Consider the following 112,997-nt stretch of genomic DNA (forward strand, 5'->3'; position numbering starts at 1 on the left):
CCTTCATGGCCAACGAGCGCGTGCTCAAGGACGACGGCGTCGCCGGCGACATCATCGGCATCCACAACCACGGCCAACTGCAGATCGGCGACACCCTGACCGAAGGCGAGGTCCTCGGCTTCAAGGGCATTCCCTATTTTTCGCCGGAAATGTTCCGCGCCGCACGCCTGCGCGATCCGCTCAAGTCCAAGCAGCTGCAGAAAGGCCTGCAGGAGCTCGGCGAGGAGGGCGCCATCCAGGTATTCGAGCAGGAAGGCGGCCAGATGCTGCTCGGCGCCGTCGGTCAGCTGCAGTTCGAGGTCGTCGCCCAGCGCCTGAAGGACGAGTACAAGGTCGATGCGATTTTCGAGTCGGCCGACATTCACACCGCACGCTGGCTGACCTTCCCTGACGATCTCACACGACGCAATTTCGAATACGAGCAGGCCATGCGCCTGGGCAAGGACGTGGACGGCAACATCGTCTATCTCGCCACCAGCCGCTACAACCTCGCTGTGACCATGGAAAAGTGGCCGAAGGTCGGCTTCCACGCCACCCGCGAGCACGGCCAGGTGCTCGCCTGAGGCCGAACGCCGGCTGAACGATGCAGGCGCCCGAGCAGCACGATACCCGCCGCCTCGGGCGCATCATGTCCTGGCTTGCCGCGTTCGCCCTGCTGGGCGTGCTGTGGCTGTTCTTTGCCGACCAGGTCGAGCGCAGGCTCAATCCCAACCGCAATGTCGAAATCGTGCCAGGCAGCGGCGAGCTCGTACTGCAGCGCAACCGCATGGGGCATTACATCGCCCCCGGCACCATCAACGGTCAGCCGGTCTCTTTCCTGCTGGACACCGGCGCCACCCAGGTCTCCATTCCGGCCCGCCTGGGGCCCGTCCTGGAGCTGCAACCCGGCTCGCCAGCGCAGGTATCGACTGCCAACGGCAACATCACCGTACGCATGACCGTCATCGACGAACTGGTGCTCGGTCCCTTCGTCGTCCGCCAGATCCGCGCCAACCTCAATCCAGGCATGACCGACGAACAAATCCTGCTTGGCATGAACGTGCTCAGGCATCTCGAATTCGTTCAGCGCGGCGACACGCTGATCCTGCGGGCGCCGCGCTGATCATCCGTCGCACCTGCCTGCCTTACGGTCACCGCACCTGAGTGCCATTGTCAGTCGCTTGCCCACGCGTCAATGGCGACCTCAGGACAGCCCGCTGAGGCGATTAGCCAGCAGTATCCACCCCCCGGCCTGTGAGCTCGTAATCGAGGCCGCCTGCGGGGCTGAATCGGCGTATCGCGCCTCCTTTGCCGATCCGGCAACTCGGTGCCCTGCTTCCATCCTTTCAACAGGCATCCCCAGGTGCGTGGCCCACGTCCCCATCGCATCCGCACATGCTGCAACGGCGTCTGTATAAGCTGTTATTCACACCCGGTGCAGATTGTGGACAAGTCGGGAAAACGTGCGAGGCGGAAATTTCATCAACAAATGACCCTGTCGTTTACCAGGGTGCTGTACACACGTTTACGAGTCATTCAAATATATGTTTTCAAAACGTAAAATACGGTTATCCACAGATTTATGGTCACTATTATCTTTATAGTCTTTTAAATCTTTAAATACTGTGTACACCCAGAACACAGGCAAAAAAATGCCGCCGCATACGCGACGGCACCTTCTACCAGGCACTTACACCGTCGAGCAGAATCAGAACGGCGGATCGCCTGCAGCCGACTGCGTCACGACCGACGAGTGCGTTTCCGTAGTGGCTTCCTGCTTCAGTTCCCCACCCAGGGCCTCGACGACAGCCGGCAGCAACAGGCTCAGTTCGCCAGTCATCAAGGCGAACTCCGCATTGAAGAGTGCCTCTGCGTCTTCGGCCTGGCCGTCGATCTGGTCGCGCACCACATCGAGGAAATCGATGCGCTTGATCTCGAGTTTGTCGGTGAGCACGAAGCTCACCCGGTCGTCAAAGGTCAGGGCCAGACGCGTAGGCAGCTTGCCGGCTTCGAGATGGCCCTTGATTTCGTCGCCTTCCAGGGGGTGACGGACATAGCGCACGGCCGCCTTGTCTTCGGTGATCGAACGCAATTCGCAGTCCTGATCGATGCTGAAACCGGCCGGGGCCTCGTTACCGGCCAGCCAGTCGGCCATCGCCGACACCGGCGAGCGCTCGGTACGCACCAGCGTCAGCGGGAAGCTGTCGAGGCTGTGGCGCAGTTCCTCGATGACGTCCTCGGCCCTGGCTTGACTCGGTGCATCTACTGCCAGCCAGCCGCCAACCGGGTCGATCCAGGCATGAAGACGACGGCGACGAGTGAAGGCGCGCGGCATCAGTTCCTGCGTGACCTGCTCGCGCAAGTCCTTCATCTGTTTGCGTCCGAGCTTGAACCCCTGTTGCTCGGCCATCTCTGCGGCACGTTCTTCGGCTTCCTGCTTGACGACGGCAGAGGGCAGCAGGCGATGCTCGAACCCCAGCGCGATCAGCCACTGACCGCCGACTGCGTGCACCAGCACCTCGTTACCGAGCGGCGACAGCCAGCCACGACTTTCCATGTCCTGGCTGCCGCAGGGGTGAAAAGGCTTCTTGGCCAGTTGCTCTTCGAGCTTGTCGACATTCATGTCCCACCCCACGGGCAGGCGATACAACTGCAGGTTCTTGAACCACATGATTTATTTCCCGATGTAAACGAAAAGGCGCCCGCCGCGCATGCAACGGGCGCCGGACAAGAAAGACTTACTGCAAACGACCCGATTCGGCGATCATGCGGATCACCTTCATGGTGTCGATGTCGGATTGATGATAGGCCGAACGAACGATATCGGCATATTTCGCCTCTTCGCTTCCGTTTGCCTCCGGCAGACTGGTGGAATACACGAAACGAAGAAACAGCAGGCCGGCTTCGGGCTCTTCGATACGGATCATGAGCTTGCCGCCGGCATGGTCGGCCGTTGCTTCGGATTCGAAGCTGATCCACTCGAGTTCGCGAAAGCACACCCTGTCGCGAATCTGGACCTGGCCGAAGTTGAGCTCACGAATGAGTTCGTCCTCGTTGCGTTCGAGAATGGTGCAGCTTTCGAGGCCGGGCAGAAAGGGCCGAGAATCCTCCGCGCGGCACAGCAGGCCGAACCAGACCTCCTCCCTGCTGAGGACCGTAAGAAGGGGATTGCCGGGATCGTTGACCTCGATCAGGTGTTCAAATTTCAAAGACAGTCTCCATGGCCGGTCACCCCTGCAGTTTACCCCGAGCGGGTGGTCGTCGCAGCCGGGGCCTGTCGGGGAGATCGGATGAAGCGCTGGCGCCATCCGCGATACCATGCCAGCCATGCAAATCGAACGACTTCTCCATTCCCAGGGTTTCGGCAGCCGCAAGGAATGCCGTGCCCTCATTCGTGCCGGCCATGTCAGTGTGGCCGGCGTTCCCTGTGAAGACCCCTTTGCCGATTTCGAAGCCGGCAGCACCGACGGTGCGCCGGGGATCGAATTCAGTGTTGGCGATCAATCCTGGCGTTATCGTGCCGAAGCCTACCTGGTGCTGCACAAACCGGCGGGCTACGAATGTTCTCTGAAACCGACTTTCCATCCGTCGGTGTTCAAGCTGTTGCCGCCGCAGATGCTGTTGCGCGGTGTGCAATGCATCGGCCGGCTCGATCAGGACACCACCGGCCTGCTGCTGTTCTCCGACAACGGCCAGTTCATCCATCACTGGAGTTCGGGCAAGAAGCGCACGCCGAAAGTCTATGAGGTCACGCTCAAGCACGAAGTCACGACCGAACTGATCGCAGCGCTGCTCGCCGGCGTGCAGATGCACGACGAACCTGCTCCGGTGGCGGCTACCGCCTGCGTCCAGACCGGCACGCATAACCTGCAGCTCACCCTGTGCGAGGGCAAGTACCACCAGGTCAAGCGCATGATCGGCGCAGCCAGCAATCGCGTGGAGGCCCTGCACCGAAGCCGGGTGGGCGGACTTGAACTGGATCCGCAACTGGCGCCCGGCCAATGGCGCTGGCTCGAAAAGGACGATCTCGATCGACTCTACGATCACGCCTGACCGGCGTGTGAGGGATCCGAAATGGCAGCGTCAGACGGCTGCGATTTCGGATCCAAGGTTGACGGTTGTTTTGTTGTTTACTTCTTTAAATATAAAGATAAAGAAGTAAACACTGCCCCGGAATCTGTGGATAACTCGCCTATCGCTTGTTGCAGCGCCGCATTCAAGGTCTGATAAACGAGTTGATAAACCCATGAATGTGTTGTGCATGAATTGTCCATGGTTTCTTCGACGATTGCCTTTTGTCCCCTTGTTCACAAGCTCTGCCGCCTTCATCCACCGACTTGTTCACTTTCATGACCGATAAGCCCGGCCTTTTCCGCCCTGACTACGAGATCTTTTGTCAAGTTGTGGATAACTTTGGGGATATCGGCGTGTGCTGGCGTCTTGCACGCTCGCTGGTCTCCGATCACGGTCTGTCGGTGAGGCTCTGGGTGGATGACTGGGCAGCGTTTTCACGCCTGTGTCCGTCGCTGTGCGCCGCAACAGACCAGGCGCAAATCGAGGGTGTCGACATCCGCCGCTGGGCCGAACCCTTCGCGGCGGTGGAACCGGCAAGGGTGGTCGTCGAAGCATTCGCCTGCACGCTGCCGCCGAACCATGTCGACGCCATGGCGGCCATGCAGACACCGCCGGTGTGGATCAATCTCGAGTACCTGTCGGCCGAGCCCTGGGTCGCGGGCTGCCATGGGCTGGCTTCGCCCCATCCGGTACTGCCACTGACCAAGTACTTCTTCTTTCCCGGCTTTGACGCGGGTTGTGGCGGTCTGCTGCGTGAGTCTGCCCTGCTCGCGCAGCGCGATCGATGGCGGCTCGACGTCGGGCGTGATCGATGGCTGGCTGAACGCGGTATTGCCGCGCCGGCAGCGGGCACGCGGGTGATGTCGATGTTTGCCTATGAGCAGCCGCAACTGGGCGCGCTGCTCGCGCAGTGGGCTGCAGGAAGCACGCCGATCCTGTTGCTGGTGCCGGAAGGGCGGGTGCTGGGCGATGTTGCGCGCGCATTCGGCGAAGCGCTGCTCGAGGCCGGGGCCGAGCGCCGCATGGGCAATCTGTCGCTGGCCGTGCTGCCCTTCTCCGATCAGCTCGGCTACGACCAGCTGCTGTGGGCTTGCGATCTCAATTTCGTCCGCGGCGAGGACTCCTTCGTCCGTGCGCAGTGGGCTGCCTCGCCCTTCGTGTGGCACATCTACGCGCAGGAAGACGATGCCCATGTCGGCAAACTTGATGCTTTTTTGCAACGCTACGGCAAGGGCCTCGACACCGGATCGATTGCCGCGCTGAAGGCCTTCTCACACGCCTGGAACGGGCGTGGATCGCTGGCCGAGGCATGGCCTGCGTTCGAAGCGGCCATGCCCGGGCTTGCTGCGCATGCGCGGAAATGGACCGAAGAACAGGCGGCCATGACCGACCTTGCCAGCAATTTGACGCAATTCTGCAACCACATCCGCGCCGTCCGGGGGTAGAATCGCGCGCTTTCGTATCGGGTTTGCGGCTTCGGTCGCGCCGCATCAAGTTCAGGACACAGCATGAAAACCGCACAGGAACTCCGCTCGGGCAACGTCATCATGGTCGGCAGCGACCCGCTGGTGGTACAGAAATGCGAGTACAACAAGTCCGGCCGCAACGCTGCGGTCGTGAAGATGAAGCTCAAGAACCTGCTGACCGGCGCGCCGTCGGAGTCGGTTTACAAGGCTGACGACAAGTTCGAAGTGGTCCAGCTCGACCGCAAGGAAGTGACCTACTCCTACTTCGCCGACCCGATGTACGTGTTCATGGACGCCGACTACGAGCAGTACGAAGTCGAGGCCGAGAACATGACCGATGCGCTCAAATACCTCGAAGACGGCCTCGCCTGCGAAGTCGTGTTCTACAACGGCAAGGCGATCTCGGTCGAACTGCCCAATAGCGTGGTGCGCGAAGTCACCTACACCGAACCCGCCGTCAAGGGCGACACCTCGGGCAAGGTCATGAAGCCGGCCACGATCGGCACCGGTTTCGAACTGCCGGTTCCGGCCTTCGTCGAAATCGGCGACAAAATCGAAATCGATACCCGCACCGACGAATACCGCGCTCGTGTGAAGTAATCTGCAAGATCGACAACAGGGGCCCCGACGGGCCCCTTGCTTTTACGCTATACGGGAAGTATCTGACAGTATTTTTCTGTCGGACGGCGCAAACTTGATTTTGCCCAAAAGCAAGAGAACACAAAGATGAAAACCGTGCTGGTCGCAATGACCACTGCAAGTGTGCTGCTTCTGTCCGGCTGCAGCGAGAAGACACCGGCGGAAAAGGCTCAACAGTCGGCAAGCGAAGCGATGTCTGCAGCCAAGGAAGCAGTCCAGAAGGCAGGTGAGGCCGCTGTGAAAGCGGGCGAAGCCGGCAAGGCCGCGCTCGAAGCGGCCACCGATACGGCCGGTGAAAAGATCGACGAGGGAAGCGAGAAGGCGGAGGAGATGGCCCAATCCGCCGGGGAAAGCGCGATCGACGCCAAGGAAGCGGCCGAAAACGCCGCCCGCCGTATTGCCGATGCCACCCGTGAAGCCGCAATGAAGATCAAGGATGCGGGCAAGGACGTGGTGGACGCTGTGCGCAACAAGGGCGAAGACAAGCCGGAAGAAGTGACCCAGTCACCGAAGTAATCCTGTTCGGAAGTGCGCTATTCCCGTTTGACCGCGTGAATAGCTTGGGCACCAGAGCTGAAGTGCATGGATTGGTCGGGCGGATGGTTTTTCTTCCGTCGCGGTTACTGCTTCCCACCCTACAATAGGCACCTCCCTGCCTTCCTGTAGCGTCCCATGCCCGACTCGAAAGACAGCATCCGTATCCGCGGTGCGCGTCAGAACAATCTCCGCAATCTCTCGCTCGATCTCGCGCTCAATCGCCTCACGGTGGTGACCGGGGTGTCCGGTTCGGGCAAGTCCTCGCTGGTGTTCGACACCCTGTATGCCGAGGGGCAGCGGCGCTACGTGGAGACTTTCTCCCCCTATGCGCGGCAGTTTCTGGACCGCATGGACAAGCCGCAGGTCGACCGTATCGAGGGGGTGCCGCCGGCGATTGCGATCGACCAGACCAGCCAGGTACGCACCTCCCGGTCGACGGTGGGGACGATGACCGAGCTGGCGGATCACTTCAAGCTGCTCTACGCGCGCGCCGCGCACCTGCATTGTCGTTGCTGCGGCAAGCCGGTGAAGCGCGATTCGGCCGACAGCATCGGCGCCGACCTTGGACGCCGGGCGCAGGCGGCGGGGGATCCGCGGCTGGTGATCTGTTTTCCGCTGACGGTGCCCACGCGCTATCGCGATGAGGAGATTGCCGCCCTGCTCAACGCGCAGGGTTATACCCGCATTCATCGGCGCGAAGCGGGTGTCGAGCATGACGTGCTGCAGGTCGTGCAGGACCGTTTCCGTTATTCCTCGGCCGAGCCGGCGCGGCTGGCGGAAGCGCTGGAAGCGGCACTGCGGCTGGGGCAGGGCCGATTGCGGGTCTTTGCCGCGCTGGAGGGGGAGGAAGCGGAGTGGCGCTATTCGCAGGGACTGCACTGCGCCGATTGCGACATCCATTACAGCGACCCGACGCCGGGGCTGTTCTCCTTCAACTCGCCGATCGGCGCGTGCGAGACCTGTCGCGGCTTTGGTCGCGTCATCGGGGTGGATTTCGGCCTGGTGATTCCGGACGAGTCGAAAACGCTGGCCGAAGGCGCGATCAAGCCGTGGCAGACCGAAAGCTATCGTGAATGCCAGCAGGATCTGGCCAAGATGGCGAAGAAGGCCGGCGTGGCGATGGACGTGCCTTTCCGCGACCTGCCGCCCGAGCACCGGCAGTGGGTGCTCGAAGGCGACGCCAAGTGGAAGAACTGGGACAGTTCGTGGCCGCGCTACTGGTATGGCGTGCGCCATTTCTTCGCCTGGCTGGAAACCAAGGCCTACAAGATGCACATCCGGGTATTGCTGTCGCGCTATCGCAGCTACACGCTCTGCCCCGCCTGCCACGGGGCGCGGCTCAAGCCCGATGCCCTGTTGTGGCGGCTGCCGGTGGGCGACGACGGGCTGGCGATCCAGCAGCTGATGGCGTTGCCGGTCGATCGCATCCGCGAAGCCATTGCGGCGCTCGAGCTGCCCGGCGTGGCCGACGAAGCCACCACGCTGGTGCTGGGCGAGATCCGCAGTCGGCTGACCTATCTTGCCGATGTCGGGCTGGGCTACCTGACGCTGGACCGTCAGTCGCGGACGCTGTCCGGCGGCGAGGTTCAGCGCATCAACCTGACCACGGCGCTCGGCACCTCACTGGTGAACACGCTGTTCGTTCTCGACGAGCCCTCCATCGGCCTGCATCCGCGCGATATCGGCCGCATCCTGGGGGTGATGACGCGCTTGCGCGATGCCGGCAATACGCTGGTGGTGGTCGAGCACGATCCGCAGGTGATGGTGGCGGCCGACGAGTTGCTGGAGATCGGCCCCGGTCCGGGCGAGCGCGGCGGCAATATCGTGGCGCGCGGCACGCCGGCCGAGATCACCGCCAACCCGGATTCGGTGACCGGACCGTGGCTGGCCGGGCGCAAGCGCATCGATGTCGAGCGTCCGCTGCGCCCGGTGGATGCCGGCACGCCACGGCTGACCCTGGTCGGTGCGCGCGAGCACAACCTGCGCGGAATCGACGTGTCTTTCCCCTTGCAGCGCATGACCTGTCTCACCGGGGTGTCCGGCTCGGGCAAGTCGAGCCTGATCCAGGATGTGCTGTATCCCGCGCTGGCCAAGCATTTCGGCGAGGCGGTCGATACACCGGGTGCGTTCGACGCGCTGCAAGGTGTGGACGGCCTGCGTGGTGTGGTGATGGTCGACCAGTCGGCGATCGGCAAGAGTTCGCGCTCCAATCCGGTGAGCTACGTCGGTGCCTGGGACCCGATCCGCAACCTGTTCGCGGCGCTGCCCGAGGCGAAGCAGCGCGGTTATTCGCCCGGTACCTTCAGCTTCAACGCCGGTCATGGGCGCTGTCCAACCTGCACCGGCTCGGGTTTCGAGCATGTGGAGATGCAGTTTCTGTCCGATGTGTGGCTGCGCTGCCCGGATTGCGATGGCAAGCGCTATCGGCCCGAGGTGCTCGAACTGCAATGGCGCGCGCATTCGGTGGCCGACGTGCTGGAGATGACGGTGCGCGAGGCGCTGGGCTTCTTCGCCGATCAACCCAAGGTGCTGGCCGCGCTGGCGCCGCTCGCCGATGTGGGGCTCGACTATTTGCGCCTGGGGCAGCCGGTGCCGACGCTGTCGGGGGGTGAGGCGCAGCGTCTGAAACTGGCCGGTCATCTGGCCACGGCGGCACAGAAGAAGGGCAGCCGCGCGTCCAAGGCTGTGGATAAATCTGTTGGCAAATCCGTGGATAAGGCGGAAGAGGCGGCGCCCGGTCTGCTCTTCCTGTTTGACGAGCCGACCACCGGTCTGCATTTCGAAGATGTGGCCACGCTGCTCGGTGCCTTCAACAAGCTGCTCGAGGCGGGCAATTCGCTGATCGTCATCGAGCACAACCTCGACGTCATCGCCGCGGCCGACTGGATCATCGACCTTGGCCCCGAAGGTGGCGAGGGCGGTGGCGAGATCGTGGTGGAAGGCAGCCCGGCACAGGTGCAGGCCCATCCGGCGTCTCACACCGGCCTGGCCTTGCGCGAGTACGCCGAAGCACTGGCGCGGACGCGAGCGGCGCCGCGCAAGGTGGCCGAGGCCCCGGCGGCCTACCGTGCGCTGACGGCGCCGGCGATCGAGATTCATCATGCGCGCGAACACAACCTGAAGAACATCAGCGTGTCGATTCCGCGCGACCGCTTTACCGTAGTCACCGGCCTGTCGGGTTCGGGCAAGTCGACGCTCGCTTTCGACATCGTGTTCGGCGAGGGCCAGCGCCGCTACCTCGAATCGCTCAATGCCTACGCGCGTCAGTTCGTGCAGCCTTCGAGCCGGCCCGATGTGGATGGGGTGTTCGGCATTCCACCGACGGTGGCGATCGAGCAGCGCACCAGCCGGGGCGGGCGCAAGAGCACGGTGGCGACACTGACCGAGATTCACCCCTTCCTGCGCCTGATGTACGTCAAGCTCGGCACCCAGTACTGCCCGGACTGCCAGGTGCCGGTGACGCCGCAGAGCTTCGAGGCCATCGTCGCCCAGATCCAGCGCGAGATGCGCGGCCTGTCGGTCGAAGTGCTGGCACCACTGGTGACCAACCGCAAGGGGCTGTACACCAATCTGGCCAAGTGGGCGCGGGGCAAGGGCCATGCGCAGCTGCGGGTGGATGGCGAGTATCTGCCCACCTCCAAGTGGCCGCGGCTGGACCGCTACAAGGAGCACACCATCGAGTTGCCGCTGGGCATGGTGGTGGTGCAGCCTGCGCACGAGACGACGCTGCGGGAGTTCGTCAGTGCGGCGCTGGAACATGGAAAGGGCGTGCTCAAGGTGCTGGCGCTGGGGACCGTGGGGGCGACGCCGGTGACCTTCTCCACGCTGCGCGCCTGCCCGAGTTGCGGCACCGGTTTTCCGGAGCCCGATCCGCGCCTGTTCTCCTACAACGCCAAGCATGGCTGGTGTCCCAAGTGTTACGGTACCGGCTTGAAGACGGCGGCACGGGTCGAAGACCCCGACGCGCTCGATCTGGGCGATGAGGACAGCGTCAGCAGTGACGAGCCCTGCCCGGCCTGCGACGGCGCGCGGCTCAATGCGGTGGCGCGTGCGGTGCGGTTCCGCGATCGTGGCCTGCACCAGCTGGCCAGGTTGCCGGTGAATAAAATGGCGGATTTCTTCGGCGAACTGGCGCTGACAGATCGCGAGACCGACATCGCCCGTGACCTGGTGAGCGAGATTCGTGGCCGCCTCGATTTTCTCAAGCACGTTGGTCTGGGCTACCTCGCGCTCGATCGTGCGGCGCCCACGCTCTCTGGCGGCGAGGCGCAGCGCATCCGGCTGGCGGCCCAGCTTGGGTCCAACCTGCGCGGGGTGTGCTACATCCTCGACGAGCCCACCATCGGCCTGCACCCGCGCGACAACCGCCTGCTGCTCGATACGCTGGAAGCCTTGCGCGACCGCGGCAACACGCTGCTGGTGGTCGAGCATGACGAGGACACCATCCGCCGCGCGGACCATGTCATCGATCTTGGTCCCGGCGCGGGGGTACGCGGTGGTCTGGTGGTGGCCGAAGGCAACATGGCGGCCCTGCTGGCAGCACCCGAGTCGGCCACCGGGGCCTGCTTTCGCCAGCCCTTGCAGCATCCGATGCGCCCACGGCGCGTGGTGTCGAAAGACCATCCGGCGATTCGCATCGGCGGCGCGAGTCTGCACAATCTGAAGCATGTCGATGTGGGCATTCCGCTGGCAAGGCTGACGGTGGTGACCGGGGTGTCGGGTTCGGGCAAGTCGTCTTTGGCGCGCGACGTGATCCATGCCAATCTGCGCGCCCGCCTCGGCGATCCCGAGTCGACGCGCGCCCGCCGTCGCGGCCAGGCGCAGCCGGAAACGGTAGACCAGGCGCTGGTCGGCTGTCGCAGCCTGGTCGGCTGGCAACAGGTCGGGCGCGTGCTGGAGGTGGATCAGACCCCGATCGGCAAGACGCCGCGCTCCTGCCCGGCGACCTACGTCGGCTTCTGGGATGCGATCCGCAAGCTTTTTGCCGATACGTTTGATGCACGCACGCGGGGCTGGAATGCGTCGCGCTTTTCCTTCAACACCGGCGCCGGGCGCTGCCCGGTCTGCGATGGTGCCGGGCAGACCACCGTGGAGATGAATTTCCTGCCTGACGTCAAGACGCCTTGTGAAGCGTGCGGTGGTGCCCGCTTCAACCCCGAAACCCTGTCGGTGCGCTGGCGTGAGAAAACGGTGGCCGAGGTGCTGGCGATGCCGGTGGATGAGGCGGTGGGCTTCTTTGCGGCCCATCCGTCAATCGCTCACCCGCTGCAGTTGCTGCAGGATGTCGGTCTCGGCTACCTGACGCTGGGCCAGCCCAGCCCGACGCTGTCGGGTGGCGAGGCGCAGCGCATCAAGCTGGTGACGGAACTGTCCAAGGTGCGCAGCCGCCCGGGCGACGCCGCCTCGAGCGGTGGCGTGCCCTTGCCCGCGGATCGCCACACCCTGTACGTGCTCGACGAGCCGACGGTGGGTTTGCACATGGCCGATGTCGACAAGCTGATCCACGTCCTGCACCGGCTGACAGACGCCGGCCACACCGTGCTCGTAATCGAGCACGACCTCGACGTGATGGCCGAAGCGGACTGGTTGATCGACCTCGGACCGGAGGGCGGCGACGGTGGCGGCCAGGTGGTGGCGGAAGGGCCGCCCGAGGTGGCGATGGCCAATCCGGCGTCACACACCGGTCAACATCTGGTGGCCTTTGTTGCGGCGCGGAGCCGCGTTGCGGAACCGAATCCGGCCTGATGCGGTCAGTGCAGGCATGAAAAATACACCTGAAGTCTGGATGGATATATGAGCAAGAAGCAAGTGCGGGTGTGGGATCTGCCGTTGCGGGTCTTTCATTGGTCCCTGGTGTTGCTGACGCTGGCGGTGTTTGTCAGCGGCCTGATCGGGGGCAATCTGATCGTGTGGCATGGCCGTCTGGGTGTGGCCATTGCGGGACTGCTGGCGTTCCGGCTGGTGTGGGGCATCGTCGGGTCGACCTATGCGCGCTTCGCGCACTTCGTGCCGGGGCCGGGCCGTATCGCCGCCTATCTGCGCGGCCAGTGGCGCGATGCCGGCCACAACCCGCTGGGGGCGTTGTCGGCACTGGGATTGCTGGCAGTGATGATCTTCCAGGTGGCAAGTGGTCTGGTATCGAACGACGACATCGCGTTCGAAGGGCCGCTTTATGCGCTGGTGAGCAAGAGCACGAGCGACTGGATGAGCAGCCTGCATCGCCTGAACATCTGGGTGATCGGCGGCCTGGTCGGCCTGCATGTGCTGGCGATCCTCTACTATGTTCACGTGAAGAAGGACGATCTGGTGAAGCCGATGATCACCGGCGTCAAGGCGTTTTCAGAACCCGTGCCGCGGCCGGCACAAGGCGGCGGGCTGGTGTCTTTCGTGGTGGCGTTGTGCGTTTCTGTCGCCACGGTGTGGGTCGCGACCGGGGGGCTGCTGGATTCGCCCCCGCCTCCACCGCCGGCCCAGGCCGCACCGGCGTGGTAAGAAGAAAAGCCGCAGTCATGCGGCTTTTTTGTGGGGTGCAGTTCGGGCTTACTCTTCGCGGAACTTGTCGTGACAGGCCTTGCAGGTCTTGCCGAGGTCGCCGAAGGCAGTCTTCACCGCAGCCGCATCGCCGCTGGCGGCCACCTTGGCCAGGTTGTTGGCAGCACTGTTGAAGTCGCCGGCAAGCTTGCCGACTTCCTGCATGTTCTGGAACAGTTCCGGTTTGACACGGGTTTTCTGGTTGCCCACAGCCTTGTCGGTGCCCGGGCCATAGAGCGCGCCCATGCCTGAATTGGCGATACCGGCGATGGCGTTGGCGGCGGCGGTGACCTGGGCCGCATCATACGTGCCTTCTAGATTGGTCTTGATCTTGCCCATATTCCAGCTCATGAAACCATAGCCGGCCTTGCGGAACTTGATCTGGTCCTCGGGCTTGACCTGGGCGGATGCCGCGCTGGCCAAAGACAGTGCGACAATGGCGAGTGCGATGCGGGCGACGGATTTCTTCATTGTGTTTTCCTCTCGGACGGATGATGAGTTGTCCCCGGTGTGGGGCCCGGTGCTGCGACATGCGGTAGCGGATATTGGTTCAATGGCCGGTTGGCCGTCTTCATCAGTACGCCATGATATTCATAACGGATGACAATGCAAGACATGTGTGGATGCGTGTGTGTGGTATGCGGGGATTGCCCGCAAATTGGCCTAAAGCTTTAGGACGCAGTAGCCGATGACGTTATGGACAACGAAATGGAACCCGTACTGCGGGTCAATAACAAGGAGAACATCATGCGCCGATTAGCCGATACGCCGATTTGGGTACGTCTTACCGGTGCGATCTGGCTGATGCTGGTGATCGCATGGGGCAGCATGATCGTGTGGGAGACCCGCGTGAATCGTGACACGGCGATCGCTCAGGCACGCGATTTTGCCAGTACAGTCAATGAAATGACCATGGCCGGCCTGACCGGCATGATGATTACCGGTACCGTGGCCCAGCGCGATGTGTTTCTCGACCAGATCAAGGAGCTGTCCTCCGTAAGCGACCTGAAGGTGATCCGCGGTGATGCGGTCAGCAAGGTCTACGGTCCGGGGACGGCCTCGGAGCAGATGCTGGACGACGTCGAAAAGAAGGTGATGGCCGGTGGACCCGCAGTCATCGAAGTGGTCTCGGATGCACAATACGGCGAACATCTGCGGGTGGTGATTCCGTCAGCCGCATCGAAGAACTACCTGGGCAAGGACTGCACCCTGTGCCATCAGGTTGATGTCGGCACGACCCTGGGTGCGGTGAGCATGCGAATTTCGCTCGACAAGGTGAATGCCGCCGTGACCGAGTTTCGCAACACCAGCATTCTCTTCGCCTTTCTCGCATCCTTGCCGCTGGCGGCGTTCATCTTTCTCTTCATCCGTCGCTTCGTCACCCGTCCGCTGGCGCACATGACCGACAGCCTGGCCGAGATCGCACAGGGCGGCGGCGATCTGACACGGCGTCTGGATGCGCCGGGCCAGGACGAGATCGGGCGCACGGCCGAGACCTTCAATCGCATGCTCGTCACCATCGCCGATCTGGTGCGTCAGGTGGGGACGTCTGCCGAAGCGGTCACGGTGTCGGCACGAAACCTGGTGGGTGGTGCGTCGAAACTGGCCGAGGGTTCGCACCGGCAGAACAGCAGTTCGGTGGCTGCGGCCGAGTCCGTCGATGAACTCAATGCCAAGATTCTGCACATTGCCGATAGCACCGAGGCGGTGCGCGAGCGTTCGCGCGACAGTCTGGCGCGCTCTCAGGAAGGGCAGCACAGCCTCGGGCAGTTGATCGGGGAAGTCGCCCAGGTCGAAGATGCCGTTCAGCATATGGCGAAGTCCGTCGGGGCCTTCGTCGAATCTACCCGGGCGATTACCGCGATGACCCAGGAAGTGCGCGAGATTGCCGAGCAGACCAACCTGCTGGCACTCAATGCGGCGATCGAAGCGGCCCGCGCCGGCGAGCAAGGCCGGGGTTTTGCAGTGGTGGCCGATGAAGTGCGCAAACTGGCCGAGAAATCCGCGCGCTCGGCGGGCGAAATCGACACCATTACCCAAGAGATCACCCAGCAATCGGCTTCCGTACAGGATTCGATCGCGCGTGGCATGACCCATCTGGAATCCAGCCGGCATGCGGCCGATGTGGTGTCGGGCGTGCTGGTGGCGGCGAATGCGTCTGTGAGCGATGTCGGTGAAGGTCTCGATCGCATCGCCGCTGCAACGGATGATCAGCGGCGCGCGAGCGAATCGGTGACGGGCAGCATCGATGCCATTGCCGATATGGCGCGCGACAACAACAAGGCTATCGAACACACCCTGGGGGCCGCGCGTGAGATGGAGCAGCTGGCCTCCAGTCTGCAGGAGTCGGTGTCACGATTCAGGGTCTGAGCGGTCCGTCATGGGCCGTTCAACCCGGTTTCGTCCTGCCGCCTTGGCGCGGTAGAGCGCTTCGTCGATGGCAATGAACAGTTCCCGGGCGTCTCCGCCATGCTCGGGAAAGGTGGCAATGCCGAAGCTCGCCGTGACCCGGTCGAGTTGTTCCAGATCCGGCCATGGATGTGCGGCAAGCAACTCGCGCAGGGTTTCGACCCGTTGCTGCAGTTGTTCGATGGTCGTATCCACGCAGATCAGCATGAACTCTTCGCCGCCCCAGCGGCACAGATGATCCGAGCGGCGCACATGCGTGCCGAACAACTCTGCCACGCCGGCAAGCACCCTGTCTCCGCACAGATGTCCATACATGTCGTTGACCTGCTTGAAGTTGTCCAGGTCGAACAGGCATACGCCAAGCGGGAGTTTCAGGCGCTGGCAAAGGCTGATTTGTGAATCGAGCACGATTTCGGCTTCGCGCCGGTTCAACAGGCCGGTGAGACTGTCGTGTGAGGCCAGTTTCTGCAGGCGTTGTTCGAGATTCTTGCGATCGCTGATGTTCTGCACCATGCCGACCATGCGCACCGGCCGGCCGTCCTGGTCACGATCGGATATTTTTCCGCGATCATGCACCCACAGGAAATGACCGTTGCGGTTTCTCAGGCGATATTCGACATCGTAGCGTTCGCGGTCGCCCGCGAGATGATCGTCCAGCACCCGGCGCACCAAAGCGCTGTCGTCGGGGTGAATGTTGTCCGTCCAGCTTGAAAGTGCGGGTGCGAGTTCTTCCGGTCCATATCCGAGCATGCGCTTGAGCTGGGGGCTGAAGAAGACCACATTGCTGGCGATATCCCAATCCCACAGGCCGTCACTGGCTTCGTTGAGCGCGAAGCGCAATTGGGCGTCGCGCGCGATCAGTTCGCTCTCCAGCCGGGTGCGTCGGGTGATGTCGCGGGCGACGGACAGGAAGTACGCCCTGCCGCGCAGATCGAGACAGCTGGTATGCACCTCGACCGGGACTTCGCCACCGCGTCGGTGGCGATGGGAACCGATGAATACATAAGGTGCCCGTCGCCGGATCTCTGCAGCGATGCTCTCCCATTGCGCAGGTCCGAGCACATCCTTCTGCAGGGTGAGGACGGAGTGGTCGAGAAGATCGCTGGCGGCGGTGTATCCCAGTCCTTCCCATGCGGCGCGATTGCAATAGACGATGCCCGAGCTGTCGGGGTCTATCAGGAACACGCTGTCGGGAAGCGCATTGAATATCGCTTCCAGCGTTGCGAGGGTGACGTCAGGGTCGGTCTGTGCGAATGGCATTGATGAGTGAGCAGGGTGCTGGATCCCGTTCCACCGGATGATAAACGCACAGTGTGCCGGATGGTGACAATCGCATACTCGATTCCGTGTTCAGGCGTCCCCAGCGCCGTGGCAGGTGAAAGTGTGCCGGCGATGACCGATGATCGCCGGCGGCGCAATCACGCGACCCTACTCCAGCCGGACCGGGACGAAAATGCGCGCATCGCCACGCTGTATCAGCAGTGCGAAACGCTTCCCGGCGCGATCAAGGTACTGGCGGAACTGTTCGATCGTGGTCACCGGCTGGTTATTGAGTGCGAGGATGATGTCACCGCGCTGTACACCCGCCCGTGCGGCGGGTCCGCCGGCGCTCTCGACCACGAGTCCGCCGCTGACGCCGACCTGAGCTGCTTCCTGTGCAGTGAGCGGGCGTGCATTGAGGCCGAGCTTGCCGCCGGCACTCTCGCTGCGCCCAGGACCGCTCGCGCTGCCGGCCTCAGGATTGAGTTCGTCAAGCACGGCTGCGATTTCGCGGTTCTTGCCGTCACGCCAGACGTCCAGTTTGATCCGTGTGCCGGGCCGCAGGTCGCCGATGATCCGAGGCAGATCGGCCGAGTCGCCGACGCGATTGCCGTCGACGCCAAGGATGACGTCGCCCGGTTTGAGGCTGGCCTTGTCGGCCGCACTGCCCGGTTCGACACTGGCGATCAGGGCGCCGCGGGCGTCGGGCAGGCCGAAGGACTGTGCCAGGTCCTTGTCCACGCCCTGGATGGCGATGCCGAGGCGACCGCGCTGCACCCGGCCGTGTTTCACCAGCTGATCCTTGACCTTCATTGCGACATCGATCGGGATGGCGAACGAAATGCCCATGAAGCCACCGGAGCGGGAATAGATCTGTGAATTGATGCCCACCACCTCGCCATCGAGATTGAACAGGGGGCCGCCCGAGTTGCCCGGATTGATGGCGACGTCGGTCTGTATGAAGGGAACGTAGTTTTCATCCGGCAGACGTCGTGCCTTGGCTGAAATGATGCCTGCGGTCACGGTGTTGTCGAATCCGAATGGCGAACCCATGGCGACGACCCATTCGCCGACGCGGGCACGGTCCGCGTCACCGATACGGACCACCGGCAGGTTGCTGGCGTCGATCTTGAGTACGGCGACGTCGGTGCGCTTGTCGGTGCCGACGACCTTGGCCTTGAATTCGCGCTTGTCGATCAGGCGCACGGTGACCTCGGCCCCGCCCTCGCCGACGACATGGGCGTTGGTCAGCACGTATCCATCGTTACTGACGATGAAGCCCGATCCGATGCCGCGACTGATGCGCGGTTCGCCTCGACCGCCAGGCTGTCCGGGCATGTCCGGCATCGGTACGCCGAAGCGGCGAAGAAAGTCGTAGAAGGGATCGTTGGCGAAAGGATTGTCGGTACTGGCAACTTGCTGTTCGACTACGCTGATGTTGACGACGGCTGGACCGACCTGTTCGACCAGATCACCGAAATCGGGCAGGCCGAAGCGGTTGGTGCCGACGCTGGCTGCCGCCGGGGCCGCCTCGGCGGGGGCGAGCAGCGTCCCCTGAGGCAAGAGGGCGGCAAGTGCAAGGGCCAGCGTGCTGGCGACGAGACTGTTTCTCATGGGCATTCCTGTGTAGTGGAAGGCAATGGACAGACAGTGGACGCGAGCGCACGCGCGGTGTTCCCGCGTGCGATGGTCCGTTGCACCGATATGGGGGTCATTTCGCGCCAATCAAGTCGGCGCATCGATGCTAGAAGTGCGAGATGACGCTGAAGTAAACCTGCGGTTCGACGGGATTGGCGGCCTTGCTGCCGCGATACTGGGGCAATTGCTCGACGGGCCTGTGCACCATTTCCTGGTGGCTGCCGAGCAGGTTGATGCCACTCAGACGGATCTCGACCCGCTGCGATCCGATCACGAGTCTGCGGCTGACAGAAAGATCGAGCGTGTTGTAGGCGTCGACCTCGAAGCGCTGCGAGCCCGCATAGCCGGAGCCGACTTCGGTTGGACCCATGCGGATGAGGCTGATCGTGGATTGCCACGGACCATATTCCTGCAACCAGGTCAGACTTGCCGTATAGGGTGCGACCGTGGCTTGGATTTCGGGCTGCTGCGCTCGTGCCTGGATCATCGTATGGTTGAAGACGAGCTGGCCATCCTTCCATGGCTTCAGGCGCAACTGATACTCGATGCCGTTGAGCCGGACAGTCCCTTCGCTGTTTGCCCAGCGCGTGCCACCCAGGATGCGTTGGAACAGGTTGGGGTCGGGAAACACATTGTCGGCAGGGGTCAGCATCGGGGCCAGGGACTCGCGCACGATGTAGTCGTGAATGTGCTCGCGAAACACCCGTACGTCGAGGTTTCCCTGTATCTGCGGCAATTGCTGCAACAGCCCGAGCTCGAATGCATCGATGCGCTGCGGCTTCAGGTCGGGATTGCCCTGGTGGCGAATCTGGATCAGGCCGTAGTGCGGATCGACGACGCGGGTGTCGGCCTCACGTTCGAACAGGGACGGCTGCCGCCAGGCGCGCGAATAACCTGCCCGTGCGGTGGTGGCCGGATCCGGCTGCCAATTCAGGAAAATCCGCGGCGCGAGGCGAAGCTTGTCGTTCTCGATGTGCTCGACCATGGTGCCCAGGTTCCACAGCCACCGTGGCGCCATGCGCCACTCGGCGTTGCCGAACAGGCGCCATTCCTGCTGGCTGTGCTTGCGATCGTCATCGAAAAGCTGTCTGGATATCAGTTCGTCGCGCCGCCATTCGAGCCCCCAGACGGTCTGCAGCCGGGCCGAGGAGCGCACCCGATGCTGGAATTCGAGATTGTCGCGCAGGCTGTCCCGGTTGAGGTCGACCGGGATCGCGATGCCCGGTGCTGCCAGCAGGGCATCACGCAGCTCGGGAATGGCGCCCAGCGCGTCGAGATTGCGATGCGAATCGACAATCCACTCATTTCGCGCGCTTTCGCGGTTGCGGTACCAGGACAGGGACCATTCTTCATCGGCGGACGGGGTATGCTGCCAGCGTGCCTGGAGATGGCTGTTCTGGTGATAGGCGCTGCTGGGGGCACTGCCGTTGAAGAGCACCCCTTCATAGCCGGTGCCCCGCCGACCGTCGCTGATACCGGCCTTCAGCGTGAGTTCGTCATCATTGCCCACGCGCAGGTCGCCACGCAGATTGAGCGTTTCGATGCGGCGTCCGTCATTGAGCCTGTCCGAGCCATCGTCCTGCAGGTGGGATGCGCTGATCCGCAGACCCAGCGGCCCCAGGTGGGTGACCGCGCGCACGCCGACATCGGCAATGCCCGAATTCCCCAGCGTCGCACGGACCGTACTGCCGGTCTCGGTGGCCGTATGACGGGTAATGATGTTGACGACACCGAGAAAGGCATTCGATCCATAGGCCGCGGAGTCGGAGCCACGTACGATCTCGATGCGTTCGACATCTTCCGGATTGACCCCGAGTGCGCCCCAGTCTGCACCACCAAAGAAATAGGGTGAATACACCGAACGCCCATCGACGAGCACCTGCATCTGATTGGGATAGTCCGAACCCAGGCCGTGGTAGCTCACCCAATGCTCGTTGCTGCGCTCCTGTGCCACCTGCATGCCCGGCACGAGCCTGAGCAATCGGGCGATATCGCGGTATCCCGTCGCCGCAATGGTTTCGTCATCGATGACCGATATTGCACCCGGGGTATCCCTTACGGGTTGCGGCAAACGCGAGACGGTGAGGACGACAGGCAGCGGCTCGAAGAAAAGATCTTCGCTTCCATTGCCCGATGCCGACGCGGTTGCAGCCGGCGTCGCGAGCAGGCATGCTGCAGCAAGACGGGTGAAGCGCTGATTCTTCATCCTGAGTGTTTTCTTTTCTGTCGTATGCGAAATTATATATTGTTCATTCGACAGTCCATGCATCTTTGCCGGCGACGCAGCGTGTCTCTCGTCGCGGGGGCGAGCGGCCCGGCGGATGCGCCCGACACCGGCCGGAAACCATGACCCTGACCGATCTTCGCTATCTTGTTGCCCTTGCCCACGAGCGTCATTTCGGACGCGCAGCCGAAAAATGTCATGTGTCGCAACCGACCTTGTCGGTGGCGATCAAGAAGGTCGAAGAAGAACTCGGCATCCAGCTTTTCGAACGCAGTGCCTCCGAAGTGAAGATTACCGAAACCGGCCGCCGTATCGTTGCACAGGCCGAAAAGGTCCTCGTCGAGGCCAGCCAGATCAACGAGATTGCGGCTGCGGGCAAGGATCCACTGGCTGGCGCGCTGCGCCTGGGGGTGATCTACACCATCGGGCCCTATCTGCTGCCGCGGCTGATTCCGCGGGTGCACCAGATGGCGCCGCGCATGCCGCTGATCATCCAGGAGAACTACACCACGCGTCTGGTCGATGCCCTCAAGCGCGGTGAGCTCGACGTGATTGTCATCAGCCTGCCGCTCGAAGAGGCCGGCATCGTCACCCAGCCCGTTTACGACGAACCCTTCCGGGTGCTGCTGCCTGCGTCCCATCCGTGGACGGCAGAGACCGAGATCGACGCCGAGCATCTCGCCGACGACCAACTGTTGTTGCTGGGTGCGGGCAACTGCTTCCGCGACCAGGTGCTCGAAGTTTGTCCCCACTGCCGCAATGTTGGTGGTCTGCAGCGCACGCTCGAGGGGAGCTCGCTGGAGACCATCCGTTACATGGTGGCGACCGGGCTGGGCGTTACCGTGTTGCCCAGCTCCGCTGCCGATGGGCTCGATGCACACAATCCGATGGTCGCGGTGCGCCCCTTCGCGCACCCCGAGCCGTCGCGCCGGGTGGCATTGGCCTGGCGGGTCACCTATCCGCGCAATGGTGCGATCGACATCCTGCGCACCGCGATTTTCGACAGCAACCTGCCGGGCGTGCGTCCGGTTGGGAGCCTGCCGTCATTCGATATCGGCTCACGGGTGCAGGCCTGACATACCGGGCATAGTCCCGGTCGATATGACGGATACGCGTACTCAATTGGATGGGCCCCACGGTTTGGCCTAGCATCGGGATGTGGCGGTCGCCTTGCGGCCGGAACGAAGCACTGTCCGAAGAGGAGTCATGACATGGAAATCGATATCGGCATCAACAAGAAGGAACGGGCGAAAATCGCCGAGGGTCTGTCGCGGTTGCTGGCGGACAGCTACACCCTGTATCTGACGACGCACAACTTTCACTGGAACGTGACCGGGCCCATGTTCAATACCCTGCACCTGATGTTCGAGGCGCAGTACACCGAACTGGCGCTGGCGGTGGACCTGATTGCGGAGCGCATCCGCGCACTGGGTTTTCCTGCTCCGGGCACCTATCGCGAATTCCAGAAGCTCACCAGCATGAGCGAGCCCGAGGGCGTGCCCAGTGCGGAAGAAATGATTCGAGCCCTGGTCAAGGGGCAGGAAGCCGTGGTCAAGACCGCACGCAGTGTGGCCCCGCTGGCCGACAAGGTGAGTGATGAGCCGACGCTGGACCTGCTGACCCAGCGCATGCAGATTCACGAGAAGAATGCCTGGATGCTGCGCAGCCTGCTCGAGAGCTGAGTGTTCCGATAGCGGCAGGGAAGACAGGCCGACCGGGCCTGTCTTCTGTTCTGCGTCAGCCGATCATCTTACCCGGCAGCCAGGTGACCAGGCCGGGGAAGACATAGAGCAGTACCACGGCCAGTGCCATCAGCAGGAAGTAGGGCAAGGCATAAAGTGCGATGGTGGTGATCTGGCGGCCGGTCAGGCCTTGCAGCACGAAGAGGTTGAACCCCACGGGCGGGGTGACTTGTGCCATCTCGACCACGACGACGACGAAGATGCCGAACCACAGCGGGTCGATTCCGGCAGTCTGAATGGTGGGCAGCAGCACCGCCATGGTCAGCACGACGATGGAGATGCCGTCGAGAAAGCAGCCGAGCAGGATGTAGAACACCGCGAGTGCCAGCAACAGCATGCCCGGACTCAGGCCGAGTGAGCCGATCCACTCGGCAAGATGGCGCGGTAGGCCCATGTAGCCCATCGCGAGGGTGAGGAAGGCGGATCCGCCCAGGATCAGCGCGATCATGCAGTACAGTCGCGTCGCCCCCATCAGTGCGGCTATGAAACTCTGCCGGCTGAGCGACTTCTGGCTGGCGGCAATGATCAGGCTGCCGACTACGCCGATCGCGGCGGCCTCGGTGGCGGTGGCGATGCCGCTGTAGATCGAGCCCAGCACACCGCCGATGAGGAGGACGACCGGGATCAGGTTGCGCGATGCAATGACCTTCTCGACGAAGCTGGTCTTGAGGTCGGCGGGTGGGATGCGCTCGCCGTTCAGCAGAGACCACAACACCACCCAGCCCATGAACAGCGAGGCGAGCAGGATGCCGGGTAGCACGCCGCCGACGAAGAGCTTGGAAATGGAGACGTCGGCCGACACGCCATAGACGATCATGATGATCGAGGGTGGAATCAGCAGGCCCAGCGTGCCAGCACCCGCCAGCGTGCCGAGGATCATCGATTCCGGGTAGCCGCGACGGCTCAGTTCTGGCAGCGAGATCTTGCCGATGGTGGCACAGGTGGCCGCCGACGATCCGGATACCGCTGCAAACAGCGTGCAGCCGATGATGTTGGTGTGGAGCAGGCGCCCCGGCAGGCGTTCCAGCCAGGGTGACAGACCCTTGAACATGTCTTCCGACAACTTGGTGCGGAACAGGATCTCGCCCATCCACAGAAAGAGCGGCAGGGCGGTGAGGGTCCAGCTCGATCCGGCGCCCCAGATCGCGACCGCCATACCGTCGCCGGGCGGGCGCGGGGTAAAGCCGAGCATGCCGAGAATGCCGATGGCCATCAGCGCGAGGCCGATCCACACGCCACTGGCGAGGAGGACCAGCATCAGGCCGATGAGTAGTGCCGCAATGGTCAGATCCATGGTGTCGTCCTTATTCCATGCGCACGGCTTCGCCGCCGGCACCGGCCAGACGCCTGGGTTCGTGACCGAGCGTGGTGACGATGAGGTCGTCGAGCAGCGCGATCACCAGCACCACGCTGCCGATGGCCATGGACAATTGCGGAATCCACAGCGGCGTGGCATCGATGCCTTGCGAGATATCCTCGAATTCGTGCGACTGCCAAACGAGACGCACCGCGTACCAGGCGAGCATGATGGCAATCGCGCTTGCCGCAGCGAGCGAGAACCATTCCATCGCCCGGCGCAGACGCGGGCCGACGCGCTCGATGAGCAGGCTGACGCGGATATGCTCGCCGTGCTTGAAGGTGTAGGCGAGGGCGAGAAAGCCACAGGCCGCCATGCAATAACCCGCGTAATCGTCGGTGCCGCTGAGGTAGATGCCGAGCGGGCGGCTGACGATGCCGGCCGACACCATGAGCAGGGTGGCGACCATGCCGACGGCGGCGAGCGCCCCGGACAGGCGGTAGAGTGAATCGAGCAGTGTGCGCATGGCAGACTCCGGGCAAAAAAACGGCCCGGCTGAGCGGGCCATGTCGTACGGGGCTTACTTGGTCTTGCGGTAGGCGTCGAGGATCTTCTGTCCGTCGGCCCCGGTCTTCTCCAGCCATTCGGCAGTCATTTTGTCGCCCACTTTCAGCAGGTCGGCGCGCAGCACGTCGGACGCCGGCAGCACTTTCATGCCGTTTTTCTTCAGCTGCTCGACATACCAGGCAGTCTTCTCCTCGGACAGCTTCCAGCCCCGGGTTTCGGCGGCGGCCGCGGCCTTGAGCACCGCCTGCTTGCTTGTCGGATCGAGCGCATCGAAGGCTTTCTGTGACACGAACACGATGTTCTTCGGCAGCCAGGCCTGGACATCGAAGTAGTAGTCGAGCTGCTCCCAGCTCTTGCTGTCGTAGCCGGTGGACGACGAGGTGATGTTGGCCGACACCACGCCGGTGGACAGTGCCTGGGTAAGGTCGGCCGCCTGCACGGTGACCGGTTGTGCCGACATCAGCTCGATCATGCGGGCGACGGTCGGACTGTAAGAGCGGATCTTCAGACCCTTGAGGTCGGCCATCGAGGTCAGCGCCGTCTTGGAATAGATGCCCTGTGGTGGCCACGGCACGGCGTAGAGCAGCTTCAGGCCGTTCTTGGCCAGGCGGGCCTCGACCGCATCGTGTGAAACTTTCCACAGCTTCTGCGATTCCGCGTAGCTGGTGGCGAGGAAGGGCACGGTATCAAGCGCGTACAGCTGATCCTCGTTGGCGAGGCTGGACAGCAGCACCTCACCGATCTGTGCCTGGCCACCCTGCACCGCGCGCTTGATCTCGTTCGACTTGTACAGCGAGCCGTTGGGATGCACGGTGATCTTGAGCTTACCGCCGCTGGCCTGGGCCACGTCGTTCGCAAACTGCTGGATGTTCTCGGTATGGAAGTTCCCGACCGGATAGGGCGTGGGCATGTCCCAGGCCGTCTGGGCATGCGCCGCGGCGCTCAATCCGAGTGCGGCAAGCGAGCCAACCAGTGTTCTGAGGATTCGGTGCTTCACGTTCATCTTGAATGTCTCCGGTAAGGATGCAATAGAAACGGATTTGTGGGGCGAAGCAAACGCCTGATCGGATCAATCGGAGTTGGCGTTGTTGAAAGATTGGATTTTTATCTATAAATTGTCAAGAAATCGTAAACGAAATGTGAGTAAAAAATGTCCATCAAGCGCGGCGAACCCAGTCAGGACGGTGGTCGGATCGTTTCCTCGCACCATCTGGTGTCGCCCAAGTCGCCCGAACTGTCGGAATTCGAGTTCGGCATGATCATCGCCTGGCATGCGTTTGCACGCTGGATGACGCGGTGCATGACCGCCGCCGGGGTGAAGGACATGACCCCGATCGACGTCCTCGTGCTCCACCACGTTGCCCACCGCGACAGCGAGAAACGGCTGGCCGATATCTGCTTCGTCCTCAATGTGGAAGACACCCACGTGGTGTCCTACTCTTTGCGCAAGCTCGCGGGCCTTGGTCTGGTGCAAAGCAAGAAACAGGGCAAGGAGGCGTTCTTCGCCGTGACCGAGGCGGGACGCGAGGTATGCCTACGCTATCGCGACGTGCGCGAGTCCTGTCTGATGCCCGGCTTCACCGGCAGCATTGAAGACAATGCCCAGATCGGGGATCTTGCGCGTCTGATGCGCACGCTTTCGGGGCGCTACGATCAGGCGGCCCGCGCGGCGTCGACCTCGGGTCTGTAAGCGGTCGGGGAGCACGTTCATGAGCATGCGCATACTGGATGCCGGAGACGCGGCCTTCACCGTTGAATTCGGCGACGCCATCGATCCGGCGCTGCTGGCGCGGGTCAACGCACTCGACACGGGTATTGCCCGACTGCAAGCCGGGGGCGGCCTGCCCGGCCTGATCGAGACCATGCCGACTTTTCGCTCGTTGACGGTTTTCTTCGATCCGCTGCAAACCGGGCGCGAGGCCCTGCTCGTCGAGCTGGCGCCCTTTCTGGCGGATACGGCCGCCAGTGCTGGCGACCTTGGGCGACACTGGCGCCTGCCGGTTTGTTATGAAGGCGAGCTGGCGCCCGACCTGGGCCAAACGGCGGCAGCGCTCGGGATCGCCACCGACGATGTGGTGGCATTGCATGCCGGTCGCGACTATGTGGTCTATATGCTCGGTTTCCTGCCTGGCTTTCCGTTCATGGGTGATGTGCCCGAAGCGCTGCGCCTGCCGCGCCGGGCCGAACCGCGCCTGCGGGTGCCTGCGGGCAGTGTGGCTGTCGCCAATGGCCTCACCGCGATCTACCCGTGGGAGAGTCCTGGAGGCTGGCACTTGCTGGGACGTTGTCCGGTGCCCTTGTTCGATGCGGCATGTCCGTCACCTTCGCTGCTGGCGGCAGGTGACAGTGTGCGTTTCGAGCCAGTGTCGATGACCGAATATCGACGTCTGCTCGACGCCGCGACGGCGGGCGAACTCGACCCGCAGCAATGGCTTGCCACCGCAGCGGCGAATGACGGAGGGGGGGCGCAGTGACAGCCGGGGCAAACCTCGAGATTGTTTCCCCTGGCGCCTATGCATCCATTCAGGATGCAGGGCGCAGGGGCTTCAGGCGTATCGGCGTACCGTGGGCCGGTGTCATCGACCCTCGACTCATGCGCATTGCCAACGCACTGGTCGGTAATGCCGCCGATGCGCCGGTCATCGAATGCTTCGACGGAGGCCTGCAGCTTGCCGCACGCGGCGCCACCCTGCGCGTGGCGGTGGCGGGCGACGCACGCCTGGAGTTGGAACATGCAGGTGAGCGAAGTGCCGTGCCTGCGTGGCGCTCGGTGTCGCTTGCCGATGGCGACATCCTGCGCATCCGGCGCATGGATGGCGGCCGCATTGCCATGGTGGCGGTGCAGGGGATGGCATTGTCGCAGGTGATGGGGAGCGCATCGACCTATGCGCGTGCGGCGCTTGGCGGGGTAGACGGCGGGGCACTTCGTGCCGGCATGCATCTGCCCGCCCCCCCGGCGCGCGCCGGGGCGGAACTTGCCTTGCCGCGACCGCCCGATGCATCTCAGGCGCCGGTGCGTGTCGTGCCGGGGCCGCAGGCCGATCATTTCGCGCAGGCGGCACTCGACACCTTTTTCGGCAGCGACTATCGCGTCACGGCGGAGGCCGACCGCATGGGGGTTCGGCTCGAAGGTCCGGCGCTCGAGCACCTCGGTACGCGTGAAATCATCTCCGATGCGACGGTGCCGGGCTCGATCCAGGTACCGGGCAATGGTCAGCCCATCGTGTTGCTCGCCGATGCGCAGACCGCGGGGGGGTACCCGAAAATCGCCACCGTCATTTGCAGCGACATCCCGCGGCTTGCGGCATGTCGTCCGGGGCAGACGATACGATTTGCCGCAGTCGGCGCGGCCGATGGCGAGCGCATTGCCCGTGCAACCGAGGCCGAGACCCGTGCCCTGATTGCCGGCATCGTGCGTGTGCCCGCTGCCGGCATCGACGAGGCGGCGCTGTATTCCGCCAACCTGGTGAGCGGCGTGGTCCATGCGCTGTCGCCGGATTACCGCACCCTGGGTGCGGCAAACGAATGAGCAGGAGCCAGACATGAAGATCAACCTCAATGCAGACCTCGGCGAATCCTTCGGGGCGTGGAAGATGGGCGAGGACGAAGCCCTGCTGCAGGTGGTGCGTTCGGCCAACATCGCCTGCGGTTTTCACGCGGGTGATCCACTGGTGATGCGCAACACGGTACGCACCGCAATTGCCGCCGGTGTCAGCCTCGGCGCCCATCCGTCCTACCCGGATCTGCAGGGATTCGGCCGGCGGCCGATGCAGATGGCGGCCGCCGAACTCGAGGCCATGGTGATCTATCAGGTGGGCGCGCTTGCCGGGATGGCCGCTGCAGAGGGCGGCCGCGTGAGCCATGTCAAACCCCATGGCGCGCTCAATAACCAGGCCTGCGAAGATGCGACGCTGGCCGAGGCCGTGGCACGCGCCGTGCGTGCGATCGACCCCGAGCTGATCCTGCTCGCGCCCGTCCTGTCCGAACTCTACAAGGCGGGAGAGCGCGCCGGCTTGCGGGTCGCGGGGGAGATTTTCGCCGACCGTGCCTACACCGACGCCGGCATGCTGGCCCCGCGCGGCCAGCCTGGTGCGGTCATCCACGATCACGATCAGCTCGTCGCCCATGTGTTGCGGATGCTCGACGCGGGTGGCGTGGTGTCGCAAAGCGGCAGGGTCTTGCCGGCGGTCATGCACAGCATCTGTGTGCACGGTGATACGCCGGGCGCGGTGGACAACGCGCGCCGCTTGCGCGCAGCTCTTGAAGCCAGTGGGCGGGCAGTGGTTGCACTGCCCGCCGCCTGTCGTTGAGCAATGCGCGAGGTTCAGGCCTTGTTCTCTGCCGTTGCCGACGTTTCGGTACTGTAGGGCTCACGCAGCTCGACCGGCTTCGCGGCGTTCTTGCGCAGCCGGATATTGAGCATTTCCACCAGCACCGAGAATGCCATCGCGAAGTAGATGTAGCCCTTGGGCACATGGTGGCCGAAGCCCTCGGCAATCAGCACCACGCCGACCACCATCAGGAAGGACAAGGCCAGCATCTTCACCGTCGGATGGGTGGACACGAATTCGCCGATCGGTGCCGACGCCACCATCATCAATGCCACGGACGCCACCACCGCGGCAATCATCACCGGCAGGTTATTGACCATGCCGATCGCGGTGATGATGGAGTCGAGCGAGAACACCATGTCGATGACGATGATTTGCAGGATGACGGCGGTGAAGGTGGCCTTGACCGCGGACGAGGTCTCGCCCTCCTCGCCTTCGAGCAGCTGGTGGATTTCGGCGGTGCTCTTCCACACCAGGAACAGACCTCCGCTGATCAGGATCAGGTCGCGTCCGGATACGCCGTGGTCGAAGAGTTCGAAAAGTGGTGTCGTGAGGCCGGCCAGCCAGGCGAGGAGCATCAGCAGGCCGATGCGCATGAACATGGCCAGAAACAGCCCAAGGCGGCGGGCAAAGGCGCGCTTCTCCGGCGGCAGCTTGTCCACGAGGATGGAGATGAAAATGATGTTGTCGATACCGAGCACGAGTTCGAGCACGGTGAGGGTCAGGAAGGCGATCAGCAACTGCGGGTCGGTCAGGAATTCCATCTTGGCGCCGGTGAGGGTGCACGCGTGTGCATGCGGAGTTCCATTAACGCATGAGGGTGGGTGAAGGTTGAAGCAGCATTCGGATCATTCGTGTGCTTCGAGCATTTCGCGAGTGCACTGTTGGAGGCCGTAGACGACAAAAGCCGCTTGTGATGCAAGCGGCTTTTGTCTGCAAGGCTCGGCCGTGGGGGATGTCGGATCCCGCTTCAGCCGGACTTTCAGGCTGAAGTGACCACTGCCTCGATGGAGGCGGCGAGGATGTCGAGACCTTCTTCGAGCACCTTCTGCTCGATCGTCAGCGGTACCATCAGGCGCAGCACGTTGCCGTAGCTGCCGCAGGACAGAAGCAGCAGGCCGCGCTTGAGGGCTTCGGCGATGATGGCCTTGACCAGTTCCGGTGCCGGACGGGCGTGATCGCCGTCGTGGAAGAACTCCACCGCAACCATCGCACCCAGACCGCGTACGTCGCCGATGCTCTTGTGCTTGGCCGCGACCTCACGCAGGCGGGCCTGCATGTGGGTGCCGATGTCGGTGGCGCGCTGGCACAGGTTCTCCGATTCGACCACGTCGAGCACCGCGAGCGCAGCGGCGCAGGCCATCGGCGCGCCGGCGTAGGTGCTGCCGAGGCCACCGGGGTTGAGCGAGTCCATAATGTCGGCACGGCCGACCACCGCGGCGATCGGGAAGCCGCCACCGAGACCCTTGGCCATGGTGATGAGATCGGGCACGACCTTGCTGTGCTCCATCGCGAACATCTTGCCGGTACGTCCGACGCCGCTCTGGATCTCGTCGGCGATCAGCAGGATGCCGTGCTTGTCGGCCAGGGCGCGCAAGCGCTGCATGAACTCGGCCGGTGCGGGGTAATAACCGCCCTCGCCCTGAACCGGTTCGACGATGAAGGCGGCGACGCGCCTGGCCTCGATGTCGTTCTTGAACAGCAGCTCGATGCCGTGGATGGCGTCATCCACGCTGATGCCGTGCAGTTCGCAGGGATAGGGCGCGTGGTAGATCTCGGCCGGGAAGGGGCCGACGCCCAGCTTGTAGGGGTCGATCTTGCCGGTGAGGCCAAGCGTCAAAAGTGTGCGGCCGTGGAAGGCGCCGTTGAAGGCGATCACGCCAGGACGACCGGTGAAGGCGCGGGCGATCTTGACCGCGTTCTCGACGGCTTCCGCACCGGTGCTGACGAAGAAGGTCTTCTTCGCTGCATCGCCCGGCGCCAGTGCGCTGAGGCGCTCGGCCAAGGTCAGGTAGCCGTCATAGGCCACCACCTGGAAGCAGGTGTGGCTGAAGTGCGGGATCTGCTCCTGCGCCGCAGCGATGACCTTGGGATGGCAGTGGCCGGTGTTGACCACGGCGATGCCGGCGACGAAATCGATGTAACGGCGGCCTTCGACGTCCCAGATCTCGGCGTTCAGGGCCTTGGATGCAAACAGGGGGTGAGCCTGGCCGACACCGCGCGGCAGTGCCGCGGCGCGACGCGCCATCAGGTCGCTGTTGGTTTGTCCTGCGGGATGCGTGGTTGCATTCATGCTGATTCTCCTAGGGTATTTTATTGGCGACGGTGCTTATTGCACGCCGCCCATGCACAGGTATTTGATTTCGAGGTAGTCCTCGATGCCGTACTTGGAGCCTTCGCGGCCGAGTCCGGACGACTTCACGCCGCCGAAGGGGGCGACTTCGGTAGAGATGATGCCGGTGTTGATGCCAACGATGCCGTACTCGAGCGCGGCCGATACGCGCCACACGCGGTTCATGCCGGCGGCGTAGAAATAGGCCGCCAGACCGAATTCGGTGTCGTTGGCCATGCGGATGGCTTCAGCCTCGTCCTTGAAGCGGAACAGCGGGGCGACGGGACCGAAGGTCTCTTCCTTCGCCACCTTCATCGCCGGCGTGACATCGGCCAGAATGGTGGGCTCGAAGAAGGTCTGGCCCAGCGCGTGGCGCTTGCCGCCGGTCACCAGACGGGCGCCCTTGGACAGCGCGTCGGCGATGTGTTCCTCGACCTTTTCCACCGCGTTCATGTCGATCAGCGGCCCCTGGGTGGTGCCTGCCTCGAGGCCGTTGCCGACCTTGAGTTTGGCCACCGCGGCGGCGAGCTTTTCGGCGAAGGCGTCATACACGCCGTCCTGAACCAGCAGGCGGTTGGCGCACACGCAGGTCTGGCCGCTGTTGCGGTACTTGGAGGCGAGTGCACCTTCGACCGCGGCGTCGAGATCGGCATCATCGAAGACGATGAAAGGCGCATTGCCGCCGAGTTCGAGCGACAGCTTCTTGATCGTGGGCGCACACTGCGCGGCCAGCTTGACGCCGATCTCGGTGGAGCCGGTGAAGGTGAGCTTGCGCACGATGGGGTTGGCGGTGAGTTCGCCGCCGATGTCGCCGGCCGAACCGGTGACCACGCTGAATACGCCCCTGGGGATGCCGGCACGCTCGGCCAGCACCGCCAGCGCCAGCGCGGACAGCGGGGTCTGGCTGGCGGGCTTGAGCACCATGGTGCAACCGGCGGCGAGCGCGGGGCCGGCCTTGCGCGTGATCATCGCGGAGGGGAAGTTCCACGGCGTGATCGCGGCACACACGCCGATCGGCTCCTTGGTGACGACGATGCGCTTGTCGGGCTGGTGGGCCGGGATCACATCACCGTAGATGCGCTTTCCTTCTTCGGCGAACCATTCGATGAAGGAGGCGGCATAGCCGATCTCGCCCTTGGCCTCGGTGAGCGACTTGCCCTGCTCGGAGGTCATCAGCACGGCGAGGTCGTCCTGGTGCTCGAGCATGAGCTCGAACCAGCGACGCAGGATCTTGGAGCGCGCGCCGGCGGTGAGGCTGCGCCACGCCGGCCAGGCCGCATTGGCGGCTTCGATGGCACGGCGGGTTTCGGCCTGGCCCATCTTGGGCACGGTGCCGACGGTCTCGCCGGTGGCGGGGTTGGTGACGGTGATCGTGGCGCCGGTGTCGGCGGCCACCCACTCGCCGTCGATGTAGCAGCTGGAACGGAGCAGGCTGGGGTCTTTGAGTGTGAGCGTCATTGTGTCAATTCCGTTGGGGATGGAAAAAGGTCAGGCACGCTTGCCGCGGATGCGTTCATTGCGGCGGCGCAGCCCTTCAAGGGTGACCAGCATCAGGGTGGACAACAGGATCAGGATGGTGGCGACCGCCGCGATGGCGGGGCTGATGTTTTCGCGGATGCCGGAGAACATCTGCCGTGGCAGCGTGGTCTGCTCGGGGCTGGCGAGGAACAGCGTCACCACCACTTCGTCGAACGAGGTGGCAAAGGCGAACAGGCCACCGGAGATGATGCCCGGGGCGACCAGCGGCAAGGTGACCTTGAAGAAGGCGACCACCGGGTTGGCGCCGAGACTGGATGCCGCCCGCACCAGGTTGAAGTCGAAGCCCTGCAGTGTCGCCGTCACCGTGGTCACGACAAAGGGCACGCCGAGCACGGCATGGGCGATGACCAGGCCGGTGTAGCTGCCGGTGAGGCCGAGCGGCGCGAAGAAGATATACACCGCCACGCCGACGATCACCACCGGTACCACCATTGGCGAGATCAGCACCGCGGTGAGCAGCGCCTTGCCGGGAAAGTCGGTGCGCACCAGGCCGATTGCTGCCAGGGTGCCGAGGACCATGGCGAGCAGGGTCGACAGCGGCGATACGATCAGGCTGTTCATCATCGCCAGCTGCCACTGGCCGGAGGTGAAGATCTCCTCGTACCAGCGCATCGAGAAGCCGGCCATCGGATACATCAGGAAGGTGTCGGCGTTGAACGACAACGGCACGATGACCAGGATCGGCAGGATCAGGAACACCAGCACGATGCCGACCAGGCCACGCAGGCCGTAATGCCAGGCGCGTTCCAGCGGGGATGCATAGGGTTGCAGCATCTGTTTCTCCTCAGCGCGGCTTGACCAGCTTGACCCGGGTGGGGCCAAGGTAGCGGGCATAGACCATGTACAGCACCAGCGTGGCACCGAGCAGCACGGCGGACAGTGCGGCGGCCATGCCCCAGTTGATGGTCTGGTTGGTGTAGAAGGCGATGAAGTAGCTCACCATCTGCTCTTGCGGGCTGCCCAGCAGCGCGGGCGTGATGTAGTAGCCCATGCACATGATGAACACGAGCAGTGCGCCGGCGCCGATGCCGGGCAGGGTCTGCGGGAAATACACCTTCCAGAAGCTCTTGAACGGCGGGCAGCCGAGCGATACCGCGGCGCGGACATACACCGGGGAGATGCCCTTCATCACCGAGTACAGCGGCAGCACCATGAAGGGCAGCAGGATGTGCACCATCGCCACATAGACGCCGACGCGATTGAACAGCAGTTGCAGCGGACCATCGGTGAGGCCGATCGCCATCAGGACCTTGTTGATCAGGCCTTCGTTCTGCAGCAGGATGATCCAGGCGGCGACGCGCACCAGCACCGAGGTCCAGAACGGCAGCAGGACGAAGAACATCAGCATATTGCTTTGTTTGGTTGCCAGCTTCGCCATCAGGTAGGCAACCGGGAAGCCGAGTACGAGGCACAGCCCGGTCACGATCAGGCTCATCCAGAACGTGCGCATCAGCACGTTCACATAGACCGCCTCTTCCGGCGGCGCGGTGACGATGTTGCCGTGTGTGTCGATGCTGCGATCGATCGCGGCGAGCAGGTAGAACGGCGTGGTCGCCCCGCCCGAACGGCGAATCGCACGCCAGGTCTCGGCCTCGCCCCAGCGTGCATCGATTTCGGTCAGTGCCGACGGGACGTCGGTGTCGGCGGGCAGCGGCAGCTTGCGCGCCGTCTTCATGATCAGGCTGCGATAGCCGGTTTCCTCGCGGTTCAGGCGCTTGGCAATTTCGGCGATGGCCGGGCTGCCCTTTGCCGATTCGAGTTCGGCGGCGAATGCGGTGAAGACCGCTGCGGGCGGCATGCCCTCGCCGTCCCAGGCCTTCAGTTCGCGCAACGTGTGTGGCAGGTTGTCATGGACTTCCGGGTTGTCGATGCTGCGCGTCAGCAAGGAGGCGATCGGCCATACGAAGGCCACCAGCAGAAAGACGGCGAGCGGCAGGATCAGCGCGCCGTACAGGAGCTTCTTGCGCATCTCGGCACGGCGCAGGCGCTTCTTCAGCGACGGCACGGATGCGGCGGGGGGCGCCAGCGCATCAGCAGTGTTGGAGGCAGCAGTCATGGCAGATTCCGGTCGATTCATGGGCTTGCGGAGGTGGCAGTTCCGCACCGGCCAGGGAGGGGAGCCGGTGCGGCGCTGACACTGGGCGCTTAGCGCGCAGCCCAGGCGTTGAAGCGTTGCTCGAGGTCTTCGCCGTGTTCGACCCAGAATTCCGTGTCGGTGGCGAAGGCGCCCTTCAGGTTCTCCGGTGCGGTCGGCAGCTCGGCGGCGATCTTGGGATCCATGCCGCTGACCGCCTTGGCGTTGGTCGGGCCGTAGGGAATCTCGGCGGAGAAGACGCGCTGGTTTTCAGGCTGGCTGGCGAACTTGATGAAGCGGTAGGCTTCGTCACGCTTGGGCGAACCCTTGGGGATGGCCCACGAATCGACGTCGTAGATACTGCCGTTCCAGACGATCTTGAGGTTCTTGCCTTCCTTCTGCGCAGCAGCGATGCGGCCGTTGTAGACCGAGCTCATGACCACGTCGCCCGAGGCCAGCAGCTGCGGCGGTTGCGCGCCTGCTTCCCACCACTGGATGTCGCCCTTGATCTGGTCGAGTTTCTTGAAGGCACGTTCCACGCCCTCCTTGGTACCCAGCACCTTGTATACGTCGGCGGGTTTGACGCCGTCGGCCAGCAGCGCGAATTCGAGGGTGTACTTGGCGCCCTTGCGCAGACCGCGCTTGCCGGGGAATTTCTTCACGTCCCAGAAGTCGGCCCAGGAGGTCGGCGCGGTCTTGAGCTTGTCGGCGTTGTAGGCCAGTGCGGTGGACCACACGAAGATACCGACACCGCAATCCGACACCGTCTTCGGCAGGAATTCGGACTTTGCGCCGATCTTGCTGTAGTCGAGCTTCTCGTACAGACCCTCTTCACAACCGCGCAGCAGTTCGGGCGATTCGACCTCGACCACGTCCCAGGTGACGTTGCCGGCTTCGACCATGGCCTTGATCTTGGCCTGCTCGCCGTTGTATTCGCCTGGGGTCACGCTGCCACCCTTCGATGCCGCGAAGGGGCCGTAGAAAGCCTTGTCCTGCGCCTTCTGATTGGCACCACCGAAAGAGATCACGGTGACGTCGGCGAGCGCGGTACCGGCAAGCGTCAGTGCGGCGGCGGCAACTGCGCTCTGGATCAGGGTCCTGCTGAGCTTCATTTTCATGCTGACTCCTTGTTTTGCAGTGGGTGTGGTGTGTTTCAGGCGGCAGGCAGGGGCTCGAGCGCACGCATGTGCGCCGCGTCCATGCCGATGCGAATCTGATCTCCGCTCCTGAGCGAATGATCGAGATGGGAGATCGGGGTCTTGATGGTGAAATCGTGGTTGCCGCACAGATCGACGCGAATCCGGACCTGGTCGCCGAGGTAGATGAATTCCTTCACCACGGCATCGAGGAAATTGGCACAGCCCTTGGCCGAGTCGTCGAGTACGACGCGCTCCGGGCGCACCGATACCAGCGTGCGGTCGCCGGCGGCGACGCTGCCGGTGCGGGCGCGGATCAGGGTGCCACAGTCGAGGCGGACGTCGCAGTGCTCGCCTTCGATGCGCTCGACCCTGCCGACGAGGGCGTTGTTTTCGCCGATGAAGTTGGCCACGAAGGCGTTGGCCGGTTCTTCGTAGAGGCGTTCGGCAGAGTCGATCTGCTGGATGATGCCCTTGTCGAATACCGCAATGCGGTCCGACATCGTCAACGCTTCGCTCTGGTCGTGGGTGACGAACACCACGGTGACCCCGAGGGTTTGCTGGATGTGCTTGATCTCGAGCTGCATCTGCTCGCGCAGGTTCTTGTCCAGCGCGCCCAGCGGCTCGTCCATCAGCACCAGCTGCGGCTCGAACACCAGTGCGCGGGCTAGCGCGATGCGCTGCTGCTGACCGCCGGACAGCTGCTGCGGGTATCGGCTGCCGAAGCTGCCCAGCTGCACCATGTCGAGCGCCCGTCTGGCCTTGGCGTCCACTTCGGCCGCCGGCAGCTTGCGCACCTTGAGCGGAAAGCGCAGATTGTCCAGCACGCTCATGTGCGGAAACAGCGCATAGTTCTGGAACACCATGCCGATGTTGCGCTTGTGCGGCGGCTGGTTGTTGATGATTTCGCCCTCGAGGCGGATCTCGCCGCTGGTCGGGGTTTCGAAACCGGCCAGCATCATCAGGCAGGTGGTCTTGCCGGATCCGGAGGGACCGAGCAGCGTCAGGAATTCGCCGCGGCGGATGTCGAGATTCAGATCGCGAACAATCAGCGTTTCACCGTCATAGGACTTCTGCACGTTGCGGAAGCTGACGTGGGGCGCGGCGGAAGCAGTTTGGTTCGTCATCCCGTCCTCTAGTGTTGGAAAGCGGCCCGGATTGAAACCGCTGGATGGATCGAATTCGTGTTAGGTCTATCCTAGGCGATAAAATCGGATCATGGATGAACCAATTCAATCTATATTGATGGGTCCAATTTTTGGTGCGGTGCAATGGATAACAGGCTCAGTTGTGAAGTGATCGTTCAGGCCTATGGCAAACAGGCGGCGGTGGCGAGCAGTCGCGCACGCCTGTATCTGAGCATCCGCGAGGCCATTCTGGCGCGTAGCCTCGACGCTGGAACGGCGGTGCCGCCCACCCGCGTATTGGCCGAGGAACTGGGTCTTGGACGCAATACCGTGGTGCGCGCGTATGACCAGTTGCTGGTCGAGGGCTATCTCGAGAGCCGGGTCGGATCGGGCACTTTCGTGTCCGATGCGGTGAGCCAGATTGCATCGCCCGAGCCGCCGCGCCGACTGGTGGGGACGCGTCAGGAGGGCATGTCGCGGCGCGGTAATGCCATCGCCGGCAAGGCCTTGAGCAGTCGGGTGCAGTCGGGTGCATTCATGCCCGGCCTGCCGGATGTGGGGCATTTCCCCTTCCCCACCTGGCGTCGCTTGCTGGCCAAGCAGATGCGGCGCGAGCAGCGTCATCTGGCGCAATACGGCTACGGCGGGTACGGGCCGCTGAAGATGGTGCTTGCCGATTACCTCAAGGTGACGCGGATGATGTCGTGCTCGCCACGGCAGATCCTGATCCTCAATGGATCGCATCAGGCCCTCGACTTGTGCGCGCGAATGTTGGCGGACGTGGGCGATACCGTGTGGATGGAGGATCCCGGATACTGGGGGGCGAGAAACGTCCTGTCGGCCGCGGACCTGCGCATTCATCCGGTACCGGTCGATGACAGCGGCCTCAACCCGCGCGAGGACGACTGGATCAAGCCGCCGCGGATGATCTTCGTATCGCCATCGAGCCAGTACCCGACCGGTGCGGTGCTGTCGCTCGAGCGCCGCCTGCGCCTGCTCGAATATGCCGAACGCAACCGCACCTGGGTGATCGAGGACGACTACGACAACGAGGTGCGCTACCACTCGCATCCGGTGGCCTCGCTGTTCGGCCTGTCGACCGCGCAGCGCGTGATCTACGTCGGCACCTTCAGCAAGGTCATGTATCCCGGGCTGCGCCTGGCCTACCTGGTAGTACCGGAAGACCTGATCGAGCCCTTTACCGTGGGCAACGCCGAACTCTACCGCGAGGGGCGCATGCACGAGCAGGCTGCACTCGCGGAGTTCATCGAGGCCGGACATTTCACCGCGCACATCCGTCGCATGCGCGGCATCTACGAGGAGCGTCGTGATCGCCTGCGCGATCTGCTCGAGGCACGGCTGGGCGGCTCGATCACCTCGCTGGGCGGCCTGGCCGGCCTGCACCTGCCCGTGCGCTTCAATTTTGCGGTCGACGATGTGCAGCTCGCATCGAATGCGCTGCGTGACGGCGTGGTCGTGCGCGCGCTGTCGCTGTACTCGATCGCGCCCGAGAACCGGATGCTGGGCATGAACCTCGGCTTCGCGGCGATCCCGGTGGAACAGATCGATGCGCCGGCGCTCAAGCTGGTGCGGCTGATCGAGAGCGAACTCGAGCGTCGCGCCGGCAAGCTGCAGGGGCCGATGACAGCCTGAACGACGGTCCGAACTTCTGCGACAATGTGCCGCACTGCGGCACCCGCCGCAGTGCAGTCCACAACGCACGGTTTTCCGCTCCAGATGAGACTCAAGCCGCAGCATCTGCAACCGGTCATCATGGCCGGCATCATGGCCTTCCTGATGACGGGCGTCATCACCTGGCTCAACCTCGGGCTGCCATCCGATTTCATCGTCAGGTGGCTGCATGCCTTCATCGTGGCATGGCCGCTGGCATCGGCTGCGGCCTACCTCGCCATCCCTGTTGCGCAGAAGACAACGAAGCGCATTCTGGCAGCGCTCTACGGCGACGCTTGAGCAGGGGCAGTGGCGAGGCGAAGCTGTGTGTTGCGCCCTGTCAGACGGTGTCTTTCGCGGATGCGCGTTTTGCCTTCATCGTGCTGTACACCGAATATCCTACGGACAAGGCAATGAGCCCCCACAGGAACAGGGCGATCGGGCTCTTGGTGAAAAAGATGGCGAGCGTGCCGAAGGATTCCAGGCTCTTCACGAAATAGACTTCGGCAGAGGGGCCGAGGATGAAACCGATGATGAAGGGTGCGATCTCCAGCCCCAGTTTCACCCCGATCCAGCCAATGAGGCCGAACAGGAACAGGGTCCATACATCAAACATGATTCCGCTGTTGATTGCATAGGCGCCGACCACGCACATCATCATGATGCCGGGATAGAGCAGGTATTTCGGGATCATGATCACTTTGGAGATGTGGCGGATGGCGTAGTACATGATGGCGAACATGATCAGGTTGGCGACCACCAGACCCAGCATCATCGTGTTCCAGACGTCGGTGTGTTCTGCGATGAACAGGGGGCCGACCTGGATGCCTTGCAGCGTGAACGCGCCGATCAGCACCGCGGTGGTGCTGTCGCCGGGAATACCCAGCGATAGCAGCGGAATCAGCGCGCCACCGGTCAGGCCGTTGTTGGACGATTCCGAGGCGATGACGCCATCGGGGTGGCCGGTGCCGAATTTGGACGGATCGTCGGAGAAGTTCTTCGCCTGTGAATAGGCCAGTACTGAGGCTGCACTGCCGCCGACGCCGGGCAGCAGGCCGATAAAGGTGCCGATCGTGGATGAGCGCAGCAGGTTGATGGTTTGCCCCTTGAATACGCTCCACGAGAATCGCTTGTCCTTGCTGAGCTTGACGCTCGTCGTGGCTTCGTCATGCACACCCTTTTCAGCCTCGCCGAAGATGACTGTCAGGCCGAAGAGTCCGATCAGGACCGGCAGCAACGAGAAGCCGTTTTCGAGAAACACGGAGAGGACTTCGGGGACGATTCTCAACTCGCCGTTGCCGCCCTTGGCCATGTCGTAGACGCCGAACAGGCTGACCCAGACGCCGAGCACGCCGGAAAAGATGCCGACGAGAAGGCGGGTGCACAGCGAAGCGATCACGGTCAGTGCAAACAGGATGATGAGAAACTTCTCGACGTAGGAGAACTTGATCGCCCAGTCGGCCAGTGTCGGCGCGAAGTAGTACAGCACGGCGGCACTGAACAGGCCGCCCACCAGGGATGAAACGATGCCGATCTTGAGGGCTTTTTCCGGCTCGCCCTTCAGCGTCATCGGATAACCATCGAAGGTCGTCGTGATGGACGATGGTGTGCCCGGAATGTTGATCAGGATGGCCGGAACCAGGCCGCCGGAAATGCCGCCCACGTACAGGCCGAGCAGGAGTGCGAGGCCGTGATTGAGGTCGAGGGCGTAGGTCATGGGCAGACAGACGGCCACCGCCATGGTGGCGGTCATGCCCGGAATGGCGCCGAAGATGATGCCGATCAGGACGCCCAAGCTCACCAGCAGGTAATAGCTCAGGTCGAGTGAGAAGAGTGCTTCCATCGCGATGTCTCCGGCGCCTCAGGGCAAGGTGATTCTGAACAGGTGGGCAAACACGACCCAGACGAAGAGCGGCGTGAGCACCGAACTCAAGGCGATGAGCATCCACTTGCGGCGGTTGATGTCATGCACGAATAACCTGGACAGCGCGAAACCGTAGACGATGGACGTCAGCAGGAAGCCGATGCCGCTGTTGGGGTAGAGGGTGCCAACGGGTTCCATGGCAATGAAGTAGGCCAGTGTCAGCGCCAGGCAGCCGAACAGGCGCTTCTTGTCGACCTGCCATTTCGCCAGGCAACTACGCAAGGCACCATTGCGCCATTGGGCGAGCAGTTCGGGGCCATGCACCACGATGATTGCCAGCATCAGTCCGCCGAGCACCCATTCGACGATGCTCGGGAACAGCAGGTGTGACTGCTCGAAGTCGATTTGAACCTTCAACAGTTCTGCGAGTGTGTCCATTGTCTCTTCCGCCTCCTGGCCGCTCGTGGGCGGACGGTGCCGGCCTGAATCAACCGGCACCGTCTGCGCTTACTTGATCTTGTCGATCAGTTTCCTGGTTTCGTCGGCCTTGTCCTTCAGGTAGGTCTGGGCGTCTTTGGCGGGCATGAAATTGGGGATGAAGAAGGATTTCTTCAGCGTGCCCTGAATGGCGCCTTCGGCGTAGATGTCGGCGAGGGCCTTGTCGATCGCGGCGACGGCCTCGGGCTTGATGTCGGCGTTGTAGATGAAGAAGAATTCCTTGTCGAAGGCAAAGTTCTTCTTGCCGTCGAGTGTCACCGAGACGGCCGGCGTGGCGTAGTTCAGCAACTGCTCGCGCGAGGTCTGGCCGAGGCCTTCCGGGTCGGCCTGCTGCAGGGTCTGCTGGCGGGCGGTGATCCAGACGAAGCGCATGGCCTTCTGGTCGTCGGCGGGCAGGCGGGTATATTGCTCGTTGGCCTGTACCGACCCGTTGATCAGATCGGCATTGCCATCGAACAGCAACTGGTTCTTGTCGGCCTGCGAGCCGGTGTTGACCGGGACGACGTTACCTTCCTTGCCGGGGAAGCGCACTTCGACTGCGTTCTTGAGTGCGGTGTAGCCGAGCGCCGATACGCCGCCGGGCTGGATGGCGACGCGAATGCGCTTGTCGTGGCCAGCGGCCTGAATGACGTCTTCCATGTTCTTGTAGGGTGACTTGGCTGGCACGAGGAAGGCATCGCCTGGGTTGATGGCCACCGTTGGCCCAATCTTGTATTCCTTGAAGATGTCAGGGAAACCGCGCACGCCGTAGAGGTTGCCGACGTAGGATTGGTCGTGAAACAGCATGACGGTGCTGCCGTCGGCGCTCTTCGAGATCGCCTGCAGGGCTGCAGTGGGGCCGACCGGGTCGACCTTGGCGTTGATGCCGAGTTTCTTCGACAGGGCTTCGGCCACGATGGCCGAGACTTGGTAAGTGTCGCCGCCGGTCGAGGTGGACCCGATCACGATGCGGAGATTGTCGGCGAGGGCTTTCTGCTCGGCAGCAGCCGGGGTCGCAAGGAGGCTCGATGCAGCAAGGGTTGAGGCGACGAACTTGAGGACGAGTCGGTTCATTGTGAGGGTCCTTTCTTGATGGTCCATCGGTATGCCCGTACCCGGGTGGAACGGGTGTGGGCAGTCAATCGCATTCAGCCAAGGTGGCCGATGCGAAATACGGCGGCGACATTGCGCGCGGTGCGCTCGACGTTTACTGCAGCTTCGGCCATCGCTTCCTCCAGTGTGCACGGCCGGTACACGACGCTGAACACGGCATCGATACCGTGTACGTGCACGATGCCGACATCCGCGCTGAGTCCGCCGGCGATGCCGATCACCGGCTTGCCGTGACGCTTGGCGACACGTGCTACCCCGATCGGGGTCTTGCCATGGATGGTCTGGCTGTCGATCCGCCCCTCGCCGGTGATCACCAGGTCGGCGTCGGCAAGGTGGCGCTCGAGGCCCACCGCCGTGGTCACGATGTCGATACCGGGCCTCAGCTCGGCACCGAAGAAAGCGAGCATGGCTGCGCCCATGCCGCCGGCTGCGCCGGCGCCAGGTACGTCCGCGACCGCCACGCCGACGTCGCGCCGGATGATGTCGGCGAAACGCGTGAGATTGGCGTCGAGTTGCGCGACCATGTCGGGTGTGGCGCCCTTTTGCGGACCGAAGACTGCGGACGCGCCGCGGGGTCCGGTCAGCGGGTTGTCGACATCGCAGGCGACCTCGATGCGGCAGGCGGCGAGTCGTGCGTCGAGGCCGCTGGCATCGATGCGGTCGAGTCTGGCCAGTGCGCCGCCACCGGGTGGCAGTTCGGTGCCGCTGGCGTCGAGCAGGCGTACGCCCAGCACCTGCAGCATGCCGGCGCCGCCGTCATTGGTGGCGCTGCCGCCGATGCCGAGGATGAGATGCCGGGCACCGGCATCGAGGGCTGCCCGAATCAGTTCGCCGGTGCCATGCGAGCCGGTCAGCAAGGGGTTGCGGTCGGGGGGAGCGAGCAGCGCAAGGCCGCTTGCCGCGGCCATTTCGATGACGGCGGTGGCACCGTCGCCGGTCAGGCCGTAGAACGCCCGGACCGGCTTGCCCAGGGGGCCATTGACCTCGCACTCGCAACGCCTGCCGGCAGTGGCGGCCACCATGGCGTCAACCGTGCCTTCGCCACCATCGGCGACGGGCAGACTCACATACTCGGCATCCGGGAATACCGTGCGAAAGCCTGCTTCGATGGCTTTCGCGACCTCGAGTGCGGAGAGGCTTTCCTTGTACGAGTCGGGGGCGATGACGATCTTCATGCGTTCAATCCGTCCGGGTTCCTGATGCGTGTGCGATGCGCTTGCCTGCGATGTTGGAGAGGACCACGTGCCGGTGCGATCAGGTCACCGGCGCCGGGTTGAACAGCACCAGGGCGTTGGCGAGCTTCCATTGCTCGGCCCAGGTCTTCTTGCGGCCGCTGGCGACGTCGAGCATGAACTGGAACAGCTCCATGCCGACGTCTTCGATGGTGGCCGCACCGGTGGCGATGCGCCCGGCGTCGATATCCATCAGGTCGTGCCAGCGTCGCGCCAGGTCGCTGCGGGTGGCGACCTTGATCACCGGGCATTCGGCCAGGCCGTAGGGCGTGCCGCGCCCGGTGGTGAAGACGTGCAGGTTCATGCCGGCGGCCAGTTGCAGGGTGCCGCAGATGAAGTCGCTGGCCGGGGTGGCGGCGTAGATCAGGCCCTTCTGGCGCAGCTTTTCGCCCGGCGACAGCACGCCGCTGATGGGGGCGGTGCCGGACTTGATGATGGAGCCCATCGCCTTTTCGACGATGTTGGACAGCCCGCCCTGCTTGTTACCCGGCGTGGTGTTGGCGCTGCGGTCGACGCGGCCCTTGTCGAGGTAGGCGTCATACCAGGCCATTTCGCGGATCATGGCGTTGGCGACTTCCGGTGTGGCCGCGCGCGAGGTGAGCTGGTCGATGCCGTCGCGCACTTCGGTGACTTCGGAGAACATCACGCTGGCGCCGGCACGTACCAGCAGGTCGGTGGCGAAGCCGACGGCGGGATTGGCGGTGACGCCGGAGAACGCATCGCTGCCGCCGCACTGTACGCCGACGACGAGATCTGCGGCGGGGCAGGTTTCGCGGCGGCGGGCGTTGAGCCGCTCCAGGTGCGCCTCGGCCGTGTGCATGATCGAATCGATCATCGACATGAAGCCGACGTGCCTGTCGTCCTGCAGGCAGACCACATCGAGGGCGGACTCGGCGTTGGCGCCGATATCGGCAATATTGCGTTCGTCGACAATCGGGATGCTGCCGGGCGGCAGCAGGCGTTGCGGCTGCAGCTTCTCGCAGCCCAGGCTGACAACCATCACCTCGCCGCCGAAGTTCGGGTTGAGGCTGATATTGCGCAGCGTGCGGATCGGAATGATCGCATCCGGCGCATCGATCGCGACGCCGCAGCCGTAGGTATGTTCGAGCCCGACGACGTCGTCCACATTGGGAAATCTGGGCAGCAGTTCGGCCTTGATGCGCTTGACGGCGAATTCGACCACACCGGCGACACATTGCACGGTGGTGGTGATGGCGAGGATGTTGCGGGTGCCGACCGAGCCGTCTGCGTTGCGGTAGCCCTCGAAGGTGTAGCCCTCCAGCGGGGCGAACGGTGCCGGTGTGCGGGTTGAGATGGGCAGGCCTTCGAGGCCGCGCGCCGAGGGGAGTGCGAGCAGGCGCTCGTGTACCCAGCTGCCGGCAGGAATGTCCTGCAAGGCATGGCCGATGACGACGTTGTAGCGCCGTACCGCGCTGCCCGCCGCGATGTCGATGAGCGCCACCTTGTGGCCCTGGGGCACGTGTTCGAGCAAGGTCAGCCCGCCCGGAAAGGCGGTGGAGGCAGGCAATCCACCATCGTTGGCGACGATGGCGACGTTGTCGGCATCGTGCATGCGGATGTAGAGGGGGGGTTGGGCTTGCGACATTGGAGGGCTCCGGAATCTGCTGTGGGCCTACTCGGCGTGGCCGGTCGGCAGCGTCATGATTTCGATCCAGTTCGGGTTTTTCCCCACGGCGATGCGCTGGCAGTGCTGGAGTGCGCCCGTGTGCGGATCGATCGCATAGCGGCTGAGGTGGTCGGAGCGCTGTCCGGCGGCGAGCAGCCAGCGCCCGTCGGCGTCGATGGCTATGCTGCGTGGCTGGGTCTCGGTCGGCACATGCGCGATGAGGTCGAGATGACCATCGTCCGGGTCGATGGCGAAGCGGGCCAGCGTGCTCGAGCGGCGCTCGCAGGTGTAAAGAAAGCGTCCGTCCGGCGTGATCTGGAGATCGGCCGCCCACGGTTCGCCGTCGAAGTCGGGCGGCAGCGACGGCGTCGTGCCAAGCACTTCAAGCGTGCCGTGAGCGGGATCGAAAGCCAGGGTGTCGATCGTCGCATCGAGCTCGTTGAGCAGATACACGCGGGATGCAACGGGGTGAAAACGGAAGTGGCGCGGCCCCGCACCGGGGCGAATCGCAAGTGTCGCCGGGGTGTTGCTCGACAGCCTGCCGCACTCGGGATTGAAACGAAGCTGCATGACCTGATTGGCGCCAAGGCTGGTGGCAATGACGTGGGTGTTGGTCGCCGTTGCCTGTATGGCGTGTGCGTGGCGCCCCGTGGGTAAGGTTTGCTGGGTAATGCCGACGACGCCGTCATGGTCGATCGGACTGACGGTGATGATGTCATCAGGGTAGGATGCGGCCAGCAGATAGCGCCCGCTGCGGTCGGTTGAAATGTAGGCCATGCTGCCCGCGAGCGCGGCTTCGCCGAGGCGGAGCAGGCGTCCGCTGGCCGGATCGATCCGCATGCTGACCAGCGCCAGGGGTTCGCTGCGCCGGGCCGCATAAAGAAAGTGCCGGCACGGACTGACCGCCAGCGGCATGATCGTGCCGCCCAGCACCAGCGTGTGCACGACGGTGATTTGTCCGTCCGGCGCCAGGGACAGCACCGAGATCTCGCCGCTGTCGGCATTGGACACGTAGACCATCTGTCTCATCGTCGTGCTCACAGTCCGAGGGTATGTGGCAGCCACAGCGACAGCGCAGGGATGTAGGTCACCATCAGCAGCACCAGGAAGAGCGCGATGAAGAAGGGTTTCATGGCGCGGGTCACGGTGGTGATCGGTAATTTGCCGACCGCGCTGCCGACGAACAGCACGGTGCCCACCGGTGGCGTGATGAGGCCGATACCGAGGTTCACCATCATGATCATGCCGAAATGTACCGGATCGATGCCGAGCGCCGTGATCACCGGCAGCAGGATGGGGGTCAGGATGAGGATCAGTGGTGCCATGTCCATCAGCGTGCCCAGCACCAGCAGCATGACGTTGATCATCATCAGGATGACGTAGCGGTTGTCCGAGATCGAGGTGAAGAAGGCGGTGACCTTGAGCGGGATCTGCATCAGCGTCATCAGATAGCCGAAGGTGGCTGCGAAACCGATCAGGATCATGACGATGGTGACGGTCTTCACCGTACGATGCATCAGCTTGGGCAGGTCGCGCCACTTGTAGTCGCGATACACGAACATGGTGATGACGAAGGCGTACACCACGGCAATCGAGGCCGACTCGGTGGCGGTGAACACGCCCGTCAGGATGCCGCCGAGAATGATGACCATGGTCATCAGGCCCCACAGTGCGTCGGCACAGATTTTCAGCGCCTTGCGCAGCGGAATGACGTCGCCCTTGGGGTAATTCTCGCGGCGGGCGATGAACAGGCACATCACCGCCAGCGTCAGGCCCAGCAAGAGTCCGGGTACGACGCCGGCCATGAACAGGCTGGCGATCGATACGGTGCCGCCGGCCGCCAGCGAATAGATCACCGCATTGTGGCTCGGCGGCACCAGGATGGCCTGCACCGAGCCGCTGACGGTGACTGCGGTGGCGAACTCGCGTGGATAGCCCTTGCGCTCCATTTCCGGGATCAGCACGCTGCCGACCGAGGCGGTATCGGCCACCGACGAGCCGGAGATGGCACCGAAGAAGGTCGAGGCCAGGATGTTCACCAGCGACAGGCCACCGCGGATGAAGCCCACGAGCACGCCAGCAAAAGCCACCAGCCGGTGCGACATGCCGCCTTCGGCCATGATGGCGCCGGCGAGCACGAAGAAGGGGATCGCCAGCAGCGAGAATTTATTGACGCCGGCTGCGAGCTGGATCATCACTGCGTCCAGCGGCAGGTCGATCCACAGCGCGCCGACCAGGGCCGCCAGCCCCAGCGAATAGGCCACCGGTACGCCGATGGCGATGAACAGTGCGAGGCTGCCCAGCAGAACGAGCATGTCCATCATGCATCTCCTTCGGCGGCGTGTTCTTCGTAGCGGACGATGTCGCGATCCTGCTGGCTGCCGAAGACGATTCGCTCGATGACGAACAACAGGGTGAAGGCACTCCCCAGCGGTAAGGGAAGATAGGTGATGCCCACCGGCATCCATGGCAGCTCGGCGACGGTCTGGCCCATGGTTTCATACGACAGCAAAATGCCGTAGCCGGCAACGAAGAGGCAGATCGCCAGCATCAGCAGGTCAACCAGCTTGGCGCAGACGCGTTGCAATTCGGGCGACAGGGTGTCCGTCAACATGGATACCGCAATATGGCCGCCGGCACGATAACTGGCGGCGGCGCCGACGAAGGTGAAGATCACCATGAACAGAATGGACACCGGCTCCGGCCAATGTGATCCGGTGCCCATCACATAGCGTGCGAATACCCCCCACGGAATGATCAGTGACATGAACAGGATGGAGAAGCCGGCGATCCAGATGCACAGGACGTAGAGCCGGTCCATGAATCTGATGTATGGGTGGTGCATGGCGATGAACACTCCGGAAGTCGGGGGCGGCGTGCCCGCAGGCATACCGCCCCTGATACGGCCGACCAGGTCCGAGAACCTGGCTTACTTGGTCGCTTCGATGCGACGGATCAGGTCGGCATAGTCGGCGCCGTATTTCGCGCGAACCGGCGCCGTGGCGTCATAGAAGGGCTTGGTGTCGACATCGATGAACTCCACCCCTGCGGCCTTCAGCTTCTGCGTGCTGTCGGCCACGCTGTCGTTCCACAGCTTGCGTTCTTCCATCTGCGCTTCGCGACCGTACTTCTTGAACAGGGCCTGGTCTTCGGGCGACAGCTTGTTCCAGGTGACCTTGGACATGACGATGATTTCCGGAATCATCAGGTGTTTGGTCTGGGTGTAGTACTTGGTGCCGGTGGTGTAGTGGTTCGAGGTAAAGAGGCTGGGTTCGTTGTTCTCGGCGCCGTCGATGACGCCGGTCTGGAGCGCGGTGAAGACCTCGCCATAGCCCATCGAGATGCCGTTGCCGCCCATGGCGTTCATGGTGTCGATGAACAGCGGATTGCCCATCATGCGGATCTTCAGGCCCTTGAGGTCTTCGGGCGTGCGCACCGGCTTCTTGGTATAGAGGCTGCGGCTGCCGGCGACGGTGAACGCCAGTGCCACCATGCGCGCCGACGAGTTGGAGATCTTGTCCAGCATTTCCTGGCCGATGGGACCGTCCAGTACCGCATTCAGGTGCGCTTCGTTGCGGAACATGAAGGGCATGTTGAAGACATTGACCTCGGGCACCACGGTGCCGACCGGACCCAGCGAGGTGCGCAGGATCTGGATGGCGCCGACCTGGGTCTGCTCGATCATCTCCTTCTCGCCACCGAGCACACCGCCGGGGAACATCTGGAACTTGATGCGGCCATTGGTGGCCGCTTCGATCTTCTTGCCCATGTTCTCGACCGCGACCACGGTGGGGTAGCCGGGCGGATGTACGTCGGCCGCCTTCATCACCATCTCGGCATGGGCGGTGGTCGGAATGAGCGCGGAAAAGCCCAGGCTGGCCACGAGTGCGCCGATGGCGAGAAATGTTCTGCGTGTTTTCATTGTCAGTCTCCTTCCTGCTTCTGGTGGTGAGGATGTCGGCCTGGGTGCATCTGCACATCGGGTCCGGCGGGTGCTGCGAAAACGCTGTTTCAATCGAATGGGCCCTTGGTCACGAAGCCGCCGCCCTGGTAGCGCGCAACCGGATCGTCGAGGTCGATGTGCTGCTGACGCGCCTCGACCGCTTCGCGGAAGCGGTCCGAACTGTCCCGCGGGCGGTAGCCGATGTGTCTGGCGTACTTGTTGTCCCACCAGGTGGTGGCATTGTCCGACATGCCGTAGATGATGCTGTGGCCGACGATGGGGGCCGTCAGGCTGGCCACAACCAGCCGTTCCAGGTCGTCGAAGCTCATCCATGTGGCGAGCATGCGGCGATCGGCCGGCTCGGGAAACGAGGAGCCGATGCGCAGGCTGACGGTTTCGATGCCCCAGCGGTCGAAATACAGCTGGGCGAGATTCTCGCCGAAGGCCTTGGACAGACCGTAGAAGCCATCGGGCCGTACAGGGTCGCGGGCGTCGATGACTTCGTCCTGGCGGTAGAAACCGGTGACGTGGTTGGAGCTGGCGAAGATGATGCGCTTGACGCCCTGCTTGCGAGCGGCTTCGTACAGGTTGTAGGCACCGATGATGTTGCCGGCGAGGATCGGCTCCCAGGGCTGCTCGGTCGACACGCCGCCCATGTGGACAACGGCATCGACGCCCTCGAGCAGGGCGAGCATGGCGTCCTTGTCTTCCAGCGCAGCGGTCATGACTTCTTCGCCGGCATTGGGCGCGCCGAGATCTGACCGATGGCTCACGCGCAGGACATCGCAGTACGCGGGCAGACGGGCGCGCAGTTCGCGGCCGAGGTTGCCCGCGGCGCCGGTGAGCAGGAGACGCTTGAAGCGGATGGTTGATGCGGGTTTCGAAAGCATGATCTTGATCCGGTTGTTGAGAGAAGGGCTCAGACCTTGAACCGGGCCGCGAGCGCATCGGCACTGGCGCGCAGCAGGTTCTGGTCGGCACCGACGGCAACGAAGAGGCAGCCGAGTTCGACGTAGCGCCGGGCCAGTGTTTCGTCGCCGGTCAGGATGCCTGCCGGCTTGCCGCAGGCCTTGATGCGGATGATCGCGTCCTCGATGGCGGCGAGCACATCGGGGTGCTTGGGATTGCCGAGGTGGCCCAGGGCGGCGGCGAGATCGCCGGGGCCGATGAAGACACCATCGATGCCGTCAACATTGGCGATCGCTTCGAGGTTGTGCAGGCCCTGCACCGTTTCCACCTGCACGAGCACGCAGATTTCTTCGCTGCAACGCTTGCCGTAGTCCTTGATACGCCCGTATCCGGCGGCACGGGGCGCGCCCGCATAGCCGCGTACGCCATACGGCGGATAGCGCGTGAAGGCCACCGCATCACGCGCTTCCTCGGCGGTCTGCACGTAGGGAATCAATACGGTCTGCACGCCGATGTCGAGCAGGCGCTTCATCGTCACCATGTCATTCCAGGGCGGGCGGATGATCGGGGTGGCGGTGCCGCCCGTCATGGCCTGCAGCTGCGACAGGATGGTCTCGACCTCGTTGGGGGAGTGCTCCATGTCGAGCAGCAGCCAGTCAAATCCGCAGCGGGCGAGGATTTCGGTACTGATGTTGCTGCACAGGTGCGACCACAGGCCGATCTGCTTCTGACCGGACTGTATGGCGTGCTTGAAACGATTGGTCGGTAGATCCATGGTCATCCTCGCCGTGTTGGGTGTTTTGGCGTCATTGCCGGGCGCGCCCGGCGGTCGGGGGTTCAGTTGCCGGCGACCTGGTGGTTGCCGGCAATTTCGAGTGCGCGCACCAGGGCGGAGTGGTCCCAGCCGGCGCCCCCGTTGGCGACGCAGCTGCTCATCAGCTGCTGTGCGCTGGCGGTATGCGGCAGGCTCAGCCCCAGGGCGCGGGCACCTTCGAGCGCCAGATTGAGATCCTTCTGGTGCAGTTCGATACGGAAGCCGGGGTCGAAGGTGCGCTTGATCATGCGTTCGCCGTGGACCTCGAGAATGCGCGAGGCGGCGAATCCGCCCATCAGCGCCTGGCGTACCTTGGCCGGGTCGGCGCCGGCCTTGGCGGCGAACAGCAGCGCTTCGCCGACGGCTTCGATGTTGAGGGCGACGATGATCTGGTTGGCGACCTTGCAGGTCTGGCCGTCACCGTTGCCCCCCACCAGCGTGATGTTCTTGCCCATCAGCTCGAACAGGGGCTTGACCCGCTCGAAACCGGCTGCGGACGCACCGACCATGATGGTCAGGCTGGCGGCTTTGGCGCCGACTTCACCGCCGGAGACCGGGGCGTCGAGGTATTCACAGCCGAGCGCGTTGATGCGCGCTGCAAAATCCTTGGTCGCGATGGGCGAGATCGAGCTCATGTCGACCACCGTCTTGCCCGCGTCGAGTCCGGCGGCAACGCCGTCCTCATCAAACAGGACTGCGGCCACATGCGGCGTATCGGGCACCATGATGAAGATGATGTCGGCCTGCTGCGCCACTTCGCGGGCACTGGCGCATGCCTGTGTCCCCTTGTCCGTCAGTGCCGCCGGGACGCCGCTGCGGCTGAAGGCCGCCAGTTCGTGACCGGCGGCCAGCAGGTGGCCGGCCATCGGGGTGCCCATGATGCCGAGTCCGATGAATCCGAGTTTCATGTCGTGTGCTCCGTCAGAAAGGGGTTTGGAGTGGCTGTTGCCGGTGACGACTTAGCGCACCATGCACGGACGCTTGTTGTCGAAGCGCCAGCCGGGAATGAGGTACTGCATCGCGACGGCGTCGTCGCGAGCGCCCAGGCCCATGCCGAGATAGCACTGGTGGGCCTTTTCGAGTTGATCGAGGTCGAGTTCGACACCAAGCCCGCCATGTGTGGGCACGGCAATCTTGCCGTCGACGATCTGCAGCGGATCACGTGTCAGGCGCGAATCGCCCTCCTGCCAGATCCAGTGGGTGTCGATGGCGGTGATGCGGCCGGGCGCGGCAGCAGCGACATGGGTAAACATCGCCAGCGAGATGTCGAAGTGGTTGTTGGAATGCGAGCCCCAGGTCAGGCCCCACTCGTCACACAACTGTGCCACCCGCACCGATCCGGCCATGGTCCAGAAATGGGGGTCCGCTAGCGGGATGTCGACCGATTGCAATTGCAGCGAGTGGCCCATCTGACGCCAGTCGGTAGCGACCATGTTGGTGGCGGTGGGCAAGCCGGTGGCGCGGCGGAATTCGGCCATCACTTCGCGCCCGGAGAAGCCGTTCTCGGCGCCGCAGGGATCTTCGGCGTAGGCCAGCACGCCGTGCAGGTCACGGCACAGGCGGATGGCGTCGTCGAGCAGCCAGCCGCCGTTGGGGTCAAGCGTGATGCGGGCGTCGGGGAAGCGCGCATGCAGGGCGTGAATGGCCTCGACCTCCTCCTCGCCGCGGAGCACGCCGCCCTTGAGCTTGAAGTCATTGAAGCCGTATCGCGCATAGGCGGCCTCGGCCAGTCGCACCACGGCATCCGGCGTCATCGCGGCCTCGTTGCGGACGCGGAACCAGTCGTTGTCGACCATCGACTCGTCGCGATAGGGCAGATCGGTCAGCTTGCGGTCGGCGATGAAGAACAGGTAGCCCAGCATCTCGACCTCGGTACGCTGCTGGCCGTTGCCGAGCAGGGCGGCGACCGGCACGCCCAGAAACTGGCCGAGCAGGTCCAGCATCGCGGCTTCGACCGCGGTCACTGCGTGAATCGTCGTGCGCAGATCGAAAGTCTGCAACCCGCGGCCCCCTGCGTCGCGGTCGGCGAACTGGCGGCGCATGGCGTTGAGCACGGCATTCCAGTTGCCCAGGGCTTGTCCGACGATCAGCGGGCGGGCGTCTTCCAGGGTCTGGCGGATCTTCTCGCCGCCGGGAACTTCACCGACACCGGTATTGCCAGCACTGTCCTTGAGGATGACGATATTGCGGGTAAAGAACGGGCCATGAGCGCCGCTGAGGTTGAGCAGCATGCTGTCGCGACCGGCAACGGGCACGACCCGCATTGCGCTGATGGTCGGAGTGGAGGAAGCCGGGCCTGCCTTGTTCATGGGAATCGTGCGCCTTGAAAACTGTGTAGATGTCAGACATCTTATGAATAGGTGCCACCAAAATCAAGAAAAATGTGATTCGTGAAGAAGTTTTTCTTATTGCGCTGCAGCGTGGCCCTGTCGCGCCGCCGCTATTGGCCTGTTTGCTGGAGAAATGGTGAGTGCGGCGCTGCAGAATGGTGATGGGTGGAGTTTGGGGCGGCGTCGGAAAGTGGTGTCCGTGAAGAAGAGGGTGGGTTATGTGTTGCTTGCGGGGAGGAAAAACCGGATCTGTTTCCTATACTATGTGATCAGACAACATACAAAGTAAGGGCGGGTTTTGGCATGCTATGCTCGGCCTGCGTTGCCAACGCGCATTGGAACAAGATATGAACATGCATACCTCAACATCGACCGGAGAGCCCCCACGGCGCAGAGCGCGGGGTCTTGCGCACGAACTCGTCGCCGAACTGACCCGTCGCATACAGTCCGGCACCTTGCGACCGGGTGACCGGCTGCCGACCGAATCCGAAATCGTCCGCGAACAAGGCGTCAGCCGCACCGTGGTGCGCGAGGCGATTTCACGCCTGCAGGCGGGCGGGCTGGTGGAGACGCGCCACGGCGTGGGCTCCTTCGTGCTGGCCCGCTCGCCGAAGTCGACGGGCAGTCTGAGCATCGATCCCGGCACCCTGATGACGGTGCGCGATGTCATTGCGATTCTCGAGTTGCGCATCAGTGTCGAGACCGAGGCCGCTTCGCTGGCGGCATTGCGCCGCACCGAGGCGCAACTTGGTGCGATCGACGCGGCGCTGGACGGCTTTCGGGCCGCGGTCGGTGACCAGCGCGCCTGCGTGGGCGCGGATATCTCGTTTCACATGGCGATTGCGGATGCGACCTGCAATCCGCATTTTTCCGATTTCATGCGATACCTCGGCGAGGCCATCATTCCGCGCGCCCGGGTGAACACCGCCCAGTTGGCCGGCGACGATTTTCAGCAATACCTGTACCGGGTCAATCGTGAGCACGAAGACATCTACAATGCGATCCGCCGGCAGGACCCGGAGGCGGCGCGGGCGGCGATGAGAACGCACCTGTCCAACAGCCGCGAGCGACTGTTGCGGGTGCAGGAGGAAGCCGAACGCGGCGAGTCGGCCTGAGCGTCAGGACGCACGGCTTTTTGGACTTGATATTCAGTGGACGTCATCGTCGGCATCATCCTGCCAGTTTTCGGTACGCTCGGTCTTGGCTACGGCGCAGCGCGCTTCCGTGTGTTTGACGATGCGGCCAATCGGGGACTGTCGCTTTTCGTATTCAATTTCGCACTGCCGTTGCTGCTGTTTCGGGCCATTGCGCAGACGAAGCTGCCCGACGCCCTGCCCTGGGGGTACCTGCTGTCGTATTATCTTGGCGCATTCGGGGTGTTCGGCATGGCCATGCTGACAGCTCGCCGTGTCTTTGGTCGGCGTCTGGATGAACAGGGCGTGCTCGGGCTCGGGGCATCGTTCTCCAATACCGGCATGCTCGGCATTCCGCTGGTGGTGACGGCTTTTGGCGCCGATGCCGCGCTGCCGCTGTTCGTGATGATCGCGTGTCACAGCCTGTTGATGCTGCCTCCGACAACGGCGGTGATCGAAGCCGGGCAGGGTGACAGACAGTCGATTGTCGCGCTGCTGCTGAGCCTGTCGAAAAGTATCCTGTCGACGCCGATCATCTGGGGCTTGAGCGGTGGCCTGGCGATGGCCTTGCTCGGCGTCGACATACCCGGGCCACTCGATGCGGTGGCCAAGGGCATGGGCGGTGCGGCGACACCCTGCGCCCTGTTTGCGCTTGGCGCTTCGCTGACCCGCTATCGCCTGGGTGCCAACCTTCGGGAACCCCTGGTTCTTGTCGGGCTGAAGACCATCGTGCATCCTGCGCTGGTGTGGTTGCTGGCCACGCAGGTGTTCGATGTGCCGCCGCTGTGGGCGATGACCGGGGTGACGCTGGCCGCGCTGCCGGCCGGAATCACGCCCTATCTGTTTGCGCAACGCTACGCGGCCTGTCAGGCGACGGTGGCATCAGCGGTGTTTCTATCCACCGTGTTTTCGGTGCTGAGTCTATCCATTCTCTTGCTGATGCTTCGTGCCTGAGGCTCGGGATCGGCAGGTCGGGTGTCGGGGGGCCAGGGCCCATGCCGGATCCGAATTGACGCAATCATGAGGCGGGTCGATGTCCGGGTTTCTCGAGGTTGTTGATTTTTCCTTCGTCGTGACCGGGCCGATCTTCGTCATTCTCGCGCTGGGTGTCGTCCTGCGGCGCACCGGCCTGATCACCGACGGCTTCATTGAAGGGGGGTCGAAGCTCGTCTTTACGGTCGGTTTGCCCGCCCTGCTCTTTCTCAGCATCAGCAAGACGCAGGGTGTGGACTCGGCCCCCTTCGACATGATCGGCTTTGGCTTGCTGGCGACCTTTCTGCTGTATCTGGCGCTGGAAAAGGTGGCGAAGCATGTCGTCGAACCGGCGCGCGACCGCGGCGTGGTCGTGCAGGGGGCGTTCCGCTCCAACTTCGGCGTAATCGGGCTGGCCTACTGCGCGAATGCCTATGGCGAGGCCGGTCTTGCGACGGCATCGCTCTACCTCGGTCTGATTACCATCCTGGTCAATGTGCTGGGTGTGATCACGCTCAGTCGCGCGCTGGACAAACCGCAGGGGCTGGGGCAGATGGTGCGTGGCGTGGCCACCAATCCCCTGATCATCGGCATTGTCCTGGCGCTACCGGTGTCATGGCTGGGCATATCGCTGCCCAGGATCGTGCTGCAGTCGGGACGCTATTTCGCCGACATGACCCTGCCTGTCGCCCTGCTGTGTACCGGCGCCTCGCTCAATTTTCGTTCCTTGCGACAGGAATTGGGCAACACCCTGCTCGCCATCGCCGGCAAGCTGGTGGTGATGCCCCTGGTGCTGAGTGTCGGCGCAGTGCTGTGCGGGTTTCGCGGGATCGAGCTTGGCACCCTGATGCTGATGGCGTCGGCACCGTCAGCCGCGGCAGGCTACGTGATGGTACGTGCGATGGGCGGCAATGCTGCCCTGGCGGCCAACATCATCGCCCTCACCACGCTGGGCTCCATCGTCACCACCAGCATCGGCATCATGGTGCTCAAGGGCGTGGGATGGATGTGATGCAGGGGCGATTGCCCAACTCGGGCAATTCAGGTTGCCCTTGGATACCCGCCAATCGGCGCCAGCAGTGACCGCGGTGTAAGATCTCGAACATATGTATTTAGTACTAGACGTGGCGGGCTGTTTACAGACCAAGGCAGGATGTTTTCGCTTGCCTCGTCGGGAGACTGTGCTTCATGTCGAGCTTCGCGCAGGTTCTCGTTTCCGCTCTATCCCGACGACCGCTGAAGTTGATTCGGGTCGTGGTGGGTGTCGGCTGCGCAATCGTGCTCGGGCTGATGTGGCTGAATCTGATCGCGAATCAGCGTGCGGCGGAAGCCGACGAGGTCGGGCGTATCCGTCAGCAGGCAAGGGTTCATGTGCGTGCAGCGGCGGATACCGTGCAGGCCGAGATCGACAATTTCGACTTTGCCTTGCATGCGGCACGTCAGGCGGCGATGGCCGGTCGCGAAGCCCTGAACATGTTCGGCAGCATCGTGACCGACGCGATGCCGCCGCAACTGGTGATCCAGTTGTTCCTTATCGATGCGTCGGGTTATCTCCAGTATTCCTCTCTTGGTCCGGCGCCACGCAACTACCTTGGTGACCGGGACTATTTCAGGACGCTCGCCGCGGCGAAGAATGACAGGCTCGTGATCAGCGATCCGGTCTACGGGCGCCTGTCCAACAAGTGGAGCATTCAGTTCGCGCGCGGGGTGTGGAAGGCGGACGGCGAGTTCATGGGCGTGGTAGCGCTCGCAGTGTCGCCGGAAACCTGGGTAACGAAGCTGAAGTCCTTCGAAGTGGAGCAAAGCGACGTGTTCGCCGTGCTCGGTGCGGACGGTTCGTATCTGTTGAGGACGCTGTATGCCGACGGCTATTACGGCAAACGTGTGCCTGGAGACCGCCCCTTCCTGCAACATCCGGAGCAGATGAACGGGGATTTTTCCGTGGCCGGCGCGCTCGACGGCGTGGCGCGCATGTTCGCATGGATCCGCTTGCCTTCGGGTCTGATCGTGGCCATGGGCATAGGGCTCGATGAAGCCCTGGCGCCCGTGCAGGCGCTTGGCCGCCAATCATTGCTGCGCACCTCCCTGCTCAGCAGTCTGCTGGTACTTGCGTCCGCTGCGCTGGTACTCGCGCTCGGCCGCTATGAGAAAGTGGTCGAGAAATCCCGTGCCCGCGAGGAACATTACCGGAGTGTGCTCGACAACATGGCCGAGGGCATCATGATCGTCGACAGCGATGATCGCATCATCGGCGTCAACCCGGCCTTCACCGGCATTACCGGATATGGGCTGGATGAAGTCGCCGGCCGCAACCCCGCCCTGCTGTCGCCAAAGACGCCGGGTGCGCGAAATCTCGGCGAGTTGATCGGGCGTTATCGCTCGGGTAGCTGGGAGGACGATTTCGATGGCGTGCGCTGGAATGGCGAGACCTATACCGGCCGGGCGACGCTTTCGGTCGTGCGTGCCATGGACGGACGGCTGACCAACCGTATCGTGCTGCTGGCCGATGTGACCGAGCGGCGGCGCAAGGACGGCGAGATCTGGCATCAGGCCAACTTCGACAGCCTGACGGGCCTGCCAAACCGGGCGCTGATGATGGACCGCCTCGAGCGCATGATCAGTCATGCGCGGCGCCAGCAGTCGTCGGTGGCCGTGCTGTTTGTCGATCTGGATCGCTTCAAGCCGGTCAATGATAATTTCGGACACGAGGTGGGTGACCGCCTGCTGTGCGAAGTTGCACGCAGGCTGGAGGCGCTGTTCCGGGAAGAGGACACGGTGTCGCGCATTGGCGGCGACGAGTTCGTGGTGCTGCTGCCGCGCGACTTCGAGTCGGCCGCACTCGAAGCCACGGCAAAGAAAGTGGTCGACAGGTTGTCGCAGCCGTTCGGCCTCGGCGACGACATGATCGAGATATCGTGTTGTGTCGGCATTGCCCGCTTCCCGGAGGACGGCGACAGTGCATCGGCGCTCATCCACAAGGCCGATGTGGCGATGTACCGGGCCAAGGAAAGCGGCCGTTCGGCCTGGAGCACCTAGTGCCGTGCTGCACTCTTGGCAGAACCTCGTTGTCAGGTGCTTTCCCCTTTTCCTGAACATACAAGGGGAAAGGAGCCCACCCCAATCCGGGAGTCTCGTTTGCAGCGTGTGTTGGGGCGGCGGTCAATGGGCCGGGGCCTGTACTCACGTTCCCGCGGCGGCAAGGGTGACGAGGTGATCTGCCGTGCGCCGCGCCAAAGGCTGCAACATGCCGCGCGCGGTCAGCGTGAGCCAATAGTGGCCGGCTTCGAACATCGCCGGATGTCCGCGACGAATCCGTCCGCTCTCCAGATGGGGTTGGGCGGCAAGGGTGGTCAGCAGCACGGGGCCGGCACCGCCGATGCAGGCTTCAACCGCGCTCAGCGGATCGTCCACGGTGACCGAGTAGCGCAGTGGCGGGCAATGACCGTAGGCGTGGTGTATCCACTGCGACCAATCGGCGCCTTTGTGGCAGACGAGATCGTGGCACGCGAGCTCTGTCGCCGATACTGGCGCGCGAAGGGGCGAGCCGCCTGCCAAATAGATGCCGACATGTCCGGCGAACAAGGTGTGTGCATCGCCATGCGGCGATGTGGGTGAGAACTCGATGACGATGTCTGCCTCTGTGCTTGGTGCGGCGTCTGGCAGGCGACTGGTACTGAGTTCGAATCCCAGTTCGGGTGCGCCGAGACGTGTGCGCAGCACAGGCAGTTGCTGCGGAAGCCAATGTGCGCCCAGCACGGGCGTGACATCGAGATGCACACGCTGCCGCACCCTTGTGCGCAGCGTTTGCGTCGCCTCGCGAAAGGCGAAGACAAGCCGGGTCAATTCGTCGTGGCAGGCCTGGCCTGCTGGGGTGGCAACCATGTGCCGACCTTGGCGCTCGAGCAGCTTCAGTCCGAGGCTGTGTTCCGCCTGGCGGATGCGGTGGCTGATCGCGGATGGGGTGAGTGAGAGCTCCTCCGCGGCGAGCGTCAGGCTGCCGAGGCGAACGCTTGCTTCGAGCGCCAGCAGTTCCAGCAGGGGCAGATCACGCAATAATGAACGACTCATGTGCAGGACGCTCCACCATGTTCTCAAGTACGCCCGTTCCCCCGCTGCATGCGCTGGTCGCCTTCGAGGCCCTGGTCCGCCAGGGCACGGCAGCACGTGCCCTGCGTGAGCTGGGGGTCAGCAAGGCCGCTCTTGCCGGCTCGGTCGCCCTGCTCGAGGAGCGCACCGGCCTGCATCTTTTCGTGCGACATACACCCGTCGTAGAACTCACCGCCGAAGGCCTGGCCTACTATCATGCCGTTGCAGCATTTGCCCACGGTATTGCCGATGTGCTGCATCGTCTAGGCGGTCACTTCGGTACCGAAATCCGTATTGCCGCCACGCCCGGCGTGGCGCGCCTGTGGCTGGCATCGCAGCTCGAGACGATCCGTGCATCGTGTGCCGGTGTGGCGTTCAAGGTCGCGGTGAGCGAGTCCTTGTCCGACCTCGAACGCAGCGAGTGTGACATTGCCCTGCGCTACTGTCATCCGGACGAATATGACGACGAATGCCATGTCCTGTGGCGTGAATCGCTGGCCGTTTTCGCACCCGAGACCCAAGGCGGTGGCCTTCGTCTGCGCGCGCTGTCCGATTTGCTCGCCAATGAACCCTTGATCGAACATCCGTCGTTTTCATGGTCTCGCGTCGCCGCGCACATTGGTCTTGCTTCCCTGCCACGTGCCCCCGGACTGGTGTGCCATGACCTGTACGCCATCCTGTCGGCCTGTGCGCGTGGTGAAGGGCTGGCGCTGTTGCCCGAACGCCTCACCCACGACATGCGCGCCCGTCTCGGCCTGGTGCCGGTCAACGCCTGTCGGCTCGATGCAAAGCCATATGTGCTGTTGTATTCAGCACGTGGGCGGGCACGTCCGGTGGTACGCGATTGCGCCCGGATCATCGTCGGTCTTGCTGCCCAACTGCAGCCGGATGCCGAGGTCGGCGAGGCAGGTCCGCAACATCCGCATACCGACCCGTCCGCATGATCGCAGGCGCGGGTGGATGACAACCCGGGCCAGGTTGCGGCTGCTGAGCACGACAACCCCGTCGCGGCGTACGGTGTGCGATTCGCCGGCCATCAGCACGACATCCAGCCCCGGACGCTGCTCGGTCAGCCAGATCATGCCCTCGGTACAGCTGATCCGTGTCCCCTCGGCAAGGTCGATCGCTTGTACGGACTTCTTGCCCAGCGTCAGTTCGGCCATGACTTCGAAAGCTGAGTGCATCGCTGATTCCTCCGGTCGATATGCCCCCTCTCCACGGCATACATAAAAAGTGCCGTCCCCGGAGGGACGGTTCCGATGGCGGAAAAAGCACCTGCCAGGGGGCAGGCGGGGAGAGGACGGTGAGGTCAGCGTAAGGCGGTCGCGGGTGAGGTGTGCTGAAAATTGCGGTGTGCGCGCTCAGCAATCTTCAACAATGCGCTGCTGCGCTTGGGGGACCATGGGCAGCGTGAATACCGCAGGAGGTGAAAGGAATGATCGAGTCGTCAAATGGCGGGGTCGAGATCGAGTTCTGGTTCGATCCGGCGAGTTCCTATTCGTACATTGCTGCGGCCGACCTTGCCGGGATCGAAGCGCGGTGCGGCGCGATGTTCCGCTACCGGCCGTTCCTGCTGGGGCCGATCTTCGCCGCGCAGGGCTGGAACGATTCGCCCTTCAATCTCTATCCCGGCAAGGGGGCGTACATGTGGCGGGATCTGGGCAGGCTGTGTGCCGATCGCAAGCTGCCGCTGCGGCGGCCGCGCCAGTTTCCGCGCAACAGCGTGCTGCCGGCCTGCGTGGCGTTGATCGGGCTCGACCATGAATGGGGGAAGCGCTTCGTGACAGCGCTCTTTACCGCGAATTTCGGTCATGACGTCGATACCTCCAGCGCCGCGGGCCTCGGCGAGGTCCTGCGCGCTCTGGGCATCGATCCCGAGCCGGTACTGGCGGCCGCCGCCGACCCGGGTGTACGCGCACGATTGCGGGCGTCGACGGAAGAGGCCATCCGCCGCGGTATCTTCGGCGCACCGAGTTTCATGGTGGGCGAGGAGCTGTTCTGGGGAACCGATCGCCTCGAACAGGCGATTCGCCATGCGGGGGCAGTGTCCGCCCTGCCCTTGTCGGGAGAACATGGATGAGCATCACGGCCGAATTCAGTTACCTGCTGCCCATGCAGGAGAAGCCCCGCACTTACCTGCATCAGCCGCCGGCGGGCATCGAGCGGGAGAACGCCCGTTATGCATCGCATGCCTGCAGGGTGAACGACGCGCGGCACGGGCACGACACCCGACTGGACGTCGAGGGTTTCCGTCTGCTCGCCGAGCGCAGTGAGGTTGCCGATTTCCTTGACTGGCGCGAGGTGAGGGAAACCTACTATCGTGAATGCGCGGACATCGTCCGGCGCTTGACCGGTGCCCGACTGGCGATCGTGTTTGATCACCTCGTGCGAGCGCGCGAGCCGGGTCGTCCCGCGCTCGGCTTTGGTCGCGAAGGCGATGGCAACAAGCCGGCGGCGGTCGGCAGGGTACACAACGATTACACCGACGCATCCGGCCGGCGCCGGCTTGGCGTCCAGTGTCCGGGTATGGACGGCATGCGTTGGGAAGGCCGATTCGCGATCCTTAACCTGTGGCGGCCCCTGGTCAGTGAGGTGCTCGATACGCCGCTCGGTATCTGCGATGCCCGCAGCGTGCCGCAGGACGATCTGGTGGCGTGCGATATCCACTACAAGGATCGCAGTGGCGAGATCTATCTCGCGACCCATTCTCCCCACCATCGTTGGTACTACTTTCCGAAGATGACGCGCGATGAGGTGCTGGTGTTCAAGTCTTTCGACTCGGCGCAGGATGTCGCGCGCTTCACCCCGCATGCGGCGTTCGACGAACCGGAGATTCCACCCGATGCCCCCTTGCGCAGGAGTATCGAGTTGCGTGTGCTGGTGATCTACTGAGGGACTGCGGCCATCGCCGGTTCGCCGCGGTGGCCGGTCGGGGAATCTTTTACCGTCGTGCTACTCTGACTGGAGCATTCCAATTCAGCGGCGGATGACGCCGCCCAAGAGATACGCATGTACACGAACAAGCACCGGATGAATTTCTTCGAGCAGTTTTCGCGCTCGCCCTCGCAACCCCGGACGTTTCTGCAGAGACTGGTGACCACCGTCGCAGCGGTCGGTGTGTTTGCCGTCGCCCTGATGTTCTCGGTCTTCCTGTTCGCCGCGGTACTGACCGTCGGACTCGCGGCGTGGGCATACCTGTGGTGGAAATCGCGCGATCTGCGCAAGCAGATGCGCGAGCAGCAGGCGCGCCGGCAGGCAGAGGAAGGCCTGGTGATAGAGGGTGAGGTGATTCGCGAGGTCGACTCCTCGGCGCGGGATCGTAGCTGATCGTTACACGCCGTCGCTGGTCAGTTTCCCTGGAAGGTCTGTCGCCACGCTTTTGGAGACACGCCGAAGGCGTGGCCGAAGTGCTGGCGCAAGGAGGCCGCCGAGCCGAAGCCGGCCAGGGCGGCAATGTGCTCGACCGGGTGGGTCGTGGTTTCGAGCAGGCGCTGGGTCAGGGACAGGCGCTCGGCGAGCAGCCAGTCGCCCACCGTCGAACCGGTCAATTGTCGAAAGCGGCGGGTAAAAGTGCGCCGACTCATGAGCGCCCTTTCGGCCAGGTTGTCTAGCGAATGCGGCTGCTGCAGGTTGGCACGCACCCAGTCCAGCAGACCGGAAAGTCGGGCGTCGCGGGCGGTGGAGGGCAGCGGCTGATCGATATACTGTGCCTGCCCGCCCTGGCGATGCGGCGGCATGACGAGGCGCCGTGCCACGGCGTTGGCGATTTCGCTGCCACAGGACTTGCGCAGCAAGTGCAGACAGCAATCAATGCCTGCCGTCGTCCCCGCCGAGGTGAGGATGTTGCCGTCCTCGACATAGAGCACATCGGCGTCAAGCCTGACCTTCGGATAGCGTGTTGCGAATGCCTGCGCCCACGCCCAGTGCGTGGTCGCGGTGCGCCCGTCCAGCAGGCCCGCTTCGGCCAGCGCGAAGGCACCCAGGCACAGGCCCACCAGTTGCGCGCCGCGCGCATGTGCTGATACCAGTGCCTCGAGCAGGGCAGGAGGTGGCCGTTCTTGCGGATTGCGCCAGCTTGGCACGATGACCGTCTGTGCCTTCTCCAGTGCCTCCAGCCCGAAATCGACCGCGACGCGAAAACCGGCGGTGGTGCGTAACGGCCCTTCCTCGACGGCGCACACCATCAGCTCGAACGCTGGCACGCCGGGGTGGCGATCGCCGAACACGACACAGGGAACGGACAGATGAAAAGGGCTGATGTGATCGAAGGCGACGACGGCGACAGTGTGCGGTGGCATGTCAGGCTCCATTCGAATGTGGCACGACTGATGGCCCGATCTTAGCGGAGTGTGTCATTCAGGTCACTTATCGCGGCGGGTGAGCAGATGAATAATCGCTCCACCACCCACCCCGAGGAGTATGCAAATGTCCGGACAGCCCAGGCGAGCCCTGATCGTGATCGACGTCCAGAACGAATACGTCAGCGGCAATCTGTTGATCGAATACCCCGATGTGAATTCGTCGCTGGCGAACATTGCGCGGGCCATGGACGCGGCGCACGCCGCTGGCATACCCGTGGTCGTGGTACGTCACCTCGCGCCCGAGTCCTCCCCCCTGTTCGCCCGTGGCAGCGAGGGTGCGGAGTTGCATCCGCTCGTGGCCGCCCGCCATTGCGATCACAGGGTGGAAAAGAGCATGGCAAGCGCGCTTGCCGGCACCGGACTGGGCGACTGGTTGCGCGAGCGTGGGGTCGACACCCTGACCGTGGTCGGCTACATGACGCACAACTGTGACGACGCCACCGTCCGTCAGGCCAGGCATGAGGGCTGGACCGTCGAGTTGCTGTACGACGCGGCAGGCTCCGTGCCCTATGCCAATGCCCGTGGCTCGGCCACCGCGGAAGAGATCCACCGCGTGTTTACCGTGGTGATGCATACCGGTTTTGCCGCCGTCGTCAGCACGGACGACTGGCTGGCCGCGGTGGCCCGCGGCGAACCCCTGTTGCCGGACAACATCCATCTGTCCAACCAGCGCGTTGTGAACGGGCGTTGAGCATGGGGTGGCGCCATCGGCGCGCGTGCTGCCGGGTCCAACTTGCGCGGCCTGCTGTTCGCCACTTCGGGACGGGCAACGCCGTGCGCAGCGTGGCAGTGTCGCAGTGGGTCAGCCCGGCGCGAGACCGGCCAGTGCCCGGGTGATGGCAGCGGCGTCGAGGCCGGGCATCAGGGGCGGATGCTGACCGCACCACAGCGGCGAGAAGTCGCCGCTGCCGCGTGCTTCCGCAGCCGCGCGCAGCGGCGCCACGGCCGAGGTGGCGAGCGGAAAGTCGGGCGCTGCGGGACTGAACGGCCCCTGTTCGGCGATGAGCCGGTTGACGATGCCGCGCGCCGGGCGACCGGTAAACAGGTTGGTGAGTGCAGTGTGGCTGGCGGCAGCACTCCCGAGCGAGGCCCGATGTACGGCGCTGGTCGTGGCTTCCGGGCACAGCAGGTAGGCCGTGCCAACCTGTACGCCGGCCGCGCCGAGCGTCATGGCGGCGGTGACGCCGGCCGCATCGGCAATGCCGCCGGCGGCGATGACCGGCACATCGACCGCACGCACGATGCGCCGCAGCAAGGCGAAAAGGCCGCACTGGGTGCTCATGTCCATATTCAGGAACATGCCGCGATGGCCACCGGCTTCCAGGCCTTGAGCGATGACCGCATCGACGCCGGCGTTGGCGAGCCAGACGGCCTCTTCGACCGTGGTGGCCGACGACAGCACCTTTGTTCCCCAGGACTTGATACGTGCGAGCAGTTGTGGGGAGGGCAGCCCGAAATGGAAGCTCACGACCGGCGGTCTGAAGGCTTCGATCAGGTCGGCGATGTCGGCGGTGAACGGTGCTCGACCTGGTCCGGCGGAGATCGTGTCCGGATCGATGCCGAATTCGGCATGGTAGGGCCTGAGGCACGCACGCCACGCCGTCTCCCGCGCGGCGTCGGGCTGCGGCGGGGTATGGCAGAAGAAGTTCAGGTTGAATGGCCTGTCAGTCGCGCCTCGAATGGCGTGCAATTCACTGCGCAGCGCATCGGCCGAGAGCATGGCGCAGGGCAGTGAGCCCAGCCCGCCGGCATTGGATACGGCGATGGCCAGGGCGCTGCCCTGTACGCCCGCCATGGGGGCCTGGATGATTGGCAGGGCAGTGCCCAGAAGTGTGATGATTTCCATCTTGCGCGCTGTTCAGGTTCTTGGTTGTCCGCCGAATGCGATCGGTCGGCAGACTGCGTTCAGATCGATCCCGCGTGTTCGATGACAAGGATGCGGGCTTCGCCGCGCGGGCGGGCGACGTGCTCGCAGCCCGCTCCGGCATGGAAGATGTCGCCCGCGCCGAGGGTGACGACATGTTCGATCGCGTTGTCGCGATAATGCATGTCGACCACGCCGTCGACAACCGCGAATACCTCCTCTCCGTCGTTGATGTGCCAGCGATAGGGTGCATTGGTCCAGTGCAGGCGCACGCTGATGCCATTCATGCTGGCAATGTCGACTGCGTCCCACGCACGGCTGGCGGTAAATGACTTGCTGCACACGACTTTCATCGGTGTCCCTCTGATATGAGCGCTTCACAGGCCGAATTCGGCCCACAGAGGATAATGGTCCGACACGCGATAGGAAATGGCACTTCTGCTCAGGTCGAGATCGCGATACACATAGGGCAGGAAGTCGACATGGCCGGCCCGGCGATAGGTCAGGCTGAGCGATGGCTTGCCATCGTCGGCTTCGAACCAGGCGATCTGATCGTAGTGTTTCGCGGTCGACGCTTCGCCCGCGCGGGTGAAGATCGATCGCGGCACCGCATCGAGATCGGCGGGCGCCTTGAGCCCGGTGGCGGTGAATGCCTGCCATAGCGGATCGCCGCGGCGATCGATGTTGAAGTCGCCGAGCGCGATCAGGTTTTGCGACCAGGCGTTGACGTTGTCGGCCCAGTTTCGCATCCAGCGCGCGATGGCGCGCAGTTCGGGGATGCGATCGGACGCGCTCGCGCCGTAGGTGACATGAAGCGTCACGAGGATGAAGGTCGCTCGGCCGGAACGGAAGCTGACCGCATAAGGCGTGCGTGCGAACTGGCGGCGCAGGGCGCCGGCATCGATCTCGTCGAGCCACTGCTGCGGCACGACCAGCTCGCAGGCAAGACCGGAGAGCTCCAGCCGGCGGCGGTCGAACAGGAAGGCCATGCGCTCGCCGTTGCCCGGCGCGCCCGCGGTGACGTCGGTCATCAGGAAGGCCCAGTCGGGGCCCAGCCATTTCAACAGATCGCGCAGGGCGCGAAGGTCGCCCTTGACCTCCTGCACCGCGACGACGTCGAAGCGGCGAATGATCTCGCCGATGGCGAGCAAGCCTCGGAGGTCGCGCTTTGGCGAATGATGCTCGGTGGCGGTCCACTCGCGCGTCAGCGAACCGAAACCGCGGATGTTCCAGGTCGCGATCAGCAGGTTCTCGTCGAGGCGCTTGGACGGAACCGTCTCGCCAAGATAGGTGCGCAGTGCGTCCATGTCCGACTGGACCGCGGGCGGCGGCAGATCGTCTATCAGCGGCATGGGCGACTCTCCTGACGGACCGAATGGGCAGCGTGCTGGTCCGGCGCGCGGCAAACGGAGCCGGGTCCCGCCGTCTGCCGATAGATTCAAGCTAGTCGATGGGGTGCGGGATGCAAGCGTGCCGACGGTCGGTCCGGTGCAGCATGACCTTGAATATTGTTCGTCCGCGCATAAACTGTATAAACAGTATGTTCATATTGGCCAGGGTGCATATGGCATGGCGTTGGCGTGCACGGATGGGGTCGATCACGGCGGCCGGCCACGCTGCGGGATGAGGTGTGCATGAGCGATTCTGCGGCATCGACGGAAAAGTTGAAGAAGCGCAAGCTGGTACGTGACAGTTTCACGATGCCGGAGGCCGAGTACGCGGCCATTGCCGCGATCAAGAAACGCTGTCTGAAATCCGGCGCAGCGGTGAAGAAAAGCGAGATCCTGCGCGCGGCGATTGCGATGCTCGCGGCAACGAGCGATGCCGAACTGGTCGCCGCGATCAGGGCGGTCGAGGTGATCAAGACCGGACGCCCGCCCAAGACCGGCAGCTAGACCGTCGGCGCGCGCGGTTCCGATCGCGCATCGACGGACATTGTGCAAAGGGGGACGACATGTTTGCCCTGAAGAAAGGTCGGCTGCGCGTGGTGACGCGACGCTGTTTCCTGGTGCCGATGGTGATGTGGGGCGGCGCGTTCAGCCCCTCGGCACAGTCGGAGCGGGCGGCGTGGTTTCCGGATGCGCCGACGACTCATCGCTATGTCTGGGACGATGCTGCGTGTGCGACATGCGAAGCGACGACGCCCGAGCCCGAATGGCGGCACATGGCGGCGCTGGCCGGGGTGCCCGAGGTGCGCTTCATGACTGCGCCCGATGAACGCCGCGGACCGGCTTACGCCATCGCGCCCGACGTCGTGGTCCTGAGTCCGTCCGCGCGCACGCTGCCTGTCTGCCAGTTGGCCTTTGTCGTCGGCCATGAGCTGGTGCATGTCGCCCGCCGCCACTTCGACGAGGATGTCGTCGCGTTGCTGGCGTTTTCGCGTTTGCCAGACCACTGGAGCGAGCGCGGAGAGGACGCCATGCAGCTGCTGGAACATGATTACGGTCTGGCGTTGCGCCTGTCGGAGATGTGGCAGCGTCAGGAGCAGGAAGCGGACTGGCTGGGGGCGCTGCTGTCGGCAGAGGCCAGGGGCTGCACGGTCGAGTCCGGTGCGCTGGCCTATCTGCGTGGCAGTCGCGCAGGCGGCGGCATCGGCGCAGCGCATGCGCCAAGTGCGGTGCGCATGCGCAAACTGCAGCCATTTGCAGAGTCGGCCCGGCGGCTGGCCGATCTGGCACCGCGCTGAGTCTATTCCAGGGATGCGAGAAAGCGAGCCCGCGCACTGGACAGCGCCATCCGTGCGGACTCGTCCGACAGTCGCAGCGCGGTGGCGTGATACGCCTCGAACGCGGCCAGCACCTTTTCCGAGTCCAGCTTGCGCGATTCGGCGCGCGGCGGGGGCGTTTCACCGGCCACCGGCTTGAGCACCGCGAACTTGGGAATGAAGTGCTGACCGCCCTGTTCGGTTGCGGCCGTCATCGGCCCGGTCTTGGTGAGGACCATGCCCTTGTATTCGAAGCGGGCGCCCATCGCCAGCTGGTTGAGTTTCATCGCCTGCGCTCGGGACAAAGCTGTCATTCTAGAGCAGGCCGCGGCTGTTAATATTGGCCGCGTTCATCGCCATTCCAAGGGCCTTACCTCATGACCGCATTGATCATCGGGCTGCTGCTGTTTTTCTCGACCCATTCGAGCCGCATCTTCGCCGAAGACAACCGTAGCCGCTACATCGAGCACTACGGCATGAAGAAGTGGAAGCTGGCGTATTCGATGGTTTCCATCGTCGGCCTGTCACTGATGATCTGGGGCTACGGTCAGGCGCGCATGGATCCGGTGGTGCTGTGGATGCCGCCGATTTGGACGCGGCATCTGGCGGCACTGCTGACCCTGCCCGCCTTCGTGCTGCTGGTTGCGGCCTATGTGCCGGGGACCCTCATCAAGGCCAGGCTGGGTCACCCGATGGTGGCCGGGGTCAAGCTGTGGGCGCTTGCGCACCTGCTCGCCAATGGCAAGCTGGCCGATGTCCTGCTGTTCGGCAGCTTCCTGGTGTGGGCCATCATGAGCTTCACCCACGCGCGTCGCCGCGACCGTGCCCAAGGGGTGGTCCGCGAAGGCCGTCTGGCGCGCGATGGGGTGGCCTTGATCGTGGGGCTGGTGGCCTGGTTCGTGTTCGTGCGCTACCTGCACTTCCCGCTGATCGGTGTGGCGCCGTTTGCGTAACCTGGATATTGCCTTCGTGGCGCTACAGGGGCGCCGTCTGATGGGCCGCCCGGTACGCTTCCGCCTGCGTCAGCAGCCAGCCTGAAAAGCGTTGCACGGCAGCGCGGTCCTGGCGATTTTCCGGACAGGCGAGGTAATAGGCGAGATCGCCGGTCAGGGTGATGTCGAACGGTGCGACCAGATCGCCGGCTGCCAGTTCGCCGAGCACCAGGAAGCGTGGTACCAGCGCAACACCGAGGCCCGCCCGGGCCGCTTCGACGAGCATCGAGAACAGCTCGAAGCGGGGCCCGCCAATCGCTTCGACCGCCGGGACCCCTGCGGCTTCGAACCAGCGCCGCCAGGCGTCGTGGCGCGCCGACTGGTGCAGCAGCGGAAAGCGCGCCAGCGCGGCCGGTTCGCGGCAATCCTGCTGTTGCAGCATGGCCGGTGCCATCACCGGGATCATCTCTTCACCGAACAGGTAGGCACTTGTCGCCCCCGGCCACACCGCGGTGCCGAAGTGAATCGCCGCGTCGAAAACCGTGTCATTGAACAGGAACGGGTCGGCGCGCGTGGTGAGATTGAGGGTGATGCCCGGGTGCGCGCGCTGGAAGTCCGGCAGGCGCGGTATCAGCCAGCGGTTCGCGAAGGTCGGAATGACGGCGACCTCGAGCACGTCGCCGCTGCCGCGGTGGGTCATGATGGATACCGTATCACGTTCGAGCCGGTCGAGTCCGTCGACCACCTGCCTGAAGTAGAGCTGACCCGCTTCGGTCAGTGAAATGCGCTTCTTGATGCGATTGAACAGGCGCACCCCGAGATAGTCCTCGAGCACCGCCACCTGCTTGCATACCGCACTCTGGGTCAGCGACAGCGCAGCGGCAGCGCGGGTGAAACTGAGGTGTCGCGCCGAGGCTTCGAAAGCGGTCAACGACTCGACACTCGGAATCCGTCTGCGCATCGATCATTCCTGAAACTCATGATCTTCGTATTCTATTTCGTTTGAAAAGGGTTTGCACAGGGACAAGAATGGCGACCCTCGAATGCGACAAGTTGTTGTTTAAGAAAAACATTTGTGTAAATGTTTTTCTTTGCAGGGTGTGCCTGCCGGTTGTGATCGAGATACATTTTTTTGCACATTCAGGAGTAAAACTATGCAAGTCGTCGCCAATGCCCTCAATAACAGTGCTCCCCAGATCAATGCCATGCGCACCTTCGCACGCGATGCGGCGGTGCTGGAGCAAACGTCTGCCGTGGCGCCCGACGGTAGCGAGCGGGTGGAGCTGAATCACGTGGTGGAACTGGGTTACAACTGAGCGGTCTCGAGCACATGATGCGCAACTCGGCCGCCAGGCTTCTCGCCCCCGGCCTGAATCATCCCCAAAGGTTGAAGCTTGCCGCAGAGCTGCATTCGCGCCCCTTCATCAGTCTTGCCGCGCCTGCCTGCGTGTCGCACCTGGCGATCCACGGCGATGAGGGTGCGCAGTACGACGAGCGTGTGCTGGCGGACTTCTGCGTGCGCTTCGGTGTTGCGGCGCCAGCGCCGGGTGCTCAGCATTTCTTTCACGATTTCGGTCATTTCCGCCTGAAGTGGGAGCGCCACACCGAGTTCTCGACCTTCACCTTCATCGAGCACAACGTCAGCGGTGAGGCATTTTCCGAGACGCCGATGCGGCATGTTCCGCATGACTGGCTGGCAATGCTCGATGGCAAGGTGATCGTCGCTTCGCATATCGCCACCGAGTGCGGCGAGCGCTATGAGCTCGGCAATCCGCGTCTGCGGCGGCTGTTTCCGGCGGTGCCGCTGGTGGGCAGCAGGGTGCTCGGGGGCGGAGAGCTATGGACCGATTTCCTGATCGGTCCGGACGGTTTCTCGCGTTTTCTGCTGCGCGATACCGGTTTGCGCGAGATGCAGCTCGGTCGCGTGGTGCAGCGCATCTGCGAGATCGAAACCTATGTGATGATGGCGCTGCTCGCCCTGCCGCTGGCGCGCAGCAACGCTGCCTTGCTGGAGAAGGTCGAGGAAGACGTGGCGCGTCTGGGGCTGCGGATGCAGGTGTTCGAACCCGCTGCCGACGAGGCCCTGCTGCTGGAGATCACCCAGCTGGCGGCAAAGGTGCGCTCGATGTCCTTCGACAGCGGTTATCGCTTCAGCGCAGCACAGGCCTACCATCGCATCGTGCGTGCCCGCATTGGCGAGCTGCGCGAGAAGCGCATCGAGGGCGTGCCGACGGTCGGCGAGTTCATGGATCGCCGACTGGTGCCGGCGATGGATACCTGCGTGTCGGTTGCTGCGCGGCAGGAGGCGCTGGCGAACAAGGTCAGCCGCTCCAACGATCTGTTGCGAACGCGCGTGAGTATTGCCCAGGAACGCCAGAGCCAGCGTGTGCTGGAGAGCCTCAGCCACAGCGCGGCCATGCAGTTGCGCTTGCAGCAGGCGGTCGAAGGCCTGTCGGTGGTGGCCATTTCATATTACGGCATCAGCCTGGGGGCGTACGCGCTCAAGGCGCTGAAGGGATGGGGCGCGGGTGTCAACGTCGATGGTGTGGTCGGCGTGCTGTTGCCATTGGTGCTGGGCGCCACCTGGCTTGGCATGCGGCGGATGCGCCATCAGCTTCACGTCAGGCAGGCACCGACGCCTGCGCAATGAAGGCGGCGGATGCCGGGGGGGGCAGGACCGGATCAGCCCGGATCGTGGCTGAGGTCGTTTGCGCGATCGACGTCGGACAGCACGATCGCGTTGCGTCCGCCCTCCTTGGCCTGATACATCGCGGTGTCGGCATTGCGGGCAAGTGCGATGGCGTCCTTGCCGTGCTCGGGATGGATGGCAATGCCGATGCTGGCGGAGATCGAACAGGCGTGGCCTTCCAGGGAGAACGGACTGTTCAGTCGTGCGCGGATCTTCTCCGCGACCATCAAGGCGTCGCCGGCATGATGCAGGTTGCGTAGCAGGACGACGAATTCGTCGCCGCCGATCCGCGCCGGAATGTCGGATTCGCGCACGGCCTGGCGCAGGCGCTGGCTGACCTCGAGCAGCAGCAGATCGCCGATGCGATGGCCCATCGAATCGTTGATGGACTTGAAGCGGTCGAGATCGATGAACATCAGCCCGAATCGTGTTCCCTCACGACGCGCGGCAGCGAGGGCGGCACCCATGTGTTCGTCGAACAGGACGCGATTGGGCAGGTCGGTCAGCGGGTCGTGCTGGGCCATGTGGCGCAGGCGTTGCTCGGCCTGCTTGCGTTCGGTGATGTCGATGAAGGACACCAGCACCATATCCTCGAGTACGTCGGCATTGATCAGGACGTCGCGCATGGCGCCGTCGCGGCACAGCACGCGCGCTTCCATCGCCTCCATCCTCGTCCGATCGGCCGTGCCGCGGGCCATGTTCCATGGCACCATCAGGTTGCTGCGCGACTGTTCGTCCGGAAAGGCCAGCTGTGCCCATGCGTCGGCGGTGGCGATCTCGTCCAGGACATAGCCGAAAATGGCGACGAACTGCCGGTTCAGGAACACGCATCGGGTGTCTTCGCCCAGCGTGCAACACGCGATCGCGGTCGGAATGTTGTCCAGCATCCTGCGCATGCGCTGCTCGCTGGCCTTGAGCTGTGCGTCGGCTTGCTTGCGCGCGGTGATGTCGCGGCTGACGCCGTGTACTTCCAGTTTGCCCGTCTTGCGGTTCCTCACCTGACTCATGACGACTTCTGTCCAGATCGCCGAGCCATCCTTGCGCGACTTGAGGACTTGCTTCGTCATGACGCCGCCACTCTCGGAGTCGTCGGCAAGGTGCTGCAAGCGGTCTGCAATTTCCGGCGTCAAGGCCTGAGCGACCGGCATCGCCATGATCTCTTGCGGCGTATAGCCACGCTGTTTGACGATCGACGGGCTCACATAGAGCAGTTTCAGGGTCTCGGCGTCGAGGACCCACACCACGTCATCGATGTTCTCGGTGGCGTTCTGATAGCGCTCGGTCCTGAGCTGAAAGCGATGATGTGCATAGATGATCACCAGTCCCACGGTGGTGAAGGTCAACACTCTTGCCATGTCGGCAGGGTCATGGATGACGAGCGATCGGGTCGGTTCCATGAAGAACCAGTCGGCCAGCCCGATCGACAGTACCAGCGCGAGCATGCCGCCGACCGGCCCGCCGATCCAGCTGCTGGCGACGAGGGCAGGATAGAACACGAGGAAGGCCAGCGGCTGAATCGATTCCCACAGACGGCTTTGCAGCGCCAGCGCCAGGAAGGGCATCAGAACGGCGAACGCCAGTTCGAGCCGACGACGGGAAGATGTTGCGGGAAAGGGCATTGGATTGGGATGGTCGTCCGGGGCAAGGTGTGCCGATATTACATGGAGTTGCCGGTCGTGCGTTGGTGTCGGTCCAGGCGTGCCTTGCCATGCTGCGGTTGCAGTTGGTGCGATTTGTTTGCACCATGCTGTTGTCAACGAGATGAGTGTCCAGATGAAGTGTGCAGCCTGTGGAGGTGAGGTTCCGGACGACGCCGGATTCTGCAGCCATTGTGGCGTTCGCCTGACCGGAACAGGGGGGCCGGGAACGCCAGCATATGACCGTCAGTGGGATATCGAAACGGCTGTATCCGACGGGTCCGACTTCCATTCGGAAGACACGATCATTCCCGACTTCACGCCCCCGGCTTCGCGGCCGGGCGTCGCGCCGGGCGATACGCGGTCCGGGCTGGCCGCCACGCCCGCGTCGGCCCCGGGCGCGTCTGCCGGAGGCCGACGGACCGGGCCGATGTTGGTGGCCGCGGCGCTGGCCCTGCTGCTCGTCGCTGCGGCCATCTACCATTTCTCGGCCGGCAACGAAACCATCGTCGTGGCGCAGGCCCCGGTGAGCCCGGCGGCGGTGTCCGGAAGTGAGCCCTCGATGCCGCCATCCGAACACGTCGATCCCGCGGTTGCCGGCGTCGGCACGGGCGACTCGGAGCCGCCTGCAATGGTGCCGGCGGGCGAGGTGTCACCGCAGGCGGAAGAGGCGGTGCAGACGGCAACGCCGGCAGCGGCCGCCGCCACGAGCAAGCCGGAGCCCCGGATGAGACCCAAGGACACTGCCCAGCGCAAAGCGCCGCCGCCGGCCGTCCAGTCACCGCCGCCCGCGCCCGTTCCCAAGGGGGGGACGGAGGGGACACGACCGTGGCTGGCGGCGCTTCGGGAAGATCTGGCCGCATGCGAGCGCGAATCCTTCTTTCCGCGCATCGCCTGTCGCGAGAAGGCGAGGTGGAAACACTGTGCTCCCGATCACTGGAACGCCGTGCCTGAATGCAAGGCCAGTGCTGGCATCGAGCGCCCGGGGCAGAATCCTTAGCCGGCTTCGTCCGCCCGTCGCGCGCCAAGGACTGCAGCCAGCCGGCTCAGGGCTTGAGCCGGTAGCCGGTGCGGAAGATCCAGCCGACGATCACGATGCAGGCGACGAGGAAGAAGAAGGTCATCCCCAGACTCAGCGCCGGGCTGACGTCGGCAATGCCATAGAAGCTCCAGCGAAAACCGCTGACCAGATACACCACCGGATTGAACAGCGTCACCGTCTGCCAGAATGGCGGCAGCATGCTGATCGAATAGAAACTGCCGCCGAGGAAGGTTAGTGGCGTGACGATCAGCATCGGCACCAGCTGCAGCTTTTCGAAGCCGTCGGCCCAGATGCCGATGATGAAGCCGAGCAGGCTGAACGTGACCGCGGTGAGGACGAGGAACATCAGCATCCACAGCGGGTGCTGGATCGTCAGCGGGACGAACAGTGCCGCGGTGGCGAGGATGATCAGGCCGAGGATGATCGACTTGGTGGCGGCCGCCCCGACATAGGCGATGACGATCTCGAGATAGGACACTGGTGCCGACAGCACCTCGTAGATGGTGCCGGTGAAACGTGGAAAATAGATGCCGAACGAAGCATTGGCGATGCTCTGGGTGAGCAGCGCCAGCATGATCAGGCCGGGCACGATGAAGCTGCCGTAGCTCACGCCGTCGACATGCGGAATGCGCGAGCCGATGGCCGCGCCGAACACCACGAAATACAGCGAGGTGGAGATCACCGGCGAGATGATGCTCTGGGTCAGCGTGCGCCTGGCACGTGCCATCTCGAAGCGGTAGATGGCGTTGATGGCGTGCAGGTTCATCGTTCTTCCTTCACCAGATCCACGAAAATGTCCTCCAGCGAGCTCTGCGTCGTGTTCACGTCCTTGAACGCGATGCCCGCGGTGGCGAGGTCGCGCAGCAACTCGGCGACACCGTGCTGTGCGCGTTCGGCGTCATAGGTAAATACCAGCGCGTGACCGTCTTCGGTGCGCTCCAGTCCGTAGCCGGAGAGCGTTTCGGGAATCGCCCCGATCGCCTCCTGCAGTTGCACGGTGAGCTGTTTGCGGCCCAGCTTGTGCATCAGCGTGGCCTTGTCTTCCACCAGGATGATCTCGCCGCGGGTGATCACGCCGATGCGATCGGCCATTTCCTCGGCCTCCTCGATGTAATGCGTGGTCAGGATCACTGTGACGCCCTGCCGTCTCAGTTCGCTCACCAGTGCCCACATGTCGCGGCGCAGTTCGACATCGACGCCGGCGGTGGGCTCGTCGAGAAACAGGATTCCGGGTTCATGGGACAGGGCCTTGGCGATCAGCAGGCGACGCTTCATGCCGCCCGACAGCGTCATGATCCTGCTGTTGCGCTTGTCCCACAGCGACAGCGACCGCAGCACCTTTTCGATATGGGCGGGATTGGCCGGCTTGCCGAACAGGCCGCGGCTGAAGCTGACCGCCGAGAATACGGTTTCGAAGGCTTCGGTGGTCAGCTCCTGCGGCACCAGACCGATCAGCTCGCGCGCGGCGCGATAGTCGGTCACGATGTCGTGGCCGCCCACCGTCACTGTGCCCGTAGAGGCATTGACCAGACCGCACACGATGCTGATCAGGGTTGTCTTGCCTGCACCATTGGGGCCGAGCAGGGCGAAGATCTCGCCCCGGCGGATGTCCAGGTTTACCGTCTTGAGCGCCTGAAAGCCGCTGTCGTAGGTCTTGGACAGATTGGAAATGGAAATCATCGTCGTCATGCACGTGAACATACCAGACGTGGTGACAAAGCTTGCGGCATGCGTGCGGTGCTTTCATCCCTCGGCAAGCTTCGACGCATACGATGAGGCCGCTGTCGGCGCCGCGACGGGCGCGTGAAATTGTTTGCCGCGCTGCAGCAAGCTCGTGTAGCGTGTGCGGCGCAAGGTCTTGATCGTGCGTGCCTGTTGCCGCTGACGATCGAGCCTTCATCGACCCCGACCGACATTGCCCGGAGGATTCACATGAACATGATGCAATCGCAGAAGGCGCCGCCATTGCCCTCATTCAACGCGGATTTGAAGCAGAGTTCGGTTTCCGGGCTGTCGTCCGGCGCCTTCATGACCGTACAGTTTCACCTCGCGCATTCGTCGACGCTGGTGGGGGCAGGTGTGATTGCCGGCGGCCCGTTTCGTTGTGCGGAGTCATATCGCGCTGCAGCAATGATCGCCGAAGATGCGCTGACGCTCAACGCACTGTATGTGTGCATGAATCCCCTGATTCCGAATGCGGCACCCGACCCGGGCAAGCTCGCCGAGGTGGCGCGCGAGACCGCGGCGAAGGGGCTGATCGACCCGGTCGACAACCTGGCCGCCCAGCGTCTGTACATCTTTACCGGCAGTGAGGACAGCGTCGTCAGTTCCAGCGTGGTCGAGACCACGCGGCGCTTCTACGAAGCGCTCGGGGTGGCGGCCGAGCATATCCGTTATGAAGACAGCGTGCCGGCCGGACATTCGATCATCACCGACAATCCGGAAGACAACCCGCTCGAGGTCAATCGGCCGCCCTACATCAACAATGGCGGCTTCATGCAGTCGCGCCATATCCTCGAGCACATCTACGGGCCGCTCGAGGCGCCCGCCAAGCGTACCACCGGACGCATCGTGCGCTTCGATCAGACCGAGTTCTTCGGCGGCGAGCCGCGCGCCAGCATGAGCGACTTTGCCTACGCCTACGTGCCCCGGGCAGTGGAAGACGGTGCGCCGTGCAGGGTGCACATCGCGCTGCATGGTTGCAAGCAGGGCTACAACTACATCAACTATGTAAATGGCCGGCCTGACCTCGAGAACGGCATTCCCTATGGCAACCGCTACTTCACCACCACCGGCTACAACGAGATGGCCGATGCCAACAACCTCGTGATTCTCTACCCGCAGGCCCAGGGCGCCGACAGCCACGGCACGCAGAACCCGGACGGCTGCTGGGACTGGTGGGGCTACACGAGCAAGGGCGCGGACAGCCCGGACTACTATTCCAAGCAGGCCATCCAGATCAAGGCGATCCATGCCATGCTGCAGCGTCTCGGGGGCAACTAAATGAACAGCTTTCAGGAGCGCGAACCCATGTTCAGCACAATGATGAAAATGGCCGAGGAATCGGCGCAGCAGTTTGCCGCCATGCAGCATTCGCAGACGCAGATGCTGCAGTCGCTGATGCCGAGCGGCATGGTCGTACCGGGGGCGACGCATGTCGCGCTGTCGCCCTTGTCCCGGCTGGCGAATTTCCAGAACCTGGTCTCGCGGGCGCTCACCCGCCAGCTCCTCAACTGCCAGGGTCTGTGGTCGCTGTCGTTCAACGCGGATGCCCTGGGCGAACTACAGGGCGACGTGCTGAAGATGCAGGCTGCCATCTTCGAGCGCCTGTCCGCGCAGCAGGCGCAGTGGAAGGCGGGACTGGAAGACCTCGAAACGCTGGCGGGCGGCATCAAGGAGGTCAACACCCTGTCCAAGCTGTTCGAGCAGGAAAGCAACCTTGCCGCCCGCCTCGGCGCACTCGTCAGCAGCCAGGCCACGGCAACGATGGAACTGATGGAGTCCGTGCAGATCGGCTACGGCTACCTGTTGGCACGACAGGCACAGGATACTCAAGACTGATAACGGGGCTCGGAATCGACCGGGAGATAGCATGCACTCTCCATCATGCCGGCGGCGGTGATGATGGCATCGATGACTTCGGTGCGTGTGTATCCGTTGCGCCAGGCGATGGCGACCCGGCGTGACGGCGCGGGGGCTTCGAAAGGGATGGCGGTCACCATGTCGTTGCAATACACGCCATTCAGCGATGAGGCAGGCAATACCGAGATGCCGTAGTTCGATGCCACCATGCAGCGCACGGTTTCGATCGAGTGTCCTTCCAGCGCCGAACCGTCGGCGTGACTCATCTCGGGACAGGCATCGATGACCTGTTCGCGGAAACAGTTGCCGGCCTTCAGCACCAGCACGTCTTCGCCGCGCATTTCGTGGCGTGCGATCTTGTCTCGCATCGACCAGCGGTGACCCTTGGGTACGACGACGTGAAAGGCTTCGTCGTACAAGGGGTGCACGTCGATGCCGGGCACGTCGAATGGCAGCGCGATGATCGCAGCATCGATCGCGCCGTATTTCAGGCTGTCGGCGAGCAAGGCAGTCATGCTCTCATCAATGAAAAGGCGCATGTCGGGCATAACCTTGCGCATCGCAGCGATGAGTTCGGGCAAGAGGTAGGGACCGATGGTATGGATTACGCCAAGGCGGAAGTCACCGGCCAGTGGATTCCTGCCCGTCTGGGCGACGAGTTCGATGCGCCTGACGTCCTCAAGTGTTCTGCGCGCCTGTGCGACCACCTGCTGGCCGAGGTCGGTGAGCGCAACGTGTCCCTTGCTGCGCTCGATCAGCGCGACATCCAATTCGCTTTCCAGTTGCTGAAGGGCCACGCTGAGTGTGGGCTGACTGACCTGGCAGCGTTCGGCGGCGCGACTGAAGGAGCCTTCGTCGGCGAAGGCGACCAGGTAACGCAAAGTGGTGAGTTTCATTGTTCGACATATAGGACATGGCTATACCGCTTATAGCAAAAAACTACAAATAAAACATTGAGTTATGTCAATACCCGTCACGCTCCGGAGCGTATCTTGCACTCAACCGCAGATCTAACGGCTTTCCATCACTCCGAGGTGTGCAGCATGAGACTTCAAACACTCGCGGCTTCCATTATGGCCATTTGCCTCTCCACCAGTGCGGCAACGGCACTGGCAGACGAACCCATCCAGGTCATCAAGCCGGCCGCCAACATCAATCTCGGACTTGTGGACCTGGGCAAGAAGCTCTACTTCGACCCCCGCCTTTCCAAGTCCGGCTTCATTTCGTGCAACTCCTGTCACAACCTGTCGATGGGCGGCACGGACAACATTCCGACCTCGATCGGTGACAGGTGGCAGCAAGGCCCGATCAATGCCCCGACCGTCTTGAATTCGAGCCTGAACCTTGCGCAATTCTGGGATGGTCGTGCGGCCGATCTCAAGGCGCAGGCCGGTGGTCCGATTGCCAACCCGGGGGAAATGGGCTTTACACATACCCTGGCGGTACAGGTGCTCGAGACCATTCCGGGCTATGTTCGCGAGTTCAAGCAGGTCTTCGGCAAGGACAAGATCGATATCGACCAGGTCACGCTGGCGATTGCCGAGTTCGAGAAGACGCTGGTGACACCGAACTCCCGCTTTGACCAGTGGTTGCTGGGCAAGGCCGATGCGCTGTCGGCCGACGAAATGGCGGGTTACGGACTGTTCAAGGAGAGCGGTTGCGTTGCCTGTCACAACGGTGAGGCGGTGGGCGGCAACTCGTTCCAGAAGATGGGTATTGTCGAGCCGTACAAGACCAAGGCGACCGCCGGTGGTCGTGCCGATGTGACCGGCAAGGATGCGGACCGCTTCAATTTCAAGGTGCCGACTTTGCGCAACGTGGAAATGACCTACCCGTATTTCCACGATGGTGCGGCCAATACCCTGACCGAAGCCGTCGACATCATGGGACGTCTGCAACTGGGCAAGAAATTCAGCGATGCTGAAAACGCCAAGATCGTCGCTTTTCTGAAGACCCTGACCGGCGATCAGCCGAGCTTTGCATTGCCGATTCTGCCACCATCGTCCGATGCAACGCCGCGGCCGAAGCCCTTCGCCAAGTAAGCTATCGAGCGATTCATTCAAGGGGGCTTAGGCCCCCTTTCCTTTTTGCCGCCGGACCGAAGGGCGCGAGTCACGCGCGCACGGCCGGACCGTGCTCATCTCAATGTCGCCCCCAGGTCCTGCCGGGCGAGCACCAAACTCCTAAAATCCGTCAACAATCCATTAAACTGATGGGCTTCGCCTGATCCTCATATGGAAGTGGATTTAGTCATGCAAAGCTCGGGAGCACCCATGATCTCGGTTGAAAAAATCGGTGGCACGTCAATGTCGGCATTCGGGGATGTGTTGCGGCACATCATGTTGTACGACAAGACGCGCATTCTTGGCCGCATCTATGTGGTGTCTGCCTACTCGGGTGTGACCAATCAGTTGCTCGAGCACAAGAAGACCGGTGAACCGGGCATCTATGCGCTGTTCGCAGAGCGCAAGGACTACCACGCTGCCTTGAATGGCCTCGCGGTGAGCCTGAAGAAGCTCAACGCCGGTTTTGCCGAACTCGGTCTCCCGCTGGAGGTCGCTGACGCGTTTGTCGACACGCGCATCGGCGAAGCGCGGAAATACCTCGATGCCATGCACCATGTGCTAGCCAGTGGCTATCTCAGCCGCGAGAACGTGCTGCTTGCGGCGCGCGAGGTACTGGCCTCCATCGGCGAGTCGCACAGTGCCTTCAACGCCGTGGAAATGCTCAAGGCCAATGGCGTCAATGCCATCCTGCTCGACCTGGCCGGTTTCCACGACGATGAGGTGTGGACCATCGACGAGCGCATCCATAACAGCTTCAAGGGCCTGGACCTGGCCAACAACGTGGTGGTGGCCACCGGTTATACGAAGGGCATCGAGGGCATCATGCGCGAGTTCGACCGCGGCTATTCCGAGGTCACCTTCAGCAAGATCGCTGTGGAAGTGCGTCCCGCCGAGGCGGTGATCCACAAGGAATTCCACCTGTCGTCGGCCGACCCCAACATCGTCGGCCTTGAGAACGCCGTGATCGTGGGCGCCACCAATTACGATGTCGCCGACCAGCTCGCCGATGTCGGCATGGAAGCGATCCATCCCAAGGCGGCCAAGCCGATGGAGCTGGCCGGCATCCCCATCCGGCTGAAGAACACCTTCGAACCGGAACATCCGGGCACGCTGATCACCAAGGATTACGTCGGCGAGCGCGCTCGCGTCGAGATCGTCACCGGCAGCGACAAGGTCACGCTGGTCGAGATCCACGACCCGAGCATGGTCGGCACGGTGGGCTTCGACCTGGGGATCATGGAGATCTTCCGCCGCCACGAGGTGTCCTACATCCTCAAGGCCACCAACGCCAATTCGATCGCCCACCTGCTGTGGGATGGCTCGGTCACGCCTGAGCTGATCGCCGAACTCGAGGCCGGCTACCAGGTGGTGACGATCAAGCCCAGCGCCATCGTGTGCACCATCGGTTCCAACATCAGCATCCCGGGTGTGCTGGCGCGGGCCGCACAGGCGCTGGCCGATGCCAGGGTGAACGTGAACTGCGTGTCGCAGACGCTGCGCCAGGTCAATATGCAGTTCATTGTTGAGCGCGAGGACTACAAGAAGTCGATCATCGCCCTCAACCAGTCGCTTTGTGTCAATTCGGGCACGCCGGTGCCGGTGGCCTGAGCGGGCGAGGTTCGGGCGCGACCCTGGCGTGGGCGAATGCCTGGCCGACCCGGCAGGCAGATCCGCGCGCTACAGCGGTGCGGGCGCACCGCTGCGCAATATGAGGCGATCGGCACCTACGGCAATGGCCAGGGCGATGGCGAGCAGCGCGGCCGCCACGCCGAAGCTGATGTGCATGCCGGTGGCGACGGCCGCCGGAGGAGCCGTCGCGACGTCGGTGCTGGCCGACGCAAACGCGAACACCGCGCCCATCACCGCTGCGCCGGTGACCAGTCCGAGATTGCGCGACAGGTTGAGCATGCCCGACACCACGCCGCGCTGCTCGGCACCGACATCCTTCATGACCGCGGTGTTGTTGGCGGTCTGGAACAGCGCGTAGCTCGTGGTCAGGACCACGAGCGGCGCGACGTAGCCCGGGATGCCGAGCGTGGTGGGCAGCAGTGACAACGCAAGTGCGCCGGTCGCCATGCCGATCAGGCCGAGGTGGCTCACCCGCTGTGTGCCGAAGCGGTCGGCAATGCGTCCGGCCGGCGTCGCCGTCAGTGCGGAAACGAACGGCCCGGCAGACATCACGAGACCGACGAGCGCGGTGTCGAGCCCGAGCCCACGTGCAAGATAGAACGGTCCTACCACCAGCGTCGCCATCATTACCGTCGACACCAGCATGCCGGTCGCGAGGCGGGCGACAAGCAGCGGATCACGGAGCATCGTCGGGTGGATCAAGGGCGCAGTGGCCCTCGACTCCACGCGCATGAACAGGCCGACGCCACCGGCCGCGAGCAACAACAAGGCGATGTTGAGTGCGCCGAAACTGCCGCGGCCGAGGGTCATTGCCAGTGCGTAGGCCGCGAGCGTCAGCGACAGCAGCAGCGTGCCGAGGTGATCGAAACCCGGCCGCCCGGATTCTGACCGAGCCGGGTCGGGTGGCAGATGGCGATACGCCAGCACCAGGGTCAGCAGGCCCAGCGGCAGGTTGATCAGAAACACCGCCCGCCAGCCGGGGCCGGCGATCAACAGGCCGCCCAGAGAGGGGCCAAGCGCAGTGCCGATCGCGGACATGGTGCCGAGCATCCCGATCGCGCTGCCGGTTCTGGCTTTCGGGACGGTGGCGCCGACGAACGCCATCGCGAGGGACATCATGATGGCGGCGCCGAGGCCTTGCAGCGCGCGGGCGACGATCAGCAGCCACAGCCTCGGTGCCATGCCGCACAGCACCGAGGCAGTGGTGAATAGCACGATACCGGCCAGAAGCAGGCGCCGGCGACCGACGAGGTCGCCCAGGCGTCCAACGCTGACGATCAGCGTGGAGATGGCGAGCAGGTAGGCGAGGACGATCCACTGCACGGCCTGGAAGGGCGCACCGAAAGCCTGCGCCAGATTCGGCAAGGCAACGTTGGCAATGCTGATGCCGAGTGTCGAGAGCAGTATGGACAGCGACAGGCCGGCCAGCGTCCAGCGCACTGCCGGCGCCATGTCGTCCGGAGGGCGCGGAGTCTGTTGGGGGGCGATGGTTTTCACGAGGATTCCTGTTGTCGGCAGCACCCGAATGGGCATGTCTGAATCCTAGTGCCGGGCATGGGGTGGCGGAAGACGCAGCAGTTGCACTTGATCATTGCGTCTGACGCCATATGTGGCTGTTCGCTGCTATTGTTGACGCATGTCCCGACCCGATCTGAACCTGCTCGTCACCCTCGATGTGCTGCTTGCGGAAGGCAGCGTGGCCAGCGCTGCGCGGCGCCTGCGCCTGAGCCCGTCGGCCATGAGCCGGGCGTTGGCGCGATTGCGTGAAACGACCGGCGATCCGCTACTGGTCAGGGCCGGCCGGGGTCTCGTTCCCACGCCGCGGGCGATCGAGTTGCGCGAGCGCACCCGTCTGCTCGTGCACGAGGCAGAGGCCGTGTTGAGTCCCGTCGAGGCGCTCGACCTCGAACGGCTGCACAGAACCTTCACCTTGCGGACCAGCGAAGGCTTCGTGGAGCGCTTCGGACCCGAGCTCATCGCCCGTGTCGGCGCGGAGGCGCCTGGCGTGCGCCTGTGCTTTGTGCACAAACCTGACAAGGACAGCACCCCGCTGCGCGAAGGCCAGGTCGATCTGGAAACCGGCGTGGTGGGAAAGGCGGAGGCGCCGGAGCTGCGTGTGCAGGCCTTGTTCCGGGACCGTTTCATCGGCGTCGTGCGGGTGGGGCACCCGCTGAGCCAGGGAGAGGTCACGCTGGTGACCTATGCGGCCGGCCGCCATGTCTTCGTCTCGCGTCGGCGCCTCGACAAGGGCCCGGTCGATGAGGTACTGGCCGCAGTCGGTCTGACGCGCGCGATTGTCACCGTCGTCGGTGGTTTTTCAACGGCATTGGCGCTGGCGCGCGCCTCGGATCTGATTGCCACCGTCCCGGCGCGACACACCGCCGGCTTGCGTGAAGGCATGCACGCCTTCGAGCTGCCGTTTGCACTCCCGGCGTTCACGGTGTCGATGCTGTGGCACCCCCGCCTCGATGCCGACCCGGCACACCGCTGGTTGCGCGGACTGCTCAGGGAGACGTGCGCGCCGCTGCGTTGAGCGAGGGGCGCGTTCAGCGGGCGTGGACCAATCCCGCCGAATCGCCGACACGGAAGCGGTCGATGATCTGCGCCAGGCGTCTGGAGATATCGCGTACCGAATCGGCCGACAGCTCGGAGTGGGACGCCGCCTCCTGCGCGTTGTTCATGACCTTGCTGACGGTGTCGAGCTGGGCGTCGATGGCGTGGCTGGAAGCCTGTCCGGCGTCGGCCAGCGCAGCGATCTCGCCGACGACCTCGGCCACTCGCGATGCGGCCGCTTCGATGGAACACATCGCTTCGCCCGAGGAGCGCGAGAGGACGATGCTCGCCTGCATGTCGTCGACGACGCGGGCCATCAGCGCACGCGCGTCGACCGAGGTTTCGCGAATGGTGCCGCCCTGTTCGGCGATCAGGCGGGTACATATTGCCGACCGTTCGGCGAGCTTGCGCACCTCGTCGGCCACGACGGCGAAGCCGCGGCCCCGCTCGCCTGCACGCGCGGCCTCGATGGCCGCATTGAGGGCAAGAAGATTGGTCTGCTCCGCAATTTCGCGGATCTCGCGCACGACGGTCTCGATCTGCTCGCCGGCACCGGCCAGTGCGTGAATGCGACCCGAAGCCATGTCGATCTGTCCCGCAAGGGTGTCGATGCGCGCCACCGCCTCGCTGATCACGGTGCTGTTGCGCGTCGCCAGGTCTCCGGAGGACTGCGACAGACCGCTGGCATCGCGGGTCCCCAGGGTAATGGCCTCGATATCGTTCTTGATGCGCTGTACGGCTGCCTCGATGGCGTGCGACGCCTCGCCCCCGTTCGCTGCGATTTTCGCCAGCGTCACTGCGGAATGCTGCATCTGCACCGAGGCCGCCTCGTTCTGTCGAACGGCTTCGGTCATCTCCCCCAGGCTGCGCTGCAGCACGTCGACCAGACCGTTGAAGGCCTGCATCGTGGCGCCGAACTCATCCTTGCGTAGCACGGGCACGCGGCGGGTGAAATCGAGCGTCTCGCCGATGGCCGCCATTTCCTCGCGCATGCGCCGCATCGGACGCACGATGCGGAAGTACAGGTGCACCGCCAGGCTAACGAGCACGAAGAGGGTCAAGCCCGTCGAGCCGAGCAGGATCCACGCCCCGGCCTCTACCGTGGTACGCAGCTCGGCTGAGGCTTGCGTCATGTTGCGCCGCTTCTCGATCCGCAGGGTGTCGAGAATGCCCTTAAGTTCCTTCTCGTACTGGGCCACATTGGCATCGAGGTTCGCTTCCGCATAGAGCTGCTGGCCTCGTTGCATGTATGCGAGCGTTTCGTCGATCGCGGCGAAATAGTTGGCGATGCTCTCACGTGCCTGGCGCATGAGACGTGTCTCGGTTTCGGATGCGGCGCCGGCCTCGATCGAGGCGATCCCGGCCGTGAGGCGGTCGCGGTCTTCGCGCAGCGTGCCGGACAGGCTCGCAACCAGGTCCGCGTCGCGGGCACGAACGACGGCACCGAGCCGCAGCTGAACGTCCTTGAACTGGGCGGACAGATCGGCGGCCTCGAGTGCGCTGGGGGCGGCACGATCCATCATGCTGTCCATGACGGTCATGTTGCGTTGCAACTGCAGGGTTCCCAGTATCGACAGCGCGCTCAGGAAGAGGCCGACGATCAGGATAAAAAGACCGAGTAGCTGACGGATGCTCATGTTCTGCTCACGCGCACACCGACGAGGTGGCGTCAAATGAAGACGGGGCGAGCGTCGATTACATCCCACTGGCGGCGGCCGTAAATGAATTTTTTGTTGCGCTGCGGCAGGCCGCTGGCTGGCGTCGCGACGTCGCGGGCCGACGTCCAGTGTGCCGGCTGAAAGCCCTCAGACGATGTCGAAGGCCGCGCTTGCCTTGTCGGTGGCGGGCTCGGCGCGGATCTGCGGCAGAAACTGCGGATACTCGCGCTGAATGAAATCGAGCATGCCTTCGCGGATGCGGCAGCGCAGATCCCACGCCTTGGCCGCGTCGGGTGCGCTGACCAGGGCCCGCAGCTGCACGGCGCGGTCGCCGGCATCCACCACCTGCAGCAGCTGCAGGCGTTTGTCCCATTCGGGCGCGAGATTGCACAGCCGTTCGAGCTCGGTGCGCAGCGGCGCCAACGGCATGCGGTAGTCCACCCACCAATGGACCGAGCCGATCAACTGCGAGCTGTCGCGCGTCCAGTTCTGAAACGGATGCTCGATGAAGTAATTGAGCGGCACTACCAGCCGGCGTTCGTCCCATACCCGCACCACCACGTAGGTGCTGAAGATCTGCTCGATCCAGCCCCACTCCTTTTCGACGATGACGACGTCGCCGATGCGGATCGGCTGGGTCAGCGCGATCTGCAGGCCGGCCAGCAGGTTGGCGAGCACCGGGCGCGCGGCGAAACCGACCACCAGTCCGGCAACGCCGGCCGAGGCCAGCATGCTGGCGCCGATCTGGCGGACCGCGGGAAAAGTCATCAGCATGGCCGCGATACCGACCGTGACCGCGAGGAAGCCGGCGATACGGGTCAGTACCCGCGTCTGGGTGCGCACGCGGCGGGCCTGGTACTCGTCCGCGATGTCGCTGTCGCGATAGCCGTCGAGTACGCCCGTTCCCACGCCGTGCACCGCACGTAGCGCGGTCCACGTGAGTGCGCCGATGGTCAGCAGCACCACGAACTGGTGCGCGGGGCCGATGCCGGGAAGGTCTGCCGGCGCACCCTCGAGACCGAGCAGGGCACCGAGCGCGAGCATCGCCCAGCGCGTCGGCATGCGCGTGCCACGGACCAATGACTCGCCGACCGCGCTGCCCCGGACGAAGCGCCCCAGTGCGGCATAGAGCACACCATGGGCCGCGAGGGCGACAGTGAGCGCAACGGCCGCCGCGACCATGCTGCCCATCCAGGGGCCGATATGGCCGTCGAGCCAGGTTTCAAGGGATTGCGGTTCGGGTATGGCAAGTTCGTTCATGGTTTCTCACGTCTTGTGGCGACAGTCTGCCGCAATGCACAAGGTAAGGGGACGTGGCGGGGAAATGGTTCCGCTGTCGTCTCGATGAACGCAGGTATGGGGCGCGCGCCCACGGCCGCAGCTTCAGTCGTCGTCGTGCGAATGGCGGCGCCACGGGCGGTGGTGCGCGGGCCCGGGCGCCGGCATCGGTTTGTCGCCAAAGGCCGCCCGGAAGACCTCCGGGGTGGTGAAACCGCATTCGGGATGTGCCCGGATGCGGTCGAGCAGATCGATGTCCGGGCGCTCGCGAATACCGGTTTGGGCGAGGATGCTGGCACGCACCTGATCGCAGGCGGACATGTCGGCGGTCGCGGCATCCGCCGTACTTGCCGCAAGAACCGGCGTGCCGCAGGCGAGCAGCGCAAGGAGGGTGAGTTCGAGGCCGAGGGTGCTGAGGCGCATGGCATGGTCCGAGTACACGATGATGTCCCGGAGCATGGCTCAAGCCCCTTGAACAGAGCCTGAACGGCCCGTTCATTAGGCAGCAACGCGGTACCGGCGGCGTAACACTGCAGCGGTGGCGGATGTAGTGAAACCCGCCTCCGCCGCAGGCACCGGTCCGGACTATTTCAAGGGCAGATAGATATCCGTGATCAGTTCGTTCTCCGGCGTGTCGGGCAGCAGGTTGATGTAATGGAAATACAACGGAAAGTCGCGCAGTTCCTCGCCGCTGTCGGGCAGCCAGTCGCGATAGAGCGGGTAGATGCTCTCGCCGATCCGGGCATGGGTGCCGAGATGGCGCACGCGTGCGCAGCGGCCGCCGGGAATGGTCTTGCTCACCACGCCCTGTGGATTGGGTGGCAGTCCGGCGCGCTCCTCACCGCAGATGTCAAAGCGGAATTGATCGGGATCGGTGGTGTCGGGGTTGTCGTAGGCGATGCCGAAGGACCGGCTGAGCAGCTTGGGCGAAAGACCGCTTTCCTTGCGCCAGGCAATGAAGCGGGCGACCGAATCATTCACTCTTTCGGCGGGGCCACGATGCTCGAGCGCGGCGACGCGGGTGGTTTCGAAATGGACGATCTCAACGTTCACGATGTGTTTCCTTTCAGGGAGCCGAAACCGGTAGCGCTCGTGCCAGGATGCCCATTCCGGTTGCCGCCTGAATCCGGATGGCGACTGGCCGAAGGTGTTCCTGAACGCACGCGAGAACGATTCCGGGTTTTCAAAGCCGGCTTCCAGGGCGATGTCGATGATCTTTGCATGCGGATCGAAGGCGAGCTGGTGGGACGCACGCCGCAGGCGCAACAGCAGGATGTATCGAGCAAGGCTGGTGCCGATGTGCTCGGCGAATTGCCGATGGAAATGGAACTTGGAGAAGTGCGCGACCTGGCTCAGGTGTTCCGTGCTCAACGCTTCGCCCAGGTGGTCTTCGATGTAATCGAGCACCTTTCCGAAGCGCGCCGCATAGGCCTTCGCCCGTGTATCGTTCATCTTTTCTCCTCTGTTCACGGGGCGCACTATGCGCGATACGTCGCACCGAATCCTGACCAGGATTGCTCAGTGTGGCGGCAGGCCCAATAATCGCGCCTGCATGCGGTCAATCGCATGCGTAAAGGCATCTCGTCGTCCAGCAGCTGTATGAACCCGGCACCCCTTGCACCACGGTGACCGCCGCGTGCCCCGTGGCGGCCGGTCGCGAACGCGCGCGGGGCGGGCCGCTGCCGTGCGCAGATCAATGAGCGGGAGCAAAGCATGCAAGTCATCGTGTTTCTACTGAAAGTCCTGTTGCTCGGGGTTGGCCTGGTGCTGATCGCCGCCGGGATGTTCTGCGGCGCAGTCGGGTTTTCGCAGCCGAATTCGGCATCGGTGATGTACGGTCTGTTCGGCCTTGCCTCGCTCGCTTTCGGCGGCGTGATGGTTTATGCGCTGCTGCGCTCGTTCAGGCGCAAACCCACGGCCGCATCGAACGATAGCGAACAATTGCCGCCGGAACAGCCGTGATCTTTCCCCTGCCCTATGCGCTGCAGGTGCACGCGGTGCTCGAAATGGCCGCGCTGACCTGTGGCGTGGCGTGGTACCGGCAGCTGCGCCGGCGCGCGGGCGGTGGCAGCATGCTCGAGGGCAAGGCGTTCGCCGTGGCGGTCGGCTGCATCTTCGGTGCGGCGATCGGCAATAAGCTGGTGTTCTGGATCGAAATGCCACATCTGCTGGCAATCCACTGGAACACGCCCGCGGTGTGGCTGGGCGGGCAGTCGATGGTCGGTGGCCTGCTCGGCGGTCTGCTCGGTGTCGAGCTGGCGAAGAAGCTGAGCGGCATCACGTACTCGACCGGCGACGCCTTCGTGTTTCCGGTATTGCTCGGCCTGATGATTGGCCGCCTCGGCTGCTTTCTGGCCGGCCTGGCGGACGGCACCTTCGGCACGCCTACCGATCTGCCGTGGGGTATCGACTTCGGCGACGGCATTCCCCGCCACCCCACCCAGCTCTACGAAATCGGCTTTGCCGCTGTCCTGTGGCGAGTCCTGCGCCGGGTGCAAGCGCGCCTGGCCGACCGGCCGGGGCGGCTGTTCAAGTGGATGCTTGTCGCCTATCTGGTGTGGCGCCTGCTGATCGACAGCCTGAAGCCGGTGCCCTACGCCTATCCGCTTGGCTGGTCGGGCATTCAATGGGTGTGCCTGGTGGCGCTGCTGATCTACCTGCCGACCCTGTTGCGGCAGCCGAACCCGATCCGCGACACCGCGCAAGAGGAGACGGCATGAGCCGCAAGAACCGCCCCTGGCTTTTCTACGACACCACCGCGTCGGTGTGCACCACCTGCCTGCGTCAGGTCGAAGCCAAGATCGTCATCAAGGGCGATGATGTCTTTCTCGACAAATGGTGCCCGGCGCATGGCAGCGAGCGGGTGCTGATCGCCGACGATGCCGCCTACTACCGCCTCGGTCGCGAGGTCTACGTGAAGGCGCCGGAGATGCCCGAGCGTTTCAACACGCCCATGCGCCACGGCTGCCCCTACGACTGCGGGCTGTGTCCCGATCACATGCAGCACTCGTGCCTTTCGGTGGTCGAGATCACCGAGCACTGCAACCTGCGCTGCCCGGTGTGTTACGCCGAATCCGGCCCCGAGCGGCAGACCCACCGATCGCTGGCCGAGGTGGAGGCGATGCTCGATGCCGTCGTCGCCAACGAGGGCGAACCGGATGTGGTGCAGCTTTCCGGCGGCGAGCCGACCCTGCATCCGGATTTCTTCGCCATCCTCGATGCCGCCAGGGCACGGCCGATCCGCCATCTGATGATCAACACCAACGGTCTTCGCATCGCCCGCGACGAAGCCTTCGTGGCGAGGCTGGCGGGCTACCGGCCGGGCATCGAGATCTACTTGCAGTTCGATTCCCTGCACGACGCGGTGCTGCAGCAGATGCGCGGCGCTGATCTGGCCGATATCCACGCCCGCGCGCTGGCCAGGCTGGAGGCGCACGGCCTGTCGACCACGCTGGTGATGACGGTCAAGCGCGGCGTCAACGACGACCAGATCGGGGAGGTGATCCAGCACGGCCTGCAGTATCGCTGCGTGCGCGGCGTGACCTTGCAGCCGGTGTCCGATGCCGGGCGCAATGTCGATTTCGATGCCGCCCGGCACCGGCTGACGGTGAGCGAGGTGCGACGCCGGGTCGCCGAGCAGTCCGGCCTGTTCACGCTCGACGACATCGTGCCCGTGCCCTGCAACCCGGACACGCTGGCGATGGGCTATGCCCTCAAGCTGGGCGATGAGGTGCTGCCGCTGACCCGCCATCTCGGCCCCGATGCACTGCTCGCCGGGCCGCGCAATACCATCGTTTTCGAGCGCGATCCGGCGATGAAGGAGGCCGTGTTCAAGCTGTTCTCGACCAATCATTCGCCCGAATCGCAGGCCAGCTGCCTGTCGTCGCTGCTCTGTTGCCTGCCGGCCATCGCCGCGCCGGCTCTCGGCTACGAGAATGTCTTCCGGGTGCTCATCGTGCAGTTCATGGATGCTGCCAACCTCGACCTGCGCGCGTTGAAGAAATCCTGCGTGCACTTTGCCCAGCCGGATGGGCGCCTGATTCCCTTCGAAGCCTACAATCTGTTCTACCGTGGCGAGCGCATCGAGAAAACCCGTGAGATCCAGGCCGAAATCGCCGCGGCCACCGCGCGTCGGCGCTAGATCGAGGCCGTGTCCATGATCAGTGCCTTCGTTGCCAGCTACGGCTATCTCGCGGTCTTTGCCGGGGCGCTGCTCGAGGGTGAGACGATGCTGATCGCCGCCGGCTTTGCCGCGCACCGCGGGCTGCTCGACTGGCCGACGGTGATCGTCGTGGCCATTGTCGGCGGCGTACTCGGCGACCAGCTGGCCTTCATGCTCGGACGCTGGAAGGGCGACGCGTTGATTGCGCGTTTTCCGGCGCTGGCTGCACAGAAGCCGCGCGTGCATGCCCTGCTCGAACGCCACGCCACCGTCTTCATCCTCAGCGTGCGCTTTCTCTATGGCCTGCGCATTGCCGGCCCGGTCCTGCTCGGCAGCAGCCGTGTTCCCTTCCTGCGTTTCGCCGTACTCAACGTGATCGGTGCCGTCCCTTGGGCGGTGCTGGTGTCAGGGGCGGGCTATTTCTTTGGTTATACCATGAGTTCGCTCCTCTCCAACCTGAAGCACATCGAAGAGGCCGTACTGCTGGGCATCCTGTTGACGGGTGGCGTGGTCTGGCTGTGGCGGCGACGGCGGGCACGTGCCAGTCGCGCAGCGGGTCCCCGTCACGATTCCGCGTCCTGAATACCTGCCCGTGTTCGTTGCTTGCAGCGGACCGGACGGTGCGCGTTCAGGCCAGTTCGACCCTGTTGCGGCCCAGGTGCTTGGCGCGATAGAGCGCCTCGTCCGCCCGCTTCAGCAGGCATTCCGTCGTTTCGCTGGCCTGATGCTGGGCCACGCCGATGCTGACGGTGATGGTTGGCAGCAGCGGCAATCGGGTTTGGGCGATGATTTCCCGCAAGGATTCGGCCAATCGGGCAGCGTCGTGCAAGTCGGTGCGCGGCAGCAGCACCATGAATTCTTCGCCGCCCCAGCGGCAGACGGCATCCGTCTCCCGGACCCGGGTTTCCAGAACCTTCGCAAGCAGGACCAGGGCTTCATCCCCCGCATGATGCCCATGCTGGTCATTGATCGCCTTGAAATGATCCGCGTCCAGCAGCATCAGGCTGTAATCCTGATCGTGGCGGCGCTTCTGACCATGTGCGTTCTCCAGCATCTGCAGGAAGCGGCGCCGGTTCCACAGGCCGGTCAGGGGGTCCCTGGACGCGGCGTGCTCCAGCTCGTCCTTCAACCGTTTCTGTTCCGTCACGTCGTGAATGATGCAGAACATCAGCCGCCGTCCCTGATGCATCAGCGGGCCGGCATAGGTTTGCACGTTGCGTAAGCCACCGTCGGCAAGGCGGTGGACGAAATTCAGCGGCTTGTGACCGCCGGGCAGTTTGGCCACTTCATCCATGATCGGCAGGACGCTCCGCCCAAGCGCGTTGATCTGCCAGGTGTGCATCTGGCACAGGGTCTCGCGGGAATGACCGTAAAAGCGCGTTGCGGTCAGGTTGGCATCCACGATCCGGCCATCGGCAGCGGGGTCGATGAGCAGCATCGGCGCGCTATTCGAATGGAACAGCGTCTCAAAGATGCCGCGATCCTCCTGCTTGCTGCTGCTGCCGCTGCTTTGCGTGCTGAGTCCCGGCAGGCTCGCCAGGATGCCTTCAACCAGCATTTCTTCCTCGGCCCCGTCACATTGCAACAGTGAGAGCTTGCAGCTCAGCGGCACGGCATGTTCGTTTCGGCACACGGTCCAGATCTCGACAACCTGCTCCCGCGCTCGAAGCGCGGGGAGATAGGTCAGGAGGTGCTCTTCGGCGTGCGCGGAATACCTGCCATGGCGCAAGGCCGCCAGTTCGACACTTGGGGACAGCTCCTTCGCCGCATCATTCGCATACGTGATCTGCCCGGCGCTCGGCGAAACGATCCAGACGGGCGTGCTGAGCAGGTCCAGCGCGGAATACGGGGTGTGCATCAGGTATCTGGTCGACTGCGTGGAGGTAATGGGGGAAGTATGGCGAAGGATATATGGCCTCGATGATAAGGTCCGATGGCGGGTGACGGCGTGCCATCTGTCACGGACGTTGACGTGGCTTCATCGGGCGGGCTCCGCGGGGAAGACTGGCAAAGGTTGGATCTGATGAAATCATTGTCGCGGATGAAGGTTACGTGAGTGCATTTGCTGGAGGGCAACTCGGTGGCCTTGGCTGACATTTGTCTTTGCTCGTGGAAGAGCACATATGGTTGTGCTTCCGTCGAGGTGCCCGCAGAGGCCGGGGCGCTTCAGTATGCGCTGAAGCGCTGCGCCAGCTTGTGCTCGCGGAAATGGGACACCACGAAATCGATGAATGCCCGGCTCTTTGCCGGCAGTAGCCTTTGTGCCGAAAAGTAGAGTGAAAGGGTGCCGGCATCGGCATACCAGTCCGGCAGGACGCGGACGAGGCGCTTGCTCGCGAGATAGGGCTCGGCGTTGGGCATGCTGGTGACGGCAATACCCAGGCCCTGCTCGGCCGCCTCGAGCGACGCAGCGGGGTCGCTCATGGTCATGCGGATTTGCATGTCTATCGGCATCTGTTCCTTGCGGCGCGCATCCTTGCTGTTGATCAGCGCCCACGGTCGGATACGCCCGGTTTGCGGCGAGCGAATGAAGATGCCGGCATGTTCCTTGAGCTGATCCGGATGCGTGATTGGCGGCCGGGCAGCGAGGTAGGTCGGAGAGGCGATCAGCACGATGTGCGCCGGCGCCAGGGTGCGGGCGACCAGGCCGGGAGGGAGCTCGAAGCCGCCGCCGATGGCAGCGTCGAAGCCTTCGGCGATCAGATCAACCTGACGATTGTCGAAGTGCCAGTCGGGCACGATCGCCGGATGCCGGGCAAGAAAGTCGCTCAACAGCGGCACGATGTGCTCGCGCCCAAAAGCGTTACCCATGCTGACCTTGAGCGTGCCGGCAGCTTGTCCTTCGGCATCGGCGAGGTTGGCTACCGCGCTCTGTATGGTTGCCAGGCTTGTGCCGACTTCGGCCAGAAAACGCGTGCCGGCTTCGGTCAGGCGAAGGCTCCGCGTGCTGCGCTGGAACAGGCGGATCCCCAGACTGGACTCCAGTCTGGCCACGTTCTTGCCTACCGCGGCGGAGGTCAGACCCAGGCGCCGCGCTGCTTCGGAGAAGCTGCCGGCTTCAGCACTGCGGACGAAGCATTCAATACCGCCGAGTGTTTCCATGCGCCCTTCAGGCCAGATCCAGCCTGCCTATTTCAAACCATTGGTTTCAACAGAATATAAGGATTCATGGCTTATCACAATGTAATGATCGGCGGATAGTGCGCTCCATGGCCTAGCGACGGCGCGAAGCCAAACCACTCAAGGAGATACATCATGTCGAAGCAAGCGCAGAACGTACAAGCTCAAGTCAATCACCTGGCCGGGAAGGTCGCCTTGGTGCAGGGAGGATCGCGCGGCATTGGCGCCGCCATTGCCAGGCGGCTGGCTCGTGACGGCGCCACCGTCGCGCTGACCTACGCCAGCTCGGCCGACAAGGCGCAGGAAGTCGTCAAGGAGATCGAAGCCATCGGCGGTCGCGCCATTGCGATCAGGGCCGACAGTGCCGATGCCGGGCAGATCAAAGCCGCCGTGCAGGTCGTGGCCGACACCTACGGCAAGATCGATATCCTGGTGAACAACGCTGGCGTGCTCGCCCTGGGCAATGTCGGCGAAGCCGAGATCTCGCTCGAAGATATTGATCGCACCTTGGCGGTGAACGTGCTCAGCGTGATCGTCGCCTCGCAGGCGGTGGTCAAGCACATGGACAGGGGCGGCCGCATCATTACCATCGGTAGCACCAACGCCGACCGCATGCCGTTCCAGGGCGGATCGGTATACGCCATGAGCAAGTCCGCCATCGTCGGCCTGACCAAGGGTCTGGCGCGCGATCTCGGTCCGCTCGGCATTACCGTCAATAACATTCAGCCTGGCCCGATCGACACCGAGATGAATCCGGACAGCGGCGATTTTGCGCATACCTTGAAGGGCCTGATGGCGCTACCGCGATACGGTACGGTGGAAGAGGTGGCGAGCTTTGCTGCGTATCTGGCAGGCCCGGAGGCGGCCTACATTAGCGGCGCCAGCCTGCTGATTGACGGCGGATTTTCGGCCTGAGGCTTGCGGTGCAGGCAAGGCGGAGACCAGGCCTGTCATTCGGCTGGCAATCAGGAGGCGATGAACGGAGGTCCGCAACCTTGCCTTGCATGTTGAAGGACAGGATGGGGATGGGTCTGTTGGCGCCAGTTGAGTCCCGTTCCCACCTCACGGGTATCATGATCGCGGGCAATGGCCGAGCGCCAAACGTTGCCACGATCAAGGTCCACGAAAAAAGCTCCCTCAGGAGCTTTTTTGCACCTCTTCCGTCATTCAAATAGGGTTTTCGGATCCTGGTCTGCAGACATGGCGTCAGACCAGCGGGCATGAAACAGACCCGCACTGGCAAGGCTCAAGAGCACGTCGCGGAGGCGCGGGGTACAGCACGAAAGCGTCCAGAATCACCGTGTAGCGTGGTGGCCCTGCCATTTCAGTATCCCAGGCCCGGCTCTCGAGCCTGATCGGCCAAGGCCTGCAGCGCCGCATCCGATTCAGAGCGAGATTTTTGCTGATAAGCAATCATGTCCTCGAACAGGACACGCCGATGGCGACCAACCTTACGGCAAGGCAGGTGTCCTGCCTCGATTTCCTTGACCACGTACGGACGCGACACATTCAGCATGTTTGCCACTTCCTGAGTGGAGAGTTCGAGTTTCTGTGGGAGCACGGCGACAGGCTGACGCTGTGCCATCACCCCGAGCAGATCGGCCATGAAGCGCAGCACCGTCGGGGGAAGCTCGACGACCGCCTGAACTTCATCTTCACCCTGTGCAATCAGGCGTATGGTGTCCGCCCGCGAATGATCCAACGCTGCCATCAAGCAACGTTGAGCGGCTTGCGCCAGTGCCGCATCGTGCTCATCCAGCACGGTGTCGATGGCTGCTTGCGCGTTTGCCATGATGCTTTCCTCCTGTTTGTTTCTCTGCGGGTGCTACCAGAAGTAGCTTCCCTGTATCTGTAATATACGAAACAAACGAAATAAACGAAACGTTTACTGGCTGTATTTTATTGACCCACCCGATAAGAGGATAAATTTTCGATGCTCTTCAAGCAGGATCAGACATATCGGCGACACGCTGCGGGCCATTCCGAGCACAGGATCACCGTAGGCATGCTCAGTTTTCTTGGTACGCCCGTTCAATCAGAGATTTTGCCTTCTCGAAATCGGCGGGCGTGCGCAGGGTTAACTCCAGATCGCCAGTTCCCCAGTGACCAATATTGGTCACGTCACGGGAAAAGTCCTTGTCCAGCGCAACGCTTGCTGGATCCAGTTTCAGCGTCAGGAATACATGCGGATTCTGTTTTGAGATCAGCGACATGCACACAAAATTCTTCAGTCTGCGAAAAGCCACGTAGAGCTTCAGCGGCTTCTCGATGATGTCGTCGCCCTGCGCGAGGATGAAGCTGCGCGTCTGCTCGAAGAGCGCAAGCAGCTCGGGCGAAGCCGTGGCGATCTGGTCAGCGTGCGTCTTCATTGCCAATGTGGCTGCTGCGGGCACCTTGGCAGGCTTCTCGCGAATCGGCACATCAGCTTCGGCAAGCGATTGCGTACTCGCTGCGCTGCCGCCATTGACCAGTTCGAACAACAACAAATCATCGCCAAACAGCTTGTAGCGGATCAGCTCGATATTGCGGTTGATCTGCTCGACGGCATGCTCATCGTAACGGGTGAAATCAGCGGCGATGCAGAGTAGGCGCGTACCGCTCCACTCGATTTTGTCCGCCTCTTCCTTTCCTAGGGTGTCCATCACGAGAAGGCGGAAATCGGCCTTGTGATCCAGCAACCAATTCAGATAGAACAAACCCTGGTTGATCACGTTTTCGTTGCTGTGCCGCTTGTACTCGATGATGACCGGGCAGCCGTTTTCGTCTAGCCCGAGCGAATCGATGCGCCCTCGATGCTTGGCGCCCGTGCTGAACTCGGAGGCAAGGAAACGCACGCCCAGGAAGGTATCCATCTGCGATTCGATCAGCTTCTGCAGCGTTTTCTCGATAGCCACGGCCTTGCCGGGCAGTTCGATCGTGCTGCTGCTGGAATAGCGGAAGAGCTTTATTGCCGTCATCTTCAATCGTCCGTTGCCGAAACCGCCAAAACTCAGGTCCGGGGCTGATCCACGCCACCGCTGCCCTGCAATGCGCCATACACCTTGTGCAACAGGTGCTCCATCGCCAGCCGGCGAAACTCGCCATCGCTCATCAGCTTGCCGAAGATATCCTCGTTGCCGTCCATCCGGTCGATCACCAGGCCTTCAAAGGCCTTCTCGAAAACATAGCGGAAGTCTTCCTTCGAGTTTGAAGCTGCCGCCTTGCGCAGGACCTCGCTCTCGATGGCTTCTTCCTGGATCTGATCGAAGAACAACTGGTCGGCTTGGGTGAAATCGGTCCCGAAACGCTCGTTGAGGATATCGATCAGCTCGGACAGACGAATCGTCTCGTCCTGTTGTCCGGTACCGACATCGCCGGGGCCTTTCAGCGGCCGGCCGTCGCCCGCGTTCAGGTCGATCTGGCCCTCGCTGATCTTCTGCAAGCGGTAGTACTGCAGTTCGACCTCGTCCTCCAGATGTGCCGGGCCTGAACCTTCGCGCTTGGGCAACTTGGTCAGCAGGAAACGCAGATAGGTATAGAGCAGTTCCAGATCGCTGTCCTGGTAGGGAATCACCTGCGAGAGAAAGCCATAGAGATTGCGGAAACTCACCAGCAGCGCCTTGATCTCGTCGCGCGCTTCCTCGTCCCGCTCCTTGAACCGATCCACCGCCTGATCGAGGATGCCGTTCATGGCCGCATGGTCATGAACCGTCTCCTTGCGGCGGGGTTTGAAATACACCGCGCCAAAGGCTTTGACCTCCTCTTCGAAGATCAGGCCAAGCTCCTCGATCTGGTGATAAAGCCGATACAGGTGCTGGGCATCGGTCAGCGGCTCGGTCGGCGTGTCCTCGTAATACGGCTTGAACGCCTTGAAGATTTCTTCCGGCTTGTTCCGGAAATCGAGGATGAAGGTATCTTCCTTGCCGGCACAGGTCCGGTTCAGGCGCGACAAGGTCTGCACCGCCTGCAAGCCGGTCAGCTTGCGGTCCACGTACATCGTGTGCAGCAAAGGCTGGTCGAAGCCCGTCTGGTACTTCTCCGCCACCAGCAACACCTGGTATTCGTTGCTGTCGAAGCGCTCCGGCAACTCGGTTTCCTTGATGCCACCGTTCATGCCGACTTCCGTCCACGTCTTGCCCGGCGCCTCCGGGTCTTCCACCACGCCGGAAAACGCCACCAGGGTTTTCACGTCGGTATAGCCCTTCTCGGCGATGTAGCGGTCAAAGGTCTGCTTGTAGCGCACCGCATGCAGGCGGCCATCCGTCACCACCATCGCCTTGGCCCGCCCGCCGATCTTGTGGCGCACATGGGTACGGAAATGCTCGACCATCACCTCGGTCTTGGTGCGCAGATTCACCTCATGAAAAGTCAGCGTCCGCGCCAGCGCCCTCGCCGCCTTCTTGCGCTCGACATGCGGATCATCGTCACCCACCTGCACCAGTCGGAAATAGGCTTCGTAGGTCACGTAATGCTTGAGCACATCGAGGATGAAACGTTCCTCAATTGCCTGGCGCATCGTGTACAGGTGAAATGGCGCTTCGCCGCTCGGCCCCGGTTCATCGAAAACCTTCTTCGTCTTGTATTTCGGGGTTGCCGTGAAAGCGAAAAAGCTCAGGTTGGGCTGCTTGCCGCGTTTCATCATCTCGCGCACCACGCCGGCCATCTGGTCCGCTTCATCGTCCTCGTCGGCGCCTTGCTCAAGCACGTAGCGGGCCGCTTCTTCCCGCACGCCATGCGCGTTGAGCACGCCTTTCAACTCCATCGCGCTTTCGCCCGACTGCGAGCTGTGCGCCTCATCGACTATTACCGCAAAACGCTTGCCCTGGGTCGAAATCGCCAGCCCCTCCTGTAACTCGGGCGGCAGTTCATCGCGCAGCTTGTCCAGCGTTTCGGCAATGAAGGGGAATTTCTGCAGGGTCGTGATGATGATCGGCGTCCCCGAAGCCAGCGCCTGCACCAGTTGCCGAGTGTCCTCGTCGATCTTCTGCACCACGCCCTGCTTGTGCTCGAACTGGTAAATCGTGTTCTGCAACTGCTGGTCGAGCACGCGGCGATCCGTCACCACGATCACCGAATCGAACACCTTGCGATCCTCGGCGTCATGCAAGCTGGACAAGCGATGCGCCAGCCAGGCAATCGAATTCGACTTGCCCGACCCCGCCGAGTGCTGCACCAGATAGTTCCGCCCCGGCCCGTAAGTTTGCGCATGCGCGACCAGTCGGCGCACCGCATCCAGCTGGTGATAGCGCGGAAAGATCATCGTCTCCTTGCTGATCTTCTTGATCCCCTCGTCGCTGAGGATGCGCTTTTCCTCCACCTGCAAATGCATGAAGCGGCCAAAAATGTCGAGCAGGCTGTCACGCTGCCACACCTCGCGCCACAGATACGCCGTGCGGTAACCGCCATCGGCGGCCGGCGGATTGCCGGCATGGCCGTGGTTGCCCAGGTTGAAGGGCAGAAACCAGGTCTTGTCGCCGGAAAGCCGCGTCGCCATGAAGACCTGGTCCTGATCCACGGCAAAATGCACCAATGCCCGCTTCTTGAACTCGAAGATCAGTTCGCGCGCATCGCGATCCTTCTTGTACTGCTTCTTGGCATCCTCCACCGTCTGGCCGGAAAGCGGATTTTTCAACTCCGCCGTCACCAGCGGCAAACCGTTCAGGAACAAGACCAGATCGAGGCTCCTGGCACGCGTTTCGCCATAGAAAAGCTGCCGGGTTACGGTCAACCGGTTCTTTTCGACCAAATCCAGCGTCTCCGGATTCATCCGGTTGTTCGGCGCAAACACCGCCACGCGCAGCTTCTTGCCGTAACACTTGAAGCCCTGACGCAAGACCTTGAGCATGCCCTTGGTGTCCAGCTCCTTGACCAGATGATCGAGCACCACCTTGCCCGTCTCCGCGCCATGAATCGCGTTCAGGCTTTGCCACGGCTTGGGCTGCGTCGCGGCGATGAACTCCAGCACCAGCACCGGGTCCAGCGCTCGCGCCGGGTCATAACGATCCTTGGCCGAACCCTCGCGGTAATCGACGAAGCTGTAGCCGCCCACCGAACACAACTGATCGACGATGGCATCTTCGAGGCGTGCTTCGGTGTGCTTTTTCATGGCAGGCTCAGGCTTGGGCAGGGATGGCAACCTTGCGGACGTCGATCTGGCCCGTGGTGGCAGCGGTGATCAGGGCGGTGCGGTATTCGGTGAGGCGGGTGATGGCAAGACGCGTTTTGTCCATCAACCGGTCGATTCGAGCGGTTTCATTTTCAATGAACAGAGCTATCGATTCTTGCTCCGATGGTGCCGGAACAATCACAAGGAAATTTCCAAGTTCCTCGGCATTAAGATGAGGTTGCGCTGCCCTCATTCGGGTTTGGTAAATCTGGGCCTCAAGTAAATACGGTGATAACAAAGCCCAAGCCAATATCTTCGAAGAAATTTCTGTTGCAGTTACCACCATATCGAAACCGGCAATTGACCCCTCAAGGTCAGTTGGGACGATGGCAGAATCTCCGGTATAAGCTCCGCTTCTAACCACAATAATTTCGCCAGCCCGTAATTTAGGGTTTCTTTCCCAAGGGACATCCTCCGCCCGGACTTTCTTAAAGCCATCCGTAGCAATACTTCCTTTAGAAATATCAGTTGCCCGGACAAGGTTCAAACCTTCATCTACATACTCTGGAGGCTCTCCCAATCCATACCTAACTGTGGCGATGTACTTTAATTTTTTGACGGTCCAGCCAACTGGCACTTTACCAAGCCAAGATACCTTCGAGTCATACATAGGAATATCAGGATCAAGCCCCTTGGTCACGGCTTGGGTAATCACCGCCAACCGCTTTTCCTTCAGCTTCTCGATTAAGGCCTGTTTCTTCGCGATCAGCGCGTCGATCTGGCCTGTTTTCCAGTCGAGAAAATCTGCAATCTTCTTTTGTTCTTCGGGCGAAGGAACCGGAACTACAAATGAGTTTAGGGCGGCAACCGTGAGTTGGTTGATCGTTGAAGTGAGGTAAGAACCTGACTGAAATTCAAACAGGCTCGAGTTCAGAACATAGAACAGGTAGTCGCTTGCTTGGGTTCGGAAGACTGTATTAAACGCACCAAAGTAACAGCCCACAAACTCTGTCGTTACTCGGCCGCATTTCCCGATTAAGCGCCTACTCCCATTTCTTGAGCAAATCAGAATATCGCCAGATCTCAATTTCAGTTTTTCAGGCGCGTCGGCACAGACATATACCGGGTCATCTGCTACAAGGCGCCGATCTTGAATATTATTGGCGCGGAGAACCAATGTGCCACTGGCTTCATCCGTAATTTCCTCTGGCGAATAGGTAAGGCCAAGAATTGTGTCGCCGAGAAACTTCAAGGGCTTTTCAGACCATCCGTGAGGAAGTTCCCCAAGCCATTCAACGGAGCTGGGTTCGTATCTTGGGTATTTCGAATACCTCACTTGCCTTTCCCCTTCGCCTGCTTCTCCACCGACTCCAGCATCCGCAAATCCTCGGCATCCGCCGCCAGCGCCTCGGCGCTACGCCGCCGCGCGTCGAAGACCTCGTAGCGTTCGTGGGCGATGCCCTTCATCTGTTCGGCACTGATCCGGCCGGCGCCTTGCAGCACCGGGCGTTCGTTGAATTCGAGCAGGCGGTCGACGTTCTGGCGCCAGTAATCCAGCGTCAGTTGCTTGCGTTCCTTGACGCGCAGTTCGGCCTGTTCGAGAAAGATGACGACCAGGCGATTGAGCGTGTCCACTTCGTCAGCCGTCAGGTAATTCTTGGCGACGATGACATCCTGCTTGCGCACGCGGCTGCCGCTCCAGGTGGTCAGCGCCATGTTCGGGGCATCCGGATTGCTGCGGTCGACGACAATCTGGGCGGCAGTTTTGCGGGTGACGGCGTAGAGCAGCTTGTTCTGTACTTCGGCAAAGAACTGCTGGGCGGCGTTTTCGTTGGCCTGGTAGTCGTCGCTCAGGGCAAAGAGATCGCGCACCTTCTGGTAGAAACGCTTTTCGGAAGCGCGTATGTCGCGGATGCGCGCCAGCAGTTCGTCAAAGTAGTCCCAGCCACCGGGGTTCTTGAGGCGTTCGTCGTCCATGACGAAGCCTTTGACGATGAATTCCTTGAGCTGGGTATTGGCCCAGCGCCGGAACTGGGTGCCGCGCACGGATTTGACCCGCATGCCGACGGCGATGATGGCTTCGAGCGCGTAGTGCGTGACATCGTAGGCTTTGCCATCGGCGGCAGTTGTCCGGAAATTCCGGACAACTGAATCCTCTGGCAATTCGCCTTCTTCAAAGATGTTTTGCAGGTGCTCGCTGATGGTTTGCTTGGAGCGCTGAAACAGCTCGCCCATCTGCATTTGCGATAGCCAGAGCGTGCCGTCGACCAGTTGGCACTGGATGCGGCTCTGGCCGTCCTCGGTCTCATAGAGAACGAATTCGCCGCCGGGCTTGGCGTCGATGCCGCTACTCATGCGGTCACCGCCTTGAGCATGGCCATGATTTCGCTTTCGAGTTGCTCGATATCCGCCTCGATGGCTGCCAGCGGGCGCGGCGGCTCGTATTCGTAGAAATGGCGGTTGAAGGGGATTTCGTAGCCGACCTTGATCTTGTTGTGCTCGATCCAGGCATCGGGGCGGTAAGGCAATACTTCGGCTTTAAGATAGGCCTCGCAATGCGCGCGGACGAGCTTCAACAAGGGATCGACATCGACCTTGCCTTTGTTCTTTTTGCTCTCGTAATCGAGCGGCAGCGGCAGCTCAATATCTTTCGGTAAGGGCACGTTTTCGGTGTCGCGCAAATCCGCATCGGGTTCCGGATTGCCCTTTTTGTCGCGGCAAATTTCGGCGCTCGGGTCTTTTTCGCCCAGAGCACCCGCTGCCAGCAAGGCCGTTTTCAGCGGTAGATCAAGCGTCAAATCGGCGGCCTTGAAGGCATCGCTCAGTTGCCCCTCGAAGATTTTGCGGTCCTTGACCAGTTGGCCTTCGGCAAAGGCGGGTTTCAGGGTTTGCAGCACGGCCAGGATGGCGGCTTGGGCGGCTTTGCCTTCGAGAATTTCTTCTTCGATTTTTGCCTTGTTCTTGCGCTTGAGCGAAATGGCCAGCGATTCAAAAAAGGTGCCGGTCTGGAAGCGCTGGATACGCTCGTCGGTGACTGCAAAGTTGAGGCGCAGCGGGCGTTCGACAGTGATCTTCAGGTAACCGAATTCGCGATTGTCGAACACCCTGCTGACACACAGCGATTTTGTCTGGTCACGCTTGGGGTCGATATTGGTTTCAATCTCACCCAGGGTCATCCGGGCATCGTGTTGAAAATCAGCGTAGAGGCGGGTGATGACGGCGATGTGGTTCGGCGAGCCATCAGGTTCCGTGCTGCTGCCATCGGTACCGTCACCCAGGCGCTTGCGCTTGTCGCCCAAGCTTTTTTTCATCTTGCGGGCAAATTCGGTGGCGTTGATCAGCTGAATTTTTCCCGCCCGTTCCGCTCGCTTTCGGTTGGTGACGATCCACACGTAGGTATAGATGCCGGTGTTGTAGAAGAGCTGGTCGGGCAGGCCGATGACCGCTTCGAGCATGTCGTTTTCGATGATCCAGCGACGGATGTTGCTCTCGCCGCTGCCGGCGTCCCCGGTAAACAAGGGCGAACCGTTGAAGACCACGGCAATGCGTGAGCCGTCGCCACCCTTTTCCGGTGCTGGCCGCATCTTGGAAATCATGTGCAGCAGGAAAAGCAGCGCGCCATCGTTGATGCGCGGCAGACCGGGTCCGAACCGTCCCTTGAAGCCGAATGCGTTGTGTTCGCGGGTGACGTTGTCCTTTTCCGGCTTCCATTCCACACCGAAAGGCGGATTGGCCAGCATGTAATGAAAACGCTCGTCCGGATGGCCGTCGCCATCGACAAAGCCTTCCTTGCTCTTGCCGGTGCCAAGGGTATTGCCGAAAACGATGTTCTTGACCTCTTCGCCCTTGATCATCAGGTCGGAGCCGCAAATGGCGTAGGACTCTGGGTTGTACTCCTGGCCAAAGAGTTGCAGGTTGGCGCCCGGATTGAGGCCGGTTTCGGGGTGGAGAATCAGTTTGTCGGATTCGGACAGCATGCCGCCGGTGCCGCAAGTGGGGTCGTAAATCTTGATGACCTTGCCTTCCCGGTACACCAGATCGTCGTGGGTGAACAGGATGCTGACCATCAGCTTGATGACTTCACGCGGCGTGAAATGGTCGCCAGCCTCTTCATTGGCTTGTTCGTTGAAACGCCGGACCAAATCTTCGAACAGGTAGCCCATTTCGATGTTCGTGATGCGATCCGGGTGCAGATCGATGGCTGCGACCTGCTTGACCACCTCGAACAAGCGGTTGGCTTCGTCCAGCTTCTCGATTTCTTCATCGAATTTGAACTTCTCGATGATTTTCCGCGCCCGCGCCGAAAAACCGGCGATGTAGTTGTTCAGGTTGGCCGCCAATTTATCGGCATCACCCAGCAGGTTCTGGAAGGTAAATTCACTGGTGTTGTGGAAACTGAGCTTGAAGCGATGATTGATCATCGTCTCGATGGTTTCGGCATCGTACTTGCCGTCGGCCTTGAGTTTGCGATGGTAGTCGATCACCTCATCCTTGCTGCTTTCCAGCACGCAATCGAGACGGCGAAGCACGGTCAGCGGAATCATTACCCGGCGATACTGGGGCGGACGGTAGGGACCACGCAAAAGATTGGCGATGTTCCAGATCACATCGCCTTGTTGTTTGAGCGCTTCGTAGTTTTTCATCGAATCTATTTTTCCCGAAACATCAGGTCACGCAAGCAGTTGTGCGTAAAAATGAAAATGGTATTCCAAAAAGCAGAAAGAGGCTTGGTTAGCCTCTTTCTTTAGTCTGTTGCGCGATATTCTAAGTAGCTTTGATTGGCTACCCAAATGTGGAGGTTGCCACTTGTGTCATCACATCATATCGTCAGATATCGATGTTCTGCGCATACAGCGCATTGCTCTCGATGAACGCCCTTCTCGGCTCGACGTTGTCGCCCATCAACGTGGTGAAGATCTCGTCGGCGGCGATGGCGTCGTCGATCTGCACGCGCAGCAGGCGGCGTACCGCCGGGTCCATGGTGGTTTCCCACAGCTGCTCGGGGTTCATTTCGCCCAGACCCTTGTAGCGCTGCTTGGTGAGGCCGCGTTCGACTTCGGCCAGCAGCCAGGTGATGGCGTCGGCGAAGCGGACGATGGGCTGGCGCTTTTCGCCGCGGCGAATTTCGGCACCGGCACCGATGAGGCCGGCGATGGATTCGCTGGCGGTGCGGATGGTGCGATAGTCGCCGGAGACGAGGAAGTCGTGCTCGACCCAGCCGAACTTGCGATTGCCGTGGTGCAGGCGCTCGATGGTGAGGCGCCAGCCTTCGGATTCCTCGTGGTATTCGGCGTAGATCTTGAGGTCGTCGGGCAGGTGGGGCTGGATGCGGGCGGCGGAGTCGCGCGCGGCGGCTTCGTCGTCGAGGCTGACCGGGAGGTCGTGCGCGAGCATGGCCTGCAGCACTTCGGGGTCGATGTAGCTGGCGAGGCGGCGGATGACGGCTTCGGCCAGCAGGTAGCTGCGGGCGAGGCCGCCGAGGGTCTCGTCGGTGATCAGGTCGGCGTCTGCGCGTGGCAGCAGTACGGCGCCTTCGAGCGCGAGCTTGAGCAGGTGGTTGTTGAGCTCGTGGTCGTCCTTGATGTACATCTCGCTCTTGCCGTGCTTGATCTTGTACAGCGGCGGCTGGGCGATGTAGATGTGGCCGCGCTCGACCAGTTCGGGCATCTGGCGATAGAAGAAGGTGAGCAGCAGGGTGCGGATGTGGGCGCCGTCGACGTCGGCATCGGTCATCAGGATGATGCGGTGGTAGCGCAGCTTTTCGGGCTTGTAGTCGTCCTTGCCGATGCTGGTGCCGAGCGCGGTGATCAGGGTGGCGATTTCCTGGCTCTGCAGCAGCTTGTCGAAGCGGGCCTTCTCGACGTTGAGGATCTTGCCCTTGAGCGGCAGGATGGCCTGGAATTTACGGTCGCGGCCCTGCTTGGCCGAGCCGCCTGCGGAGTCGCCCTCGACCAGGTAGAGTTCGCACAGGGCGGGGTCTTTCTCCTGGCAGTCGGCGAGTTTGCCGGGCAGGCCGACGCCGTCGAGGATGCCCTTGCGGCGGGTCATGTCGCGCGCCTTGCGGGCGGCGTCGCGGGCGCGGGCCGCTTCGACGATCTTGTTGCAGATGGTGCGGGCGTCGAGCGGGTTCTCGAGCAGGAAGTCGGTGAGCTTGCTGGCGACGACTTCTTCCACCGCCGGGCGGGCTTCGCTCGAGACCAGCTTCATCTTGGTCTGGCTGGCGAACTTGGGGTCGGGCATCTTGACCGACAGCACGCAGGCCAGGCCTTCGCGCATGTCGTCACCGGTGATGTCGACCTTGGCCTTCTTGGCGATCTCGTTTTCTTCGATGTACTTGTTGATGACGCGGGTCATCGCCGCGCGCAGGCCGGTGAGGTGGGTGCCGCCGTCGGCCTGCGGGATGTTGTTGGTGTAGCACAGCACCTGTTCGGCGTAGCTGTCGTTCCACTGCATCGCGACTTCGACCGACAGTTCGGCATCGTGGCCGGCGCCGGTGGGGATGCGGGTGGTGCCGGCGGCGTAGAACACCGTGGGCTGCAGCACGGTCTTGGTGCGGTTGATGTATTCGACGAAGCCCTTGACGCCGCCGGCGAAGGCGAAGTCTTCTTCCTTGCCGGTGCGCTGGTCGAGCAGGCGGATCTTCACCCCGTTGTTGAGGAAGGAGAGCTCGCGCAGGCGCTTGGCGAGGATGTCGTAGTGGTATTCGATGGTGCCGAAGATCTCTTCGTCGGCAAGGTAGTGCACCTCGGTGCCGCGCCGGCTGGTGTCGCCGATGACCTTGAGCGGGCTGGTCTCGATGCCGTTGACGACGTCGATGAGGCGGTCCTGCGGCACGCCGCGGTTGAACTCCATGAAGTGCTTCTTGCCGTCGCGGCGCACGGTGAGGCGCAGCCATTTCGACAGCGCGTTCACGCACGACACGCCCACGCCGTGCAGGCCGCCCGACACCTTGTAGCTGTTCTGGTTGAACTTGCCGCCGGCGTGCAGCACGCACATGACGATTTCGGCCGCGCTGCGCTTGGGCTCGTGCTTGTCGTCCATCTTGACCCCGACCGGGATGCCGCGGCCGTTGTCGGTGACGGAGATGGAGTTGTCGGCGTGGATGGTGATGACGATGTCGTCGCAATGGCCTGCCAGGGCTTCGTCGATGGCGTTGTCGACGACTTCGAACACCATGTGGTGCAGGCCGGTGCCGTCGGAGGTGTCGCCGATGTACATGCCGGGGCGCTTGCGCACGGCCTCGAGGCCTTCGAGTTGCTGGATGCTGGTTTCGTCGTAGTCTTCGTGCGCGATTGCGGACGCAGTGGGCAGGTTTTGCGGTTCGGACATGGTCATCTCGGGTGATTCATAAAGAACGTGCCCCCGGCTGGCCGGGGGCATCGAACCCGGCACGGGCCGGGTTCATGGGGGATGCGACGCGCGCGCTTCAGATGCGCATCGGCATCACGACATACTTGAAGTGATCGTTGCCCGGCAGGGTGATCAGTGCGCTCGAGTTACCGTCGTTGAAGCGCCATTCGACGGTTTCGGACGACAGGTTGTTGAGCACGTCGAGCAGGTAGGTGACGTTGAAACCGATGTCGAGCTTGTCGCCCTGGTAGTCGATTTCGAGCTCTTCCTGCGCTTCCTCCTGTTCGGCGTTGGAACTGACGATACGCAGCATGCCGTCGTCGAGCACCAGTCGTACGCCGCGGAATTTCTCGTTGGTGAGAATGGCGGCGCGCTGCAGCGAGGACAGCAGGGTCTGGCGCGGCAGGGTGACGAGGCCGGGGTGATTCTGCGGAATCACGCGCTGGTAGTCGGGGAACTTGCCGTCGATGAGCTTGGTGACGAGTTCGATGGCGCCGAAGCGGAACACCGCCTGGTTGCCGGCAAGGATGACTTCGAGCGGATCGTCGTTGTCGGCGAGCTGGCGCGACAGTTCGAGCACGGTCTTGCGCGGCAGGATGGTTTCGCAGCGCTGGGCAACCGGGGCTTCGAGTTCGCTGGCGGCGTAGGCAAGGCGGTGGCCGTCGGTGGCGACCATGCGCAGTTCGCTGCCTTCGGCGATCAGCAGCAGGCCGTTGAGGTAGTAGCGGATGTCCTGCTGTGCCATGGCGTAAGCGACCTGAGCGAGCTGGCGCTTGAAGGTGCGCTGCGGCACGCTGAAGCGGGTGGCGTCGCCATCGGGCAGGTTCATGCGCGGGTAGTCGGCCGCGGGCAGGGTCTGCAGCTGGAAGCGGCTCTTGCCGGCCTTGACGGTGAGGCGCTTGTCGTCGAGGGTGAGGTTGACGTCGGTGTCGGGCAGCGCGCGCAGGATGTCCTGCAGCTTGCGTGCAGCCACGGTGATGGAGACGTCTTCGCCGCCGGCATTGCCGGCCGTGGTGGTGCGGATCTGGATTTCGATGTCGGTGGCGAGCAGCGTCAGGCGGTCGCCCTGCTTCTCGATCAGCACGTTCGACAGGATGGGCAGGGTGTGGCGCTTTTCGACGATGCCGGCCACGGACTGCAGCGGGGCAAGAAGCGCATCACGGGTGGTGTTGAGCAGGAGCATGGCGTCAGTCTGGTCAGAAGATTGATCGGGAAGTCATCGCTGGCTCAGCCCCGCAGGACCTGGGTGAGCACGTGTACATCGTGGTTGAGCTGGTGGTCGCCGAGGCGCAGCTCGGTGATGGTACGACAAGCGTGTAGCACGGTGGTATGGTCGCGACCGCCGAAGGCTTCGCCGATGGCCGGCAGCGACATCGGGGTGAGCTCCTTGGCCAGCCACATCGCTACCTGGCGCGGACGGGCAATGACCCGGGTGCGCTTCTTGGAGTGCATGTCGGCAATCTTGATCTTGTAGTAGTCGGCGACGGTCTTCTGGATGTGCTCGATCGACAACTGGCGGTTGTGCGCGTTGAGCAGGTCCTTGAGCGCTTCCTTGGCGACTTCGAGCGAGATGCCGCGGCCGTGGAAGCGGGCGTAGGCGACGACCTTATTGAGCGCGCCTTCGAGTTCGCGCACGTTGGAGCGCAGGTTCTTGGCGATGAGGAAGGCAACGTCGTCGTCGACCGCCACGCGCAGCGCTTCGGCCTTCTTCTGCAGGATCGCCACCCGCATTTCGAGCTCGGGCGGCTCGATCTGCACCGTCAGGCCCCAGTCGAAGCGCGAGATCAGGCGGTCTTCGAGGCCCTGGATGTCTTTGGGGTAGGTGTCGCAGGTGATGACGATCTGCTTCTTGGCTTCGGTGAGCGCATTGAAGGCGTGGAAGAATTCTTCCTGGGTGCGGTTCTTGTTGTTGAAGAACTGGATGTCGTCGATGATCAGCATGTCGAGCGAGCGGTAGTAGCGCTTGAACGCATCGAAGCTCTTCTGCTGATAGGCGCGCACGACGTCGGCGTAGTAGTCCTCGACGTGGACATAGCGCACCACGGCGCGCGGATTGTGGCGGAACACCGCGTTGCCGATGGCGTGCACCAGGTGGGTCTTGCCCAGGCCGACGCCGCCGTATACGAACAGCGGGTTGTACGAGGTGCCGGGGTTCTGCGCCACCTGCATGGCGGCCGCCCGTGCCAGATCGTTGGCACGGCCGGTGACCAGGGTGTCGAAGGTGAAGTCGGCGTTGAGGCGGGTCTTGTCGTAGGCGAGCTCGGTGCCGGATTGCGGTTCGGACGGCGCGCTGCGGATGATCGCGGGAGCCGGTTCGGGGCGTGACTCGCGGATGGGCGCCACTGTCGCGGCAGGGCTCAATGCGGCCGCGGCGGGCGGCGGTGCGCCCGGCGGCGCGCCTGCCGGCACAATGGCGGCCGCGGGCTTGAGCGGGGTGCGCGCGGCACCGGGCGCCGGCAACTGCAGGTCGAGCTGAAGCGGCACGCCGTGAAACTCGTCGCCCAGCTCGCCGATTCGGCGCAGGTAGCGCTCCCGCACCCATTGCATCACGAAGCGGTTGGGCGCGACGAGGGTCAGCGCCGGGCCGGCGCCATTGTCGTCGCCACAGATGACCTGCAGCGTCTTGATCCAGGTATTGAATTGCTGCGGTGGCAGCTCCTGTTCCAGGCGCGCCAGGCAGAAGGGCCAGAATTCCTGATTCACGGAAGGGACAGTTTGAGTGTTTGGCACGGGTCTCGAATGCATACGCGTCGCCTGCAACGCAGGTGACGCGTGAGCGACGGCCTTTGGGCCTGTTCTGGGAATATTGCCGCCGGCTGACGGGCACCGTGACTGGGTGCAGCATCGCGTGCCGACGGGATGGTCAAGGCGTGGATTCTACCCGTCGCCGACGCACTTATCCACAGGGACGCGCATTCGCGGACGAGATTTCAGTGTGTCGACACTTTTGTACAAATGCGCCAATTATTCTTGACAAACAGCGCATTATCGAATTAAATCCCCCGTTTGACTTTACCACTGGCAGCCGATCATGAAACGCACTTACCAACCTTCCGTCGTTCGTCGCAAGCGCACCCACGGCTTTCTGGTCCGCATGAAGACCCGTGGCGGTCGTGCGGTCATCCGTGCCCGTCGCGCCAAAGGCCGTCATCGCCTCGCTGTCTGAGGTGACCGACCTCGCGGGCGCTGATCAGAGTTTCGGTAGCGCTCACAGACTGCACAAAACGGATGAATTTTCATCCGTTTTTGCTTTTCGGCGTGCCCTTCGCGGCCGCTTCTATATGCTGCACTACCGGCCCAGCGGGCTCGAGTCCGCACGGTTGGGCGTTGTGGTAGCGAAGAAGCTGGCAAAGCGGGCGAACGTCCGTAACCTGGTAAAACGTATTGCGCGCGAGAACTTTCGCCGACAGCGCGTAACGCTCCCCGCGTGCGATCTGATCGTGCGCCTGCACGCGCCGGTGGCCGCTGCCACACGGGCCGAGTTGAACCAGGATGTCTTGCAATTGCTGTCCAGGTTGCCGCGGGCATGAGCATCGGGGCGCCGGTCAGGCAGGGTTGTTTCAGCCCCCGGCCGCTGTTTGATGCCGGGCCGCGCTTGTTTTTCACACAGGGCGAGTATCATTCCGTTCCCTGACTAACGACCGTACGACCACGAACCCGATGGATCAACGTCGCCTCATCCTACTTCTGGTGTTTTCCCTGTCCCTGGTCATGCTGTGGGACGGATGGATCAAGCACAATCAGCCGGCCGCGCCGGCGCCTGTCGCTGCGGCGGCCAACGCTGGAGGGGCATCGGTTCCAACGCCCACTGCGGCAGCGCCAGGCGTGCCCGCGGTGCCCGGCGTCACCGCGGCGTCCACCGCGCCGACGGTGCAGGTCGTCACCGACCTTTTCCGTGCGGACGTCTCGGCCGAGGGCGGCAACATCGTTCGCCTCGAATTGCTCAAGCACAAGTCGACTGCCGACCATGAGCGTGGCTTCCTCGTTTTCGATAACGGCGAGGTTCACCACTATGCGGCGGAATCCGGTCTGATCGGCAAGGATCTGCCCAATCACCGTACCGTGTTCTCGCTGCCGGCCGGCGAGCAGGTGCTGAAGGCGGGCGAGGACAAGCTGGTGCTGCGTCTCGAGGCGCCGGAGCAGGATGGCGTGAAGGTCACCAAGGTGATGACCTTCACCCGTGGCAGCTATCTGGTGAATGTCGATTACGAGATCGTCAATGGCGGCACCGAGCCGGTGGGCGGTCACGCCTATTTCCAGCTCACGCGTGATGGCACCCCGGCCGAGCAGGTCCAGGCCTTCGGCGTGACGACCTTCACCGGGCCGGCCTTCTATACCGATGAAGCCAAGTACCAGAAGATCAAGTTCTCCGATATCGACGACGGCAAGGCCAAGTTCATCAAGACCGCGCCCGATGGCTGGGTGGCGATGGTGCAACATTACTTCGTCAGCGCCTGGTTGCCGGCAGCGGGCACCGAGCGCGAGTTCTTCGCCCGTAAGGTGGGCAATGGCCTGTACTCGGCAGGGGTGATCCTGCCGGTGGCAGCCATTGCGCCGGGGGCCGAGGGCAAGGCGGAATCGCGTCTGTATGTGGGCCCGCAGGAGCAGGCTCACCTGGAGAGCATCGCCCCCGGTTTCAACCTGGTGGTCGACTATGGCTGGCTGACGGTGATCGCAGCGCCCCTGTTCTGGGTGTTGTCGTGGTTGCACAAGATGATCGGCAACTGGGGCTGGTCCATCATTCTGGTGACGGTGATGCTGAAGGCGCTGTTCTTCCCGCTGTCGGCTGCAAGCTACAAGTCGATGGCGAAGATGCGCGTGCTCGGCCCCCGCATGCAGCGCATGAAGGAGCTGTACGGCGACGACAAGGCCAAAATGCAGCAGGAGATGATGAATCTCTATCGCACCGAGAAGATCAACCCGCTCGGCGGTTGCCTGCCGATTCTGGTGCAGATCCCGGTGTTCATCTCGCTGTACTGGGTGCTGCTGGGTAGCGTGGAGATGCGTCAGGCGCCGTGGCTGGGCTGGATCACCGACCTGTCGGCCAAGGATCCGTACTTCATCCTGCCGATCATCATGGGTGTCTCGATGCTGATCCAGATGAAGCTCAACCCGACACCGCCGGACCCGCTGCAGGCCAAGGTGATGATGGCGATGCCGATCGTGTTTACCTTCATGTTCCTGTGGTTCCCGTCCGGTCTGGTGCTGTACT

The 112,997-nt window shown here is 63.1% G+C and carries 102 protein-coding genes and 1 pseudogene (2 of these 103 only partly in view); 47 read left to right on the forward strand and 56 right to left on the reverse strand.

Going from position 1 to position 112,997, the window contains the following annotated elements; all coding sequences use genetic code 11:
• Positions 1-563: the 3' portion of a peptide chain release factor 3 gene (locus J5J83_RS15520; RefSeq protein ID WP_212350662.1), read on the forward strand. The gene continues 1,045 nt to the left of window position 1, outside the view; only the last 563 of its 1,608 coding nucleotides appear in the window; its start codon lies off the left edge, out of view; the stop codon is at positions 561-563.
• Positions 564-583: 20 nt separating this feature from the next.
• Entirely contained in the window at positions 584-1,102 is a 519-nt protein-coding gene (locus J5J83_RS15525) for a TIGR02281 family clan AA aspartic protease (RefSeq protein ID WP_212350664.1), read from the forward strand.
• Positions 1,103-1,687: 585 nt separating this feature from the next.
• On the opposite strand, the gene J5J83_RS15530 is transcribed toward J5J83_RS15525, so the two are convergent.
• On the reverse strand, positions 1,688-2,650 hold the full coding sequence (locus J5J83_RS15530) for a recombination-associated protein RdgC (RefSeq protein WP_212350666.1): 963 nt from the start codon (positions 2,648-2,650) through the stop codon (positions 1,688-1,690).
• Between the two features lie 67 nt (positions 2,651-2,717).
• Positions 2,718-3,188, reverse strand: coding sequence for an SRPBCC family protein (locus J5J83_RS15535; RefSeq protein WP_212350667.1), 471 nt, complete (start codon positions 3,186-3,188; stop codon positions 2,718-2,720).
• A gap of 109 nt (positions 3,189-3,297) precedes the next feature.
• Here J5J83_RS15535 and J5J83_RS15540 point away from each other — a divergent pair, with 109 nt between their 5' ends.
• The 6 genes from J5J83_RS15540 to J5J83_RS15565 all read left to right on the forward strand — a co-directional run bounded on the left by J5J83_RS15540 (position 3,298) and on the right by J5J83_RS15565 (position 13,187).
• Positions 3,298-4,032, forward strand: a complete 735-nt coding sequence (locus J5J83_RS15540; protein ID WP_212350669.1) for a 16S rRNA pseudouridine(516) synthase — start codon at positions 3,298-3,300, stop codon at positions 4,030-4,032.
• A 296-nt stretch (positions 4,033-4,328) separates the two neighbouring features.
• Positions 4,329-5,498, forward strand: a complete 1,170-nt coding sequence (earP, locus tag J5J83_RS15545) for an elongation factor P maturation arginine rhamnosyltransferase EarP (protein WP_212350671.1) — start codon at positions 4,329-4,331, stop codon at positions 5,496-5,498.
• A gap of 63 nt (positions 5,499-5,561) precedes the next feature.
• Complete coding sequence (gene efp, locus J5J83_RS15550; RefSeq protein ID WP_212350673.1) at positions 5,562-6,119, forward strand: elongation factor P; 558 nt, start codon at positions 5,562-5,564, stop codon at positions 6,117-6,119.
• Between the two features lie 126 nt (positions 6,120-6,245).
• Positions 6,246-6,674 carry a hypothetical protein gene (locus J5J83_RS15555; protein ID WP_212350675.1) on the forward strand — a complete coding sequence of 143 codons (429 nt, stop codon included), beginning with the start codon at positions 6,246-6,248 and terminating at the stop codon, positions 6,672-6,674.
• A gap of 156 nt (positions 6,675-6,830) precedes the next feature.
• Positions 6,831-12,440 (forward strand): excinuclease ABC subunit UvrA, encoded by a 5,610-nt coding sequence (gene uvrA, locus J5J83_RS15560; protein ID WP_212350677.1) that lies wholly within the window; start codon positions 6,831-6,833, stop codon positions 12,438-12,440.
• A gap of 48 nt (positions 12,441-12,488) precedes the next feature.
• Positions 12,489-13,187 carry a cytochrome b/b6 domain-containing protein gene (locus J5J83_RS15565; protein WP_212350680.1) on the forward strand — a complete coding sequence of 233 codons (699 nt, stop codon included), beginning with the start codon at positions 12,489-12,491 and terminating at the stop codon, positions 13,185-13,187.
• A gap of 48 nt (positions 13,188-13,235) precedes the next feature.
• Here J5J83_RS15565 and J5J83_RS15570 read toward each other — a convergent pair whose 3' ends face one another.
• On the reverse strand, positions 13,236-13,697 hold the full coding sequence (locus tag J5J83_RS15570; protein WP_212350681.1) for a cytochrome c: 462 nt from the start codon (positions 13,695-13,697) through the stop codon (positions 13,236-13,238).
• 276 nt (positions 13,698-13,973) lie between these two features.
• Here J5J83_RS15570 and J5J83_RS15575 point away from each other — a divergent pair, with 276 nt between their 5' ends.
• Positions 13,974-15,596 (forward strand): methyl-accepting chemotaxis protein, encoded by a 1,623-nt coding sequence (locus J5J83_RS15575; RefSeq protein ID WP_212353230.1) that lies wholly within the window; start codon positions 13,974-13,976, stop codon positions 15,594-15,596.
• Here the strand turns inward: J5J83_RS15575 and J5J83_RS15580 are convergent.
• The 3 genes from J5J83_RS15580 to J5J83_RS15590 all read right to left on the reverse strand — a co-directional run bounded on the left by J5J83_RS15580 (position 15,579) and on the right by J5J83_RS15590 (position 20,739).
• A complete protein-coding gene (locus J5J83_RS15580) occupies positions 15,579-16,895 on the reverse strand; it encodes a diguanylate cyclase (RefSeq protein ID WP_212350683.1) in 1,317 nt (438 codons plus the stop codon). The genes J5J83_RS15575 and J5J83_RS15580 overlap by 18 nt on opposite strands.
• 168 nt (positions 16,896-17,063) lie before the next feature.
• Positions 17,064-18,509, reverse strand: a complete 1,446-nt coding sequence (locus tag J5J83_RS15585; RefSeq protein ID WP_212350685.1) for a DegQ family serine endoprotease — start codon at positions 18,507-18,509, stop codon at positions 17,064-17,066.
• Between the two features lie 130 nt (positions 18,510-18,639).
• Entirely contained in the window at positions 18,640-20,739 is a 2,100-nt protein-coding gene (locus J5J83_RS15590) for a TonB-dependent receptor (RefSeq protein ID WP_212350687.1), read from the reverse strand.
• Between the two features lie 140 nt (positions 20,740-20,879).
• Between J5J83_RS15590 and J5J83_RS15595 the strand changes: the two genes are divergently transcribed.
• Both J5J83_RS15595 and J5J83_RS15600 read left to right on the forward strand, forming a co-directional pair.
• Positions 20,880-21,833 carry a hydrogen peroxide-inducible genes activator gene (locus J5J83_RS15595; protein ID WP_212350689.1) on the forward strand — a complete coding sequence of 318 codons (954 nt, stop codon included), beginning with the start codon at positions 20,880-20,882 and terminating at the stop codon, positions 21,831-21,833.
• A gap of 135 nt (positions 21,834-21,968) precedes the next feature.
• Positions 21,969-22,439, forward strand: coding sequence for a Dps family protein (locus J5J83_RS15600; protein WP_212350691.1), 471 nt, complete (start codon positions 21,969-21,971; stop codon positions 22,437-22,439).
• 55 nt (positions 22,440-22,494) lie between these two features.
• On the opposite strand, the gene J5J83_RS15605 is transcribed toward J5J83_RS15600, so the two are convergent.
• From J5J83_RS15605 to J5J83_RS15615, 3 genes are read right to left on the reverse strand one after another with little or no spacing between them, the layout of a single operon-like run.
• Entirely contained in the window at positions 22,495-23,793 is a 1,299-nt protein-coding gene (locus tag J5J83_RS15605) for a TRAP transporter large permease subunit (RefSeq protein WP_212350693.1), read from the reverse strand.
• A gap of 10 nt (positions 23,794-23,803) precedes the next feature.
• On the reverse strand, positions 23,804-24,322 hold the full coding sequence (locus J5J83_RS15610) for a TRAP transporter small permease (protein WP_212350695.1): 519 nt from the start codon (positions 24,320-24,322) through the stop codon (positions 23,804-23,806).
• A 54-nt stretch (positions 24,323-24,376) separates the two neighbouring features.
• Complete coding sequence (locus tag J5J83_RS15615) at positions 24,377-25,366, reverse strand: TRAP transporter substrate-binding protein (protein WP_212350697.1); 990 nt, start codon at positions 25,364-25,366, stop codon at positions 24,377-24,379.
• Positions 25,367-25,513: 147 nt separating this feature from the next.
• On the opposite strand from J5J83_RS15615, the gene J5J83_RS15620 reads away from it, so the two are divergent.
• Genes J5J83_RS15620 through J5J83_RS15635 form a run of 4 tightly spaced genes read left to right on the forward strand, consistent with a single transcriptional unit; the run spans position 25,514 to position 28,673 of the window.
• Positions 25,514-26,053, forward strand: coding sequence for a winged helix DNA-binding protein (locus tag J5J83_RS15620; RefSeq protein ID WP_212350699.1), 540 nt, complete (start codon positions 25,514-25,516; stop codon positions 26,051-26,053).
• Positions 26,054-26,072: 19 nt separating this feature from the next.
• Positions 26,073-26,837, forward strand: coding sequence for a 5-oxoprolinase subunit PxpB (gene pxpB / locus J5J83_RS15625; RefSeq protein ID WP_212350701.1), 765 nt, complete (start codon positions 26,073-26,075; stop codon positions 26,835-26,837).
• Entirely contained in the window at positions 26,834-27,892 is a 1,059-nt protein-coding gene (locus J5J83_RS15630; RefSeq protein ID WP_212350703.1) for a biotin-dependent carboxyltransferase family protein, read from the forward strand. The genes pxpB and J5J83_RS15630 overlap by 4 nt, the downstream gene beginning before the upstream one ends.
• 13 nt (positions 27,893-27,905) lie before the next feature.
• Positions 27,906-28,673, forward strand: coding sequence for a 5-oxoprolinase subunit PxpA (locus J5J83_RS15635; protein ID WP_212350705.1), 768 nt, complete (start codon positions 27,906-27,908; stop codon positions 28,671-28,673).
• Positions 28,674-28,687: 14 nt separating this feature from the next.
• On the opposite strand, the gene J5J83_RS15640 is transcribed toward J5J83_RS15635, so the two are convergent.
• From J5J83_RS15640 to J5J83_RS15670, 7 genes are all read right to left on the reverse strand, one after another.
• The gene (locus J5J83_RS15640) at positions 28,688-29,458 is read right to left on the reverse strand and encodes a TerC family protein (RefSeq protein WP_212350707.1); all 771 of its coding nucleotides are present in this window, start codon (positions 29,456-29,458) and stop codon (positions 28,688-28,690) included.
• Positions 29,459-29,676: 218 nt separating this feature from the next.
• A complete protein-coding gene (gene gabT / locus J5J83_RS15645) occupies positions 29,677-30,987 on the reverse strand; it encodes a 4-aminobutyrate--2-oxoglutarate transaminase (protein WP_212350709.1) in 1,311 nt (436 codons plus the stop codon).
• 36 nt (positions 30,988-31,023) lie between these two features.
• Positions 31,024-32,484 (reverse strand): NADP-dependent succinate-semialdehyde dehydrogenase, encoded by a 1,461-nt coding sequence (gene gabD / locus J5J83_RS15650; RefSeq protein WP_212350711.1) that lies wholly within the window; start codon positions 32,482-32,484, stop codon positions 31,024-31,026.
• Positions 32,485-32,514: 30 nt separating this feature from the next.
• Positions 32,515-33,339 carry an ABC transporter permease gene (locus J5J83_RS15655; protein WP_212350713.1) on the reverse strand — a complete coding sequence of 275 codons (825 nt, stop codon included), beginning with the start codon at positions 33,337-33,339 and terminating at the stop codon, positions 32,515-32,517.
• Positions 33,340-33,349: 10 nt separating this feature from the next.
• Positions 33,350-34,621, reverse strand: coding sequence for an ABC transporter permease (locus tag J5J83_RS15660; protein WP_212350715.1), 1,272 nt, complete (start codon positions 34,619-34,621; stop codon positions 33,350-33,352).
• An 89-nt stretch (positions 34,622-34,710) separates the two neighbouring features.
• Complete coding sequence (locus tag J5J83_RS15665) at positions 34,711-35,757, reverse strand: ABC transporter substrate-binding protein (RefSeq protein WP_249115743.1); 1,047 nt, start codon at positions 35,755-35,757, stop codon at positions 34,711-34,713.
• A gap of 35 nt (positions 35,758-35,792) precedes the next feature.
• Complete coding sequence (locus tag J5J83_RS15670) at positions 35,793-36,902, reverse strand: ABC transporter ATP-binding protein (RefSeq protein WP_212350717.1); 1,110 nt, start codon at positions 36,900-36,902, stop codon at positions 35,793-35,795.
• A gap of 144 nt (positions 36,903-37,046) precedes the next feature.
• Here J5J83_RS15670 and J5J83_RS15675 point away from each other — a divergent pair, with 144 nt between their 5' ends.
• Both J5J83_RS15675 and J5J83_RS15680 read left to right on the forward strand, forming a co-directional pair.
• Positions 37,047-38,555, forward strand: a complete 1,509-nt coding sequence (locus J5J83_RS15675) for a PLP-dependent aminotransferase family protein (RefSeq protein ID WP_212350719.1) — start codon at positions 37,047-37,049, stop codon at positions 38,553-38,555.
• An 84-nt stretch (positions 38,556-38,639) separates the two neighbouring features.
• Complete coding sequence (locus J5J83_RS15680; protein ID WP_212350721.1) at positions 38,640-38,873, forward strand: DUF2798 domain-containing protein; 234 nt, start codon at positions 38,640-38,642, stop codon at positions 38,871-38,873.
• A 40-nt stretch (positions 38,874-38,913) separates the two neighbouring features.
• Here the strand turns inward: J5J83_RS15680 and J5J83_RS15685 are convergent, their stop codons facing one another.
• The 13 genes and pseudogenes from J5J83_RS15685 to gudD all read right to left on the reverse strand — a co-directional run bounded on the left by J5J83_RS15685 (position 38,914) and on the right by gudD (position 52,861).
• Positions 38,914-40,416 (reverse strand): tripartite tricarboxylate transporter permease, encoded by a 1,503-nt coding sequence (locus tag J5J83_RS15685; RefSeq protein ID WP_212350723.1) that lies wholly within the window; start codon positions 40,414-40,416, stop codon positions 38,914-38,916.
• An 18-nt stretch (positions 40,417-40,434) separates the two neighbouring features.
• Entirely contained in the window at positions 40,435-40,875 is a 441-nt protein-coding gene (locus J5J83_RS15690) for a tripartite tricarboxylate transporter TctB family protein (RefSeq protein ID WP_212350724.1), read from the reverse strand.
• 69 nt (positions 40,876-40,944) lie between these two features.
• On the reverse strand, positions 40,945-41,988 hold the full coding sequence (locus J5J83_RS15695) for a hypothetical protein (protein WP_212350726.1): 1,044 nt from the start codon (positions 41,986-41,988) through the stop codon (positions 40,945-40,947).
• 74 nt (positions 41,989-42,062) lie between these two features.
• Positions 42,063-43,202: a glycerate kinase gene (locus J5J83_RS15700; RefSeq protein WP_212350728.1), complete on the reverse strand. Its 1,140-nt coding sequence runs from the start codon at positions 43,200-43,202 to the stop codon at positions 42,063-42,065.
• A 79-nt stretch (positions 43,203-43,281) separates the two neighbouring features.
• Positions 43,282-44,865 (reverse strand): galactarate dehydratase, encoded by a 1,584-nt coding sequence (gene garD / locus J5J83_RS15705; RefSeq protein WP_212350730.1) that lies wholly within the window; start codon positions 44,863-44,865, stop codon positions 43,282-43,284.
• Between the two features lie 27 nt (positions 44,866-44,892).
• Entirely contained in the window at positions 44,893-45,915 is a 1,023-nt protein-coding gene (locus J5J83_RS15710) for a beta-propeller fold lactonase family protein (protein WP_212350732.1), read from the reverse strand.
• An 8-nt stretch (positions 45,916-45,923) separates the two neighbouring features.
• A complete protein-coding gene (locus J5J83_RS15715; RefSeq protein ID WP_212350734.1) occupies positions 45,924-47,207 on the reverse strand; it encodes a TRAP transporter large permease in 1,284 nt (427 codons plus the stop codon).
• On the reverse strand, positions 47,207-47,731 hold the full coding sequence (locus J5J83_RS15720; protein ID WP_212350736.1) for a TRAP transporter small permease: 525 nt from the start codon (positions 47,729-47,731) through the stop codon (positions 47,207-47,209). Before J5J83_RS15720 ends, J5J83_RS15715 begins: the two co-directional genes overlap by 1 nt.
• An 84-nt stretch (positions 47,732-47,815) precedes the next feature.
• A complete protein-coding gene (locus J5J83_RS15725) occupies positions 47,816-48,808 on the reverse strand; it encodes a TRAP transporter substrate-binding protein (RefSeq protein ID WP_212350738.1) in 993 nt (330 codons plus the stop codon).
• Positions 48,809-48,897: 89 nt separating this feature from the next.
• Positions 48,898-49,719, reverse strand: coding sequence for an NAD(P)-dependent oxidoreductase (locus J5J83_RS15730; protein WP_212350740.1), 822 nt, complete (start codon positions 49,717-49,719; stop codon positions 48,898-48,900).
• Between the two features lie 29 nt (positions 49,720-49,748).
• Complete coding sequence (locus J5J83_RS15735; RefSeq protein WP_212350742.1) at positions 49,749-50,513, reverse strand: HpcH/HpaI aldolase/citrate lyase family protein; 765 nt, start codon at positions 50,511-50,513, stop codon at positions 49,749-49,751.
• Positions 50,514-50,575: 62 nt separating this feature from the next.
• A pseudogene (gene glxR / locus J5J83_RS15740) lies at positions 50,576-51,478 on the reverse strand (2-hydroxy-3-oxopropionate reductase); the annotation flags it as partial.
• Between the two features lie 33 nt (positions 51,479-51,511).
• Positions 51,512-52,861: a glucarate dehydratase gene (gudD, locus tag J5J83_RS15745; RefSeq protein WP_212350746.1), complete on the reverse strand. Its 1,350-nt coding sequence runs from the start codon at positions 52,859-52,861 to the stop codon at positions 51,512-51,514.
• Positions 52,862-53,235: 374 nt separating this feature from the next.
• Between gudD and J5J83_RS15750 the strand changes: the two genes are divergently transcribed.
• From J5J83_RS15750 to J5J83_RS15765, 4 genes are all read left to right on the forward strand, one after another.
• Positions 53,236-53,997, forward strand: a complete 762-nt coding sequence (locus J5J83_RS15750) for a FadR/GntR family transcriptional regulator (protein ID WP_212350748.1) — start codon at positions 53,236-53,238, stop codon at positions 53,995-53,997.
• Between the two features lie 36 nt (positions 53,998-54,033).
• A complete protein-coding gene (locus tag J5J83_RS15755; protein WP_212350750.1) occupies positions 54,034-54,969 on the forward strand; it encodes an AEC family transporter in 936 nt (311 codons plus the stop codon).
• A 79-nt stretch (positions 54,970-55,048) separates the two neighbouring features.
• Positions 55,049-55,999, forward strand: a complete 951-nt coding sequence (locus J5J83_RS15760; RefSeq protein WP_212350752.1) for an AEC family transporter — start codon at positions 55,049-55,051, stop codon at positions 55,997-55,999.
• A gap of 176 nt (positions 56,000-56,175) precedes the next feature.
• Entirely contained in the window at positions 56,176-58,023 is a 1,848-nt protein-coding gene (locus J5J83_RS15765; RefSeq protein WP_212350754.1) for a diguanylate cyclase, read from the forward strand.
• 144 nt (positions 58,024-58,167) lie between these two features.
• Here the strand turns inward: J5J83_RS15765 and J5J83_RS15770 are convergent, their stop codons facing one another.
• On the reverse strand, positions 58,168-59,055 hold the full coding sequence (locus J5J83_RS15770) for a LysR family transcriptional regulator (protein ID WP_212350756.1): 888 nt from the start codon (positions 59,053-59,055) through the stop codon (positions 58,168-58,170).
• A 17-nt stretch (positions 59,056-59,072) separates the two neighbouring features.
• Between J5J83_RS15770 and J5J83_RS15775 the strand changes: the two genes are divergently transcribed.
• From J5J83_RS15775 to J5J83_RS15795, 5 genes are all read left to right on the forward strand, one after another.
• Entirely contained in the window at positions 59,073-60,017 is a 945-nt protein-coding gene (locus J5J83_RS15775; protein ID WP_212350758.1) for a LysR family transcriptional regulator, read from the forward strand.
• Between the two features lie 12 nt (positions 60,018-60,029).
• A complete protein-coding gene (locus tag J5J83_RS15780; RefSeq protein ID WP_212353640.1) occupies positions 60,030-60,251 on the forward strand; it encodes a hypothetical protein in 222 nt (73 codons plus the stop codon).
• Positions 60,252-60,508: 257 nt separating this feature from the next.
• Positions 60,509-61,153: a 2-hydroxychromene-2-carboxylate isomerase gene (locus J5J83_RS15785; RefSeq protein WP_212350760.1), complete on the forward strand. Its 645-nt coding sequence runs from the start codon at positions 60,509-60,511 to the stop codon at positions 61,151-61,153.
• Positions 61,150-61,965 carry a CmcJ/NvfI family oxidoreductase gene (locus J5J83_RS15790; RefSeq protein WP_212350762.1) on the forward strand — a complete coding sequence of 272 codons (816 nt, stop codon included), beginning with the start codon at positions 61,150-61,152 and terminating at the stop codon, positions 61,963-61,965. The genes J5J83_RS15785 and J5J83_RS15790 overlap by 4 nt, the downstream gene beginning before the upstream one ends.
• Positions 61,966-62,082: 117 nt before the next feature.
• Positions 62,083-62,400, forward strand: coding sequence for a hypothetical protein (locus tag J5J83_RS15795; protein WP_212350764.1), 318 nt, complete (start codon positions 62,083-62,085; stop codon positions 62,398-62,400).
• A gap of 20 nt (positions 62,401-62,420) precedes the next feature.
• Here the strand turns inward: J5J83_RS15795 and J5J83_RS15800 are convergent, their stop codons facing one another.
• Positions 62,421-63,371, reverse strand: coding sequence for a helix-turn-helix domain-containing protein (locus J5J83_RS15800; RefSeq protein ID WP_212350766.1), 951 nt, complete (start codon positions 63,369-63,371; stop codon positions 62,421-62,423).
• A gap of 127 nt (positions 63,372-63,498) precedes the next feature.
• Here J5J83_RS15800 and J5J83_RS15805 point away from each other — a divergent pair, with 127 nt between their 5' ends.
• Complete coding sequence (locus J5J83_RS15805) at positions 63,499-64,125, forward strand: cysteine hydrolase family protein (protein ID WP_212350768.1); 627 nt, start codon at positions 63,499-63,501, stop codon at positions 64,123-64,125.
• 111 nt (positions 64,126-64,236) lie between these two features.
• Here J5J83_RS15805 and J5J83_RS15810 read toward each other — a convergent pair whose 3' ends face one another.
• Genes J5J83_RS15810 through J5J83_RS15820 form a run of 3 tightly spaced genes read right to left on the reverse strand, consistent with a single transcriptional unit; the run spans position 64,237 to position 66,650 of the window.
• Entirely contained in the window at positions 64,237-65,280 is a 1,044-nt protein-coding gene (locus J5J83_RS15810) for a nitronate monooxygenase (protein WP_212350770.1), read from the reverse strand.
• A 59-nt stretch (positions 65,281-65,339) separates the two neighbouring features.
• The gene (locus tag J5J83_RS15815; protein WP_212350772.1) at positions 65,340-65,651 is read right to left on the reverse strand and encodes a cupin domain-containing protein; all 312 of its coding nucleotides are present in this window, start codon (positions 65,649-65,651) and stop codon (positions 65,340-65,342) included.
• Positions 65,652-65,675: 24 nt separating this feature from the next.
• Positions 65,676-66,650 (reverse strand): endonuclease/exonuclease/phosphatase family protein, encoded by a 975-nt coding sequence (locus tag J5J83_RS15820; protein WP_212350774.1) that lies wholly within the window; start codon positions 66,648-66,650, stop codon positions 65,676-65,678.
• Between the two features lie 282 nt (positions 66,651-66,932).
• On the opposite strand from J5J83_RS15820, the gene J5J83_RS15825 reads away from it, so the two are divergent.
• Entirely contained in the window at positions 66,933-67,193 is a 261-nt protein-coding gene (locus J5J83_RS15825; RefSeq protein ID WP_212350776.1) for a hypothetical protein, read from the forward strand.
• 59 nt (positions 67,194-67,252) lie between these two features.
• The gene (locus J5J83_RS15830) at positions 67,253-67,984 is read left to right on the forward strand and encodes a M48 family metalloprotease (RefSeq protein WP_212350778.1); all 732 of its coding nucleotides are present in this window, start codon (positions 67,253-67,255) and stop codon (positions 67,982-67,984) included.
• A gap of 2 nt (positions 67,985-67,986) precedes the next feature.
• Here J5J83_RS15830 and J5J83_RS15835 read toward each other — a convergent pair whose 3' ends face one another.
• Positions 67,987-68,289, reverse strand: a complete 303-nt coding sequence (locus tag J5J83_RS15835) for a hypothetical protein (RefSeq protein ID WP_212350780.1) — start codon at positions 68,287-68,289, stop codon at positions 67,987-67,989.
• A gap of 90 nt (positions 68,290-68,379) precedes the next feature.
• Between J5J83_RS15835 and J5J83_RS15840 the strand changes: the two genes are divergently transcribed.
• Positions 68,380-68,955: an NnrU family protein gene (locus J5J83_RS15840; RefSeq protein WP_212350782.1), complete on the forward strand. Its 576-nt coding sequence runs from the start codon at positions 68,380-68,382 to the stop codon at positions 68,953-68,955.
• 22 nt (positions 68,956-68,977) lie between these two features.
• Here J5J83_RS15840 and gcvA read toward each other — a convergent pair whose 3' ends face one another.
• A complete protein-coding gene (gene gcvA, locus J5J83_RS15845; protein WP_212350784.1) occupies positions 68,978-69,895 on the reverse strand; it encodes a transcriptional regulator GcvA in 918 nt (305 codons plus the stop codon).
• 193 nt (positions 69,896-70,088) lie between these two features.
• On the opposite strand from gcvA, the gene J5J83_RS15850 reads away from it, so the two are divergent.
• Together J5J83_RS15850 and J5J83_RS15855 are read left to right on the forward strand one after the other, a co-directional pair.
• Complete coding sequence (locus tag J5J83_RS15850) at positions 70,089-70,250, forward strand: hypothetical protein (RefSeq protein WP_212350786.1); 162 nt, start codon at positions 70,089-70,091, stop codon at positions 70,248-70,250.
• A 14-nt stretch (positions 70,251-70,264) separates the two neighbouring features.
• The gene (locus J5J83_RS15855; RefSeq protein WP_249115744.1) at positions 70,265-71,584 is read left to right on the forward strand and encodes a DUF3422 domain-containing protein; all 1,320 of its coding nucleotides are present in this window, start codon (positions 70,265-70,267) and stop codon (positions 71,582-71,584) included.
• A 32-nt stretch (positions 71,585-71,616) separates the two neighbouring features.
• Here J5J83_RS15855 and J5J83_RS15860 read toward each other — a convergent pair whose 3' ends face one another.
• Complete coding sequence (locus J5J83_RS15860; protein ID WP_212350788.1) at positions 71,617-73,242, reverse strand: diguanylate cyclase; 1,626 nt, start codon at positions 73,240-73,242, stop codon at positions 71,617-71,619.
• Positions 73,243-73,396: 154 nt separating this feature from the next.
• Between J5J83_RS15860 and J5J83_RS15865 the strand changes: the two genes are divergently transcribed.
• Positions 73,397-74,260: a zinc ribbon domain-containing protein gene (locus J5J83_RS15865; RefSeq protein ID WP_212350790.1), complete on the forward strand. Its 864-nt coding sequence runs from the start codon at positions 73,397-73,399 to the stop codon at positions 74,258-74,260.
• 46 nt (positions 74,261-74,306) lie between these two features.
• Here J5J83_RS15865 and J5J83_RS15870 read toward each other — a convergent pair whose 3' ends face one another.
• Positions 74,307-75,068 carry an ABC transporter permease gene (locus J5J83_RS15870; protein ID WP_212350792.1) on the reverse strand — a complete coding sequence of 254 codons (762 nt, stop codon included), beginning with the start codon at positions 75,066-75,068 and terminating at the stop codon, positions 74,307-74,309.
• Positions 75,065-75,982, reverse strand: a complete 918-nt coding sequence (locus J5J83_RS15875) for an ABC transporter ATP-binding protein (RefSeq protein WP_249115745.1) — start codon at positions 75,980-75,982, stop codon at positions 75,065-75,067. The genes J5J83_RS15870 and J5J83_RS15875 overlap by 4 nt, the downstream gene beginning before the upstream one ends.
• Here J5J83_RS15875 and J5J83_RS15880 point away from each other — a divergent pair.
• The 3 genes from J5J83_RS15880 (at position 75,972) to J5J83_RS15890 (ending at position 77,863) form a co-directional block, all read left to right on the forward strand.
• Positions 75,972-76,109 (forward strand): hypothetical protein, encoded by a 138-nt coding sequence (locus J5J83_RS15880; RefSeq protein ID WP_212353643.1) that lies wholly within the window; start codon positions 75,972-75,974, stop codon positions 76,107-76,109. The two genes, J5J83_RS15875 and J5J83_RS15880, sit on opposite strands and share 11 nt — an antisense overlap.
• A 125-nt stretch (positions 76,110-76,234) precedes the next feature.
• Positions 76,235-77,305 (forward strand): hypothetical protein, encoded by a 1,071-nt coding sequence (locus J5J83_RS15885; RefSeq protein ID WP_212350796.1) that lies wholly within the window; start codon positions 76,235-76,237, stop codon positions 77,303-77,305.
• A gap of 27 nt (positions 77,306-77,332) precedes the next feature.
• Positions 77,333-77,863: a hypothetical protein gene (locus J5J83_RS15890; protein ID WP_212350798.1), complete on the forward strand. Its 531-nt coding sequence runs from the start codon at positions 77,333-77,335 to the stop codon at positions 77,861-77,863.
• On the opposite strand, the gene J5J83_RS15895 is transcribed toward J5J83_RS15890, so the two are convergent.
• On the reverse strand, positions 77,854-78,780 hold the full coding sequence (locus J5J83_RS15895) for a hydrogen peroxide-inducible genes activator (protein WP_212350800.1): 927 nt from the start codon (positions 78,778-78,780) through the stop codon (positions 77,854-77,856). The two genes, J5J83_RS15890 and J5J83_RS15895, sit on opposite strands and share 10 nt — an antisense overlap.
• Positions 78,781-78,927: 147 nt before the next feature.
• Here J5J83_RS15895 and J5J83_RS15900 point away from each other — a divergent pair, with 147 nt between their 5' ends.
• The gene (locus J5J83_RS15900; RefSeq protein WP_212350802.1) at positions 78,928-79,926 is read left to right on the forward strand and encodes a cytochrome-c peroxidase; all 999 of its coding nucleotides are present in this window, start codon (positions 78,928-78,930) and stop codon (positions 79,924-79,926) included.
• Between the two features lie 231 nt (positions 79,927-80,157).
• Entirely contained in the window at positions 80,158-81,558 is a 1,401-nt protein-coding gene (locus tag J5J83_RS15905) for an aspartate kinase (protein WP_249115746.1), read from the forward strand.
• A gap of 69 nt (positions 81,559-81,627) precedes the next feature.
• Here J5J83_RS15905 and J5J83_RS15910 read toward each other — a convergent pair whose 3' ends face one another.
• Positions 81,628-83,076, reverse strand: a complete 1,449-nt coding sequence (locus J5J83_RS15910) for an MFS transporter (RefSeq protein ID WP_349251903.1) — start codon at positions 83,074-83,076, stop codon at positions 81,628-81,630.
• A gap of 139 nt (positions 83,077-83,215) precedes the next feature.
• Between J5J83_RS15910 and J5J83_RS15915 the strand changes: the two genes are divergently transcribed.
• The gene (locus tag J5J83_RS15915) at positions 83,216-84,112 is read left to right on the forward strand and encodes a LysR family transcriptional regulator (protein ID WP_212350808.1); all 897 of its coding nucleotides are present in this window, start codon (positions 83,216-83,218) and stop codon (positions 84,110-84,112) included.
• Between the two features lie 13 nt (positions 84,113-84,125).
• On the opposite strand, the gene J5J83_RS15920 is transcribed toward J5J83_RS15915, so the two are convergent.
• From J5J83_RS15920 to J5J83_RS15935, 4 genes are all read right to left on the reverse strand, one after another.
• Positions 84,126-85,769, reverse strand: coding sequence for a methyl-accepting chemotaxis protein (locus J5J83_RS15920; protein WP_212350810.1), 1,644 nt, complete (start codon positions 85,767-85,769; stop codon positions 84,126-84,128).
• A 168-nt stretch (positions 85,770-85,937) separates the two neighbouring features.
• Positions 85,938-87,050 (reverse strand): mechanosensitive ion channel domain-containing protein, encoded by a 1,113-nt coding sequence (locus J5J83_RS15925; RefSeq protein WP_249115747.1) that lies wholly within the window; start codon positions 87,048-87,050, stop codon positions 85,938-85,940.
• A 123-nt stretch (positions 87,051-87,173) separates the two neighbouring features.
• Positions 87,174-87,527: a hypothetical protein gene (locus J5J83_RS15930; RefSeq protein ID WP_212350812.1), complete on the reverse strand. Its 354-nt coding sequence runs from the start codon at positions 87,525-87,527 to the stop codon at positions 87,174-87,176.
• 126 nt (positions 87,528-87,653) lie between these two features.
• Positions 87,654-88,520, reverse strand: coding sequence for an AraC family transcriptional regulator (locus J5J83_RS15935; protein WP_212350814.1), 867 nt, complete (start codon positions 88,518-88,520; stop codon positions 87,654-87,656).
• A 261-nt stretch (positions 88,521-88,781) separates the two neighbouring features.
• Between J5J83_RS15935 and J5J83_RS15940 the strand changes: the two genes are divergently transcribed.
• From J5J83_RS15940 to J5J83_RS15955, 4 genes are read left to right on the forward strand one after another with little or no spacing between them, the layout of a single operon-like run.
• Complete coding sequence (locus tag J5J83_RS15940; protein ID WP_212350816.1) at positions 88,782-89,030, forward strand: hypothetical protein; 249 nt, start codon at positions 88,782-88,784, stop codon at positions 89,028-89,030.
• On the forward strand, positions 89,027-89,788 hold the full coding sequence (locus tag J5J83_RS15945) for a prolipoprotein diacylglyceryl transferase family protein (protein WP_349251905.1): 762 nt from the start codon (positions 89,027-89,029) through the stop codon (positions 89,786-89,788). Before J5J83_RS15940 ends, J5J83_RS15945 begins: the two co-directional genes overlap by 4 nt.
• Positions 89,785-91,209: a radical SAM protein gene (locus J5J83_RS15950; protein ID WP_212350818.1), complete on the forward strand. Its 1,425-nt coding sequence runs from the start codon at positions 89,785-89,787 to the stop codon at positions 91,207-91,209. The genes J5J83_RS15945 and J5J83_RS15950 overlap by 4 nt, the downstream gene beginning before the upstream one ends.
• Before the next feature lie 15 nt (positions 91,210-91,224).
• Positions 91,225-91,812 (forward strand): DedA family protein, encoded by a 588-nt coding sequence (locus J5J83_RS15955; protein WP_212350820.1) that lies wholly within the window; start codon positions 91,225-91,227, stop codon positions 91,810-91,812.
• Between the two features lie 46 nt (positions 91,813-91,858).
• Here the strand turns inward: J5J83_RS15955 and J5J83_RS15960 are convergent, their stop codons facing one another.
• A complete protein-coding gene (locus tag J5J83_RS15960; RefSeq protein ID WP_249115748.1) occupies positions 91,859-93,088 on the reverse strand; it encodes a sensor domain-containing diguanylate cyclase in 1,230 nt (409 codons plus the stop codon).
• A 308-nt stretch (positions 93,089-93,396) separates the two neighbouring features.
• Positions 93,397-94,332 carry a LysR family transcriptional regulator gene (locus J5J83_RS15965; RefSeq protein ID WP_212350822.1) on the reverse strand — a complete coding sequence of 312 codons (936 nt, stop codon included), beginning with the start codon at positions 94,330-94,332 and terminating at the stop codon, positions 93,397-93,399.
• Between the two features lie 153 nt (positions 94,333-94,485).
• On the opposite strand from J5J83_RS15965, the gene J5J83_RS15970 reads away from it, so the two are divergent.
• Complete coding sequence (locus tag J5J83_RS15970; protein WP_212350824.1) at positions 94,486-95,265, forward strand: 3-oxoacyl-ACP reductase family protein; 780 nt, start codon at positions 94,486-94,488, stop codon at positions 95,263-95,265.
• A gap of 409 nt (positions 95,266-95,674) precedes the next feature.
• Here the strand turns inward: J5J83_RS15970 and J5J83_RS15975 are convergent, their stop codons facing one another.
• The 9 genes from J5J83_RS15975 to dnaA all read right to left on the reverse strand — a co-directional run bounded on the left by J5J83_RS15975 (position 95,675) and on the right by dnaA (position 110,488).
• Positions 95,675-96,142: a helix-turn-helix domain-containing protein gene (locus tag J5J83_RS15975; protein ID WP_212350825.1), complete on the reverse strand. Its 468-nt coding sequence runs from the start codon at positions 96,140-96,142 to the stop codon at positions 95,675-95,677.
• 217 nt (positions 96,143-96,359) lie between these two features.
• Positions 96,360-97,307 (reverse strand): DUF5655 domain-containing protein, encoded by a 948-nt coding sequence (locus tag J5J83_RS15980; RefSeq protein WP_212350827.1) that lies wholly within the window; start codon positions 97,305-97,307, stop codon positions 96,360-96,362.
• A 32-nt stretch (positions 97,308-97,339) separates the two neighbouring features.
• Positions 97,340-100,435, reverse strand: coding sequence for a type I restriction endonuclease (locus J5J83_RS15985; protein WP_212350828.1), 3,096 nt, complete (start codon positions 100,433-100,435; stop codon positions 97,340-97,342).
• Between the two features lie 7 nt (positions 100,436-100,442).
• The gene (locus J5J83_RS15990) at positions 100,443-101,687 is read right to left on the reverse strand and encodes a restriction endonuclease subunit S (protein WP_212350830.1); all 1,245 of its coding nucleotides are present in this window, start codon (positions 101,685-101,687) and stop codon (positions 100,443-100,445) included.
• Positions 101,688-101,767: 80 nt separating this feature from the next.
• Positions 101,768-102,790 (reverse strand): virulence RhuM family protein, encoded by a 1,023-nt coding sequence (locus tag J5J83_RS15995; RefSeq protein ID WP_212350832.1) that lies wholly within the window; start codon positions 102,788-102,790, stop codon positions 101,768-101,770.
• Positions 102,787-105,078, reverse strand: a complete 2,292-nt coding sequence (locus J5J83_RS16000) for a class I SAM-dependent DNA methyltransferase (protein WP_212350834.1) — start codon at positions 105,076-105,078, stop codon at positions 102,787-102,789. Before J5J83_RS16000 ends, J5J83_RS15995 begins: the two co-directional genes overlap by 4 nt.
• A gap of 184 nt (positions 105,079-105,262) precedes the next feature.
• Positions 105,263-107,764 carry a DNA topoisomerase (ATP-hydrolyzing) subunit B gene (gene gyrB, locus J5J83_RS16005; RefSeq protein ID WP_212350836.1) on the reverse strand — a complete coding sequence of 834 codons (2,502 nt, stop codon included), beginning with the start codon at positions 107,762-107,764 and terminating at the stop codon, positions 105,263-105,265.
• Positions 107,765-107,861: 97 nt separating this feature from the next.
• Positions 107,862-108,968 (reverse strand): DNA polymerase III subunit beta, encoded by a 1,107-nt coding sequence (gene dnaN, locus J5J83_RS16010; RefSeq protein ID WP_212350838.1) that lies wholly within the window; start codon positions 108,966-108,968, stop codon positions 107,862-107,864.
• Positions 108,969-109,012: 44 nt separating this feature from the next.
• On the reverse strand, positions 109,013-110,488 hold the full coding sequence (gene dnaA / locus J5J83_RS16015; RefSeq protein WP_212350840.1) for a chromosomal replication initiator protein DnaA: 1,476 nt from the start codon (positions 110,486-110,488) through the stop codon (positions 109,013-109,015).
• A 328-nt stretch (positions 110,489-110,816) separates the two neighbouring features.
• Between dnaA and rpmH the strand changes: the two genes are divergently transcribed.
• The 3 genes from rpmH to yidC all read left to right on the forward strand — a co-directional run.
• The gene (gene rpmH, locus J5J83_RS16020; RefSeq protein ID WP_002926183.1) at positions 110,817-110,951 is read left to right on the forward strand and encodes a 50S ribosomal protein L34; all 135 of its coding nucleotides are present in this window, start codon (positions 110,817-110,819) and stop codon (positions 110,949-110,951) included.
• Positions 110,890-111,315, forward strand: a complete 426-nt coding sequence (rnpA, locus tag J5J83_RS16025; RefSeq protein ID WP_349251906.1) for a ribonuclease P protein component — start codon at positions 110,890-110,892, stop codon at positions 111,313-111,315. The genes rpmH and rnpA overlap by 62 nt, the downstream gene beginning before the upstream one ends.
• 130 nt (positions 111,316-111,445) lie before the next feature.
• Positions 111,446-112,997: the 5' portion of a membrane protein insertase YidC gene (gene yidC, locus J5J83_RS16030; protein ID WP_212350845.1), read on the forward strand. 92 nt of this gene lie beyond the right edge of the window; only the first 1,552 of its 1,644 coding nucleotides appear in the window; it begins with the start codon at positions 111,446-111,448; its stop codon lies off the right edge, out of view.

The sequence above is a fragment of the Azoarcus sp. L1K30 genome (assembly GCF_018122735.1).
Classification (GTDB): Bacteria; Pseudomonadota; Gammaproteobacteria; order Burkholderiales; family Rhodocyclaceae; genus Parazoarcus.

What these genes read in the sequence shown, in the direction of transcription:
- J5J83_RS15855 (WP_249115744.1), top strand. Translation starts at nt 70,265, where the DNA reads ATGATGCGCAACTCGGCCGCCAGGCTTCTCGCCCCCGGCCTGAATCAT.
- J5J83_RS15680 (WP_212350721.1), top strand. Translation starts at nt 38,640, where the DNA reads ATGAGACTCAAGCCGCAGCATCTGCAACCGGTCATCATGGCCGGCATC.
- J5J83_RS15875 (WP_249115745.1), bottom strand. Translation starts at nt 75,982, where the DNA reads ATGATTTCCATTTCCAATCTGTCCAAGACCTACGACAGCGGCTTTCAG.
- J5J83_RS15895 (WP_212350800.1), bottom strand. Translation starts at nt 78,780, where the DNA reads ATGAAACTCACCACTTTGCGTTACCTGGTCGCCTTCGCCGACGAAGGC.
- J5J83_RS15525 (WP_212350664.1), top strand. Translation starts at nt 584, where the DNA reads ATGCAGGCGCCCGAGCAGCACGATACCCGCCGCCTCGGGCGCATCATG.
- J5J83_RS15675 (WP_212350719.1), top strand. Translation starts at nt 37,047, where the DNA reads ATGGATAACAGGCTCAGTTGTGAAGTGATCGTTCAGGCCTATGGCAAA.
- J5J83_RS15880 (WP_212353643.1), top strand. Translation starts at nt 75,972, where the DNA reads ATGGAAATCATCGTCGTCATGCACGTGAACATACCAGACGTGGTGACA.
- J5J83_RS15695 (WP_212350726.1), bottom strand. Translation starts at nt 41,988, where the DNA reads ATGAACCGACTCGTCCTCAAGTTCGTCGCCTCAACCCTTGCTGCATCG.
- J5J83_RS15775 (WP_212350758.1), top strand. Translation starts at nt 59,073, where the DNA reads ATGTTCTCAAGTACGCCCGTTCCCCCGCTGCATGCGCTGGTCGCCTTC.
- gabD (WP_212350711.1), bottom strand. Translation starts at nt 32,484, where the DNA reads ATGACGCTCACACTCAAAGACCCCAGCCTGCTCCGTTCCAGCTGCTAC.
- gyrB (WP_212350836.1), bottom strand. Translation starts at nt 107,764, where the DNA reads ATGTCCGAACCGCAAAACCTGCCCACTGCGTCCGCAATCGCGCACGAA.
- J5J83_RS15955 (WP_212350820.1), top strand. Translation starts at nt 91,225, where the DNA reads ATGATCAGTGCCTTCGTTGCCAGCTACGGCTATCTCGCGGTCTTTGCC.
- J5J83_RS16000 (WP_212350834.1), bottom strand. Translation starts at nt 105,078, where the DNA reads ATGAAAAACTACGAAGCGCTCAAACAACAAGGCGATGTGATCTGGAAC.
- J5J83_RS15665 (WP_249115743.1), bottom strand. Translation starts at nt 35,757, where the DNA reads ATGAAAATGAAGCTCAGCAGGACCCTGATCCAGAGCGCAGTTGCCGCC.
- J5J83_RS15725 (WP_212350738.1), bottom strand. Translation starts at nt 48,808, where the DNA reads ATGAAAACACGCAGAACATTTCTCGCCATCGGCGCACTCGTGGCCAGC.
- J5J83_RS15860 (WP_212350788.1), bottom strand. Translation starts at nt 73,242, where the DNA reads ATGCCCTTTCCCGCAACATCTTCCCGTCGTCGGCTCGAACTGGCGTTC.
- J5J83_RS15605 (WP_212350693.1), bottom strand. Translation starts at nt 23,793, where the DNA reads ATGGATCTGACCATTGCGGCACTACTCATCGGCCTGATGCTGGTCCTC.
- J5J83_RS15800 (WP_212350766.1), bottom strand. Translation starts at nt 63,371, where the DNA reads ATGCCACCGCACACTGTCGCCGTCGTCGCCTTCGATCACATCAGCCCT.
- J5J83_RS15970 (WP_212350824.1), top strand. Translation starts at nt 94,486, where the DNA reads ATGTCGAAGCAAGCGCAGAACGTACAAGCTCAAGTCAATCACCTGGCC.
- J5J83_RS15760 (WP_212350752.1), top strand. Translation starts at nt 55,049, where the DNA reads ATGTCCGGGTTTCTCGAGGTTGTTGATTTTTCCTTCGTCGTGACCGGG.
- J5J83_RS15940 (WP_212350816.1), top strand. Translation starts at nt 88,782, where the DNA reads ATGCAAGTCATCGTGTTTCTACTGAAAGTCCTGTTGCTCGGGGTTGGC.
- J5J83_RS15850 (WP_212350786.1), top strand. Translation starts at nt 70,089, where the DNA reads ATGCAAGTCGTCGCCAATGCCCTCAATAACAGTGCTCCCCAGATCAAT.
- J5J83_RS15790 (WP_212350762.1), top strand. Translation starts at nt 61,150, where the DNA reads ATGAGCATCACGGCCGAATTCAGTTACCTGCTGCCCATGCAGGAGAAG.
- J5J83_RS15935 (WP_212350814.1), bottom strand. Translation starts at nt 88,520, where the DNA reads ATGAACGATACACGGGCGAAGGCCTATGCGGCGCGCTTCGGAAAGGTG.
- J5J83_RS15765 (WP_212350754.1), top strand. Translation starts at nt 56,176, where the DNA reads ATGTCGAGCTTCGCGCAGGTTCTCGTTTCCGCTCTATCCCGACGACCG.
- J5J83_RS15815 (WP_212350772.1), bottom strand. Translation starts at nt 65,651, where the DNA reads ATGAAAGTCGTGTGCAGCAAGTCATTTACCGCCAGCCGTGCGTGGGAC.
- efp (WP_212350673.1), top strand. Translation starts at nt 5,562, where the DNA reads ATGAAAACCGCACAGGAACTCCGCTCGGGCAACGTCATCATGGTCGGC.
- J5J83_RS15700 (WP_212350728.1), bottom strand. Translation starts at nt 43,202, where the DNA reads ATGAAGATCGTCATCGCCCCCGACTCGTACAAGGAAAGCCTCTCCGCA.
- J5J83_RS15610 (WP_212350695.1), bottom strand. Translation starts at nt 24,322, where the DNA reads ATGCGCACACTGCTCGATTCACTCTACCGCCTGTCCGGGGCGCTCGCC.
- J5J83_RS15720 (WP_212350736.1), bottom strand. Translation starts at nt 47,731, where the DNA reads ATGCACCACCCATACATCAGATTCATGGACCGGCTCTACGTCCTGTGC.
- J5J83_RS15730 (WP_212350740.1), bottom strand. Translation starts at nt 49,719, where the DNA reads ATGCTTTCGAAACCCGCATCAACCATCCGCTTCAAGCGTCTCCTGCTC.
- J5J83_RS15830 (WP_212350778.1), top strand. Translation starts at nt 67,253, where the DNA reads ATGTTTGCCCTGAAGAAAGGTCGGCTGCGCGTGGTGACGCGACGCTGT.
- J5J83_RS15530 (WP_212350666.1), bottom strand. Translation starts at nt 2,650, where the DNA reads ATGTGGTTCAAGAACCTGCAGTTGTATCGCCTGCCCGTGGGGTGGGAC.
- J5J83_RS15915 (WP_212350808.1), top strand. Translation starts at nt 83,216, where the DNA reads ATGTCCCGACCCGATCTGAACCTGCTCGTCACCCTCGATGTGCTGCTT.
- J5J83_RS15555 (WP_212350675.1), top strand. Translation starts at nt 6,246, where the DNA reads ATGAAAACCGTGCTGGTCGCAATGACCACTGCAAGTGTGCTGCTTCTG.
- J5J83_RS15810 (WP_212350770.1), bottom strand. Translation starts at nt 65,280, where the DNA reads ATGGAAATCATCACACTTCTGGGCACTGCCCTGCCAATCATCCAGGCC.
- J5J83_RS15585 (WP_212350685.1), bottom strand. Translation starts at nt 18,509, where the DNA reads ATGAGAAACAGTCTCGTCGCCAGCACGCTGGCCCTTGCACTTGCCGCC.
- J5J83_RS15635 (WP_212350705.1), top strand. Translation starts at nt 27,906, where the DNA reads ATGAAGATCAACCTCAATGCAGACCTCGGCGAATCCTTCGGGGCGTGG.
- J5J83_RS15770 (WP_212350756.1), bottom strand. Translation starts at nt 59,055, where the DNA reads ATGAGTCGTTCATTATTGCGTGATCTGCCCCTGCTGGAACTGCTGGCG.
- J5J83_RS15580 (WP_212350683.1), bottom strand. Translation starts at nt 16,895, where the DNA reads ATGCCATTCGCACAGACCGACCCTGACGTCACCCTCGCAACGCTGGAA.
- gabT (WP_212350709.1), bottom strand. Translation starts at nt 30,987, where the DNA reads ATGAATGCAACCACGCATCCCGCAGGACAAACCAACAGCGACCTGATG.
- J5J83_RS15930 (WP_212350812.1), bottom strand. Translation starts at nt 87,527, where the DNA reads ATGCTCCGGGACATCATCGTGTACTCGGACCATGCCATGCGCCTCAGC.
- dnaN (WP_212350838.1), bottom strand. Translation starts at nt 108,968, where the DNA reads ATGCTCCTGCTCAACACCACCCGTGATGCGCTTCTTGCCCCGCTGCAG.
- J5J83_RS15565 (WP_212350680.1), top strand. Translation starts at nt 12,489, where the DNA reads ATGAGCAAGAAGCAAGTGCGGGTGTGGGATCTGCCGTTGCGGGTCTTT.
- J5J83_RS15785 (WP_212350760.1), top strand. Translation starts at nt 60,509, where the DNA reads ATGATCGAGTCGTCAAATGGCGGGGTCGAGATCGAGTTCTGGTTCGAT.
- J5J83_RS15825 (WP_212350776.1), top strand. Translation starts at nt 66,933, where the DNA reads ATGAGCGATTCTGCGGCATCGACGGAAAAGTTGAAGAAGCGCAAGCTG.
- J5J83_RS15750 (WP_212350748.1), top strand. Translation starts at nt 53,236, where the DNA reads ATGCATACCTCAACATCGACCGGAGAGCCCCCACGGCGCAGAGCGCGG.
- J5J83_RS15690 (WP_212350724.1), bottom strand. Translation starts at nt 40,875, where the DNA reads ATGGACACACTCGCAGAACTGTTGAAGGTTCAAATCGACTTCGAGCAG.
- rpmH (WP_002926183.1), top strand. Translation starts at nt 110,817, where the DNA reads ATGAAACGCACTTACCAACCTTCCGTCGTTCGTCGCAAGCGCACCCAC.
- J5J83_RS15595 (WP_212350689.1), top strand. Translation starts at nt 20,880, where the DNA reads ATGACCCTGACCGATCTTCGCTATCTTGTTGCCCTTGCCCACGAGCGT.
- J5J83_RS15870 (WP_212350792.1), bottom strand. Translation starts at nt 75,068, where the DNA reads ATGAACCTGCACGCCATCAACGCCATCTACCGCTTCGAGATGGCACGT.
- J5J83_RS15660 (WP_212350715.1), bottom strand. Translation starts at nt 34,621, where the DNA reads ATGACTGCTGCCTCCAACACTGCTGATGCGCTGGCGCCCCCCGCCGCA.
- J5J83_RS15925 (WP_249115747.1), bottom strand. Translation starts at nt 87,050, where the DNA reads ATGAACGAACTTGCCATACCCGAACCGCAATCCCTTGAAACCTGGCTC.
- pxpB (WP_212350701.1), top strand. Translation starts at nt 26,073, where the DNA reads ATGAGCATGCGCATACTGGATGCCGGAGACGCGGCCTTCACCGTTGAA.
- J5J83_RS15885 (WP_212350796.1), top strand. Translation starts at nt 76,235, where the DNA reads ATGAACATGATGCAATCGCAGAAGGCGCCGCCATTGCCCTCATTCAAC.
- J5J83_RS15655 (WP_212350713.1), bottom strand. Translation starts at nt 33,339, where the DNA reads ATGCTGCAACCCTATGCATCCCCGCTGGAACGCGCCTGGCATTACGGC.
- J5J83_RS15985 (WP_212350828.1), bottom strand. Translation starts at nt 100,435, where the DNA reads ATGAAAAAGCACACCGAAGCACGCCTCGAAGATGCCATCGTCGATCAG.
- J5J83_RS15795 (WP_212350764.1), top strand. Translation starts at nt 62,083, where the DNA reads ATGTACACGAACAAGCACCGGATGAATTTCTTCGAGCAGTTTTCGCGC.
- gudD (WP_212350746.1), bottom strand. Translation starts at nt 52,861, where the DNA reads ATGAACAAGGCAGGCCCGGCTTCCTCCACTCCGACCATCAGCGCAATG.
- J5J83_RS15820 (WP_212350774.1), bottom strand. Translation starts at nt 66,650, where the DNA reads ATGCCGCTGATAGACGATCTGCCGCCGCCCGCGGTCCAGTCGGACATG.
- J5J83_RS15835 (WP_212350780.1), bottom strand. Translation starts at nt 68,289, where the DNA reads ATGAAACTCAACCAGCTGGCGATGGGCGCCCGCTTCGAATACAAGGGC.
- J5J83_RS15620 (WP_212350699.1), top strand. Translation starts at nt 25,514, where the DNA reads ATGTCCATCAAGCGCGGCGAACCCAGTCAGGACGGTGGTCGGATCGTT.
- earP (WP_212350671.1), top strand. Translation starts at nt 4,329, where the DNA reads ATGACCGATAAGCCCGGCCTTTTCCGCCCTGACTACGAGATCTTTTGT.
- J5J83_RS15995 (WP_212350832.1), bottom strand. Translation starts at nt 102,790, where the DNA reads ATGAGTAGCGGCATCGACGCCAAGCCCGGCGGCGAATTCGTTCTCTAT.
- J5J83_RS15890 (WP_212350798.1), top strand. Translation starts at nt 77,333, where the DNA reads ATGTTCAGCACAATGATGAAAATGGCCGAGGAATCGGCGCAGCAGTTT.
- J5J83_RS15980 (WP_212350827.1), bottom strand. Translation starts at nt 97,307, where the DNA reads ATGACGGCAATAAAGCTCTTCCGCTATTCCAGCAGCAGCACGATCGAA.
- J5J83_RS15540 (WP_212350669.1), top strand. Translation starts at nt 3,298, where the DNA reads ATGCCAGCCATGCAAATCGAACGACTTCTCCATTCCCAGGGTTTCGGC.
- J5J83_RS15950 (WP_212350818.1), top strand. Translation starts at nt 89,785, where the DNA reads ATGAGCCGCAAGAACCGCCCCTGGCTTTTCTACGACACCACCGCGTCG.
- J5J83_RS15960 (WP_249115748.1), bottom strand. Translation starts at nt 93,088, where the DNA reads ATGCACACCCCGTATTCCGCGCTGGACCTGCTCAGCACGCCCGTCTGG.
- J5J83_RS15685 (WP_212350723.1), bottom strand. Translation starts at nt 40,416, where the DNA reads ATGGAAGCACTCTTCTCACTCGACCTGAGCTATTACCTGCTGGTGAGC.
- J5J83_RS15975 (WP_212350825.1), bottom strand. Translation starts at nt 96,142, where the DNA reads ATGGCAAACGCGCAAGCAGCCATCGACACCGTGCTGGATGAGCACGAT.
- J5J83_RS15805 (WP_212350768.1), top strand. Translation starts at nt 63,499, where the DNA reads ATGTCCGGACAGCCCAGGCGAGCCCTGATCGTGATCGACGTCCAGAAC.
- J5J83_RS15715 (WP_212350734.1), bottom strand. Translation starts at nt 47,207, where the DNA reads ATGGACATGCTCGTTCTGCTGGGCAGCCTCGCACTGTTCATCGCCATC.
- J5J83_RS15965 (WP_212350822.1), bottom strand. Translation starts at nt 94,332, where the DNA reads ATGGAAACACTCGGCGGTATTGAATGCTTCGTCCGCAGTGCTGAAGCC.
- gcvA (WP_212350784.1), bottom strand. Translation starts at nt 69,895, where the DNA reads ATGCGCAGACGGATTCCGAGTGTCGAGTCGTTGACCGCTTTCGAAGCC.
- J5J83_RS15600 (WP_212350691.1), top strand. Translation starts at nt 21,969, where the DNA reads ATGGAAATCGATATCGGCATCAACAAGAAGGAACGGGCGAAAATCGCC.
- J5J83_RS15900 (WP_212350802.1), top strand. Translation starts at nt 78,928, where the DNA reads ATGAGACTTCAAACACTCGCGGCTTCCATTATGGCCATTTGCCTCTCC.
- J5J83_RS15905 (WP_249115746.1), top strand. Translation starts at nt 80,158, where the DNA reads ATGATCTCGGTTGAAAAAATCGGTGGCACGTCAATGTCGGCATTCGGG.
- J5J83_RS15615 (WP_212350697.1), bottom strand. Translation starts at nt 25,366, where the DNA reads ATGAACGTGAAGCACCGAATCCTCAGAACACTGGTTGGCTCGCTTGCC.
- J5J83_RS15570 (WP_212350681.1), bottom strand. Translation starts at nt 13,697, where the DNA reads ATGAAGAAATCCGTCGCCCGCATCGCACTCGCCATTGTCGCACTGTCT.
- J5J83_RS15920 (WP_212350810.1), bottom strand. Translation starts at nt 85,769, where the DNA reads ATGAGCATCCGTCAGCTACTCGGTCTTTTTATCCTGATCGTCGGCCTC.
- J5J83_RS15640 (WP_212350707.1), bottom strand. Translation starts at nt 29,458, where the DNA reads ATGGAATTCCTGACCGACCCGCAGTTGCTGATCGCCTTCCTGACCCTC.
- uvrA (WP_212350677.1), top strand. Translation starts at nt 6,831, where the DNA reads ATGCCCGACTCGAAAGACAGCATCCGTATCCGCGGTGCGCGTCAGAAC.
- J5J83_RS15670 (WP_212350717.1), bottom strand. Translation starts at nt 36,902, where the DNA reads ATGACGAACCAAACTGCTTCCGCCGCGCCCCACGTCAGCTTCCGCAAC.
- garD (WP_212350730.1), bottom strand. Translation starts at nt 44,865, where the DNA reads ATGTCGCAAGCCCAACCCCCCCTCTACATCCGCATGCACGATGCCGAC.
- J5J83_RS15840 (WP_212350782.1), top strand. Translation starts at nt 68,380, where the DNA reads ATGACCGCATTGATCATCGGGCTGCTGCTGTTTTTCTCGACCCATTCG.
- J5J83_RS15735 (WP_212350742.1), bottom strand. Translation starts at nt 50,513, where the DNA reads ATGGATCTACCGACCAATCGTTTCAAGCACGCCATACAGTCCGGTCAG.
- J5J83_RS15710 (WP_212350732.1), bottom strand. Translation starts at nt 45,915, where the DNA reads ATGAGACAGATGGTCTACGTGTCCAATGCCGACAGCGGCGAGATCTCG.
- J5J83_RS15575 (WP_212353230.1), top strand. Translation starts at nt 13,974, where the DNA reads ATGCGCCGATTAGCCGATACGCCGATTTGGGTACGTCTTACCGGTGCG.
- J5J83_RS15865 (WP_212350790.1), top strand. Translation starts at nt 73,397, where the DNA reads ATGAAGTGTGCAGCCTGTGGAGGTGAGGTTCCGGACGACGCCGGATTC.
- J5J83_RS15590 (WP_212350687.1), bottom strand. Translation starts at nt 20,739, where the DNA reads ATGAAGAATCAGCGCTTCACCCGTCTTGCTGCAGCATGCCTGCTCGCG.